We start from the raw sequence: 113,079 nt of genomic DNA, 5'->3' as shown, positions 1-113,079 counted from the left end.
ATTGACACAAAAAACAGACTTTCCAACTCCGCCTTTACCACTGGCAATACCAATGATTGGCGCGGTCTGAATTGTATCTTTTTCTTGGGAAATGCGCATTCTTAATTTCTCTGCCTGATCATTTATCATTTGAATCACCCAATAATAGATTAATCAATTCTCGAAGATTCGGATTACTTAAATCATCAGGTACATCTTGTCCGTTTGTTATGTATGAAACGTTTAACTGCCGATGCTTCAAGAGCATGCTGATTATCGCACCATAAGATAAAGTCTCGTCCATTTTAGAGAGAATTAACTGTGAAAGATGTAATGGATCAAACTGTTGAATGACCATATTCATATCCTCAAGTTTCATAGTCGCCGAGAGGACTAAAAACATGCCAATTTGAGACTCATCTTGAATCAAGCGGATCAAATCGTTTATATAGGCGCCATTTTTAAAGTTGCGCCCTGCAGTGTCAATAAAAATCTGATCATAGTGGGCTAATTTTTGCATCAACTCATGAAAATCATGATCTGTGTATGCAATTTCAATTGGTGCGCCGAGAATATTTGCATACATCTTTAATTGGTCAATAGCTGCAATTCTGTACGTATCCGTAGTTATAAAAGCTATTTTTTTCCCCTCGTCCAAAACTGCACGACTGGCAAGTTTCGCCAAGGTTGTCGTCTTGCCAACACCGGTTGGCCCGACGAGCATAATATAGCGATTACTAAGTACAGATGTTTGAAAGCGTGTGGGATCAAGATTTTGAACCAATCGGCCCTTTATTACTTGGATCATTTCTTCTCGAGTCATACGCTCGTCACTCTGATACCATTTTTTGATCAACACCTGAGTTAATGCATCTAGATCACTGCTAATTACTCCTTGATCTAAAAGTTTGCCGCGCAGTTCTTCAATTAAATCAGGTGCAGTAAAAAGTCGGTCCACTTTTTCACTTACGCGTCTAAATGGCATTCCGCTATCTGCTGCTGAACGATGATGAGGCATAACTTCCTTATCTCTTACATCGGTTATTTTTCTTGGTTTATTAATCGGCACATCCATTTCTGAATCACTGGCAGCCAACACTTCAACGTTTTCCTTTTTGAACAAATTGAAAAACTTTCCTGTGGTCACCTTTTTTGTGTGGAAAATAACTGCATCGCTGCCCAATTCTTGTTTTACTTTTTCAATTGCTTGTGCCATGGTCGGTGCAATAATCTTTTTCATTTTCATGCTGCGCTCAGCACCCCAATACTTTGAACTTCAACATTCGTCTCTAGTTCGTTGTAAGATAGGACTCGAACATTTGGAAAATATCGTTCGGTTAATTGATGGACATACATACGTACGGCTGGTGAACAGAGTATAACCGGATCACTTTCCAAATCCGCCCATTTTTCAATGGAGGCAGACAAGTTCTTCAGTAATTGTGACGTTGTCGATCCATCTAATGCAAGAAAATTTCCATGCTCCGTCTTCTGTACAGAATCAGACACTTTTCGTTCAAGATCAGGACTGAGTGTCAGTACCTTTAGTGTTTCTCCTTGACTAGTGAACTGTTCCGTAATTTGTCGTGACAAGGACTGCCGTACATATTCTGTCAACAGTCCTGTCTCTTTAGTCATCTGTCCGTAATCCGCCAGCGTCTCAAAGATAATCGGCAAGTTTCGAATTGACAAATTTTCCTTCAATAAATTAACTAAGACCTTCTGTACATCACCAACCGATAAAGGATCAGGAATCACGGCATCAACTAAAGCTGGGTATTGCTCTTTCAAATGATCAACGAGCTGCTGCGTCTCTTGCCGACCAACGAGTTCATAAGCATGCTTTCTCATAACTTCAGTTAAATGAGTAGATACAACAGATGGAGGATCAACTACAGTATAACCTGACAGCTCCGCCTGTTCCTTCGTTTGCTCATCAATCCAAAGTGCTTTAAGCCCAAAGGCAGGCTCGAGGGTCTCAATACCCTTGATCGACTCATCTTCAATTCCCGGACTCATTGCAAGATAGTGATCAGGAAGCAATTCGCCTTTTGCAACCTCACTGCCGTTAATTTTAATTCGGTAGCTGCTTGGTTCAAGCTGTATATTATCACGAATTCGAACAACTGGCAGCACGAACCCAAGCTCCAGCGCTAATTGACGTCTGATCATGACGATTCGATCAAGCAAATCCCCGCCCTGTGAACTATCGGCAAGGGGCACAAGTGCATAGCCAAACTCGAATTCGACAGGATCCATATGTAAAAGATTCATCACATTTTCTTGACTTTTAAATGTTTCTTCAGCTTTCTTGTCTTCTTCAGCAGTCGCGTCCTGCTCGACATTGACCCTGCGTCTGCGAATAAGCAGACCTGAGATGACAAGAATTAACGCGATTGGAAGCGTGGACAACAGACCAATTGGAGTCAAACCAAGAATGAAAATCACGCAACCAGCAATAATCAGCATGATCGGGTAGGCCATCAGCTGGTCTGACACTTCTTTTCCCATATTGTTCTCAGAAGACGAACGTGTCACAATAATACCAGTGGCCGTCGAAATCAGAAGAGCAGGGATTTGGCTGACGATTCCATCGCCAACCGACAACAAGCTGAAATTTTGCGCCGCATCGGCGAGACTCATTCCTTGCTGCATGACACCAATGATCATGCCGACAATCAGGTTAATGGCCACAATGATCATACTGGCAATTGCATCGCCCTTGACAAATTTACTGGCTCCGTCCATCGCCCCGTAGAAATCGGCTTCACGTGTAATTTTTTCTCGGCGACGTTTGGCTTCTTGATCGTTAATCAGTCCCGCGTTCATGTCAGCATCAATGCTCATCTGTTTTCCAGGCATTGCGTCCAATGTAAAACGGGCGGCTACTTCTGCCACACGTTCGGCACCTTTTGTAATGACGATGAATTGGACAATAATAAGAATCAAGAAAACGACGAGGCCAACAATGATGTTTCCCTCTACAACAAATTGCCCGAACGCTTCGATAACACGGCCGGCATCACCCTCAGTAAGGATTAAGCGAGTCGTTGACACGTTAAGGGCGATCCGGAACAAAGTCATAATCAACAATAGTGAAGGAAACACCGAGAAATCGAGAGATTCCGTTACATTAAGTGTGACAAGAAGAACAACAAGTGCAAGGGAAATATTTATGATAATTAAGAAACTCAATAAAGATGACGGTAATGGAATGATCAGCATCATCACGATTAACACGACACCGATCATCACAATATAATCTCTCGTTTTCATCGTTTTTCCTCCTTTCCGATCAGGCTTTGCCTTTTAAACGGTATACATAGGCAAGGATCTCAGCAACCGCTTTGAAGAATTCTTCAGGTATGCTGTCGCCTATCTCAAGATGATGGTAAAGTGCCCGTGCAAGCGGCTTTTTTTCAACAATAACAATTTGATTCTCTTTGGCTATTTCCTTGATCCGCAAAGCGATAAGATCCGCTCCTTTTGCGATCACTTTCGGCGCAGTCATTTCTTCTGCGTCATACTGCAGTGCAACGGCGAAGTGTGTTGGATTTGTAATAATAACATCCGCGTTCGGCACTTCCTGCATCATACGGTTGAGTGCCATCTGCCTTTGCCGTTCCTTAATCTTTGATTTTATTTGCGGGTTTCCTTCAATAGTTTTGAATTCGTCCTTAATATCTTGTTTGGACATACGCATGTTTTTCTCATAATCATATTTCTGATAGAGATAATCGAGCAGCGACAATGCAATCAGCGCTATTGAAACAGCAATTCCCATGTTCAACATGATTTGCGACAAGGAACGGACACTCTCCAGAAGCGGCTGACTGACCGATTGGACTATTGACTGACGATTCATCCACAGGATAGCAAATGCGATTATACCGACGAAAACAATCTTAAGCATTGACTTAAGTAATTCAACAATCGCACGAAGTGAATAAGTTCTTTTAAGTCCCTTGGGCAGGCTGATCCGTTCACCTTTAAACATTAATGACTCGGGAAGAAAAAGGAAGCCCACTTGAAAAATTTGTGATGCCGCACCGACAACCAACGCAATGATCAGAATTGGCAAAAGCAGTTTCAATACCTGGATTGAAAGATCAGTGAACATCTTGTGTAAATTCTGCTCAGTTACGGACATACACAAGTTTACATTAAAGAATTGCCCCATCATTTTTGCGAGCTGCTCAATGACTCCACCGCCGGCAAATCGAAAGTATAAGAAAAAGGCAAGCAGACTAACTGCCGTACACAAATCAGCGCTTTTAAAAACTTGTCCTTTTTTTCTGCCCTCTTCACGTTTATGCGGCGTTGCTTTTTCAGTTTTCTCACCAGCAAAATACTGCAGGTCTACCGAATAGCGCAGTTTCATCATCCTTCTAACTCCCTAAAAGGCGCATAAAATCACTAAATATTGATGTCATCGATTCAAAAATAATTTGAAACAGCCCGATCAGTGCCGGAAAAACAACCAGCATCACTGCAAATCCAACCAGCAATTTAAGCGGCAGTCCGACAACGAAAACATTAATTTGCGGTACAGTCCGTGCAACCAGTCCAACGGCTACATCCACAAGAAAAAGGCATCCGACAATAGGTATTGCGAGCTGTGCTGAGATCAGAAACATTTGTGCTGTAACACGTGAAACGAATTCAGCGGTTGAGCCGCTGCCAAACGCAACACCAAGCTCATTCACCGGAATCAATTGAAAGCTGTAAAGAACACCGTTAATCAGCATATGATGTGCATTAACGCCAAGAAAGAAAAGCAGCTGCAAAACATAAAGGAACTGACCGGTCAGAGGTGTAGGTACACCGCTCTCCGGGCTGATGACATTTGCAATCGCAAATCCAATCTGCATATCAATAAATGCACCGGCGAGCTGTACTGCATAGGTAATGATCCCGGCAACAAATCCCATCGTTAATCCGACTAACACTTCTTTCAACAAAAGCAAAATGAAACGCCCATCAAGCGGAACAGACTGGCCATTAAGCAGGGTCACATCGACGAGCAGTGCAAGTACCGCTGCAAGTCCGATTTTCACCGGCGCAGGAATCGTCCGATATGAAAAAATAGGCATCGTGACAATAAAACTTGTCATTCGCGCTAAGATTAATAAAAATAGTGGGATCGCATTAACTAATGACAAGATTTCTCAATTCCTTTTCTATCGAATGAAGTTCGGTAGATTTGCAAAAATATTTTGAGCGAATGCGAGCATTTTCGAAAGCATCCATGGCCCGAACAAGATTAGGCCGAACAGAACTGAGACAATTTTAGGAATAAATGCCAGTGTCTGCTCTTGAATTTGAGTTGCCGCTTGAAAAATGCTGACAATCAAGCCAACCACGAGTGAAAGAATGAGAATCGGACCACCGATCATTAAAATCGCCATGACGCTCTGATCGGCAATAGAAAGGATCATTTCAGAACTCATCGTGCCTCACCTTTCTTAGAAACTCTTAAGCAATGATTCGACGATCAGATACCAGCCGTCCACCATGATAAAGAGCAGAATTTTAAAGGGCAGCGAAATCATGACCGGCGGGAGCATCATCATGCCCATTGCCATCAAAATACTTGCCACTACCATATCAATGACCAGAAAAGGAATAAAAATCATGAACCCCATTTGGAAAGCCGTTTTCAATTCACTGATTGTAAAAGCAGGAACCAATGCAGTAAGCGGAATGGCGCTTACCTTTTTCGGCTGCTTGTACTTCCCATAATCAAGGAACAGCTGCAAATCCTTTTCTCGCGTTTCTTTTGCCATGAATTCCTTTATAGGAATTTGAGCTCTTGTCAATGCCTGTTGCTGCGTGATTTCTTTCTTCATATAGGGCTGTACAGCGTCCGTATTGATTTGTCCATAAACAGGAGCCATAACAAAAAATGTAAGAAACAATGCAAGACCAACTAAAACCTGATTCGGCGGCATCTGCTGAGTTGAAAGCGACGTCCTGACGAATGAAAGGACAATGATGATCCGTGTAAAACATGTCATCAGTACTAAAATAGCCGGAGCAAGCGAGAGCACGGTCAAGACAAGCAGCAACTGTAAGGTTGTTGCAACATCCTGAGGCTGATTCGTGAAAAAATCGGCGGATATACCGGGTATGCTGTTCATTTTTTCACGACCTCCCGAATCAGAGCGCTTAATTTCTTTGAACGTTCTTCATTTATCGAAACCAGCTGCTGATGAAGATCCTCGTCGCTGGCAGTCGATTCTCCTTTTTTTTCTGACCTCTCTACTGGACGGCGAAGCGTGTGATCCGTCGTCCATTTTAAGGCTTTCATCACATTTTCTTCAAGAGGATCAGGAGCGTCCTTTTTCTGTGTCAGTGTTTCAATGACTTGTGGGTCATTAATTTCTTTGAGCAGTTGAACGGTTTCGCCAACACCGACTACAAGGACCTCATCTCCGACACGAATCAATTGCAGGGAGCGGTTTGTGCCTAGTGAGACGCCGCCCATGTTTTTCAGAGCTGTAACTTGAGCAAATCTTCCTGAACGCTTCGCGACGAAATGATACAGCAAATAAATCAGTGCTAACACAATCAATAAAGCGAAAAACAATTTAATAAAAGTAACGAATAAATTCGTACCGGTATCATTCACTGATTTTGTTTTTTGTGTGCTGCCGCTTTTCGTCGATGTTTTTTGTTCTTTCTGTCCGTTTTCAATCCAATCCTTAACGGTACCATTCCCGGAATCCGCATAAGAAATGGAACTATGACCGATGCAGAAAAATAATAGAATAAAGAGCGTAATAATTATTTTATACCAATGAGACTTCTTCACAGATACTCATCCAATCGCTTTCTTTATTGCCTCGATAACACGATCCGGTTGAAATGGTTTCACAATAAAATCCTTTGCCCCGGCCTGAATTGCATCAATGACCATGGACTGTTGTCCCATGGCGGAGCACATAATCACTTTGCAATTGGGATCAACACTCTTAATTTTCTTCAATGCATTAATTCCGTCCATTTCAGGCATCGTTATGTCAAGTGTTACTAAATCAGGTTTATATTCCTCATATTTTGCTACCGCTTCGTTACCGTTTGCGCCTTCACCGCAAACCTCATAACCATTCTTTGTCAAGATATCTTTCAACATCATTCTCATAAAAGCAGCATCATCAACAACAAGTATGCGTCCTGCCACGTCAATCCCTCCAGTTACATTCATATGAAATATAGTATATCTGACAGTGCATAAAAGCGAAACTATCAGGAGAAAAACCAATCAACTCTTGTAAATAGAGATTCATAGATTTTTCAAGCGATCACTTTGATCAAGAATCTCCGTAATACGAATGCCGAAGTTCTCATCAACAACAACAACTTCGCCTTTTGCGATATATTTTTGATTAACCAGAATATCAATAGCTTCACCCGCGAGTTTATCCAGTTCAATGATTGATCCCGGGCCAAGCTCCAATACCTCTTTAATCGTTTTTTTTGTGTGTCCGAGTTCAACACTGACATCAAGTGGTATGTCCATAAGCAAATTCATGTTTCTCGGCATTACTTGATCCTGGGAAGGAGCTTGCTCTTCAAAATCAGAAAACTGTACAGGCCGAACATCTTCTTTAGGTACTGCATGCTCATTAACATTTTGGTAAGCCGCAGCTTCCGGGGTCATTGTTGCGGCCGCTTCATCATGTGCCGTACCATGCAAAGTGTTCTGCGTTCCGCTTGTTTTTTGTTCCTGCACTGCTGTTTCCGATGACTCCGATGTATTCTGCCCACCGGTCTCTGCAACTAACAAATTCACAAGCTGTTTACCAAAGTTTATCGGAATCAACTGCATAATGTGTGAGTCAACTAGATCGCCGATTTTCAACTGAAATGAAATTTCAAACATAGTCTCATCTTTTGGAAGATAGTCAATCCCCTGCTTTGCTTTCACATCCATAAGAGTCAGCTTTGGTGGCGATATATCGATCCGACGATTAAAAACAGTCGACATTGCAGTCGATGATGAGCCCATCATCTGATTCATTGCTTCCTGCACCGCACTCATTTCCATATCACTGATTTGATCAGTGATATTGGTTCCATCTCCACCCATCATTAAATTAGCAATAACGCTTGCGTCATGTGTTTTAATGACAAGCATGCATGAACCTTGAAAACCTTCCGTATAATTAACAAGAACAGAAACATGAGGGACCGGAAACTCCTCCGAAAGGTTATTTCGATTAACTAAATGTACTTCTGGTGTCGTAATTTCGACTTTCTTATTTAAAATAGTGGATAATGCCGTTGCTGCGCTGCCAAATGAGATGTTTCCAATCTCACCAAGTACATCTTCATCTAAATCGGACATATCATCTTCTATTTTTCCATTTTGTTGTTCTGGCTGACCATCTACGGATGATCCTGAATTTGATTCCGCTTGTTTTCCAAGAAGGGCATCAATTTCTTCTTGTGAAAGTTGTCCGTCACTCATCGACGTCATCCTCCTCTGTTAATTTTTTTATTATTTGGACAGCAATTCGCTTCTCGCGTTTACCTGCTTGGGCGGTAAACTTCGGGAGGCCGCCGACCTCAACAATCATCGGCTGTTCCAAATGCTGATCCAATTTGATGACGTCCCCGATATTCAAGTTCAATAGCTCATTTACCGTTATTTGCGATTGACCAAGATTAGCAGTCACATTAACATACGAATGTTCAACACTTTTTTTCAGTGCATGGTACTCTTCAGTTGTCGCATCGTTTTTCTTCTCGCTCATCCAGTAGTGCATCGATAATTTTGGAATGATCGGCTCTAACACCACATGAGGCAAACAGAGATTAATCATACCGCTTGATTTCCCAATCATTGCTGACAGCGAAATGACAATAACTGTTTCGTTTGGTGATACGAGCTGAAGAAATTGCGGATTCGTCTCAAGTTCAACAAGAAAGGGATTAATATCATGTTCGACAGAAGTCCAGGCTTCTTTTAGAGCAGGAAGACTGCCTTCAAACAATCCTTTCATTAAATCCGTTTCAATCTCAGTCAAATTCTCAATCTTGTTCATGCTCTCACCACTGCCGCCAAGCAGCCGGTCAAGCATCGCATAGGCAATGTTCGGGTTCACCTCAATAATTAAGTGTCCTTCTAGCGGTGGTGCTTCGATAATATTCAAGACTGTCGCTGACGGTATTGAACGAATAAATTCCTCATACGGCAATTGATCAACCGATGCAACGGATATTTGAACATAGGTTCTCAATTGTGCGGAAAAAAAGGAAGTGAGCAGCCGTGCATAATTTTCATGAATACGTGTCAAACTCCGAATCTGGTCCTTCGAAAAGCGAAGCGCACGTTTAAAATCGTAAACGCGAACTTTTGATTTTTTTTCTTCATCCTTTAATTCTTCTGCATTCATTTCTCCTGTTGAGAGTGCGGAAAGCAATGCGTCTATCTCAGATTGTGAAAGTATATCGGCCATTTTTTCACCACCTCCGCCTTTGCCTAGGATTATTGCACAATCTTTTCTGTTGTGTATACATGTGTCACGGTACCGTTCTTTAGGAAACCATTAATTCTCTTCTTTACCAAATCTTCTAGATTTGCTATACCTTTCTGATCCTGCAAATCATCCGGAGTCATTCCGGATACCGTATAAATGACTGCATTTTTTACTTGAAAAGACCTTTTTTCAAGTTCTTCTTTCGTATCTTTACTTGAAACTTGAATGTTAAAATCGAGTTTAATAAAGTGATCGCCTTTTATGTTCGTCGTGATTTCACCGGTTGCAACGGTTAGATTTTTCACAATTTCATCTATATCCGGATCTTTCTCCGTCTCACCATTATGACTCATATTCGACATAATGAAAAAGGCTGCAACCGTTCCGATGATCACGAGAACCATAAAGATAAAAAGTATGTTCATTCCTCGGCTTTTGAACATTTAAGCACACCTTCTTCCGCAGACAAGCCCGACACTAGTGAAATTTGCTTAAGAAACTGAATCATAATCCTGCTGACTTCTTCCGGAGATTCTCTAACAATAAGCTTCTTCCCATTGGTCAAAGTAATGGTCGTATCCGGAAGTGATTCCACTTGCTCAATTAAAAAAGGATTAAGCATAAACGATTGGTTGTTAAAATGAGTTAACTGAATCATTCTCGTAACAAAATGTGCCGGGCACAAAAAAGCCCAGCGCATCATCTCCTTCATTTATTTATCGTTTCAATTGCACTAATTCTTGAAGAATTTGATCGGCAGTCGTTATGGTGCGCGCATTAGCCTGGTACGCACGCTGCGCTTCAATGAGAGCCGTCATTTCATCCGTCAAATCAACATTAGAGCCTTCAAGAGCATTTTGCTGGATTTTTGTGGATGATCCAAGTCCATTATCAGCAGTCACTAGCGTTGCATTACCAGATCCTGTTGTTTGTTGATACAATGAATTACCTGCTTTTTCCAAACCGGCTGGATTCGAAAATACATATAGATTTATATTTCCCAAGTTTGCAGCGGCACCGTTATCTGTTCGAACACCGGTAATATGCCCGGAGTCATTTACGGTAAAAGAAGACACGTCTGCAAATGAGTCAACAGCGCCAGTAATAGAAAGCGTCATGCCTTGCGAATTGACAAGTCCATTACCCTCAGAATTGAGTTTAAAATCGCCTGCTCTTGTATAGTAAGTATTATTGCCGTCTGTTACTTGAAAATAGCCTTCCCCATTGATAGCAAGGTCATATGGATTCCCCGTTGAATTTACGGTCCCTCCGGTCAGGATATTATCAATTGAGCTGGACTCTGAACCAAGTCCGACCTGGATGGCGTTTTTATTTTGAGTTGCCCCTTGCAGATTCGAACTGAACACATCTTCAAAATTAATGCGTCCTTTTTTGAATCCTGTCGTACTGACGTTTGCAATATTGTTGCCTACAACGTCAAGATACGTTTGAAAATTCTTAAGTCCCGTCACACCTGTTCCTAATGATCTTAATAACATAATGAATTCCTCCCTTTTTTTGACTGCTTCAGTCAGTCGGCAGTCTCAGCTCTCCTTAAAAAGGTCCAGCTGTCTTATTGGTTAATGACAATCGTTCCGTTAATGTTCGAAAAAATTCGAGTGTTTGCTTCATCAAGTCCCATTGCTGTAATAACAGTCTGATTTGATGTATTGACAACTAATGCCGCATCTTTTGTCAGAACAAGTGAATCATTGATGCCCATTTTTCTTGCTTCCTGCATTTTAGAATGGATGAGCTGCCATTCAGTCGTTGAAATATGAATATTACGTAAATCCATCCGTTCACGCGCATGCTTTGACAATTTTACGGGCAATCGTTCACATTCGGTTTCAAGGCTTTTCGAGAACGTTTGATTTTGTTTTGTATCCGTTTTTGATTGTGTATGAACAGACGTTGAAAGCGGAAGCGGACTGTAGGTAAAAGTATTTACTTTAGTCACCTTAAACGCCTTCTCCTACATTGCTGATTTCCGATATCGAATCCGGATCAACTTGATCCCCATCGCTTGTCAGGTAGGAAACTGAGCCGTCTTTTAAGGTCACGGCTTGTACAATTCCACTTAATGAATCAGTCACCGGATTTCCGTCGCTGTCCGTAGTTGTTTCGTTCCAGCTAATTTGTTTGCCAATCATCGATGCTTGTTCAGATAATGATTGATTCGATTGCGTTGCTACCAGCTTGTCAATCGCATCACTCATATTCTGTGTCTGTTCAAGTGTCGTGAATTCCGCCATCTGTGACACAAATTGCGACGTATCCATAGGTGACGTCGGATCTTGATTGGTTAACTGCGCAATCAAAAGCTTTAAAAAAGAATTTTTATCAAGAGCACTATTGACACTCGATGTTGACGATTGGGTACTCGTTGTTGCTGTTGTCCCGTTTACTGTCGTACCAGTACTCATTTCAAATCCCTCCTCCCATCATGTAATCAAGAAATAAATGATCATTCTGATCCGCTTCCATGTCTGTATGATTTCTTTGTTTATGCTGTTCCTGATTTTCCCCTTGAGAATCATCATGTTGCTGGGATGAGTCATGTTGCTGCCCTTGGTTTGAGGCATTCTCAGCGGAAGTTTGATAGAGCTGCCGATTTACATCAATTTGTGCCAAATTGATTCCTCGACCGGCACAATCATGCTTCAGCTGTCCCAGACCGCTCTCAAGCAGTTCTTTCGTTTTCTGCGTTTCAGCAGTTAATTGCGCTGTCAGGCCCTGCTCACCACGACTGACAGAAATAACCAGTTTACCAAGATGTTCAGGATACAAAGTGACTGTATAGGACTGCATGCCATTTTTTTCGAGCTTGAACGATGATTTTCCGAGCCATTCACTGAGATGATCCGCGACTTGATCATGAACAGATTTTTCGTTTTCCACACTTTTTCCTGACTGGAAAGCAGTCCACAGCTCTAACTTGCTCATTTGTCCTGAAGCAGCGCGATGGTGTTCTAATCGGCTTTGATTTCTTGAATGATCCGCTTGTCCTTGTTCATCATTTGCATTGACTTTTTTCAATGAGATTTGATTATTTTCATTGGAAGATTCTTTTTTTTGACTGTTCAATGACCCGTGTTGACTACCGTTCAAAATCTTTCCATCTTTCACATGATCTTTTAACTGACTGTTTTGTTGCTGTGAATGCTGTTTTGTTGCAATTAAAGCAGCTGTTTCAACATTCTGTTGATGGTTGCCTTGCATGCTGTGTTGCTGTTTATCTGTAACAAAGGAATGATTCACAATTTGTTGTTCAGCATTTGCATGGTTCTGATCACTTTTGCTTAACTGAGCATCACCGATAGAGTTTGTCTTTACCTGCTGTTGTTTTAGATCTGCAGACTCGGGTATTAATAATCCATTGCTCTTTATGCTTAAATGATGAGTCGGATCCGACGGATGAGTCGAACTCGTTACATGTACTCCTTGAAGGTCATCATTCTTGTGAATGGAGCCAAATTTTTTAGTCACATTTTCCTTAGCTAACCCATGCACAGCTGTTTTCTGCTCCAAACTTTTTTTCTTAGCAGGTACAGATTTCAATAATAAGTTATCTTTTTGCGTATTTTTTGCTGCTGAAGCTGTTTCAGATGATTGAGATTTATCTTTTTCAAGCTGCGCACGTGAAGAATCAGATTGAGCCGCCTTACCACTGATTTCAGCAATCCCGGCTTGCTGAAAAAGATGCATGATTGAAAGAAAGGAATGCTCCGCGTTTTTAGAATTTTTTTTCTTTCTTTTTACGGTAGACAATGCCTCTGATTTTTCATCTTTGATATCGATCACATTCGCATTCATAGTTTCACCTCCTTTCAAAGAGTTCTAATTTTTATGGTGTCGTACTTGTAGTCGCTGCTGCCGACGATGAAGAATCTGTACTGGTTGTGTTTGCTTTTAATAACGGTGTCAGTGCAGCGGCTTTTGTTACGTCCATATTTTCAAGTATCGCAGCCTTCGTTTTGTCATCAAGGAGATTAATATATTCAGCGGCTTGTTTGACCGACAGCTTATTAAAAATAGCCGCTGCTTTTGCCGGATCCATGGACTTGTACGTCTGAGCATACACTGCCTGACGCGCTAAGGACGCCTGACTTTTTGTTTGTTTATTTGTTGCATTTGCCTCGCTTTGCGCCTGTTTTAATTGATTTTTCAGCTCTGCAATTTGATCCGTCAATTTATTTTTGTCACTTTGCAATTTCTTAATGGTTGATCGCTGAGCAGTATTATCCGTTTTTAACTGTGCAGTTTGTGAAGCGTCCGCAGATGTCGTTTGCTGAACGGCATTGTTGTTATTACGAAAAATCAAATTTTTGGCTTCATCGACTGGATTAAGGCCGGATAATTTTAAGAATAAGGCCGCAAGCAGCAATAAAAAAATGATAGGAACTAGAATTGCTGAAACTACTTTTATTAATTTCAGTCCAAAACTCGTATGTTTCGTTTCTTCCATTCTTCAGTACCTCCTCACCGACTTACCGTACGTTGACTTGCAATTTCATCCATCTGTTTCATTTCTGCCTTTTGCATCAACCGCCGATAAATCATTTGCTGCTTTTCCTTCATCTTTTCATATTTTTTTACTTCCATTGCTTTCTCCTGTAATCTTGTTTGAAAGTCTTCTAATCTGACTTTTGCTCTTATGTATCGTTTATTTGTAACATCAATAAGGGAATCCATCGTGTTAACATCCGTTATTCCTATCTTCATCTGATCGATTGTAATCGCCTGACTCATTTGCTTCTGAAGATCCGTTTGTGCTTTTTCCTTAAGGTCCATTAACTCAATTAATTTTCGAGCTAGACGTTCGAAATCGTCAAACAGTCGTTTATATTGAGCTTCAAGATTTTGCTTTTCACTCTCTGCCAGCTTCATCACACGTTCAAAGCGATACTCAAATGCCATTGGTGCTCATCTCCTGCCCGAAATCATGAAACAATTGGTTGACTGAATCTTTGAGCGTCACACGAACCTTCTCTGATTGACGTAAATAGTCCAGCACCTTCTGATGAAAGTGAATGGCTTCATCAATCGCTGAAGAACTGCCCTGCTTATATGCTCCAATATTAATAAGGTCTTCTGATTCAGTATACTGAGAAAGCAGCGTTCGAAATTTTTGTGCTGCCTGCAAATGTTCTTGTGAACAGATCTCGTTCATGACACGGCTGACACTTTTTAATAGATTGACAGCCGGATATTGCCCCTTTTGTGCGAGCGCACGATCGAGTACAATATGCCCGTCCAAAATACCGCGTGCTGTATCAGAGATAGGTTCATCAAGATCGTCCCCATCAACTAAGACCGTATAGAATGCAGTAATTGTTCCATTTGCATTGGTACCTGCCCGTTCTAATAATTTTGGAAGCAAAGCAAACACCGATGGCGGATATCCTTTTGTCGTAGGCGGTTCACCGATTGCAAGACCGATTTCACGCTGGCTCATGGCAACACGAGTCAGGGAATCCATCATGAGCAGAACGTCTTTCCCTTTTGCACGAAAATATTCGGCAATTGCCGTTGCGACAAAGGCACCTTTGATTCTCATTAATGCAGGTTGATCACTGGTCGCAACAATGACAATGGAATGCTTCATACCCTCCGGTCCAAGATCCTTTTCAAGAAATTCTCGCACCTCTCTTCCCCGTTCACCAATCAAAGCAATAACATTCAAGTCAGCTGATGTGTTTCTGGCAATCATCCCCATCAACGTGCTTTTCCCAACACCGCTCCCGGCGAAAATGCCAACGCGCTGCCCTTTCCCAACCGTAAGCAAACCATTGATTGATCGAATACCCAATTCGATCGGTGTCGTAATACGTGGCCGCGTCATTGGGTCAGGCGGTTCTTGATTCGTCGGTACACTATCAACCGGTTTTGAGAATGTCATGCCAGAGACCGGTCGTCCCAAGCTGTCGCAAACCTGTCCGAGGAGTTCTTCATTCACTTTTACTTCAAGAGGTTTGTCCGTTGCTTCTACCAAACAGCCAGGTGCGATCTGAGCGACCGATGTATACGGCATCAATAAAATGTTTTCATCTTTGAATCCAACAACCTCTGCCATTATTTTTCTTCGACCTGACTGGATATGTATTAAACAAACATCACCAACTGATGCTGAGGGCCCTTTGGATTCAATCAGCAGCCCAACAACCCGATTGATTTTCCCATATCGCCGATAGCTGTCAATGGTTGCGAGCTCGTCAATCAGATGGTCTACATTCATCAGCCTTTCTCCTCCATCAATTCAGCAAGTTTTTCTTTAATAACCTGAAGCTGACTATCAACACTGGCATCAATTTTTCCGAAAGAGGTTTCAATCGTGCATGCATCATCTGAAAAGTCGCTGTCAGCATAGACGTACACTTTTGCATCTTGCACGATCTTATCGAATTCCCATCTATTTTGATTGAGATGATCAAAATGTTTCGGGGAAACGGTTATTTTTATTGTTTCTTGCTCTCGGACTTCTCGAACCGCTTTAGCAACTAGAGCAAACCATTTGTCTTCATCAAGAGCCACTGAAGTACCGATTATTTTTTCAGCAACAGCAATTGACAATTTCAAAATTTCAGGTTGAGCTTCTTTTATGGATTCATTAAAAAAATTTTTTGCTTGATCAACAAATTGGTTGCCCTGATCCACAAGTGAAGCGAATTGTTCTTTTGCCGCTTTTGTTCCATTGCTGAACCCGACTGCGTAGCCTTCTTTCAGTTTCTGCTCATACGCTTCTGCTTGGCTGCGCTTTGCTGATTCTTCATCCTGAGCAATCTGCTGTCTAATTTTATCTGCCTTTGATTCTGCCTCTTTAATCAAACGATTGGCTTCTCGCTTTGTCTCATCAATCTTTTCACTCAGTGTTTTTTCAATTGCGTCTTGATCCATTTCGGCATTTAATGAATCTAAGTGAGGATCGATGACAGCAGAAATATGAACGACTTTTGCTTTTCCCTCAGAGCGAGCCTGTTTGATCAAATTAGACAATCACGTCATCCCCCTTGCCACGAGCGATCACAATCTCTCCAGCATCTTCAAGCTTACGAATTGTGTTGACAATTTTGGTTTGCGCTTCTTCAACATCATGCAGTCTAACTGGGCCCATATATTCCATTTCTTCTTTGAAGCTGGCAGCCATTCGTTCAGACATATTTTTAAACAGCAAATCTTTAACTTCGTCGCTGGCTGTTCGCATCGCAAGAATCAAATCCTCATTCTCACTTTCGCGAATGACACGCTGAATGGCACGATCATCTAACACAACAATATCTTCAAAGACGAACATACGCTTTTTAATTTCTTCTGCCAGATCCGGATCATGAGTCTCCAATTTTTCCAATATATTGCGTTCAGTTGTCCGATCAACTCCGTTTAAAACACTGACAATCGAGGAAATTCCTCCTGTCTGAGTATAATCTTCATTTACTGACGAGTTAGAGATCTTCTTCTCGAGAATCCGCTCAACTTGTGTAATCGTCTCCGGCGATGTACGATCCATTTGCGCAATTCTCCGAGCAACATTTGCTTGCTGTTCAACAGATAAGGCAGATAAAACTGCGCCTGCCTGGTCAGGATCTAAATAAGAAAGAACAAGCGCAATAGTTTGCGGATGTTCGTTTTGGATAAAATTTAATATTTGCTGCGGATCACTTTTACGCATAAAGTCAAAGGGTTTGACTTGCAGTGTCGAGGTCAGTCTTTGAATGACCTTGTTTGCCTCATCAGAACCAAGTGCCTTCTCTAAAATTTGTTTTGCGTAACCGATGCCGCCTTGAGATATGTATTCTTGTGCAAGAGCGGTCTGGAAAAATTCGTCGATCACTTGTGCTTTGGTGTCTGCATCTATTTTTCGTGCATTAGAAATTTCTAATGTCATATCTTCAATTTCTTGTTCCGTGAACTGCTTAAAAATAGTGGCAGAGACATCCGTTCCCAGCGCAATCATCAGAATAGCCGCTTTTTGTTTTCCGGTTAATTTTGTTTTTCGTTCAGGCATAACGGCCAACTCTCCTTTATTTGTCCTCAGCCATCCAGCTTCTAAGCAGTTTGACAAATTGATCTGGTTTCTGTCTTGCCATCTTTTCAAGCTCGTTGTACTTCTTCTTTTCCGGATTTTCCTTGTTCAACATAGCTTCATAATCTTCCTGTTGAGGTATATCCTGTACAACAGTCTGATCAACAGCTACATCCTCAGTCATTCTTCTCCGGCGCAATACGAGCCAAAGGATAAGACCGACAACTAACGCTAGAACAATTCCTCCGATGACATAGAACCAATTTAATCCACTGTTTTGTGTTTGTGTTGCAGCTTTTCCATTAAACCGGCCAACAGTGACCGATGTCTTTTGAGTGATTTGATTATTAGATAGTTCCTGACCCTGCGAATCTGAGACAGACGTTTTTATAATCGAATTAAGGATGGAGCGGACATCATTAATCCTCTGAGCTGACAAAGAATTATTGTTGCCGGCTGTCGGAGGCTCGATCATAACCTGAATACCGAGATCCGTAACCTTATAAGGACTATTGACCACGTCACGATGTATTTTATTAAATACATTATTTACTCGATCTTCGACTTTCTGATAGCTTCCATTCCCGCTCTCACCATTTTGATACGTCGGCACATCATTCGTACCTGTTCCTGCTTGCCCTTCAGCGCCTTGACCGGTATAGGTCTCCGTAATGTGTTCCGTACTGGTCTGAAGGCCTTCCATTGTCTGTTGGTTTACAGGCTCAACAAGATCCTGTTTTTCCTTCGACTGGGTAAAATCAACGTTGGCAGTAACATTTACCATCACTTTGCCTTCGCCCATCATCATCGTCAACATCTGTGTCACTCGTCGCTGTACATTGCTTTCAACATCGCGAATGATTGACTGCTGTTGATCGTAGGTGGATGTAACCGATCCGCTGGATGTATTATTTTTTAGATCATAATAGTTAAAATATTGATCCATTATGACGATATTATCAGTAGGCAGGTTAGGAACACTCTTCGAAACCAGATGGTACAACCCATTTACCTGATCCGAACTTAGCTGACTCCCTGTTGCAAGGTTCAATACTATTGATGCTGATGCCTTGCTCTCATTGTTCTGGTCACTTACCCAAACATCATTCTGCGGCAGCGTAATCATTACCTTTGCGGATTTAACACCTTTTGTATTCGAAATTAAATTAGCTAATTCCGTTTGCATCGCAGCGCGCTGAACAACGTCAAATTGCTTATCTGTCATTCCAAAGCCCGCATTCTGACTAAAGAACGAGTAGTCGATCTGTCCCGTTTTAGGAAGACCTTCTGAAGCGAGATCAACCTTGAGCTGATCGACCTGATCCTTCGGAACACTGATCGTCGTTCCACCGTCCGAAAGCTTGTAAGGAATCTTCTTACTATCAAGAGTATCCGTAATTTGACCTGCTTCGCTCTCTGAAAGATCGCTGTACAATGGTGTGTAATGTTTTATATTAGTCAAAAGCAACAGTACAATAATCGCAAATATGATTGCTGAAGTGCCGCCAATGATCCAAATCTTGTTTTTTCTCGGCAATTCGATCCAAAAATTTCTTAATCGATGAATCCATGCCGACAATCGTTCTTTCATGTCTTCTTCCTCCGTTCATCTTCGCGCCGGATGCTTGAATACCAGTATCAATCAAACCTGCATTCTCATGATTTCTTGGTATGCTTCGATCACTCGATCGCGAACCTGTACGGTTGTCTTAAGCATGACATCAGCCTTCTGCATGGCAATCATTACATTATGTAAATCAACATCGGTACTTCCATTCGCCAAATCGGTAACCATTTGATTGGCAGACTGCTGCGACGCGTTCACTGAGCCGAGCGCATTTTCAAGCGCTCCTGCAAATCCTTGCTGGGCTTGAGCAGCTGTCTGCTTCCCGGACGATGCTGCAGTATCCGCTGTTGAATTGATACTGATAGGTGTAATGTTCACTGTCTAAAACCTACCTTCCTATATCTAACGCATGCGTAAGCATGTTTTTATTCGCATTCATCACTGTAACTCCGGCTTCATAAGAACGATTAGCATCCATTAAGTCGACCATTTCTTTAAGTGGATCAACATTGGGTTCTTGTACATAGCCGTTTTGATCAGCATCAGGATTTTCCGGATCATATTTAACTGGGTAAGCAGTAGGATCTTCGCTGACCGACGAAACTTCAACACCACCCGCCGAACTTCCAAGAGAAGATTGCAGCATAGAGTTGAAGGTATTGGATCCTATCGTTTTTAAGTTCACTACTTTCCTCGTATAAGGCTGCCACTTTCCATCGACATAGCGTCCACGTGTTGTATCCTGATTAGCAATATTTGCAGAAACAACATCCATACGAAACCGCTGTGCTGTAAGACCTGAGGCAGAAATATCAAGGCCGCTGAACATTCCCATATTTTCAAGAGCCTCCTAATACAATATTAAATTTTTTAAATTGGTCGCTGGCAGCTTGGCTAAGCGTCTGATAAAGCAATTGATTTTGAGCCAATTCAGACATCTCATGATCAAGATCAACATTATTACCATTATTTTGAACTGATCCATAATTGTCAGTCACCGTTCTGTATCCTGAGTCTTCGGAGGATGAGAAATCGATCTGCGACTCATCGGTGCGATTTGCTTTTAGCTTAGTCTGCAATACATCGTTAAAAGTAACTTTTTGTGCTTTGTAATTAGGCGTATCAACATTAGCGATATTTTGTGCAATTGCATTCTGCTCCGCCATTGATCCGTTCAATGCCCGTTCAATTGCGTTTAGTGGAGTGACTGAAAACATCGTTCAATATCCTCCTTATTTCAATATAGCCTAGATCAGTTAGAGTACCTATGTCTATTTTATCAACTTTTTGACCATTGTCTACGTGAATGTATACGATTCGACTTTATTCAACCTTTATTTCAGGATCGATAATAGTCATATAGTCTTATATATTTCACTATTATATTTCATGTTTATTAATAAACACTTAATGTAAGCGTAATTATTATTCTTTTGCAATCAAAAAACAGGCCATGAGCACTATATTGTATTCATGACGACTACATGTGAAAAAAATGTCACAAAAAAGGACTTATGGTCACAAAGTCCAGTGACCATAAGTCCCATTGTTTTACCTAATAATTCATTTCAAATCTTGAAAACTTATTCTCCCTTGATGCGATTTAACTCATAAAGAAATTTATCGTTAAGTACTTTAATGTAAGTACCTTTCATTCCGAGAGAACGTGATTCAATAACTCCTGCACTTTCCAATTTTCTCAGCGCATTGACAATAACCGAACGTGTGATACCGACGCGATCAGCAATTTTGCTGGCAACCAGCAATCCTTCTTTGCCGTCCAATTCTTCAAAAATATGTTCAATAGCTTCAAGTTCACTATAAGACAACGAGCCAATTGCCATTTGAACAATAGCTTTTTCACGAGCTTCTTCTTCTACTTCATCTGTTTTTTCTCTCAAAATTTCCATACCGACAACCGTTGCCCCGTATTCTGCAAGTATCAGATCTTCATCTGTGAACGTTTCGTTAAGTCGAGAAAGGATCAAGGTGCCGAGTCTTTCTCCTCCACCCACAATCGGCACAACCGTTGTCAATCCACTTTCAAACAGATCTTTGTTTTCATCAGGGAACACACTAAATTCACTGTTGACATCCAAGTTCGGGGATGTTTGTGCTACCATAAAAAGATTTTGTGTATATGTGTCTGGAAGCTGCCTGCTTTCAAACATCTTTTGCATGCGTTCATTCTCAAATTCAAGTTTCAATGAAAGTCCAAGTATTTTACCACGACGACTTACCACAAATGTATTTGTTTGAATGACGTCACGTAGTGTTTGTGCCATTTCATTAAAATCGACCTGTGTTTTTGTTCCTTGAAGCAGTTGATTAATTTTTCTTGTTTTTTCTAATAGAGTCATCATTATTCCTCCTAGGTAACGTAGATTCTGGTTTATTAATAAACTGGTTGAGATTATGGCTTGTACAATGATCAGAGATTCTATTGTTCACAATTTCGGCAAGACATAGTATAAAAAAGCAGTCGATTGCTTCGAACGGGCACCATAAAACAATTTTCCCAAAATTGTATGTAACCTTCTCGTACCAATGTTATCTAATATTGCATGGACACTTAAAAAGTCGTGTCAGTCATTTGCAGTTTCGTCAGAATATTAAATCTTTATACACATTCATAAAATAAAGCCGCAATACGATTGACCAGCATCGTATTGAGCCTTCTCAATGTTTATTGGTAAAACAATAATGATGTGCTTAACTATTTGTAAATCAAACATCAGAACGATTGTTTTCATTCATTGTTTCATGAATGCTGACAATTCCTGCCTATTCATGTTAGCACAAGGCTTTTGAATTAGCAATAATATTTACAATTTTATAATAACATTCCGGATTGATTCCAAAGCTCTTGACGCATAATGTTCCGCTCGTTGCTTTTTGTCTTTAACTCGTTCAGCAAGTGGCGGTAGAAGACCAAAATTGGCGTTCATCGGTTGAAAATTTTTTGCGTTTGTACTTGTAATATAATGAGCCATACTACCGATTACTGTTTCATCTGGGAATATTATCGGTTCCTTTCCTAAATAAAGCTTAGCTGCATTTATTCCGGCGATCAACCCCGATGCAGCAGACTCAACATACCCCTCAACACCGGTCATCTGCCCAGCAAAAAACAGATCATGTCTCGCTTTTGTTTGATAAGTAGGCTCAAGCAGCAATGGTGAATTCAAAAAGGTATTGCGATGCATCACTCCATAACGAATGATCTCCGCATGTTCCAATCCAGGAATCATTTGGAATACTCTTTTCTGCTCTCCCCATTTTAAATGGGTTTGGAAGCCTACAATATTGAAAAGCGAACCCGCTGTATTGTCTTGGCGAAGCTGCACCACAGCATACGGTCTTTTTCCGGTGCGCGGATCTTCAAGTCCAACCGGTTTTAATGGCCCGAACAATAGTGTCTTTGCACCTTGGCGCGCCATTATTTCAATCGGCATACAGCCGCTAAAATATTTTTCTTTTTCAAATTCCTTCAGTGGAGCAGTCTCTGCCGTCGTCAATGCATGAAAAAAGGCATCAAATTCATCCTTCTCCATCGGACAATTCAAGTAAGCGGCATCGCCTTTGTCATATCGAGACTTCAAATATACTTTTTCACGGTCAATCGTTTCTTCCGAAATGATTGGAGCAGCTGCATCATAGAAATAAAAATACTCTTCACCCGTTAACTGTTTAAGGCTTGCTGACAATTTATCGGATGTCAGCGGGCCGGTTGCAATAATCGTGAGTCCCTCAGGAATTGTCGCGGCCTCTTCTCCCACAACAGTAACATTTGGCATTTCTTTAAGCGTCTTTGTTATAATTTCTGAAAAATCATGTCGATCAACTGCAAGCGCACCTCCTGCAGGAACGGATGCAGTATCCGCAGCTTTCATGACTAATGAATCCAGATGACGCATCTCTTCCTTCAAAATTCCAACGGCATTAGTCAAGCTGTTGGAACGAAGCGAGTTGGTGCACACCAGTTCTGCAAATTGGTCTGTATGATGCGCAGCCGTTTGTTTTTTTGGGCGCATCTCATACAAATTTACTTCTATCCCGCGTTTAGCAATTTGCCAGGCTGCCTCGCTACCAGCAAGTCCTGCCCCAATGACATTTATCGCCTGTCTCGCCATTACTTTTCCTCATTTCTTTCATTCAATAACGTTTTATTGTGTCACTTCTTTATAATCGCATTTCGGACATTCAACTGTTTTGCCGTTCTTTGATTTCTTCTCTACAAGATAAGAATTGCACTTCGGACATTGACGTTGAATAGGCTTATCCCAAGATACAAAGTCACACTCAGGATACCGATCACAGCCATAGAAGACACGACGTTTCTTGCTGCGCCGCTCAACGACCTCTCCTTTACCGCATTTTGGACATGGTACGCCAGTCTTTTTTAAGATTGGCTTTGTGTTGCGGCATTCAGGAAAATTGGAGCAAGCCAGAAATTTGCCGAATCTTCCCATCTTATACACCATTTCATGACCGCATTTTTCACATTTTATACCTGCTGGTTCATCCTTAATTGATACAGATTCCATTTCCTTTTCCGCTTTAGACAGTCGCTTCGAAAAATCCTGATAGAAATGATCGATTAAAGTGATCCAATTTCTCTTTCCTTCTTCAACTTCATCCAAATCAGTTTCCATTTGTGCAGTAAAGTCAATATTAATTATTTCCGGAAAGAATTCAACAATCAGTTTCAGAACCACTTCACCGAGTTCGGTTGGTATGAAACGTTTCGCATCCATGGTGACATAGTTGCGTCGTTGAATTGTATCAATTGTCGGCGCATAGGTTGAAGGACGCCCGATGCCGATTTCCTCCATCGATTTCACAAGTGTTGCTTCAGTGTACCGTGGCGGCGGCTGCGTAAAGTGCTGCTTCGGATCCGTTTGATCTTGAATTGCGGTCATTCCATTCTCAAGATCGGGCAGATAATTTTCTTTCGACCCCGCATCTGCCTTCTTTTGATCGTCGCTTCCTTCAATATAAACTTTCATAAAACCTTGAAACTTAATTTTTGAACCAGATGCGCGAAATACAACTGAATTCTGCTCCAGATCTGCACGCACCGTGTCGAGTACTGCCGGAGCCATTTGGCTCGCGACAAATCGTTCCCAAATAAGTTTATAGAGTTTATATTGATCACGGCTCAAATAGTCTTTAATTTCTTTAGGTTGCCGCAATACAGATGTCGGTCGAACACCTTCATGGGCATCTTGTGTTGTTTCTGATTTTTTTGCCTTTTGCGGATGGTTATTGTAATAATTTTCGCCATAATTTTCAACAATAAAGTCCTTAGCTTCTGCTCGGGCAACATCCGAAATTCGTGTTGAGTCCGTTCTCATATAAGTAATTAATCCAGTACTTCCGTGCTTACCCAGTGCTATTCCTTCATAAAGCTGCTGCGCAATCATCATTGTTTTTCTTGCCCTGAAATTCAGTTTTCGTGCAGCTTCCTGTTGCAGTGAGGACGTAATAAACGGAACGACAGGATATCTCAGACGCTCTTTCTTTTGTACATTTTTTACGTCAAAACGATCACTGCTGAGTTTTTCAAGTACTGCCTTAACATCTGCCTCATTCTTAAGCGCTTGCTTTTTTCCGCCAACTCCATAAAATGCAGCTTCAAAGCTTGCATCATCAACGTGAAATTTACTGCTGATTGTCCAATATTCCTCAGGAGTGAACGCTTTTATTTCTTTTTCACGTTCAATAATCATCCGAAGTGCAACTGACTGAACCCTGCCGGCACTTAATCCCTTTTTAACTTTTTTCCATAAGAGCGGACTAATGTTGTAACCGACAAGCCGATCAAGAACACGTCTTGCTTGTTGTGCATCGACTAAATCCATATTGATTTTTCTTGGCGTCTTGAACGCTTCTTTTATCGCTGGTTTCGTAATTTCATTAAATACGACTCGACAAGCCGAGTGATCATCGATATCAAGGCTATGGGCCAAATGCCAGGCAATTGCCTCCCCTTCACGATCGGGGTCAGCTGCGAGATATACTTTTTTTGCCTTTTTGGCCGCGCTCTTTAATTCTTTCAAAACGGGACCTTTTCCTCGAATTGTAATATAACGAGGTTTAAATTCATCTTCAACATCAATACCCATCTGACTTTTAGGCAGATCACGAACATGCCCCATTGATGCTTTAACTTCAAATTTAGGACCAAGATAACGTTTTATTGTTTTTGCTTTAGCGGGAGATTCCACAATGACCAAATAATCATTCATGTTGTTTTCTCCCCCTTTCTGTGAATATTCAAATCTTCACTAATCTTAATGATTGATTAGAGCTTTGTCAAACTTAATCAATATAATTTCCGAAAAATGATTTGCTTTTTTGGGGTGTTTCCTCTCATAAAAACGAATTATTTTTTTGTCTGTGTATAAAATTCGCATTCATTAATGCGTTTTTCTAGATGTGAATGCCGTGCTTGTATCCACATCAAGTCATAAGTACGTTCATTATTGAACCAAATTTAATTCCTGAACAATGTCCTGCCAATCACACACCAGTTTCGCGCCTTGTTGTATGAGACGATTTGTCCCGCTGCTTGTACCCTTTAAAATTGAGCCGGGGATTGCGAACACCTCGCGTCCTTGTTCTAACGCCTGATCCGCAGTGATCAATGATCCGCTTCTTTCCTTCGCTTCAACAACCAGCGTTCCCAAGGTCATACCGCTGATGATTCGATTTCGTTCTGGAAAACGCCATCGTTCAGGCAGAGCTGAAGGCGGATATTCACTTATAACCAGCTGTGCTTGGCACAATTGCTGATACAGCCCATGATGTTGATGGGGATAGGGGCACTGCAATCCGGATCCTAGGACGGCAATCGTTCGTCCGCCCAATGCAAGCCGGTGGGCCATGCCGTCGATACCCATTGCCATGCCGCTGACGATCGTCCAACCATGCTGATTCAAAGGTTCAATAATTTGTTTCGTAATCCTACCAGCTTCACTGCTCGGATGTCTCGTGCCCACAACGCTTAACAATTTCTTTTCATTCAAAAGTGAGAGGTTGCCCTTTCCGTAGATTAAGTAAGGAAGATCGTACACATTTTTTAGTAAACGGGGATAATGCGGATGATAAAAAGGGATCGGCGTGATCTGTTCATCTTGATATAACTCTACTAGGTTCCTTGGGTTTATCGCATGGCGATCCTCAATAAAAAGCCTTGCCTTAGCTGAGGAGAGCCGAAACAATGATTGCAGCTCGTTCAGAGAATAAGCGTGTATCCTATTCAGATCCGGATCTATCCGAATCATTTGCCATACCGTTCTTCTTCCAATGCCTCGGCAATGATTGAGCAGTACTAATTTAAGTGTGAGAGGATCCATCGGCGCACCTTCTTCAGCATATTTAATTGAGTAGTTAGGATAGGATAAGCATCTTAGGTAATGGAATAAAAGATAAAAGAAGGGAGGTTACATTTCTAGCCATCATGTTCGTTTAAAGCGAATGAGGTATGAGTGTTTCACAAATAAATGATAATAATGGTTAGGTTTCAAAAACAGTAAAAAATAATTTCATTAAAACTGAGCCATCTAAAAAGATATTGCAATAAAGCTGAGCTTTCTTATGAGTTTTTTTTACCTGCCTGCTCATCAATAGTATAGATAAATGCAAAAATTTCTGCAACAGTTTGATAGAGTTCCTGAGGAATCATTTGGTTTAGGTCAAGTTTACCCAGCATTGAGACCAGTGCCGGATCTTCTTGAATGGGTATATCATGCAGCTTTGCCTGGTCAATAATACGCTGTGCAATTTCCCCTTCGCCTTTTGCTGAAACACGAGGGGCTTGATCAGAACCACTGACATATGTTAAAGCAACTGCTTTTTTTCTTTGCTCAGAAGTCATGATTACACTTTCACATCCATCCTGTAATTTGTTTGGGTAAGCGGGTCCGTGACTTTTTTCATTAGATGAGGATCAATCTTCTCCGTTTGCGTAAGCGAGAGCAACTGATAGCCCGCTTTCGATAGCTGATCCCTCAATGCAGGCTCTCCGGAAGCAAGCAGAGAACGCAGATCGGCCTCACCGTTCTGCACATTTAAGGTCACAGAACGATTTTGCACATGGATGGTCACTAACGTCTCCTTTAAATGAGTCAAATCAAGCCAAAGGACAATTGTACAGGAATCCGGATCGATCGCCCCTTTTCTATCTCGCTTTCCTTCCCAGTATACAGAAACATTGGTGAAATCTCTTTTATATGGAATGGGGATCTGCAGTGAAAATTGAGCAACAAATGGGTCAGCAGACACCATCTGCAACTGTTCACCTGTAATTTTCTGAACAATTTCTTGTGCTGCCTTTCTCAATGCATAAGGAGCATCCTGATCCTGAATAACGGCAAGCAAGTGCCCTTTTAACGTTTCCGGTTGTTGTCTTTCTGCACTTGAATCTTTTGTCATCCATTCACTGATTTGGAATTCATAATCAAATCCTAATTGTTTTAAAACATCAAACAGAAGATTTTTATTGTCCGACGACCCGACTAATTGATCAGTCAAATTCGGAATCTGTTCGAGCGCAAAACTACGGAATGCACTAATAAACGTCTTAATGGGTTGGTTTATTTTCAATTCCTTCATTAAATGAGTCATATCATTTAGCGCCATCGGACTTGCCATAAATTCTTTAACTGCTTTTTGAGCAGCATTAGAATGAAGAGATGTCTGATCAGCCAAAAATGATGTGAGCAGTTTATCTCCTTTGTTATCTCCAATCTCATGATAAAGTTGAGCAAAACGATTTCCGTCTTTCAGTATTGAAAAACTACTTAGTGCATTTTTCAATTGGTCTACGGAAGCAGTTTGAACACCTGAACGCTGAATCTCTTTGGACATTGCATCAAGTTTTGAACTGATCGATTCGGAATCTTGCAACCCTTTTGCAATGTTAAATAATGATTCATCCAACGGAATCTGTCGGTTCATCATCCATCGAATCGTTTGCATATCTCCAGTAAAATTGCCGCTCATTTTTAACAATGCTTTTGCTTGAAGGACTGACTCACGCGTGAGCGGATCACCACGATCAAGAAAAGTTTGAACAATTTGTCTTGTTAATGAGTCTTCTTTTAATTGAAGCGTATTAAAGACATCGTCGATCATATTGGATGAACGATTTGCCTGTTGTCGTTCAATAAGTTTTGCAATAAGCGGACTCGTACCTTGCTTAATCTGAAATAAATAATCTTGACCAACTTTCAATGGTGGATCAGCAGAAGCAACTTTAGCAACGACTTGCTTTGCACCAAGGCGAACAAGAGCAGTACGATCCGGGAGCAAATCCAGGACCTTGCCCCGCAAAATCTGTTCTGGTGCATAAGTACCGATCATTTGACTCTGATTGATCGCATAAGGTTGGAAGTTCACAGGATCACCTTCTCATGCATCTTCTAAGGGTTTTAGTGGCGCAAATGTCATGCGATGTTCCGGGCAGGTACCCAAGCGCTCGATTGCCCGCAAATGTGCCTGAGTTCCATAACCTTTGTGTTTGGCAAAATCATAGCCTGGGTACTCCCGATCTAAATCACACATCAGCCGATCACGAGTCACTTTTGCCAGAATAGACGCAGCGGCAATTGAATTGCTGCGCGCGTCTCCTTTAATAAGGGAGGTTTGAGGCATATCAAGTGGTAGTTCCATTGCGTCAATCAACAGATGATCTGGAACCATCTCCATTTTTTCGACCGCAAGAACCATTGCTTTTTTAGCAGCTTGATAGATATTGATCTGATCAATTTCATGGGCCGAAACGATACCCACACCAAATGCAGCCGCTGACTCGCATATGCGGTTGTAAAGGTAATCGCGTTTTCCGGCCGATAATTGCTTGGAATCATTGATTCCGGGAATAATCGCATTCGACTTCAATACAACACATGCTGCAACAACAGGTCCTGCCAGTGGGCCTCTTCCTGCCTCATCAATGCCTGCGATACATTGCGCACCCTCGCTTTTGAGTTCATCTTCGAAGCGATTCATTTGATGATATTTAACGACAAGTTCTTGAAAATGGGCTTTCCGCTCTTCCCATTTACGAAGCAAGGATCGAACACCGATTCGCGTATCCGATTTAAGCTGCTGCATTTCTTGCTCAGACAGCTCAGTTGTTTCAGATAATCGCTCTTTAATTTCTGCAATTGTGGTTCGTTTCATCATCTATTTCCCCTGTTATTATCTATATCGGCAGAGTCCAATTTATTTTTACTTTCGCATTAAATTCAAATCATTGCGGCCATTCAAGAGTAAGCGGACCTAGTTTCTGACTACGATAATCACGAATAATGATTTCCGACACGCGATCATAATCAATGAATCCGCCGCTCATCAAGCAACCCCTCTTCTTGCCAATTTCATCAAAAAGACTGATCAGCATTTGTTGATCCTCTTCTGTTCCTTTTAACTCAGGGAGTTCCTCTATTTGATAGCGCTTAGTCAGCGAATTTCGGTAGTGCTGCAGCATGGTTTTTAATAGAAACAACGCGATTTCTTGAAAATCAAGCAATTCTTCTTTAATCGCTCCCGTTGCGGCAAGGCAAAGGCCGACACGCGGATCATCAAATTTCGGCCAAAGTATGCCTGGCGTATCCAACAATTCCATCGTTGTTCCGACTTTGATCCATTGTTGCGCTTTAGTTACTCCCGGACGATCACCGATTTTTGCAATTTTTTTTCCGGCCAAACGATTAATTAGCGTTGATTTGCCGACATTAGGAATACCTAAGATTAATGCGCGATCAGCATGAGGTCGAAAACCCTTACTCTCCAATTTTTTTCGTCGATCTGCAGTTAATTGATGAACAGCATCAGGTAATGTTGAGACCCCTTGTCCAGTTTGGCTGTTAACAAGATGGACTTTTACACCCTCGTTCTCAAATGTGTCTTTCCACTCTGCTGTTGCCTGACGATCTGCCATATCTATTTTATTCATGACAAGAAGCCTCGGCTTGCCGGATGATATTTCTTCAACAAGCGGGTTTCTTGACGATGCGGGAATTCTGCTGTCCACAAGCTCAATTACAACATCAATTTGCTTAATTTTCTCGATCATTTGGCGCTTTGCTTTCGCCATATGTCCCGGATACCATTGGATGGTCATAATTCCTGTCCCCTTCTTTTTCAATCTAAGAGTTGATTCACTTTATCTTGTTCGAACGTATTCAAAAAAACTTAGTCTTCTTTGTACTAGGGACCGCTAATCTCTTATTCTTTCTTTTTGTATTAGAAAACTTGGCTTCGCCAAGCCTCCGGAAAAGGCGAAGACTTAGTTGCGACGGCCATGGATGGCCTAGTGTCCGGTGAGCCGCAGGACGCGGCGTTTTGCCGGACCGCTTATACTATACTCCGCTGAATTTTAAACTTTCTTATAGTATAAAAAATCGGAGAGGCTTGGTCATCCCAAGCCCCTCCTCTTCATTGCTGTGTACATTCAATTTCCAATTATGATTATCTGCTCTTAATACGTGCTTTCTTACCACGCAGAGCACGCAGATAATAAAGTTTCGCGCGACGAACTTTACCGTAACGTACCACTTCGATCTTGTCGATCTTCGGCGAGTTAACCGGGAATGCACGTTCAACACCGACACCATAAGAAATCTTTCGTACCGTAAAGGTTGCACTGATACCGCTGCCGTGACGTTTAATCACAACACCTTCAAACACCTGAATACGTTCGTGTGTACCTTCAGTAATCTTCACGTGCACTTTCAACGTATCACCAGGTCTGAATTCCGGAATATCCGTTCGCAACTGTTCTTTAGTAATTTCATCAAGAATGTTAGACATAACAAAATGGCCTCCTTCCGTACAAATGCTCTTACCTTCCCGAAGAAAGCAGCGGAACATCGTATTCACTGGCATTTGCCACAACGACTATCATATCACAATCGAAAGTGTTCATGCAAGCATTTAAATAAGTGAAGAATTGCTTAATAGGGTTAACTTTCTTGCTCAAATTGTTTGATCCATCTTTTTTCCTGCTCGGTCAATTTATAACCGTTTAACAAATCAGGCCTACGTTCATAGGTACGCCTGAGTGATTCCTTCAGGCGCCATTCAGCGATTTTCTCGTGGTTTCCCGAAAGCAATACTTCCGGTACTTTCATGCCACGAAAATCCGCTGGCCGCGTGTAATGCGGATGCTCCAGCAATCCTGTGGAAAAAGAATCGGTCACTGCCGATGTATCATTGCCGAGCACACCAGGAAGCAGTCGCACGATGCTGTCGATCATTGCCATCGCTGCCAATTCTCCGCCTGTCATGACAAAGTCGCCAATGGAATATTCGTCCGTAACAAGGAACTCAGGAACACGTTCGTCAAATCCTTCATAATGCCCACAAATAAAAATGAGTTCTTTTTCTTTGGAGAGCATTTCCGCATCATGCTGCTTAAAGGGCTTTCCTTGCGGTGAAGTCAAAATAACACGCGGTTTGGTATGTTCTTCATGACGCACCGCATCAACCGCATCAAAAAGGGGCTGAGGCATCAGAACCATTCCGGCTCCGCCTCCAAATGGATAATCATCAACTTTATTATGTTTGTTGGTCGTAAAATCCCTAAAATTCGTAATTTTAAAGGAAACAACGTCTTTCTCGGCTGCCTTCCCCAAAATAGAACTGTTTAGAACGCCATCAAACATTTCAGGAAAAAGGGAAAGAATATTAATCTTCATCGTCCACCAACCCCGGAATCAAGTGAACGATCACTTTTTTTTGCGCAACATCGACATTTTTCACTACATCGTTAATATACGGGATTAAGATATCCTTTACTCCCGTATCAACGACCCAAACATCATTCGCACCGGGAGACAGGATTTCCTTCACTTCACCCAGTTCGCGTCCAGTATCTGTGATTACCTTTAATCCGATGATTTCATGATAATAAAAGTCGCCTTGTTCCAGTTCCGACAGCTGTTCTTTTGGAATAAATAGCGAACAGCCCTTATATTTTTCTATATCATTAATCGAAGGATAATTCTCAAAACTCAAGCAGTCAAATTGCTTGTGACGGCGATACGTTTTTACTTTCAGCAGGTCGTGCGTGCCTGTCTCTGGGTTTCGCACGTACAAGGTTGCGCCAATCGCATAGCGTTCTTCCGGAAAATCGGTAATGCTGACAACACGTACTTCACCCTTGATTCCTTGGGTATTGACTATCTTTCCAACATAAAACCATTGCTCAGTCATTATGCAGCCTCCTTACCATTTGGCAATCTGTAAAAAATCTCTATGTACGGTGAAAAAGAGAAGGGCTGATCTCTCCCCCTTCTCTTTTTCTTTATTATTCACGAATTAAGAATCGTGTCGGCACACCGCCAGCGCTTCCGACAGCGGACACAATCGTCCGTACAGCTTCAGCAACCTGACCATGTCTGCCAATCACTTTTCCCATATCCTTTTTATCTACGACAAGTATATAAGTCACATGATCAGATTCTTCTTGTTTCTCAATCATAACATGCGTATGATCGTCAACGAGCGGAAATACAATGGCTTTGATTAACTCTTCCATTTATCTGCCGCCCCTCGTCATTATTTTTGCAGTTTAGCAAGATGGAACTTCTCCATAATGCCTTCCTTGGAGAACAGGTTGCGTACGGTATCTGAAGGTTGAGCACCCTTTTGCAGCCAATCAAGCGCTTTTTCTTCGTCAACTGTGAATGTTTTTGGTGTGACAACCGGATTGTATGTGCCGATTTCTTCAATGAAACGGCCATCGCGAGGTGCGTGTGAATCAGCAACAACTACTCTGTAAAATGGACGTTTCTTTGCACCCATACGTTTTAGACGAATTTTAACTGACATAATAAAACAACTCCTACTTTTTTAATGATTTTACATAAATGGTAAATTAAATGGATTTCGCTTTTTGCCTTTTGCCTTGCCCATAAACTGTTTCATCATTTTTTTCATGTCCTTGAACTGTTTCAGCAACCGGTTGACGTCGGCGACCGATGTCCCGCTGCCAAGAGCAATGCGCTTCTTTCTACTTGCATTAATGACATCCGGATCCGTTTTTTCCTGGGAAGTCATCGATCGAATGATCGCTTCGGTCTGGCCAATTTTCTTCTCGTCGATTTGCATATTTTTCATGCCCTTGAACTTGTTCGCTCCAGGCATCATTGCAAGTAAATCTTCGAGTGGACCCATACTTCGAATCTGACCGATTTGATCCAGAAAATCATCAAGAGTAAAGCTGACGGAAAGCAACTTTTGCTGCATATCACGCGCTTTCTCTTCATCAATTGTTGCTTGTGCTTTCTCAATCAGAGAAAGTACATCACCCATTCCTAAAATTCTCGAAGCCATGCGATCCGGATGGAATGGCTCAAGGGCATCCATCTTCTCGCCCATGCCGACGAATTTAATAGGTGTTCCCGTTACGGAACGAACAGACAATGCAGCGCCGCCTCTTGTGTCGCCATCGAGCTTGGTCATGATAACACCGGTCAAATCCAGTCGATCATTAAACGCAGTTGCGACATTGACTGCATCCTGTCCGGTCATTGCGTCAACAACCAAAAAGATCTCGTCCGGATGACTGACTGCTTTGATCTGATCAAGTTCGTCCATCAGTCCTTCATCAATATGAAGCCGACCTGCGGTGTCAATCAATACTAAATCGTGATGATCCGTCTTCGCCTGCTCCAGTCCCTGACGCACAATTTCCACCGGACTGACCTGATCACCAAGTGAAAAAACGGGTATATTCAGTTGTCCGCCCAAAGTTTGCAACTGTTTAATTGCAGCAGGACGATAAATATCCGCAGCAATCATCAGTGGATTCTTATTATGGGTTTTTCGAATATAATTGGCAAGTTTTGCAGCAGACGTTGTTTTACCAGCGCCCTGCAACCCGACAAACAGCAAAACGGTCGGCGGCTTCAGAGCGAGATTAAGTTTTGTTTGCTCTCCACCCATCAGCTCAGTCAATTCTTCCTGAACAACCTTAATAATCTGCTGTCCGGGAGTAAGGCTTTTTAGAACTTCCTGACCAACTGCACGTTCCTGAACGCTTTTAACAAACGATTTTACGACTTTAAAATTAACATCCGCTTCAAGCAGTGCCAAGCGAATCTCTCGCGTCATCTGTTTGACATCGGCCTCAGTCACCTTGCCTCTGCCGCGAATCTTTTTCATCGTCGCCTGTAATCTGTCCGACAGACTTTCAAATGCCATACTTCTCACTTCCTAATCTAAATTCTCTAATTCATCAATAAAAGAATCTAGTTTTTGGCTTTCTTTACTATTCAAATGACCAGCCAATTCCCTCATTTTCGAAATAACAGAAAGCCTGACTTCATATTTACGAAAAAGCCCTAACCTTTCTTCAAACGCTTCAAGAGCGTTCTCAGCACGTTTGAGGTTATCATAAACAGCTTGTCTTGTAACTTGTTTTCTTTCCGCAATTTCACCAAGAGAAAAATCATTAAGATAGTAAAGATTCAGATACTCTTGCTGTTTTGGGGTGAGAAGCAGCTGATAAAAATCGTATAGGGCGTTAACTCTCAAAACCTTCTCAAGCATAGCAAATCCCCTTGGCTGTAAAGGCATTTTACTTTACAGATTAAATATTACTTTTTTTTTCTTTGTGTGTCAAGTTTTTTCCTTAGCAACGAATGTTAGTCCGTGCTATACACATTTTATTCCGATTGGGACGCTTCATCGTCGGCCTGAAAAAGTTCAGAAAACAGTCCATAAATAAATGCATCCGCATCAAAAGCCTGAAGATCATTCAATTGTTCACCCAGTCCAACAAATTTAACAGGAATGTTCAGTTCATTGCGGATACCAAGCACAATACCGCCTTTCGCCGTTCCATCCAGTTTTGTAAGAACAATACCTGTAACCTCTGACGCTTGCCGAAATAATTTCGCTTGGTTAAGCGCATTCTGTCCTGTCGTTGCATCCAGAACTAGCAAAACCTCCTGCGGCGCACCCGGACATTCGCGAGTGATCACACGTTTGATTTTCTCAAGTTCTTTCATTAAATTAACTTTATTTTGAAGCCTTCCTGCTGTGTCACAAAGCAGAACATCCACCTTGCGCGACTTTGCAGCTTGCATGGCATCAAAGACGACTGAAGCAGGATCTGATCCTTCTTGATGCTTAATCACATCAACACCCGTACGATCGCCCCAAACCTGCAGCTGATCAATCGCGCCTGCTCTGAATGTGTCTGCCGCTGCAAGCAGTACTGTCTTTCCTTCATTTTTAAGTCTACCGGCGAGTTTTCCTATGGTCGTCGTTTTACCCGCACCATTTACACCAACCATAAGAATAACGGTAAGTCCGGAAGGATTTATATTAAGTTTTGTTTCTTCCTTGCTTTTAGTAAGAAATTCAGAAAGAACCTCAACAATCACGTCTTTTAACATTGCCGTATCCTTAATGTTTCTCGTACGCGATTCATCTTTTAACCGATCAACCAGATCCATTACGGTGGTCATTCCAACATCAGATTCAATCAGCAGTTCTTCCAATTCATCAAAAAAATCTTCGTCAACCTTCCGGTAGCGCTTGACCAAATTGTTCATGCCCTCTGCAAATGACTGTCTTGTTTTGGACAAGCCGTCTTTGAATTTATCAGTAACCGCAGTCGTGCTGCCGGTGATACGGTTCTTCAGCTTATTAAAAAAATTCATGGTGTTTCCTCCTCGTATAATAAGTTTCGAAGTTAATAGTCATCCCTGTTCAGCTCGGGTACTGCGTGATATCCTCTAGTTGTTCATTGGAATGGATCCAACTGGACTAGGCTTTTTCCCCCTGTAGTTTTACTACGTTTCAAGTCTGCCGCCCAGGCAACTGCCAGATATGCTGACGCACAAGATGTAGCGGCCGCGGCTCAACTCATCAGAAGCAGGATGAGGCAGCTTTGAAGGCGCAGCCAGTGTCTACTGATCGCGAGGTCGCGTTCATGCAGTTGTAATTAGGGGACATCACAGAGTATCCGAGCTTATTCCAAAATTGATCAGGAAAGGAGGTCCTTCCCAATGAAACTGTTTGTTGGTATTGATGTGAGTTCACAAAAACTGGACGTTTGCTTTTTGGATAGTGACCAAAATAAGCTGATCCAAAAATCCTTAGCGAACAATCTTATCGGTGCCGCTGCCATTAAGGAACTTGTGTTAAAGTTCCACTCAGCCGTTCACTATCAACGGGTGGTGATCGGCATGGAGTCCACGTCCATCTACAGCTTTCACCCGGCGGTGTTTTTTCATGAAGACGCGAGCTTGAAGGAGCTGCCTTTGGATGTCGTGACCCTCAACCCAACGATGATTCATCGTTATAAAGGGCTGTTTGACGAGGACAAGACCGACACGATCGATGCGTTCCGTATTGCGGATTTCCTGCGCATTGAACGCTATCAAGTACCGGTGATCAAAGAAGAGAAGTATGTCGCGCTCCAGCGCCTGACACGAACTCGTTATCAGCTGATTCATCAAATGACCGAATGTAAACAGCACTTCTTAGAAAATCTATACTACAAGTGCAACACCCTGACTCAGGAAATTCCGACTTCTGTGTTCAGCGCGTCGATCATGGACATCCTAAGCGATGCACTGTCTTTAGACGAGATTTCCCAGATGAAGTTGGAAGACCTCGCTGAACACCTAAACAAGGCCGGAAAAGGACGTTTCAGTGATCCGGAAAAGCTGGCCAAAGCCATTCAAAAAGCGATTCGTGACTCCTATCGTATTGGCAAAGTCCTTCAGGATTCTATTGACGTTGTTCTCGCCAGTTACGCCCGCATTATCGACGGGTTGAAGAAACAAATTCAGACGCTGGACAAGAGTATTGAGTCCCTGTACGCAATCATCCCGGAGGCGCAGAGTCTCATGAGTGTTCCAGGAATCGGTCCGGTATACACAGCCGGTCTGATTGCCGAGATCGGTCAGATTGATCGATTTGACAATGAGGCTCAGCTTGCTAAATATGCCGGTCTCTACTGGAAAGTCTCCCAATCCGGAAATTTTCAGGCAGAACGCACGCCACGAACGCATACCGGTAACGAGTATCTTCGCTACTACTTGATTGAAGCTGCCAATTCAGTAAAGCGATGTGACCCGGTTTATCGGGCCTATTACCAAAAGAAATTCAACGAAGTTCCTAAGTTTCGTCATAAACGCGCACTCGTACTGACAGCAAGAAAACTGGTTCGGTTGGTGGACGTGCTGCTTCGCGACCACCTGATTTACACTCCGAAGGGAGGTGAAATCGCCGATAATCAGTAAAGATCCGCCTCCTTACCGCCTTCAAAATTTTGGTAATTATTGAAGGCCTAGGTTAGTGTTGTCTCATTTTTAAATCATCATTGAAAAGCACGGAAATAAATCTCAACTAGGTCTTGACTTAATACCACAAGACTTGTCTGTAAATTATTCTTTAGATTGCTGCTTATTAAACGTTACCTGCGGTCAATAAATCTTCCGTCTCTTCCAGTCTCACAGACACAAGGCGGGAAACTCCTGATTCCTGCATGGTGACCCCATAAAGGACGTCAGATCGTTCCATAGTTCCATGCCTGTGAGTCACAACAATAAATTGCGTATCAAGGCTGAATTTTTTCAAGAAGGCCGCGTAACGGTCAACATTTGCGTCATCAAGAGCAGCTTCCACTTCATCAAGGACGCAAAATGGAACTGGGCGCACTTTCAGAATAGCAAAGAGCAGTGCGATCGCCGTCAGCGCACGCTCTCCGCCGGATAGAAGAGAGAGCCGCTGAAGCTTCTTTCCGGGCGGTTCTGCAAGAATATCTACACCACTCGTGAGCATGTCATCTGGTTCAATGAGCTGCAAATCGGCACGTCCCCCACCGAACAGTTCTTGAAAAACCGTTTGAAAATGGGTTCTTATTTTATTGAATGTCTCAGTAAATCGCTGCTCGACCACTTGATCCATTTCCGACATAACATGGTTAAGTGTTTCGCGTGCTTTTAACAAATCTGCCCGCTGTGCAGAGAGAAATTGTTCGCGTTCAAGAACATTTTCATATTCTTCAATTGCGCCTACATTAACGGTCCCGAGTTCTTCGATAGCCAATTTTATTAATTTGACTTTTTTTCGTGCTTCGTCAACATCCATATTTAGTTTGTACTTGTCTCTTGCCGCTTCAATGGTCAGTTCATAGTCTTCTCTTAGTGTGTCTAAAAGATGATCGAGCTGAACATCCATTCGCCCAAGAAGAACGTTTTTCTCTTGATACAAGTTGCTGATCCTGGTTAATTCTGTACGGTCTTGTGACATGAGTGTCTCTTCCTCCGCCAAGGCCTTTTGCTTATTTCGCCGGGAATCACGCATTTTCATCAATTCCGTCATAGTCGTTTCTTTATACGTCTTTGCTTCTTCAATGAGCTGATCCAGCTTCTCCGCATTATCATTCTGGTTCTCAATCTCAAAGCCGATCCCGTCAGCAGAAGAACGAAGCGTATCGAGTGATTCTTTTAGTTCACCGACCCGTCGTTTTGATTGATCTGCTTTTTCTTGTTGATGCGCAGTAATCTGGCTCTGTTCTGCGATTTGGACCTTAAGTGCTGTTATCTCCGACTGAATCTCTTGTTTTGAAGAATCGATATCTTTTCGATTTTTCGTTAAGCTTTCAATTTGATCTGTCAGAGCTTTACCGCGTTCTTCATTCTTCGAAACATCAGCATCGATAATCCGCAACCGTTCTGCAATTTTTTTCTGCTCTGTGCTGAAATCACCATTTTCCCTTGTCAATAAATGATACTTATCAAGACTTGCTTTTTCTTCAGTTTCTGCATCTCTTTTTTGTGTTTCGATGCTGCGGTACTGATTAAGCGCCTCCTCCACAGATTTGCGTGCTGAATCGGATTCCAACTCGTCTGCTGCAATCTGATTCTTTAAATTGGAGAAATCGATTTGCAGCTGCTTTCTTTTTTCTTGCATCTCGTCGATTTGCCGGCTCAATTCTTCAATTTCGGTACTTCGGCTGATCAGACTTGTTTGCTGCTGCTTCGTGCTGCCTCCAGTCATGGCACCACCAGGAGCTACAACATCTCCTGCTAAAGTAACGATTCGATACCGATAGTTCACTTGACGTGCAAGTTCATTTGCACCCTCCAAATTCTTTGCAATGATCACAGAACCCAGTAAAAAATCAACTATGGGTTTATAATGAGGATCGCATGTCAGTAATTCAGATCCTGCACCAATAAAAGCTGAATTTGATTGAAGACGATTGCGTTCTGATGAAGCAATTGCCTTCGGCCGAATAACAGAAATGGGCAGGAAAGTTGCGCGACCGGCTTTGTTTTGCCGTAAAAATTGAATCGCCTGCCTGCCGGCAGATTCATCAGAAACAATCACATGCTGGGAAGAGGCGCCAAGAGCTGTTTCAATTGCCGTGCCGTACTCTTTATTCACCTGAATGAGTTCAGCGACCGCACCGTGAATTCCGGACAGTCTTTTTCGATTTTTTAAAATAACCTTAACGCCTTGATAATAGCCGGCATAATCTTCTTTAAGAGATTCCAGCAATTCTTTTCTTGATCGCGCTTGTTCAATATAATTGCTGATTTTATTTACAGCATCTTTTTCTTTAGTATAGCGTTCTCTTCCCTCTTCCAATCGGGTACGGAGCTTATCATAGCGGTCCTTCAGACGTTTGCCTTCACTAGCCAGCGCTTCCAATTTAGCCGTAAGTATTTGCTTTCTCTTGCCGGCCTCTTCTGCAGATGTCTGTATTTCTACTGTGTTTGATTGAATGCGCGTTTTCTTCAATTCCAAGGTTTTTGCCTGATCAGATAGATAATGCTGCTCGTTGCGCATGGAGGCTTGTTGATTTAAGATCTCGATGTATTCGCCTTTAAGCTTTTCAATCAGTTCATCTAAATTCTGTTCAAAACTATGATACTCATTTTGTTTTTTCACTAGATTCTGCTGCAATTGCGTCAAAAAGATACGCTCCGATTTACTGTTGGCAAGTGCCTGATCAAGTACTTGCCGTTCCTCGTTCAATTGATGTTCCAAGTGTGCGATACGTTCTCTCAGTTCATCAGCACTGCTTTGTGCATGCTTGTGTCGTTCCTCTATGACTTGCTTTCTGCCTAACAATTTTTCCAGTTTCTCAGCAGATTCTGCCCATTCAGTCTGCCTTTTTTCAATTAAATGGTCCAATTCTTCAAGTGCTGAACGATGTTGCCGATAATCATGCTCACTGGTATTCACTTTATCGGATAATTCTATTTTTAATTGGTTCAGTTCATCTACCTGATTTTTCGCAAGCTCCCATTGACTATGAACTTCATCGATATCATGAGCAAGCAGTGCAATGTCCACTTCCTCTAGTTCGCTTTTTTTCTCTAAAAAATCTTTGGCAATTGACGCCTGCTTCTCAAGCGGCTCAAGCCGATCGTCCAACTCATGCAGAATATCTTCAACACGATTTAAGCTGTCTTCGGAATCATTCAGCTGCTTTTCAGCAGCCTGCTTGCGTAATTTATATTTGAGGACACCTGATGCTTCCTCAAAAATTTTCCGTTTATCTTCTGCTTTACTATTCAGAATCTCATCGATTTTTCCCTGACCAATAACCGAATATGCCTCTTTGCCCAGTCCGGAATCCATAAACAAATCAACGATATCTTTTAACCGACAGTTTTGTTTATTGAGTTGGAATTCGCTTTCCCCGGAACGAAACACACGTCGTGTGACGCTGATTTCGCTGAAATCCATTGATATGTAGTGATCGCTGTTGTCCAGCGTGAGCGTCACTTCAGCCATATTGACTGCCTTTTTCGCATCACTTCCCGAGAAAATAATATCTTCCATCTTGGATCCGCGCAGCGATTTGGCCGATTGTTCCCCGAGTACCCAGCGAATAGCTTCTGTGATATTGCTTTTACCGCTTCCGTTCGGACCGACAACCGCAGTAACTCCCGGAACAAATTCAACAGATGTTTTGTTGGCAAATGATTTAAAGCCTGAGACATCCAATCGCTTGAGGAACATCCCGATCCCTCCGTTTCTTACCCTTCTATAATTCACCTTGATTAAATTCATGGTTAAGCCTGATTTTGCACATCATGAATAAACCACAAAACGAGTAACAAAAACAGCCGAGAGCGCCCGGCTGCTTTTGTTACTCGGCAAGATTCTTAAGCGCTTTGCATGCCGCACTTTGCTCCGAATCTTTTTTCGAATGTCCTTTGCCCATACCGACGATTTCACCATTCAGCAATACATTTGACGTAAACTCGCGATGATGTGCCGGTCCTTTTTCGGACAACAGCTCATAATCCAGTTCACCCAGATTTCTCCTCTGAATTGTCTCTTGCAATTGGCTTTTGTAATCCATCACATGGGAAAAAGTGCCGTCGTTAATTCTCGGATAAACAACTATTTTTAGGAATCGCTCGACTTCAGTCAATCCCTGATCGAGATACAGAGCGCCGATAAACGCTTCAAAGACATCCGCTAGAAGCGATGGACGCTTTCGTCCGCCGGTTACCTCTTCCCCGCGTCCAAGAAAAATCTTATCCTCGAAAGACAGCGATGACGCAAATTGAAATAATCCGCCTTCACACACAATGGCCGCACGCAGCTTTGTCATGTCTCCCTCAGTAAGATCCGGATAATGTTTGAAAAGATATTGAGAGATCAATAACTCAAGAACAGCATCCCCAAGAAATTCAAGTCGCTCATAATCGTCTTGTGACGCACGACGGTGCTCATTCACATAAGATGAATGGGTAAATGCTTGCTTTAATAAGTCTTCATTTTGAAATGAGAATGAAAAATCATCAAGAAAATGATGAAGCCTTTCAGTTACTTCTTTTTCCTGATCTTGCATCTTTTTTGAACTTGGCACACGTTTCACCTCCGCTAACTAAGAAACCAAAATCCATTTTTTCCATAACTTCCGAAAATAATAAGAAGCCCCGTCCTTATAAACGGATTTATAAAAACGGGACTCATGGTTAGAATGTCAGGATTTATGGCTCTCTATGTAAGATACGACGTCACCAACGCTTTGAATCTTTTCCGCATCTTCATCGGAGATTTCCAAATTAAATTCGTCTTCAAGTTCCATGACAAGTTCTACAATATCAAGAGAATCTGCGTCCAAATCTTCTTTAAATGAAGCTTCCAGTTTAACGTCTGCTTCATCTACGCCTAATCGGTCGACAACGATTTTCTTGACACGTGTCAAAACATCTTCATCTGCCATGTCGTCACCTCCTCTCGAGGGCATTTACATTTTTTTAGCTCTCCGTAAAAGGAGTGGGCACAACGCCCTGAAAAGCTTTCGCAGTGAGAAACTGATGAACTACCCGTCTCACTTAATGAAACTCTCTTTAAGCGTACCTCAATCATTTTATTGCATTGACATTCCGCCGTCAATACTTAATGTTTGTCCGGTCATGTACTTGCTATCGTCAGAAGCAAGGAATGCAACAGCATTTGCTACGTCATCTGGTGCACCTAATTGTCCAAGTGGAATATCTTGTTTCATTTTATCCTTAATTTCTTCCGAAAGCTGGTCGGTCATATCAGTAATAATAAATCCCGGAGCAACAGCGTTAACGGTTATCCCCCGAGATGCAACTTCCCGGGCGGTAGCCTTCGTTAGTCCAATCACTCCAGCTTTGGCAGCTACATAATTCGCTTGTCCAGAGTTGCCCAAAAGACCGACTACCGATGCCACATTAATGATTCTGCCTGCCTTCTGACGCATCATTGGACGAAGCGCAGCTTTGGTAACTAAAAAGACTCCTTTAAGGTTTGTATTCAGAACTGCGTCCCAGTCCTCTTCTTTCATACGCATGAGCAGTCCGTCACGCGTAATTCCTGCATTGTTGACAACAATGTCAATATGGCCAAACTGCTCAATCGATTTTTTAATCATGGCTTGCACTGCAGTTTCGTCTGAAACATCACATTGCCAGATAAGCGCTTTGCCGCCCGCAGATTCAATTTCTGCAACTGTATCCTCCGCACGCGTTTTATTGCCTGAATAGTTGACGATCACGGATGCGCCAAGCCGAGCCAGTTTAATGGCAATAGCGCGGCCGATTCCTCTGGAAGCACCGGTAACCAATGCTGTTTTTCCATCCAGTCCCATTCTATTATACACGCCCCTTCAGTTTTTCAGACACATCAAGCAGACTCTTCGCATCATTAACTTGATAAACCGTTAGCTTGCGATTAATCTTTCGAATTAATCCCGAGAGCACCTTTCCTGGACCAACTTCAACAAAAGTGTCTACACCAAGCTGCGTCAGCCGTTCCACAGATTCAGTCCAACGAACCGGTGAATACAGCTGTTCAATTAGATGATCACGAATGTCTTCAGCGGTTGCTTCTTCTTGCGCCGTGCTGTTGGCAATTATAGGAACAACGGCATTTTTAACGGGCAGTGCATCAAGAACTTCCCGCATTTTTTCAGCCGCGGGTTTCATCAATGAAGAATGAAATGGTCCGCTCACAGAAAGGGGTACGACACGTCGTGCTCCCGCTTCCTCTGCACGTTTTGAAGCTTTCTCAACACCTTCAACGGTTCCAGAAATAACAATTTGTCCCGGGCAATTAATGTTTGCCGTTTGCACGGATTCGCCCTGTTCTGAAATGGCAGTGCAAATTTCCTTCAATTGATCTGCATCCAATCCAAGGACAGCTGCCATCGTTCCTTTTCCTGCCGGAACGGCAGCCTCCATGAGCAAGCCTCGTTCACGAACTGCGTAAACGGCATCCTCAAATCCGAGGACACCCGCCGCATATAATGCACTATATTCACCAAGACTGTGGCCAGCCAAATAATCCGGCTTAACCCCTTGTTTTTCCAGCAACGCACAGAGCACGGCACTTACTGTCAAAAGCGCAGGCTGCGTGTTTTCTGTTTTTTTTAGTACTTCCTCTGGACCGTTCATAACCAGTTCGGTCAAGGAGAATGACAAGCGATTGTCCGCCGTTTCGAACATTTTTTTGGCTTCAGGATAGGTAGCAATCAGATCAGCACCCATGCCGACTGTTTGAGAACCTTGTCCGGGGAAAACAAATGCAATCTTACTCAAAATACATCAACCTCCGCAACATATCGAATTACCACTGTTTGAAGCAAATCAGACGGCTTTCTGCCGCCGTTTACACTTCTGATTTATCTTTTCCTCCATGAGCACGGTACATGGTAAATACGCCCTTAAAAACATGATCATGCCCTGAATAACTATCCACTTCAACGACGGTACGTACACGCTCCTTGCGCAAAACCTTTGCTTTTGCGACCACTCGTTCACCTGACTTGACAGGCCGGATGAATTGGATCTCAGCTTTCGAAGTCAGAGCGAGATCATCGTTGATTACGGCTACAGCGAGCGAATTCGCTTGTGCAAACAAGTGATGCCCGCGAGCAATTCCTGTCCTTGAAAAAACAAAATCCGGTGTTATTTCTAGGATAGAAATTGCACTGATATCCAACTGAAGATCAAGAATATCACCAATCACTTCTTCTTTGTGAAGGGCTTTGACGTCATCAAATTGCCTCTTTGCCACATGTTTGATCCGTTCTCGCAACTCCGGAATAGATAATTCCAAACGATCAAGTCGAATCGTCTGAACACTAACCGTGAATTTCTTTGCCAGTTCGTCATCCGTAATAAACGGATTATCGTCGATCGTTTGTTTCAGAGATGCTTGTCTGTCTTTTTTGCTTTTTCTCATAAACTGGACACCGCCGTTTTATGTTCATCATGAATACTAAACATCTTCTTTTTAAGACTAGGTAATAATAGTTAGTATATCATAACTTATCTATCGCGGGTAGGGCAGAGGCGCACAGACAAAACAAGGTGCTAAATCATCGACTCATAACATACGCGGCGCAAGTTTTTTGGTTTCATTTCAATCTAAATGAAGGAGCTTAGTCAATCCTGATTCTGTTAATGGCTCGCGCAGTCCTGTGTAACGTTCGTCACGCCAGAATTGCGGATCCCGAACAAGCCGTGCCGCATCGTCTCGCGCAGTAGCTAATGTTCGGTAATCATGAATCATGTCAGCGAGCTTAAAAGTGGGCAAACCGCTTTGCTTTTTACCAAAAAAGTCTCCGGGTCCGCGAAGCTTAAGATCGTATCCAGACAATTTAAAACCATCCGTGGTCTCTGTCATCATTCGCATTTTTTCTCTGCTCGTTTCCGACTTGGCATCTGCAAGAAGAACACAATAAGATTGATCGCTGCCTCTTCCTACACGACCACGCAGTTGATGCAGCTGGGACAAGCCGAATCGATCTGCATCGTAAATGATCATCAACGATGCATTAGGAACGTTGACACCTACCTCAACAACTGTGGTTGATACAAGTACTTGGGCCTCTCTCCTTTTAAAAGAATCCATAACCTGATCTTTCTCTTCAGGAGTTAATTTGCCATGCATCAAGGCGACCTTGTAACCGGGAAGTGCTTGAGAAAGCTGCGCGTGAACATCAAGAGCATTTTGAACGTCAAGCTGTTCAGATTCCTCAATCAAAGGACAAATGACATAGGCTTGTCTTCCTTGATCAAGTTCTTTTCTCATAAAAGTTATGATACGGCCAATCGCATTTTCCTGTACCCAATAGGTCTTAATTTTCTTTCTGCCGCCAGGAAGTTCGTCAATTGTAGACACATCCATATCTCCAAAAACAGAAAGTGCCAAGGTGCGCGGAATCGGAGTAGCGGTCATATACAATACATCCGGCTCTTTTCCTTTCAACCGCAACGCACCACGCTGACGAACGCCAAAACGATGCTGTTCATCGGTTACCACCAGCCCGAGTTGTTTAAACTCAACTTCAGGTTGAATCAAAGCGTGGGTACCAATCAGAATTTGAATATGACCATGAAGCAGCTGATCAAGCAATATCTTTCTTTTAGTACCACGCACGCTTCCAGTCAGCAATCCGACAGATATATTAAAAGGGCGAAATAATTCATCAAGATTTTCAGCATGCTGCTGCGCAAGTATTTCTGTAGGAGCCATCAGCGCACCTTGATAGCCGGCGCTTACTGCCGTGTACAACGCAATCGCCGCAATCACCGTTTTTCCGGAGCCAACATCACCTTGAAGAAGTCGGTTCATTGGCGAGTCAGAATCCATGTCTGTTAAAATTTCGTCGACTACTCGATTTTGTGCTTGTGTCAATGAAAAAGGAAGCAAGCTAATAAACCGTCGGACGTTTTCACGATCCGCAGAAATTCGGATTCCTTTGGACGATGAACGTCTTATTTGCTTATAAGCTTGCAATTTTAATTGATAATTTAAGAATTCTTCATAAACAAGCCGTCTTCTCGCTTGATGAAGTTGAGCCTGATCTTTCGGAATATGTATTGTATAAACCGCTTGTCTTTTGCCAACGAGTTTGTAAGCCGAAAGCAATTCATGGGGTAGATCTTCTTCTATATAATTGGGAAAACGATTAAATGCCTGATTGATCAGGCTCCTAAGTTTTCTAACCGAAACACCTGCGCACACAGAATAAACCGGTGCCCATTGTGCTTCTTGATCCGGCTGTCCTTTATGAAAATCAGTTGAAGTCAACGTTGCACGATTTCGATCCCACTTTCCTGTTACCGTAACGATGTCGCCAAGTTTCAAACTTCGTTTTAAATAAGGCCGATTGAATAATATAACGGTTATTAAATAACTGCCGGACAGCACACGCACAGTCAAGCGTGACTTTTTCTTCCCGTAATAATTAAGTAACGGCTCACTTTGCACTTTCCCCATAATTGTAACCTGTTCCTGGTCCTGAGCACTCGCCAAGTCTCTTAACTCATAGTTCTCATAACGATATGGATAATGGGCAAAAAGGTCGTCAATGGTTGTTATTCCAAGCTGCTCCAAGTCCTCTGCCAGCTTCGGGCCAACGCCTCTTAGTTCCGTAATTGGAAAACGCAAAGTAGTGTTCATCATTTTTCTTCAGTCACGGACAATTGATCATCCGTTCCAAATATTCGTTTTTTCAGCTCACGTCCAGTCTTAGTATCAGCAAGTCCGCCGAGCGCGGTCTCTCTTAAAGCAGGAGGCATCATGCGTCCCACTCGATACATTGCATCGATAACCTCGTCACAAGGAATGATACTCTTAATTCCGGCAAGGGCCATGTCAGCAGCAACAAGTGCGCTTGAAGCGCCAATTGCATTACGTTTCACGCAAGGAGCTTCAACCAGCCCGGCAACGGGGTCACAAATCAAGCCAAGCATGTTGCCCAGCGCCATCGCCATTGCATGCGCCGACTGTTCAGGAGTGCCGCCTGCCATTTCAACTGCCGCCGCTGCAGCCATACCGGTAGCAGATCCAACTTCTGCTTGACAGCCACCTGCTGCCCCGGAAATGGAAGCATTATTAGCAATAACGAAGCCAAATGCACCGGCTGTGAAAAGGAAGTGAATCATCTCTTCTCTGCTCGGTTTCAGTTTATGCTTCAAACCAAACAGTACGCCGGGAACCACGCCGGCAGATCCTGCCGTCGGTGTCGCGCAAATTGTCCCCATTGCTGCGTTTACTTCATTCGTCGCCATTGCTTTACTTACAGCGTCAAGCAGTACCGAACCTGATAATGTGTCACCATTTTCCAAATAACTCTGCAGAAGACGGGCATCTCCTCCCGATAGTCCCGAGCGTGACTTAATGTCTTCATGAATTCCTCTTTGGACAGCCTGTTCCATGACGTTCAACTGGCCAGACATTTTTTCAATAATCTGATCACGCTTGTTACCCGTCGTTTCTATCTCCGTTTGAATCATTACTTCATAGATAGGCAAATTGCGGCTGTTCGCGATGTTTACTAACTCTTCAATTGATTGAAACATAAAGACACCTCTTTTCCGGAAGATACTTGATTAAGCTAATACTGCAACATTGAGTATATTAGGAAGTCCTGAAATTTCTGCAGCAAGCCCATCGCTGATTTCTTCATCGGTTTGAATCACCATAAGCGCAAGCTGTCCCTTTTCCTGTCGTGAAACCTCCATATAGGAAATGTTCAGCTCGTATTTGGCAATCAGCACAGCAACCTCAGCAACAGCCCCATATTTGTCATGATGAAGGATAAGGAGTGCAGGATTGCTTCCGGATAGAGAAATAGAAAAGCCGTTGACTTCTGTAATCTCAATTTTCCCGCCGCCTATGGAAACGCCGACTAATTCAAGGCTTTGATCACCTGCTGATAAATGAATTCGCGCTGTGTTCGGCTGCTCCACCTGTGTTTCCTTATCCACACTAAATTGCACGTCCATTCCCTTTTGCTGCGCAATTTTAATTGAATCAGGCAAATTTGCATTACTTTCATTAAAATCCAGCAATCCGGCAACAATTGCCACATCCGTTCCGTGGCCCTTGTATGTTTCAGCAAAGGAACCGTACAAAGTTATTTTCACATGCTCCGGCATGACACCGAGCAGTTTTCTGGCCATTCGCCCAATTTTCGCCGCACCGGCAGTATGCGAACTTGATGGTCCAACCATAACCGGACCAATAATATCAAAAACACTTCGATACTTCATGTCGCATGACTCCCCTTATGCTTGTAATGATTGATCTTCAGGTAACGCTTCTTCATCCGTAAGGCGAACACCTTGTACAAAGATATTGATTGAAGCGGCATTCAATCCAAGCATTTCATTTAAAGTTTCTTTAACCTTTGTTTGAACACTTCCTGCTACCTCTGAAATACGGGTGCCATAACTCACGATGATATACATATCAATAAGCAAATTCTGATCTTCATCAAAGCGAACAACAACGCCGCGGCTGAAGTTCTCTTTCTTCAACAGCTCGGTAAAACCGTCCTTCAATTGATTTTTAGAAGCCATGCCCACGATACCAAAGCAATCCATTGCAGCACCACCGACAATTTTTGCAATAACATCGATTGAAATATCAATTTGTCCATAGGTGTTCGTTATAGATACAGTCATTTGTAAAACCTCCCAAGTGAAATTCTATTAATTTTTTTATAGGGACAGTCAATCTTATTCTTCTTCTCTTCTATCCGTAATCTTATTCGACTTATCGTTATTTTACACTAGCTTTCCCTAATTTTAAAGTCATGCATGTGCATGTACCATTTGACCCAATCAATTTTCTGCGATCTCTAGTTGCGTGTCACGTTCGTACGTGTTAGTATAGAGTTATTGCGTTAATGAATTGCATGGTCAAGGAGGTCATCTATATGGGACGTCGATGCTTTGTTACCGGCAAAACAACGAAGTTCGGTCAGAACCGTTCATTTGCTGAAAATAAATCGAAAAGAACATTTAAAGCGAATCTGCAAAAAGTCCGTATCCTTGTTGACGGAAAACCAAAACGCGTTTATGTATCTGCAAAAGCGCTTAAAGCAGGTAAAGTTGAACGTGCTTAATGCATGATCAACCACTTAATTCGCACGAAACCGAAACAAAAAAGCCAAGCCCTTTTAGGGAATTGGCTTTTTTGTTTGCCAATCAAAAAAGACATCTTTGTAGATGCCCTTTTTGATGATGTGAGTTTATTTACCCCTTCTTAAAGGAACCGAGGAGGGCTCTCACAATACTTGCCAGAAATTTCGGCAGCTTAATCGTATAAAATTTCATTATACTGCTCCTCCTTGTCACAAGCGCCGTCATCCTTTATCACGTGCTTCTAGAATATATGAAGCGATTATGAAAACTATGACCGTTTCGTTAGACAAGTTAATCACTGCAGCGCATCATCAATAGAAGGCCATGCGAAAAGGAAACGTGAAAAACGGCAGCATGCGTTTCATTGCTGATACAGAGACTTGATCCTAGACGAAGCTCTGCATCATTAAGCGGATACTTAACACATGACAAACTCAACCCGGTTACTTTTTCAGTCAAAGCAAGAAATGAAAGATAACGGTATGATGGATTGTTCTTTATAGGATATGCGCCTGGAGTCAATAAAGTGATCCAATTTTTTTTATCAATAATAGCGAGTTCAGAAGAAGTGTCAGTCGATTTCATCAGCAATTGTATACTTGCAAGCGCGTGATCCATCCTTCCGCCAGTCACCCCGAACAGATAACATTGCTCTGGATTCAGACTAAGCGCCCAGTCAAGTGCCAGCTCTAAATCTGTTTTATCCTTTTCAGGAGGATAGGAACAAAGTTCGAACCCGTCCTTGTCAATCTTTGTTCGTTCTTCTGCAGTCAACGAATCAAAATCACCAAATGCGCGAATTGGTCGAATCCTATTTTTTAACAAAACGATTGTCCCATGATCAGCGCCGATCCATTCAAAATCCTCATATTCAGGAGCATTCAGATCGGGCAGAAGTGATTCCGGACCTCCTGCAACAATTGCCAGCTTCATTACAGCTGCCTCCGTTCTTTACTTATTAACTTTGACCGTTAATACTTTGTTCGTTCACGCTCATTGAGTTCTGCTAAGAAAATTTGATAATGCTCGTACCGCGAGCGATCAATCTTACCTTTGGAAACCGCATCCTTTACCATGCAATCAGGTTCGGCCAAATGCATGCAGCCTCTGAAACGACAGCCTTCTCTAAATTCGTCAAATTCAGGAAAGCATTGTTCCAAATCGGAAGGGGCTATATCTGGAAGTTCCAACGAACTGAATCCCGGAGTGTCTGCCACATAGCCATTTATTGAAATCGGCAATAATTCAACATGTCTGGTCGTGTGCTTTCCACGGCCTAAAGCATGCGAAATCGCTTGAGTCTCAATGTTTAAGGAATCGCCCAAATAGTTTAAAAGTGTCGATTTACCGACACCGGATTGTCCGGTGACAACACTGATTCGATTCTCCATGCGCTGCTTGAGTTCAGCGAGTCCTTCTTTTTTCAGACTGGAGGTAAACAAAATAGGATAGCCGATCTTTTCATAAACACTCATTTGCGAACGAAATGTTTCAATATCTTTTTCAGACAAGAGATCCCATTTTGTGAAGCAAATAACCGGATCGATTCTATGAGCTTCCATTGAAATAAGAAAACGGTCAAGAAGCTGACAATCCAAAGCTGGTTCCGCGACGGAAAACACCAAAATAGCCTGATCAATGTTGGCGATCGGGGGACGTTTCAATACATTCTTACGCTTACTGATCGATAAAATATAACCGTCTGTCGGCTTTGCCGCCTCGTAAACAACATGATCGCCAACAAGAGGGCTCACACCGCGCTTTCGAAACACCCCTCTTGCTCGGCATTGAACCAGCTGATCACCATTTTTCACATAATAAAATCCGCTTAATGCTTTAATTATTGTACCTTCAGGCATATCAAGACTCCTTATTCGTTAAGAAAAATGTTCTCTGTTAATTTGGATAATCAACCGTACCTGTTTTTCTTTCGACATTATCAATTAATACCCTGTAAGAACCTTTCTCATTCGGATTGATCGTAAATGGTATCGTATATGTTTTCGTTTCAGTTATTTGTTCATCGGTAAATACAGAGTTGTCGTGGTTGGCATCGGTATAATATATTTGTACGTGAATCGGTGTGCCTTCCCCTGAATCGGAGGATGTGCTGTCACCGCTTGTTCCCGGATACACCACTTTGATCGGCTGATCAATCTCCTTTGGTTTTGCTTCGCTTCCTTTCGACAATGTGACGATGACTGATGAATCCTTGTCCACTTGGCTCCCGGCAGCAGGATCTTGATCAAGCACACTGCCCTTTTCAATATCGTCAGAATAATCACCAACAGAAAAATCAGCTGTCAACCCCTGACTTTTAAGCAGTTTACTTGCCTCATTTTTTGTTTTCCCCTTCAGATTGGGAACAGTTGCCTGCGGATTTCCTGTGCTGTAGGTGAGTTCCAAAATTGTCTTCGATGGGACAACTTTTTCTCCTGCAGCCGGATTTTGACGTATAATCTGGTCTTCAGGTATTGATGCCGACTGTTCTTCATGCCAAACCACATCTTTATAGCCGGCATCCTTGATTACATCAGAAACCGTATCCCGACTGTAACCGACATAGTTGTCCAGTGCCACTGTTTTAGAACCCTTGCTTACGACAAGCGATACCTGCGCATTTTCTTTCACTTCTGCGCCTGCCTCAGGATTCTGACTGATAACTTTTCCTTTTGCGACGGAATTGCTTACGCGATCCGTTCGGATAGTCTTCAGCTTCTGATTAGACAATGTCTTTTGGGCTTTTTGATACGTCATTCCTGATACATCAGGGACCCGAACATTGGAGACATAGAACAACTTAGGTAAAAGTGTCGTTCCGAGCACTAATCCTGCTGCGATTAACAAGATGAGAATACCTGAAATCGTTAGCCATTTCTTAGCTTTTGATTTTTTCTTTTTTCCGCCTGTTTGAGATGGTGCAGGAACATTTTTTTCCGCTGTCGCTTCTTGACTTTTGTTAGACTGGTTTTTGATCGGCGCCATTTTGATCGTTTTTTCCAGATCTTCGTTCTCCTCTTCCGGAACAGGTTCATCAAGAATCAGTCTTTGTTCATTGGCACGTTCCGGATCAAGCGCAGTGATTAAATCGTTATACATATCCGTTACTTGGTCATAGCGATCAGACGGATTTTTTGCGAGAGCGCGAATCATCACATTTTCAATGGATTGAGGAATATCCGATCGAAAATCACGCGGATAAGGCATAGGCGAGCTGAGATGTTTCAATGCAACAGAGACAGGAGAAGTCCCGGGAAAAGGCAATTTTCCTGTCAATAATTCAAACATTACAATTCCGATTGCATAAATATCCGATTTGATTGTGGCTTTCCCGCCTCGTGCCTGTTCCGGAGAAAGATAATGTGCTGATCCCATGATCGAATGAGTATAGGTAATGGTAGCCCCGCTGACAGCAAGAGCGATTCCGAAATCAGTTACCTTCACCCGCTCGGATTCATTGATTAATATATTTTGAGGCTTTATATCTCGATGTACAATGCCATGCTGGTGTGCATGCGTAATGGCAAGTAAAATCTGCTTCATGATATAGATTGATTCATCAATAGATATAGGCGAATAATCTTTTATGAATTCTTTAAGTGTCATTCCTTCGATATATTCCATGACAATGTAATAGCAGTCCTCTTCACCGATATCATAAATCGCAACAATATTCGGATGAGAAAGACTGGCGACCGATTCTGCCTCGCGATGAAAGCGGCGGACGAATTCCTCATCTCCGGACAATTCGGGACGTAGTGTTTTTACCGCAACAAAGCGTTCCAAAATTAAGTCTTTCGCCTTATATACGATCGCCATTCCGCCTTCACCAAGACGGGATAGAATTTGGTATCTTCCGCCAACTCGTTTTCCTATCATAGCTTTTCACCATCACCATCTTTGGAAATAATGATCACTGAACTATTGTCCTCTCCGCCGGCATGATTTGCCTCACTGATCATCATTTCTGTTTTCTCTCGTAAATTCATTGTACCCTCCATAATTTCACTCAATGTCTCATCAGACAGCTTGTTTGTTAATCCATCGGAACAAATCAAAAGATGAGAACAGTTCGCCCAATCAATAACTGACGTATCGAGAGCGATTGTCGGTTCAGTTCCTAAAGAACGCATCAAAATATTTCTTTTTGGGTGATCTTCAGCCTCTTCTTTTGTTATTTGCCCGGATTTCAGCAATTCATTAACGAATGTATGATCTTCTGTAATCTGTTTGACAATGCAATTCTGTTTCCATATGTATATCCTGCTGTCTCCAACAGATGAAACGGCGATAAATTCTTTCGTACAAAGTGCGACGGCGAAGGTTGTTCCCATACCTCGGCATGCATCATGAGTCTCCGCATATTCATATAAGCGCAGGTTCACACTGCGAACTAAATGATTCAGCCATGTCTCTGCTTCTTCTTTAGTAAAAACACCTGAATGCTCCGACCACTTGGCGGATGTCAGCTCCAAAGCCATTTTACTGGCAATTTCGCCTGCGGCATGTCCTCCCATACCATCAGCAACGATCCCGAGCAGGCAGTCGTCGCCATAAAGCACATCCAAACTATCCTCATTTTGTTCTCGTACGTTCCCGGAACTTGTACACCACTCGGCCTTCACGCAGTTCACTCCTTTAAGAAAGTCCATCTTTTAAGCGTTCAAGACAGCAAATGAAAAAGCCATCGGTTTGAAACATATAAGGCATAATCTGCAACATGCCGTCACGTGTATCAATCATGGCCTTTGGCATTCGTTTTGCAAAGGACTTTTCCGCACAAAAGTTTGGATGATTCGCCAAAAAAACGGCCATTTGTTTTTCATTTTCATCTTTATGAATCGTGCATGTGCTGTAAATTAACCAGCCGCCAGGTTTTACGAGTAAAGCGGCTTCTTCCAAAATCATTTGCTGAATGGGAATCAGTCCCTTGATCTCATCTGCCGATTTGGTCCACTTAATCTCAGGTTTCCGCCTGATCACCCCTAAACCGGAACATGGAACATCGAGCACAACACGATCAAAACATGCTTCGCCAAGTTTGCTTCGTGCCGATCTTGCATCCATAGCGTGAGTCTCAATATTGGTTAAACCAAGCCGTTCGGCCGCATGATCTATTAATTGTGCCTTGTGCGGATGCAAATCAAGCGCAACAATTCGGCCGCGATTAGCCATTCGTTCAGCTAAGTGGGTTGTTTTTCCCCCAGGTCCCGCACATGCATCGAGAACAAGCATGCCCTCCTTAGGTGCTGCTGCATCTGCTACCAGCATCGAGCTTTCATCCTGAATGGTAAAATAGCCCTCTCGAAATGCTTGCGACTGAACAGCATTTCCGCTCTTGACAATCAAAGCATCCGGAGAGAGTATTCCAGGAAGCGTTTCTATATTTTCTGCCGCTAATTGATCTGCCAGCTCCTGCCTTGTAGCCTTAAAACGATTCACTCGAATGGAAACATTGGGCGGAAGATTGTCGGCTTCAGCAATTTTAACTGCTGTTTCACGGTCCCACTGTGCTTCCCAAAGATCCATCAGCCATTCTGGATGGCTATACATAATTGCATTCCTTTTTCTTTCCGGTTCAATTTGTGACAGGTCAGGCAAACCTTCACGCAGAATCCGACGAAGTACCCCATTGACAAATCCGGATATCCCCCGATGCCCCCGCTTCTTTGCAATCGTAACAGCTTCATTCACAAGTGCATGGTCTGGAATGCGATCGAGAAATGCTTTTTGGTAAATTGAAATAAGAAGCAGCTGTTCCACCCAATCATCTATTTTTCTTTTCTTTTCCACAAAAGATGATAAATAATAATCCAATGTCAATTTTTGCTGCAATACTCCATAAACGAGAGTAGTAACCAATCCTTTATCTTTATCCGATAAGTGTCCGGCGTTAAGTGTCTCGTTCAAAACTATTTGACTGTACGCATGCTTTTTTGTTATTGCAAGCAGCAAATCTAATGCGGTCTCACGAGCTGTCGGTTTGCTCATAATTTCACTCCAAGTATAGTGCCGGTCTCTACACGTGTGCCTCTAAGAAAATCAGCAGTCTTCATTCTTTTTTTCCCCGCAGGTTGGCACTCAACAATTTGTACAGCTTGACCATCGCCTGTTGCAACAAAAAGTCCATCCGAGTCGCATCTGATTACAGTGCCTGGTTTTTCAGCTGACCTAAGATCTGTTAACTCAGCAGCAAAGATTTTAAATACGGAACCTCCAAGTCGGGTGAACGCCCCTGGAAACGGATTCAGTCCGCGAATCAGGTTGCGTACCGCCGGAGCGGATTTCTCCCATACAATTTCCTCGTCTTCATGTTGGATGCTCGGCGCAAATGTGACTTTGTTTTCATCCTGCTTCTGGGGTTTCAGCGAGCCTGCCGCAAGTTTCGGCAAGGTTTCCATAAGCAGGGTGCTTCCGGCGGCACTTAATTTATCGTGCAAAGTTCCAAATGTATCCTGATCCTCAATAGGCACTCGCACTTGTGATAAGATATCCCCCGCATCCAACTGCTTCACCATATACATGATCGTAACGCCGCTTTCTTTCTGTCCGTCAATGATCGACTGCTGAATCGGAGCTGCTCCGCGATAAGCGGGCAGTAATGAGGCATGAACATTCACGCACCCCAGCCGTGGGCCCTTGAGCAGGGACTCAGGCAGTATTTGCCCGTACGCAGCGGTAACCAATAAATCCGCATCGAAGTCTAGAATTTCTTTAACCGCCTCCGCTTTGCGTACTTTCTCCGGCTGCAGAACCGGCACAGCGTAGCTCTCAGCGAGCACCTTGATCGGAGGAGGAGTTAATTTATGCTTTCGGCCTTTGGGACGGTCCGGTTGCGTTACAACGCAGACCACATCGTAAGCCGTATCTTCCAGTAAATGTTTCAGGACGGGTACCGCAAAATCCGGCGTTCCCATAAATGTTATTTTCATTGAATCATCCTCTTCAGCAAAATTAAATCCTGGTTTAGAGCCTATTCGAAAGCCGGGAAGCCATTCTTCCCGGTATTCGAACACGTTCTTCTACATAAGTGCAACAGGATTAAGGTCAATAGACACTTGCAAACCGTTCTTTCCGCTCTCTTGAAAATGCTGCATGATCTGATGCAACACAGGCAGAAGAGCAGGTTCCCTTTTGTATTTTACCATGCACTGGTAACGATATCTATCCTTTATCTTTGAGACAGCCGGCACGACCGGACCGTATATCTGAGAAGAACCGGACAGCTGTTTTTTCAAAATCATTGCAATTCGTTCGGCCGCTTCCGCTACCTTTGCAGGTTCCGGATGGGTGAGTCGAACCATTGCCAAATAGAAAAACGGAGGATAACCTCCTCGATGACGGAGCGCCATTTCTTGATTGTAAAAGCCTTCATAATCATGATGTGCAGCATCTAACACCGCATAATGATCTGGACTATAGCTCTGAATGACAACTTCGCCCGGTAATGAATGTCTTCCTGCACGTCCGGCCACCTGAGTAACAAGCTGAAATGTTTTTTCCGATGCACGAAAATCCGCAAGATGCAGTAATGAATCTGCTGCCAGTACCCCTACGAGCGTCACCTTTGGAAAATCCAATCCCTTCGCTATCATTTGCGTCCCGAGCAGTATATCCGCTTTCTCTTCACCGAACTGCCGTAACAAGTTTTCATGGCTTCCTTTTTTCCGTGTTGTATCTACATCCATACGGATAACGCGCGCTTCAGGAATCAGCCTGTTAAGTTCTGCCTCAACTTTTTGTGTCCCCGTCCCAAAGAAGCGCATCGCATCGCTGCCACAGGTTGGGCAGGTGTCAGGGACTTTTTGCTCAAACCCGCAATAGTGGCACTTTAATAGATGCTGCGCGCGATGGTAAGTCAAGGATATATCGCAATGAGGACACTCGACAACGGTCCCGCATGATCGGCACATAACGAAAGTCGAATACCCGCGTCGATTTAAAAAGAGCACCGTTTGCTCCTTCTTTTGAAGTCGATCCTTCACTTTCTCAAGCAGTTCCTTAGAGAATACCGAGTGGTTTCCCTGCCGCATTTCTTCTCGGAGATCAACAATATGAACAGAAGGAAGCGGACGGTGATTGACGCGCTCTTTCAAAGAAAGTAGTGTGAAAACCTGTTTACGTGCACGCGCAAAAGATTCGAGCGAAGGTGTTGCACTCCCAAGGACGACCGGACACTGGTGGCCTTGCGCTCGGTGAATAGCAATGTCGCGTGCATGGTAGCGCGGCATGTCTTCCTGCTTATAACTGGATTCATGCTCCTCATCAATAATAATTAATCCTAGATTATTGAAAGGTGCAAAAATTGCCGATCGAGCACCGACAACAACCTGCACCTTTTCTTCACGAATTTTTCGCCATTCGTCATATTTTTCTCCTCGACTCAATCCGCTGTGCATCACAGCCACATGATCGCCAAAGCGGCCTTTGAATCGTAAAACCATTTGCGGAGTCAATGAAATTTCCGGAACAAGAACGATGGCTTGCTGCTTTTTCTCAAGCACATGCTGAATGGATTGAAGATAGATTTCCGTTTTTCCGCTCCCTGTGACACCATGGCATAAAAACACGCGATGCTCCGGCTTATCCATTGAGTGCAAAATAGGTGCAAGTGCATTCGCTTGCTCATCAGTTAATTTTAGCGGTTCGGTGTGTTCAATTGATCGTTTATAGGGATTGCGTAATTGTTCGATCTGATCGATGCGGAGCAACCTTTTTTCCGCAAGTTTCAAAATTGCATCTCTGCTTAAGCCTTCATCAATGAGAGCACGCATTGTCGGATGGAATGCTGCGGAATCGGATTGCCGAATAAAATAGTTAAGTGCTTCTTTTTGGCGTTTGGCTCGATCATTAAGTTGTAAAAGTTCAAGGTTCAATCGTTCTTTAGAAACAGCAACTGAAACAGCAGCCACTTGTTTCGCAGTCGCTTGGTTGCGTACCAGCTGATGAATGGAAAGGCTGCCCCTTCGTAATGCTCGATTAATCGGATTTAATAATTCCGAATCGTTTCTTACTACTTCCGACCAAAGCGCTTGTCTCTTCGATCTGAAAAATTCAGCCAAATTCGGATCATCATTTTCTAACTGCTCTGGGTCCTCAACTTTAATCACTTTTTTATAATCAGCTTTCATCGCTGCTGGAAGCATTGCTTGATAAGCCGCTACAGTCGCACAGACCGTCGTGTCCGCCAGCCAGCGGCCCAATTTTAAGAGTTCCGTTGTTAGGACAGGCAGATGATCTTCAACTGTATCAATCGACTTTAATCGAGTAAATTCCGAACTTTCCTTGAGTGCCGTCACAAAGCCAAGACGGTGCATTCGCCCAAAAGGTACGGTTACACGCATTCCTGGTGCTAAAATATCGCTGAACGGCTCCGGAACTTGGTAATCAAACGGCTTATTCACCGGATTTGCCGGAATATCAATATAAACCTCAGCAATCACTTCGTTTCACTCATTTCAAACAATTCGGCAAGGGCATCACAAATAGTTGATGCAACTTGCTGTTTATGCATCGTATCAAACTCCTGCTGCTTCCCGCTCGCAAAAAAGAACGTTACTTTGTTTGTATCTTCTCCAAAGCTGTCGGACGCATGATTGGCGACGAGCAGATCCAAATGTTTCGCTTCAAGTTTCTTGAGTGCATTTGCTTCCAAATGATCGGTTTCAGCCGCAAAGCCAATGAGTAATTGATTCTGTTTCTTTTCGCCCAACTCTTTCAGTATGTCCGGATTTCTGACCATGGTGACCGTCAGCGGACCTTCTGATTTCTTAATTTTTGTCTCGCTCACCTGCTCTGGGCGATAATCCGCGACAGCGGCTGCCTTTATTACTGCATCCGCATCAGGATAACGTTTCATGACCTCGCGATACATATCACGTGCAGAGGTTACCTTAATTCTTTTGATTTCAGGAGAAACAGCCAGGTCAGTTCCGGCAATAAGCGTCACCTCAGCACCCGCCTGATTTGCAGCTTCAGCAATCGCATAGCCCATCTTCCCACTGGAACGGTTGCTGAAAAAGCGGATCGGATCAAGCGATTCTTTTGTTGCGCCGGCGGTAACGAGAATTTTTTTCCCAACAAGTGACTTACGAGTAAAAAAGTCGTCGATTTCACGGACAATATCTTCAGGCTCAGTCATTCTTCCTGAACCTGTCCATCCGCACGCCAATCTTCCTTTCTCCGGACCAATTAAGTGATAACCGTAACTTTGAAGGACGTGCAAATTTTTCTGAACAGCGGGATGTGCATACATATTGACGTTCATAGCCGGAGCGATCCATAACGGCGCCTTTGAAGCGAGTGCCGCCGCAGTAAGCATATCGTCAGCGATACCCGACGCCATTTTGGCAATGGTATTGGCGGTTGCCGGTGCTACAATAAATGCATCGGCATCATCCGCTATGTCAATATGAGCAATTTGTCCCTCCTTTTCATCCAAGATGACGCGATCATAAACGGTATGCCTTGTGAGCGCTTGAAAAGTAACTGATCCGACAAAGTGCTTTGCAGATTCCGTCATCAAAACATGAACATCTGCTCCTGATTTAACCAGCCGGCTCGTCAAGTCCGCTGCCTTGTATGCAGCGATTCCTCCAGTTACACCAAGCACGATTTTTTTCCCTTGAAGAGTCATGAAAACACTTCCTTATCAATATCTGACTACTGTCTTACAAAATTACTTCTTGGTCGTTGGCATCCCATTATCAAGAAAATGCTGCCGAGCAAATTGCCGATATCTTAAATTCCAGGCTAAAACCTATATAAAAGGCAACAACCTGATAAAGGTTGTTGCCTTGCCGTTTGGCGGTGCATGTTAACGTTTGTAATTGAGAAGTCCAGCATTGATTTCTTCCAATGCTTGACCGACTTCTTTTACAGAACGCGGGTGTTCAACGAGTAAATGTCCGGAACCATCCTGAAGCTGGCGCGCACGTTTCGCGGAGAGTGTCACCAATGTATAAGTAGAATTCACTTTTTCAAGCAAACTGTCAATAGACGGATAGATCATCATATTCCGTCATCCCCTTCCATTTTCAATATATTTCTCAATCAGCCGATCTACCCTGCAATGTTCGGCAAGCACAATGGCTTCTATTCGATCACAGGCCTTTTCAACTTGATCGTTTTCCACAACATAATTGTAATTCTGCATTAATTCCATTTCTGATTTTGCCACACTCATTCGACTTTCAATCAGATCCGCGGTTTCTGTGCCGCGCCCGACAATTCGATTTTTCAGTTCATCCAAATCAGGCGGAGCGAGAAAAATGAACAGTGCTTCCGGAAACTTCTTCTTCACTTGAAGTGCGCCTTGAACTTCAATCTCCAAGATGACATCTTCACCGCATTCAAGCGATTCTCGGACGTAATCAACAGGTGTGCCGTAACAATTGCCCACGTATTCTGCCCATTCCAGAAGCTTCTCTTGTTTGATCATCTGCTCAAATTGCTCCCGTGTTTTAAAAAAATAATGGACGCCGTCGATCTCGCCTTCTCTTGGCTTTCTCGTCGTCGCTGAAATGGAATATTTTAATTGTGTGCCGCGCTTGCGCAGCGCTTTGCACACGGTCCCCTTGCCAACACCGGAAGGTCCGGAAAGAACCACCAGCAACCCTTTTTCTTTAAAGCTCATCACTTTGCCTCCAACCGTTGCACATCAACCATTCATCTATTCTATATTTTGCACTTGTTCACGTAATTTTTCAATCTCGGTTTTCAAGGACACAACAAAGCGGCTTACTTCAGCATGATTGCCCTTTGAGCCAATCGTATTCACTTCACGATTCATTTCTTGAATGAGAAAGTCGAAACGACGACCAACGGGCATGTCCGAATGCTCCTCCAATAAGACTTTGCATTGATTTAAGTGGCTTTTCAAGCGCGTCACTTCTTCATCAATGGCCGTCTTATTGACGAATACGGCCATTTCGTTCATGAAACGATCCTCGTCAATTCCTCGATTCTGCCCAAGAAAATCGGTGATCGCGGCATGAAGCCTCAGCTTATACTGGGCACGAACTTCAGGCATAAACGCCTCAAGCTGGTCAACCTCGGATTGGATCCCCTGAATTTTATCTAAAAGATCAATTCTCAGTGCTTCGCCTTCCTTTTCACGCATCGCAATAAGATGTTCTGCTGCATAGCGAACGGATTCAAGCACCAGTGGTTCCACTGATTTTGCATCACAATTGTCTCCATCGTTTAATGAAAAGATACCGGGAAGCTGTAGAATCGCATTGAGATCGTTCAGCTGGAATCCGCTGCGCCGCTGCATTTCTTTAGCAGCACTCATATACTGATCAACGAGCGACCAATTCGTTTTCAAATGTGGCTCGTTCGCTTGATTACCTTCAACTGAGAGATATAAGTTGAGCGAGCCTCGCTTCACAAAAGAATGAACAATCTCCCTCAGTTTATCTTCAAGATAGACGAGTGATCTCGGCCCGTTGAAAGTAAGCTCGAAGAATCGATGATTGACTGATTTAAGCTCAACGTGTACCTGTGTGTCGTCTTGGGTTTGATCGCACATACCAAAGCCTGTCATACTTTTAATCATCCGATCACTTCCACTATCTCATTTTAAACATTTTTATCGAGTTGTCGCAAGTACTGACGATAAATAAATTGAGATGAACTGCCAAGTCCGTTATTTTGTCTCAGATTTTGGCTTTTCACGCATGTTCAGAACCTGCGATTCATCTGGTGTTACATAGAGCGTTTTTTGATCCGTATAGATAACAAAACCAGGTTTGGCACCGCTTGGTTTTTTGACATATTTCACTTTGGTATAGTCAACCGGAACACCGCTGCCCATGCGTGATTTACTGTAAAAAGCTGCAAGATTAGCCGCTTCCTTCAGCACATCTTCACTTGGGTTCTGCGATCGAATCACAACATGCGATCCGGGAATATTCTTTGTGTGCAGCCAAATCTCTTCGCGTGCCGCTTCTTTCGTTGTCAAGTAATCATTCTGTTTATTGTTCTTCCCAACGAGAATCAATGTACCATCCGAGGCAAAATACTGATCTATGACCGGTTTATTCTTTCTCTTCCGATCTTTAACTGAGCGCTTCTTTCTTAAATAACCGCCTTCGACTAGTTCCTCGCGAATTTCTTCGATATCCTTCATTGAAGCGGATTCAACCTGCTGCGTCAGTCCTTCAAAATATACGATCTCGCTATTCGTTTGCCGAACTTGTTCTGTAACAACTTTTTTTGCTGTCTTTGCTTTATTATACTTTTTGAAATAAGCTTGTGCGTTCTCCGAAGGAGTCCGATTTGGATTAAGGCTGATCGTCACTCGTTTCTGATCAGGATCATAATAATTAATCACATCTACGTGCAAGTCGCCGCGTTTAAAGACATGCATGCTTGCCGTTAGCAATTCTCCATATAAACGATACTTATCCGCATCTTCAGCGTCCCGCAGTGTTTTTTCCAATTTCTTGAGCTTTGTCTTGTTTTTCTTCAATTCAAGGCTGATAAAATGACTGAGATCTCCTGCCTTCTGTCTGACCGCGTCAGTCTGTGCTTTAACCGCGTAAAAACGATCAAGCATCTGGTGAACAGTGGTGAAGTTTTCCGTTTTCCCTGATTCATGGGTCAGCCGCAACACATGAAAGTCATCTTTTCCCTTATCATTAAAAACAATCATCGGATGATAATCATGATTTCGTATTTCTGTCTGAATCTCAAGAAAAGCTTGTGCAATCGCTTCTTGGTGAGGGAGTCCGGCGCGATGAACAATTTCAGCACCAATCTGCGGTGAAAATCCGCTGACCATACCTACAATCTGGCGATCAATGCGTCCGGCATTCCATTCAATCCGGCCGATTAAATCCTGCACACTCATCTCAAGCGGATTAAGCTTCCCCTGATCCGGCGGCAGAACATAAGTTTCACCGGGTAACACCGTACGGAAACGATTGACCGCAGGAGTCAAATGTTTCATTGAATCAATAATTCGCTTGCTCTCTTTATCAATCAGAATTACATTGCTGTGTCTGCCCATGAGCTCAATAATCAATTCTTTTTCTGTAAGATCACCCAATTCATTGCGTGAACGAAGATCAATGTGTACGATACGCTCGAAGCCTAGCTGCTCGATCCGCTCAATGACGCTTCCCTCAAGATATTTGCGCAGAAGCATACAGAACATCGGCGGCTCCTGAGGGTTACCTTCCGATTGCTCTGTCAAATGCATGCGTGCAAATGCTGCATTAATAGAAATGAGCAATTTTCCGCGTACCCCGCGTGCGCGCAGATGAAAAATAAGATCCGTAGGAGTTGGCTGATATATTTTAGCTACCCTGCCACCTGTAAAATCTTGCAGACTTTGAACAGCAGCATGAGTAACAATACCGTCATAAGACATGGCGCATTCCTCACTTCCAAAAAAAGCGGGCATTCGCTGCTCGCTTTTCAACTTCCGATTAAATACCGAACTCTATTGTCTCACTTGGCGCGCTTCCGAGTCAAGAAAGGTCTCAGTTTGTTGGGAGTCTGATGACAACCTTAAATAGATCGCCATCCAAGTCAATTTCAAAAATGCCGCCATGGAGATCGATGATCGACTTAGCAATCGCTAGTCCAAGCCCTGAGCCTTCCGTATGGCGTGACGCATCCCCGCGTTTAAAGCGTTCAAATAATTCATCAACATTGTCGCCAAGTTCGTACTTAGTAATATTTTTGAACGTCGCCATCGCCTCGCCGTTTTTCACTTCGAGTGTGATATACACGCGCGTTCCTTCCATTGAATATTTAAGAATGTTTCCAATCATATTATCAAAAACACGCCATAATTTCTGACCGTCGACAATAACCGGAATCCCTTCATCCGGAGTTTTTATACGAAAGTTAAGCTTTGATTGTTGAATGGCTTCATCATATTCAGCAAGTGCTTGAGTCAGCAACTCATTCAAATTAACCTTGGTCTTGTGCAATTCAATTGCACCGCTTGCCATTTTAGAGGCGTCAAATAAATCATCAATCAGCCGCTTCAAACGCTTCGCTTTTCGATCAATGATGGCTAGGTAGTCCTGCCGTTCCTCATCGCTCACATCCGATTTTCTTAACAGATCATTATAGGTAATGATTGAAGTCAGCGGCGTACGCAGGTCATGACTGACATTGGTAATGAGCTCCGTCTTCAGCCGTTCGCTTTTCAACTGCGCGTTCCGTGATGACTTCACGCCATGTTTTAATGTGTTTAATGATTGAGACAACCGGCTAATATTGCTCCTTCCATGTACGGGCAGATCAGGCTGCTCCTCTCCTGCCGCCAAGGCATTCATTTGATTAAAAATGCGATTGAACTGTGTGGCACGTTTCAATGAGAACCACAGCAGAGGCAGTGCAGTAAAAATCAAAAATAAGAATGCTGCGGCAACGCTGCCACTAATAGAAAAAAGTGGAGCCGACATGCCAAGGAAAAAGATTGCCGCAACGAAAAACATAACTTTCAAGCCGGTAAAGGGTGCAATGAAAAAGGCATTAATAATCTCTCTTGACTGCGAGACGATGCTCCCCTTTCGGCACTCCGCTCTTTGCTCAGGGTCACGTATCATCTGCCAGAGCCATTGAATTTGGAAAAGGACGGTTGTCATCGCACATAGAATGCCAACACTGTAAAGAGCAAATGCGCTTAAATCTCCGAAACTGCCGAAAAATGCATACGCATATCCATAATCCAATCCATTTGCAGTTGATCCAATGTTGATAAGAACAGCCAAAAAAATAAAGAGTTCCAGTGCAAGAAACATAAACCGCAATTCAATTGGAATACGACGATACAACCGACTTGTTATTTGAAACCCAACGAGTGAAAATACCCTCTGTTTCCAAACAAGAAACAACGCATAACCAATCATGGCAATCGACAGTATAAGTAAAACATAGCCAAATAGCTTACTTTGAACATAAGCGCGATAATTAGAATTCAATTGATCCATCTGGGCATTTTTATTAATATAAATCTCTCCGGAATAATCAGCGTTCCAAAGCGTTAAGATTCGAGTAATGCGTTTATCCCCAGTACTCAAATAATGATCAGGATAAAAGTTTTTAAAACGTTTTTCAAAGCGCTTTTCCGACTGCTTATCTGTTCCTTGAGCATCTGTCGCATTTGAAAAAACGCCGCCGGTTTTTTTATTTTCAAAACGATACTTAAAGACCTTTGCTAATTGATTAAAACTCTCTTGTTCATTGGAAAGTGAGGTTGCCTTAAACTTTTTCATCAGTGCTAATCGCTCGTCGCGTATCTGTTCGATCACATGAGCATCATTCTTAAAGTTCTTCTCGATCGCACTGATTTTCTTATCTCGTTCTTTTTTATAATAGGATACAGCTTTTTTATCTTCGGCTTTCTCCGCTTTTGCAATCACATCCGAGTACTGACTGCGGACATTTGATAACTGCTTGGGCAGGTCGCCGTAACGATAACGAAATTCGTGAATATCATCCTTTGTGATGGGGAGGGTCTTTATCTGGCTAGGTAATGGATGAATGAGTTTCGTCATCGCCAGCTCATATTTAAATTGCTCATATGCACTCTTAAAACCACTGAAATTCTCAAAAGTGCCAAACATCATCGGCCTGTATACCGTGATTACAAGCAGAAGCAGCGAGAGACCGAATATCGTAAGCCAGGTGAACAGATACCCTGCTTTTTTATTTTTCAATTTTATAGCCAATGCCCCACACCACCTTCAAATATCTTGGATTGTTTGCAACCTATACGTGGTGTAAACTGAAGGTAGTCAGCGATATGTTTGAAAAAATTTGATCCTATTAATCTATTAAAATACTTCTCATGTTTTTAACAATATTAAATGTTGCGGTCATTTAGAGGTCAGTGGTCAAAATCATCCAATCGCTGCCCCTACACCAGTAAGCAGGGATATAAACAGTGGTAGCATGTGCACGAGCACGTAGCCTAATGAGGCGTTCATAATATATTGATAACCTTTATCTTTAAACCCGACCATAACTGCGAGAGAAGCTCCTGCAATGATCACACCGGCCATTGGTGTAGATATAGCGACGATCATACTTACAAGAGGGTCAAACGCATGAACAACCTGTTCTTTGGTTGATTCGCTAATCGCTTCTTTTGCAAAAGTTAATGTAGGATGTGATAAAATAAATGATCCTGCCGCGATACCGGACGCTGCTAACAGTCCAGTTGTTGCGACTTTTTTTATTTGTGGCTCATTCCGGACAAACGATCGAAAGTCTAGTGTTTCTGTGCGCATCAAAATCCCTCCCATTAAATGAAGATGAATGCAATGACACCGGCAATGATATACGGCCGTGTCGGCTTGATATAAGCCATAAGCGCCAGCGTTCCAATAATAGAAATAACCTGCCATCCACCTAACTGATTAAAAATCACTTCCCAAATTGTCGGTCCTTGGTATTCAAACGGTTTCCCGTGTTCTAAAAATGCATGCCATATCTCATTCATTTCAATTCCTCCCGTGTATAGATTTCCACATCAATTCCCTTGCATAGCTTCAATAGACGTTTTCTCCGATACTCTGTTGCTGTAGCAAAAATCAATTTAAATGGCTTCACTGCGTACAATTGGCGGTATCGTGCGATCTTTCGGGCATTTTCATTCATCTTTTGTGTAATGTCGATTTCGACAAAATAAAATAGGCTATTTCGCTTAAAGACAGCATCAGCAACGACGCAAACGCCATTCGCTTCAATCTTGATTTCATTTTTCCAATTTGATGGCCGGCCATAAGCAAGGTAAAGTTGATTGCGCAATAAAAAGTGATCGGCTTGCATTGTTCGTTTTCTCACTTTTTCGCAACCTACACGTTCCCGGCCGGCAGCGGACAGATAATAAACATTCTCACCGTCCCTGAAACTGCATAGATAATCGGACATGGACTTTAAAAAGTGGTTAGCGTTGCGGTCGCTTTTTAGATTGTGCAGCCGTTGCAGCTGAGACCTAGATAAATAATCAAGTTTCGCTAAAGACAAAAGTATCGCTTCTTCCTTCTCCATTCGTTGACTGTTCATTGCTCTGCTCCTTTCGTGGCCGAATATTAATGTGTGGTGCAATCTGCTTTTTAATCTCCAAATTGCTGATAAATGGTGTTTGGACAATCACAGGTTTCACACGCTTATAAATGCCGCGTCCTTTGATCTCCGGTAAGTTCTCCGCTCCGGGCATATCAATCGCCGCCATCGAAGCTGTGGTGCTGTCTAAGACAAAGCATAACCGTGCCGGAATGTTACGCTTAACCTGGCTTGGTATGGTCTCCGTTGTCGGGTATTGTGTAGCGTAGACAAGCCGAAAGCCGGGGCCACGCCCACGCCGAGCAATGTCCTTCACGATCTCTAACGCTTCTTTTCCAAGGTCGGCCGCTTCATCGATCACGATAAAATGGCGCTTGGGTATGCCTGCTTCTTGTACGTCCTCATAGCCTTTCTCTGTGTACTCTCTTAGCATTTTGTTCATTAGTTCCTGTGCTTGTTTTAGTGCTGTAACCGCACTATCCGGATCCGTTGCAAAGTGCATCGTTTGTTTAAGATTTTCAAAACGACGGAATGCGGATCCGTCCTTTAAATCAATAAGTGTCAACTCCAAATCGTCCGGGTTTGATATTGCCAATATGGTAATCAATTGTTTGAGAAATACAGACTTCCCGAATCCGGTTGAGCCGGCAACAATCAAATGCGGCTGCACTTCAAAATCATGTTCGATCATTCCGTGTCGCGACAGTCCAGCCGGCACCTTCCAGCCACTTATTTTCTGCCCTGACCATTTCACAATCGACGGCAATGGCTCATCATAAACACGGATCCGGAGCATGCCATCAAAACCTAATTCAACCTCTTTTCGTGCCTTCTTGTGCTTCGTTAGCAGCCTTTTAATCTGCTTGACTATGCTTCTATTTAACTTTAACTGTCTGATGTCTGACAGGCTGACAGATAGCCCTGCTGTCTGCACATTAAGCCCATCTTCGATCACATCTTTATGGCTTTCCACGTCTTTAAAACTCATTCCCAATGGCATCTGATAAACGTACTCTGTGCCGCCGTCAATCACTCGTTTTCGATGCAGCCGAATTGTTTTCTTTCGCCCTTCCTCGGTCACGCCTAGTTTGGCATTTTCAAAGATTCGCTGAATCTTCGCTGCATCGTTGAGTGAAGGGGATAGGCCAGCATTTTTGCAAAAAGCATAGCCACCAATTCCGGCAACCGCAGCTGTTGAAACAATTTCAAATAACATCAGCACCACCACCTAAAATTGTTGAGTATCCGTAGGATAGTTCCTGTCGAAAAGTAACATTTTGGACAAGGAAAAACAGCTCTGCAACGAGAAAATATCTTTACTTATTAAATTTCCTGCCGGGAAAAGCAAGAGGAAATCCGTTAAGCAATAAATGACTATGATCGACAGCTTGATCATTATGTTACTTTTTTCCGCACGTTTAACATTTGCCCAATCCGGACATGCTACGAAAAAAGGAGTGATTTGATGTTTGGATTAGGCAAACCACGTACTAAATTCGGCAAGTGGATTGATCGAAAAGGAATAGATCAGATCGATGTAGAAGAAATGAGCAGATTGAGTAGAAGAACGGTTAGCCGGATGTGTAATGATAAGGATTACAGTCCAAAATACACGACGTTCGCAAAACTTAAAAGAGGATTGAAGAAGTTAGGATATGACAAGGGCTACGATGATTTTTGGGTTTAAATGAAAGATGCTGCTTGATCTGCATTGACCTCTTGTTTTGGCTCTGTACGCTGCACATTAACACCATGCATGTCGTGGTCAATCAGTCGCTTAATGTAGGCACTCATATTGGTATGCTCTGACAATCGCTTATACAGTGTCTGCTGATATGGATCCGCCAAATTGAAGCTGACACCAACCGTCTTTTTAATGAGTGGGCGCATAGACTTTTCGACCAATCTCATAATTTCCGATGGCATTGGCAAAAATCGGTTTCACAATCTGCAGCTGGCTTCCAATGGTAATCTTTGGGCGTAACAATTCGGCATTCGGAAAGTAAGCTTTTATGCCCTCTAAAAGCGTTTCTGCGCCACCACCGAGCACATGAACAGAATCATATTCTTGCCACTTTTCAAGTGCACGGACGTAGATACGGCGCGTGATGCTGTTTATATCGGATGTTCGGAGTGTTTCCATACCAAATCCTTCTGTAAAGCTGTCCCGGTCAACCAATGCCATATTGTAGGTCGTGGCAAAGTTGATGGACCCGGAGCCAATATCTATATACCGATGCAGACCCATCCGTGGATCCGACAAAGAAGCAGAACCACCTTCTGCGCCAACTTCGCACTTGTTGATGACAAACGATTTTTGCACACCGTTCACGGTCAATGTATGTGACCCGAGCAGCATATCTTTAATCTTCTGCTTTTCCTCTGGAGTGTGGGTTTCAACCGGCTGACCAACTACGATGCTCACATACTGATCGATGGCGTATTGATGGATAGCGAGTAAGATACGCAGCTTTGCTTCTTCATGTGCTTTGCTGATGCCCTTCCGGCTGCCGGACAGTTCAGATTCCATCTTCGCAAGCGTTCCGGCAAATCCTCGCTTGCCGTTGTATTCCCATACCATATCATCTGCACCAAACTGGCTATACAGATGCCGTTCCCTGTACTCACCAATCGCGCTAGAAAATAGATAAACACCGCGCTGACATGCTACTTTTACGTTGGCATTTCCACCGTCTATGCCCATAATTTCCATGTCCTCACTCCCTAGATTTAATCTAGGTAAAACCTATCCATGCCACAAGGATAAAAATAGCCGTTTAGGTTTAACCTGGTTTAAACTTATTGTCATAAATGGTTGTCTTATGACTAAAAGTAACAAAAAGGACAGGTAGGATAGTAAAATAGAAAAAATCAGCTGAATTTATCATAGTACGATGTAAAAACGAGTAAAAATAATCATTTTATTTCTATGTAACCGCTATTTTTGATAAAAATGCGATTTGCTCAATTTAGATACATTATAGATAATGGTCTTGTGGGGTGGCTGAGGGTTTAACATAGAAAATACCCGTCCATTGAGGAGTGGATGGGTATTTTTTATAAAATCTATCACTAGCGTTGCAGTAATCAAAACTGATGATTCAAAATACTAGGAATAGTCGAATTTAAAGAGGCTAGCCAACAAAAAAATCCTTTACAATGGAAGGATAGGTGATTCTATCCAAATCCAAAGAAAAGGATTCACGCATGGATAAGAATACACATCTCTCTTCATTTTCGCAATGGTTAAATCAGATAAACTTTAAACAGCTTGACGAAACCCTCGGACAAACCGGCGGTGACAAGTACGTGAAAAAGCTGACGACAAAGGCTTATATGACCCTTTTTCTGTATGCTCATCTCCAGAAAGAAGACAGTCTGCGTTCGATTTCGGACTGCGTCTTAAGTGAAGAGCTTCAGAAAGCAACGGGTCTCTCGTCGATCAGCGCCTCACAACTCTCAAGAAAAAATAACTCGGTTGACCCGCAACTGTTGATGATGCTCTTTCTTGATCTGGTCGCCAAGATTAAAGGCAAACGAGCACCCCAAATGGATGAACAGCTTAGGGTTGTGGATTCGACGACGATATCCCTGAATGCTCAGCGCTATCCATGGGCTCACTTTCGCAAAACCAAAGCCGGCGTCAAGCTGCACCTTCGCCTTGTCTTTATGGGAAAAGGGCAAGTGTTTCCGGAAAAAGCAGTCCTTACATCCGCTCAAGTCAATGACCGCTCGCAACTCGATGTGCTCGTTGACGAGAAAGAAGCCATGTATGTCTTTGATCGAGGCTATGTGGATTACCAGGCCTTTGATCGTTTTTCCGAAGAGGGGATGTTCTTTGCTTCCCGTTTAAAAAAGAATGCCGTTATCCATGTCCTGCACAACTATAAAGTCCCCGAGAAAAGTTCTCTTTTATCGGATCAAATGATCCTGCTGGGCAGCATTCAAAACCAAACGGAAAATGCCTTCCGTCTCATCGTGGCGCAAGACGATCAGGGGAAGAACATTCGGATCATCACCAATCGTTTTGACTTGTCGGCGACAGAAATCAGTGATGTCTATCGTCATCGATGGGCCATCGAACTTTTTTTCAAATGGCTGAAGCAACATGTTCGGATCCAAACATTTTACGGACAAAGTGAGAAGGCTGTCCAGAATCAACTACTTTTGGCGTTGATTCATTACAGTCTATTCGTTTTGATTCAGCAGAAACTTAAAACGACGAGTTCAGTACTTCAACTGAACCGATGGTTCAAAGCTGTGCTTTGGAAATCCTGTGAGCAATGGTTCCGCCGTATTCGTTTTCAAATGAATAAAAGGAAACGAGTAACCTAAAGGCACCTTAAAGGCTGTTGACACTTGGACACTGATTAACTGGATAAAATTGTAAAATGGATCGAGTCACCTTTTAGGTGGACATTAACTTTTTTGGCTTTGGTAGAAAAAATACAAATTCTGAATAGTTCGTCAATATTTATGCAACGCTAGTGAAAATCTATACAAAAACGCTTTACATATATAACGTTACGTTATATAATATAAGTGTGGTTAAGAGATGATGGCAAAAGGAGAAGATCAAAATGAAACTAGAATTTATTAAAAATGTGTTGTTTGTTGATGTTGATGGTAGTAAAGGAATCAATCATTATGTTATCAAAGCGATGTATGACAAAATTGATGAAGAGGGATTCGCTGACATTACTTACAAACCTGTGGATGAATTTGACATGACATGGAAAGAGATCGAAGCAGACGGAGGAATAAGCATAATAAATAAAGACTTGAAAGAATGCTACGGTGTTTAATTTGGATTTTAATAACGTTATGTTATAATACAGGGGGAATTTATTATGTAGAAAGTGGTGTTTTTTATGGATCGTAAAAAAGTTACTGATGCTCAAGTCAATGCTTCTCGAAAGTGGGAGGATCGTAATAAAGAAAAGGCCGCTCATGATGCTGCTCGGAGGCAAGCAAAACGATATATCAATAAATTTGCAGGAAAAGATGAACTTGACGAATTAGAGCAATGGATTTCAGATAAACAATCAGATTTATAACGCTGTGAAAAAAATTGGAGGAATAAAAAATGTATATCTGCAAAGTTAATACGAATAACGGCCTACGCCTAGGAACTGACGCTGAAGAAATTGGAGAAACATTGTTTTTCTCGGAAAATGACGGAACGGTCAATGAGCAACTTAAAAATTTTTCCGAAAAGATGAATATCCCCATCTACGAAGATGGAAAAGATTATATGATTTATTGATCCGTCATTGAAGACGGATTTTTTTTACGCGCTGCAAATGCGTTGTTGTGCCAAGATGCCCCGGTCAACGCCGGGGCTTTATTATGTAAAAAAGAAAATGGGGAACCGCCGAATAGCAATCCCCCATTATTTATGTATCCCGGCATAGCCGGGTATGAAGCATTATGTTATTTTGCATCTTCGATCTGCTTTTCAGCCGCACCAAGCGACGCAGGTAACTCTGCATGCAACTCCGTCACAGCAGCTTCGACGTATGCCCGTAGATGATCGTCCTTGATAAAATACAGTAGCTTACGCGCGTACGTGGCTAGCTGATCAGCAACCCATTGATACTTTTGTGTACCGGTTCCGGTGCCCGGGAACAAGCCCTCTGCCGCCTTGACGAGCGCTGCCGCCTTGCTTTTGAGCAAAACATCAATCAGCTTGGGAAAGCCGACTTTTAAACCATATGCAACTGCCGCGGTCACCAATGTGATAATGGCCGGATCCACAACATCTTTTAAAAATGTGTCCATAAGATCACCTTCAGTATTTTAATTTCTGACCCGGATAAATTGTGTCAGATTTGAGACCGTTCTTGCTTTTGAGAGCCTTCACAGTCGTTTTCTTCGCTCTCGAAATTTCCCACAGCGTATCCCCGCGTTTGACGGTGTATGTCTTGCTAGACGATGCCGCAACCGTCACATTTGCGCTAAGCTTGATCTTTTGCCCAACGCGGATAAAGTTAACGTTTCTGATGCCGTTGATCTTGGCTAGTTTGAATACCGTTGTCTTGTGCTTACTAGCGATCTTGCCGAGCGTGTCGCCACGTTTGACCGTATAGGTTTTTGCTTTGTTGACAGCTGCTTTCGGCTTTTCCGCCGGCTTAATTCCTGCCTTGAGTTTTGCGACAAGCGCCAAGTTCTGGGCGGCTGTGCCGGTGTAATTCGCAATACTGTAAGACTTTGCTAGCTTCTCACGGGCGCTGTACGACCACGGCTGACCTTTAGACTTAAGATAGTTTACAAGGCTGATAGACTTGATCTGCCCTACAGAGTTGCTTACTCCAACCGTGTACTTGCCGGCGAAGTCCTGACTGACATCGAAGTTCTGTCCATTAATTCGCTCCGAAGATGTCCATTGCCAAGCACCCTTTTTGCCGTTGTGCCATGCTGGCTCAGCAGATCCATTATTATAGCGCGCAAGCCAAGGATCTTTGACACTCAGTTTGTCCGCATCCAAGTGCGATTTATAAAAACTTGATCCGGTGTAGAGATCGACCTGATAACCTTTATCACGCATTGCCTGAAGGAATGTGTTGGTGTAGCTCGTCAGCGCCGATCGGCTTGCGGTTGCCAGTTCCACGTCTGCCACGGCCATTCCATAGCTGGACTTAAAACCAACGTTTTTCAGGCATGCCGCAAACCAGTCCGCTTCTGCCTTCGCGTCTGCGGTTGATGTCAGCCGTGCGAAGTGATACGCATGCACCTTCAACCCTGCAGCATGCGCGTTGGCAATGTTGACGCTTGCTGTGCGATCAAGATAGTTAGATGCGTCTGACACTTTAACCACTGCCGCCTTGTAACCGCCGGCTTTAATGGTTTGGTAAAAGGACAGTGGCAGTCCTCCTTCATTATTCCAGTGAGACACGTCAACGAAATCTTTGTCCGGTGTAGCAGCAGTTGCCGGCAGACAAAAAGAAAACGCCAGCACAACGGCCGACGCTAAAGCAAATAGTTTTTTCATATATGATCGCTTCCTCCGATTTTTATTATGATATTTTCCCATTTTTATTTCACCTCCTCCCGATTTATGTATAAGTAAAGCGCCCGCTTAGTGCAGACGCTCCTCAATCCCATCCAATTTATTAACGATCAAATCATATTTCTGCGAAAACTCGCTGAGTACTTGGCTTTGATCGTTTATGACCTTGTTCAACCGCTCCTCGCGGTCATGCGCTTCTTTTCTGTAGCTGTAAAGCAACCATACAAAAAGGACCGCAAACGGCCCCTGTGTGATGAAATATTGAAGTGTACTTGAATCCATCCCCTCACCAACTTTTACCAGTATTTTTAAGCAAAAATAAAAAAGCCTATCCAGTAATGGTTAAGCACCACCACCTTCAAGAGCTCTCAAACGGCTTTCTATATTAGTTAAGACTGCAGATAATAAAGCATCAGTACCAGAATTGTGTGGATCTTGAACATTAGGATCAAAAATATCACCGGTAGATCCATACCCGATCCATGGCGTCAATTTGTTTAAAGACTGTTTATCATTAAACCCAAGCAGTCCATCATCACTTTCGGTTGCTTCTGCGACGCTTCCATCTGCATTTTTGGGAAGCGAATGAACCTTTTTAACGTCTTCTGGAGACATTAACCCTCCCCATTCAGCATCAGACACAATAGCTTCGTAGGTTGTATTGCCCTGACCGTCCAATACACCGCTAGATGGAATAGAGGATAGTATTTGGTGTTTCTCTTTGCTCATTAAACCATCTTGTGTATTTGATGCTAAAGATATGTCTTGATCATCCATCCCGTCAAGTTTTGTTTTATCATAAGCGCTCATTAATCCATTTGAACTATGCGTTGCTAGTCCATATTCCGGTATATCAATCTTTGTCGGATCATATCCGGGTGAAAATTGCGTTCCCAGTCCGATACTAGCTTGATCAGCCAAAATACGCCCCTCAGACTTTGTCAGGTCTAGTTTACCACTGCCCGTAGTTAAGTCGTTGATCTTAGTAATAGCAGCTGTAGGACCATCTCCAAGCGACTCAGGATTGATAGTATTTGTTACCGGATCAATGACCTTGTTTACTATTTGAGTCGTTGCCTTAATCGTTGCTATGCTTCGCGTGATGTCTCTTTGATAATTGCCAAGTTCCACAACCGGAGACTTTGTCTGATCTTCCGGATAATCTTCAATGCTCATGATTCTTGGCTGCAGATCAATATCCATGCCATTAAGATCATAAATGCACCACACAAAGTCACCATAGGTAAAGTTATGCAGTTTCAATCCATTCTTAACGAGCTCCTCATATTCGACCTTTGCACTGTATTTGCCATCATTCAGGAACGTTTTGGCATAGTCCTCCAAATTTCCAGCATTACTGTAACGCTCATCCTTCTTGACAAGCTTATAGACACGGTCAAACGAATTGATATTAGGCGATTTGACGGTTACTGATGTTGTCGGGTTTCCGTTTTCATCTAGTTCGCCAAACATCATTACTTGTGTCACGAGATCGCTTGTATCATACTCATCCGAAAAAGTCCGGAGGTTGTGGCCATGCCTGAATTGAGCATCGGTTACGGTACCAATCATCACCGCAATAACAAGATGTGTACCGATTGGCCGATACTCAAATCCATAGCGATCACGTAATTGTTTGTACAGATTAATCGAGTTATCCATGCCAAAATTATCGAATTGTTCGGATCCAAAGTCACCGATAATCTCATATGTTAGACCAGTACCAGCCAATACAATATCGAGCCAATCGGATAAAGGTTTTTGAGCAGTATAGGTTTGTTCAACTGTTTGTGCTTTCATACGATCATACATATCATGATTAGCAGTGATTTGCTTAGTAACGGATAACCCGTCTGGATCGCGTTCGCAATCATCAACGACATACAGTTCACCGTCACATTCGATGCGTGATTTATTATTGAGTTCATCAAATTGCGCAGCATTACGATCTGTTCGATCAATGGAAAAAGACAGCGAATACTCGCCGTCTACTGATCGCTTACGAACACAGTCATATACGCTTGTGAGTGGCTCTATTTCGCCGGATAGGGAATGCAAAATAAGCATGTAATCACCTTCTTTGAACATTAAAAAAGAGCCCCGAAGGACTCTTATATTTATTGCACCAGATATTTCCGATGCTGATTATGTTTGTTTTCTTCTGTAACGGTGGCATATCGTTGTGTTGTATCCGGACTGGAGTGACCAAGCAACTGTTGAACTCCGGCCAAGTCAGCTCCGTTATTAAGCATCAGTGTGGCGAACGTGTGCCGCATCACGTGCGGCGTCACTTTCTTGCTGATGTCGGTACGTGACGCAATCATATTGATTTCTCGTTCGATGGTTCGGCGCCCCATGCGCCGTGCTGGTTTTCGCTCCGTAACAAATAGGGCTTCACAATCATCTTCACGGCTCTTCAGGTATTTTTTCAAGTGGTACAGAGCCCGGAAACTAAGGTACACGATACGCTCCTTGCTGCCCTTTCCAAACACCTTTGTACTCATGTTCTGTACATCAATGTCCTCGATATTCAGCCGCTGAACCTCTGAGAGCCTGCAACCCGTCGAGTAAAAGAATTCAAGGAGAGCCCGCTGCCGTTCAGTTTCGCAGGCTTCACGAAGCATTTCTAACCCTTCGATATCCAAAGCCTTTGGCAGCATCTTTGGCATCTTTGGCGCCTTAATCTTCTTGGCTGGATCCCTTGTGATAATTTCTTCATCAGTCAGCCAACCGAAAAACGATCTCAAGACGAACAGTTTCTTAGCGATTGTACTCATCATCACGTGATCGTGACTGGCCAGAAACACACGCAGATCCGCGGTCGTGATATCGACTACACGCTTTTTGACGTGCTCAGCAAAGGCGATCAATTCACGCTTGTACCCGTCTATCGTCGATTCAGCCATGCCCTCCAGTTTCTTAGCGCTTAGGAAAAGCTTCATCTTTTCTTCGACATCCGGATGAAAAATATTCTCCGGCGAGCGCGTAATGCGATACTTTGTCATGACCTGTGAAAACCGGTCCTTAATCAAGCGTAAATCAAGTCCTGGGATGAGATCCGTAAGCACACCGACAAACTCCGACAGCATCTATTCACCTGCAGAAAATTCTACCGTATCCAATTGTCATTCCCCCGAGAGTAGGAAAGTCGTTTTTAGAGGATCGCGCCATAATAAAAGAAGCAGGCGCGCCTCTCGGTACGCTATCGACAAGATGATCAGTCCCGTCTACCTGCTTCCAAAATATCATAACACAAACTGATTTTCAATAAAAAGAGAACAAGCATTCTGATTTAATACCGTTTTAACAAACCTTTCTTGTTGCGCAGTAGCGTCCTACTTTGAATCATGGATATTTAAGCATTAAATATTCCATCGTTATCAAACTGTATTTCCTTGATAAATGCCGGCATAAATCCTTTTTCTTTAAATAGAATTTTAAACGAAGCAAAATAGAACAGATCATCATAGTTCTCTACTTTTGTTTCATTGTGATAAACATTTATTAGTGAACGTGCAGCATCCAAGTTATCGCTGAAATATTCTCTAATATGCTTGTCTATGTCTTCATGAAAATAATCAAAAAGAGATCCATCATAAACCATTTGGTGACAAATCATTTTAAAATTTTCATTTTTTGACATTATTTCACAAAATTTGTCTATTGCTTCTGACTTATTATTGGCCATGATAACAAGGTGAAAGTCACTATTATCATCTTGGTGATAGATCAAAAATTGTTTACTCATATTTTACAGTGTCCCTTTTGCCATTAGTTTTAATCCTTAAATTATAGATTATCTGCAACTATTTTGGCAAGCATTGCCGCGCCTTGGTCATTAGGGTGCAATGCATCGATTGAATATTCCCCTGGCTGTGTAAGCAAATATGGATCTTCCTGAGTGCCTGATCCGGTGACTATATTATCCATATAGTTAAGACGTCCTTCAACTCCCCAGTCAATAACCGGAATCGAAAGATATCCAGCGGCTTGTTTAATCTGATTCCCTTTATCGAGATAATTTAAATTATTTCCATTTCCGTAACTCAAACCTGCGGGGGTAATAAAATATATTTTTGCATTTGGAAAAAGACCATGTAAACTTTCATAAAGATAACGCATAGCACCCATAAAATTAGTTCTGTCGATGGTGTTAATATCTGGTTTTAGATAGGCTGAACCTAATGTCGCCACACTCCCGTATGTTGATACGTAGACATTATCAAATTTTGCATAAAGTTGAGCAGGATAAGTGCTTGTATTAGTATCAACATCGTCATTTGTTCCACCTTCAATTAAAATAACATCGGGGTATTCGATTTCATTTACATAAATTTGTGTTTCACCAGCATCTAAATCTGTTCCGGCCATAAGTCTTTTTAACTTTTCGATCTGACACGAAAATGTATTATTGTTTCCTATTTTATAATCTGTTGTTGGTCTGGAAGTATAAGGATAAGTCGCTCTATCGGCATAGTTATCTTTTAATGTTGCATTTGATCTGCCAAGATTAACCATCCCATCAACATTAACTAAATTTTGCAACTGATCGACCCATCTATGCTGCTCGCTATAACTGTCACCAATCACAAGTAAATTGCCAATATCTTTCTTCGTTCCTATACCAATTCTTACCAGTTCCCCATCCAAAATTATCCTAAATGAGTTTGACGTTGTATCTGAATAGCTTATAATTCCTGAAGAAAGCTGAAAACGAAATAAAATGACAAAGGTTCCATCTTGCTGACTATCATAATCGCAAACATGAAGCTTACCGTCATAAAGAGAAAAATAGCACATTTTTACTTTTGTTGATCCTGCTACATCCCAATTTGCCCACTCAAATGGCTGAACATTTTGACCTCCTCCATTAAAAAAAATATAAGCTGCTTTTGTCAATCTTATTTTTTGATTAACACTATCCAGTTCAATTGCACCGTCAGTGTAATACCCAAACTGTGCTAGAGATGGATCTTTAAATCCAAAACCTCCGTTAGGAATACCATCTACTGTCCAAAAATTAGTAAATGTTCCTACTATCTTATTATCTATGATAGCCCCAATGTAAATATAATCAGGATCATCAGCCAATTGATTATCATACCTATTACAAACCAATGTATGATCTGGAACGTGAAAATAAATAAATTGCATTACACTAAAGTCGCTTTGACTTGCATTTAAGCTTATTTCCTGACCTTGATTTTGGTAAAAGTCCCCATTAATTACAGATATCGTAGAATAAGGGGTGAGCATAATAGTTTTATTTATTGTGTCAATATTTATGGAACCGGACGTAACATATCCGATTTTAACGAGTTTAAGCTTTTGAAATGAAACTGACATGTTGGCAATTTGAATAGCTTGAAAAACACCACCGGATGTCCATGCCGATGCAATAGTACTATAAAAATACCAATTACCATCAGCAGTGACGACATGGGGCTTTAGATAACCGCCTGTAGGTGTCTGGTTTCCGTCTGGATATGCTGCTTGTAATCCAGATAGGGTATCATATGGTTCACCCATACCACTGAACGCAGTATTAATCATATTTTCAAGGTAATCTTTGTCAGCTTGGTGATTTGCTTGCGTCTCCATATCCGCCAACTGCTCAGCAGTGTCTTGCTGATTCTGGTCAACTTTTTCGTTGATTTCAGCGTCTTTTGTGTCCAAACGATTTTTCAATGTCGTGTAGGTGTTTCCACTTCCATCGACCCGTGCTTGTGCAGATTCGGGGCTGCTGTCCCCATCAATAACCAACTGATCAATTTGCTTTTGCTGATTGTCGATTGCTTCGAGACGCTTTTTAATTTCCAATCCAATTTTGTTTGTTCTAATCGGTTCGGTCATTATTGTACCTCCTTACAGGTACAAAAAAGGGAAGTCGAATGATGTCTCGATATTTCCCTGTGTACCTGTTAATTTAAACTTATTTTCTCCAGGTGCCAACGTGATCAGCTTGTGATTCGTATCCCCAAAGATCGATGCTCCATTTTTCCGGCTAAATACACCGTCAAGTGTAATGATGTCATCGGCTTCGGTAGATCCTGCGTACTCCCAAACATCACCGGTTGTTATATTTTCAATCTGCAGGTTTTCTGATGCTCCTTTAAAGACGATCACGATATCAAGGAAACGTGGATCAATCACAGCATCGCCTAAATTCCAAATTGAGAACTCTGTTTCTGTGTGCTCATAACTGAAATCAATCAAATTGCCTTCTGCATCCTCAAACGGGATGTTTTGGCTAAACTGCCATAGATCAGATTCAATCGTAAACGGATCCGTCAAAGAACCAATTGAGAAGGCATACGGCATATAGGTGATCATTGGAATTGTAGCGATCGAAACAGACGGCCCTTTATCATCGAATGTGATCCGGTCAGACAGTCGCAAATCCTTCCATCGTCTGCCGGGGTTGTCCTCATCTATGATGTTGAATGTATTCTTGCTGTCGAATAGGCGTAGCACATTCGTTTTTAGGAGCGCTAGATTGTACTTGGTTTCTTCAACGAGCATGAACCGTGCCACCATATTTCGAGAACCATAAGTGGTTCCTCCACGGTCCTGCACGCCATCTGCCCCAGGAATAGAACCACCTGTATTATTAATCGGCGTTGGTGAATCCACGTCAAAACTTAAAAAGACAAGGTCCTGTGTTTCGTCTAAGCGAACCGGATCCTGCCCTTCTCGTTCCAATATCAAAGTTGTGTCATTAGCGCCCGTCAACTCTTTAAAATCAGCTGAATACTGCACGTTGATTCACCTGCTTGTCTTGCAGTCTATTTACATCGTCGATGATCGCCTTTGCTATCGTTTTTGATCCGACTTGCAGATTGATAATCGCCGGCTTCTTACTCAATTCCGTCTGATCCATGCTTGCTGTTACCTCTTGTTGTACGCTGTCTAATCCGCTCGTAGATACTTGGCTGCTATAACTAAAGTCTGTCTGTTGTGGTGCAATCTGAGCCGCTTGAGCCATGCCCTGTGATGCGGATGCTACTTTGTTTTGCATACCGGCAATACCGTTTACTAAACCTTGACCGGTCATTTGACCAACCCACGCCATAAATCGTGATGGCGAGTGGATGCCGAGGGCACCTTGGATCTTATCTTTGATTCCTCCAGCGATTGACATGATTTTGCTTCCAACGGCTTTTGCGAGCGATCCGATGCCATTAATTAATCCTTGGATGATGTTTTTTCCAATGCTGAATAAATTGATAGATTTCAACGGATTTTTTATGAATCCGACCACCGCATGAAAAGCTGAACTTGTCGCTGATTTAATAGCGTTCCACGCGCTTGAAATACCACTTCGCATGCCGTTAACAAGTCCTATTACAGTACCTTTTATTCCACCCCATACGGATGATGCAACTCCTCTGATTGCCCCCCAAACAGCACTCGCTGCTGATCGAATCGCATTCCATGCTGCAGAAAGTCCGCTTTTTAGGGCATTCGCAACACCAATAATCACACTCTTAATACCATTCCATACAGCAGATGCCGCTGCTTTTATTCCATTCCAAACGGCAACGATGACTGTTTTAATCACATTCCACACCGTTGAAAACAAAGTCTTATAAGCGTTTAACTGACCAACGAAATACGCTTTTAAAGCGTTCCATACAGTCGATGCCACAGATTTAATACCATTCCATATTGTGGATAAGACACTTTTTATCCCATTCCAAACGGTTGTAAATATTGTTTTGTATGCATTTAATTCACCAACAAAGTATGCTTTTAACGCATTCCATACTGTTGACGCAATTGATTTGATTCCATTCCACAGCCCAGACAAAAATGATTTAATGCCGTTCCATGCTGAAGATGCGGCAGACGAAATGGCACTCCATACACCAGACATCATGGATACAAATCCATTCCATAAAGCTGCTCCGGCGCTCACAATAGTGTTCCATAGTCCCTTTAAAAACGACCATATTGAACTCCAATTGTTGATGATGATAGCGACAAGAGCTGCTGCTGCCACCGCAATCAAAACCGGCCAAGATACGAGAAAAGCTAAGAATCCTCCTACAGTTCCAGCTATTGCACCAATAACCGGAATCAAAGCACCTATTACAGAAGTAACAGCCATGATGGTCGGAGCAAGTGCAACAAACACGCCGATTACCGAAACGATCACTGCAACAATGCTTGCAATAATCGGGTGTGCTTGAAGAAACGATCCAAGCATTTGCGTGAAAGGGACAAGAAATTTAAGTACTGCTGAGCCAACCGGAGCAAATCCAACTGCTAGTGCGCCAATAATCTGTACCACATTACCTATCACAGCTATGACTGCAGGCGCGTTGGCTTGAACATAACTGATAAATTGTTGAAACTGTTGATTTGATCCTAAAGTCTGGCCCCATACCTTAAACTGATTAGTTAACTTAACCAATCCAGTGAGCATATTGCTAGCCGTTGGTGCGAATGCAGTAAACATGCCAATCAGTCCGGACCCTACATTACCGATGATTTGTAATAATTTCGGACCGTTTGTCTGCACGTATTGGATAAAGCTTTGAAAACCAGTAGACTGGCTGACTGTTTGCGACCATTTCAAGAACGACTGAGACATGCCAAGTAACCCGTTGTTCATTTTCTGGCCAAGTGGGACAAAAGCCGTGAACAGATTCATAAGTCCGACCATGACATTAATTCCAGCTTTGCCAAGCGTTTCAAGCGATGGCCCGATTGTATTACCAAGTGTCCGGAAGAAATTGACCACATCCGATGACTGAAGCACTTTATTCATGGAGTTTGTCAAAGTATCCATTGCACCAACCGCACCCGCAAATGACGGTTTGAGATACTCTACAACCGTTGTCAGTCCTTGCAATGCTTGAGTAAAGACATTAACCGTTTGTGCTTCCAACGGCTTCGTGATGCCCGTCCATGCTGCCTTTAACTGTTGTATGGCTGTGTAGGCTTCCCGTTGTGGTCCACTCATACTTTCCAAGATGGCTTTCTGCTGCTGCAATAGTTTATTCCGCTGTTTTAAGTCAGTCGTTTGCGACATTTTTGTTTGCAAGTCGCTGATTTTTTTGTTTGCTTCAAAAACTCCACTTAAATTAGCAATAGCAACAGCTGCAAAAGCACCAACTCCTGCGCCAGCTGCTGCAAATGCTGTGCTTAATCCAAGTGCTCCGCCAGCTGCAACACCAATAACTGGACCAATAGATCCGATAGCAGCGATCAGACTGGCGACAGCCGGGATGCCTGCTGAACTGATAGATGTTGCAAATCCTGCCATCATGCTTTGGCCAACCGTTCCAAATGCCCGCATGCGATTAGCCATCATGTCGATTTCCATGGCAAAATTGTCCCAGCGTTTATCAATGTCCATATGGATTTCAACTGTTTTGTCTCGTATGGATTTCAATTTCGCTTTTATTTCGGTTATTTTTGTGCTTGCAGGTTTTATATTTCCATCAATCGGGATCTCCGTTCCTGTCGCCGTACTATGCATGATCTTGTTGACTTCAGCCATCTTTGCTTTAAACTCACTGATCTTAGCCCCGACAAATGCCGTCAAATTCTTGTTCATGTTCATCCTCCTTTCTTTTGGAATGATGATCGATTTAAAGCCTTCTTCAGTCGCTGATACATATCTTGATTAAGCACCGGTCTTCCTGACGATTCCTTCCAATTACTCATCTGACGGTCAATCCTCTTGTGTGCTTCTTTCTCGTCAAACATTTTTCTTTTTCTTGCATGCTTTGCATTGGCAGCATAACGATTAAACATAGCCATCGCTGCCATTCGGTCGTAATCATCAGCCTGAGCATGTTGGGAACCACGACAAAAAGCCTTGAACTCATTCGGAGTCCAAGACATGATTAGGTCAGGATCATAAACTTTTAGCAGGCGTGCCGCGTCGGAGAAAATCTGTTGATAATCAGTTACGCGAGAAGTTCTTTTCTCTGATCCGTTAACAGTTTCTTGGCCAGTTTCGCTTGCTTCACTTCGGCCTTCTTCTCCTCGTCTACCATTTTGTCGATCACGTTCACGTTTTTCCAATATTCGCGAAGCTGTAGTTTGAAAAAACCCGATTCATCGATCGCCTTGAACGACTCTTTAAAAAGTCGGTCTGTCCCTTCTACTTCAACCACTTCTTCAATGGCATCGTTGATTTCATCACAAATTGGTTGATCTTTTTTCAGATAAGCGAGTGCACAATCCCAAAAAGCCGATAGACCGCGTGTCCGATAGTTCAGCAGATCTTCATAGATTTTTTCAAGACCTGTGTTTCCTTCTTTTTTATCCTTTGGCGCATATTTTTCATTTGCTCTTTTGTCAAAGGCAAAAGCAAGTTTAGCTTCATATTGTTTCTTTCCAATATTTAATGTTGGCATGTTTGTTCCTCCAATAATAAAAAATAGGGGATTTCTCCCCATTCATTAAGCAGTTACTGTTACTTCACAAGTTGCAGTTTTGGTTTGATCGGCGTTAGATTTCACTGTGATCGTAGCCGTTCCAGCAGCTACCGCAGTTACAAGACCGCTGCTAGATACCGTTGCAATAGCCGGAGCACTAGATACATAGGATACTGTCTTGTCTGTAGCATCAGAAGGCGATACGGACGGTGTAAGCTGTTGTGTACCACCGACTGTAAGTGATGCTGTCGTCGGTGCCACAGTTAATCCTGTGACTGCAATTGCTCCTGTCTCTCCTGGAGTTTCAAATGCGTACTGAGCGAGTTCAACAACTTCCGGATCCAAATCCATTTCACCATCTTGAGATTGACCCTGAACCTGAATAGACACATCACATTCTGCAAATCCATCAGACGGGAAACTAGGGTTGAATTCTTCAATCAACACATAGGCAAATGTTGCATCGTGTTTCCCATTAGCATTAGTATCAACGTTGACTTCCCACATTTTCAATTTCTTATGATTTTTCCGCGCATCTTTCAGCAGCTTCTGACCACCGTCTTCAGTAGCCATGAAGAACGTCATATCTGCGCTTTCTTCGTCCTGTGCGTATTCAAGAACACGACCATTTTTTGTTTGTTCATCCGCTAGATCTCCGGCGTAATCGTGTGATCCATCCGTTTGAAATCCGGGAAACAACGCATCAGATCCAACTGGTGCTGATGTGTCTTGAAATAAAAAGATGATTTTTTTACCGCTTACTGGCATATCGTTTACCTCCTCATAAAATCCAATAATTTATTGATAGGATTCCGTGCTTCGACTTCCCATCAATGTCCGTTATTGCGTCCGGCCGTCCCGGAACAAATCGGGCAATAGTAAAGCCACCCTCAAGTGAGAGTGGCGTTTTCAAAGCTTCAAAAATTAAGTTCATCAGGTCATATGTTTCCTTGTGCCCTGCATACCTGCTGTAGGTGTTTAATGTCATGGTGATGTTTTCACCGAACGATGTTTTTGTGTCAAATTCATTGTTAGTTGACAGATCGATTTGCACATAGGGAAACACCGTTGGCTTTGCGTTTCCCATGGCATCAATGTACTCCTGAGGCACATCATCGAAAACGCCGACAACCTTACTCATCAACGGTTGATAGCTTGTTAGTTTCTGAAAAATTGCTTTCTGCAAAGAAAACAAAGCCGTTCTCATAGGCATCACCCCAATTTGTTCATGGCATTTGAAAAGTGCATTGATCCGGACGCAACAGCCTTATCGAAGAAGTGAGTAGCACGCATTCCACGTGTCATCACCCACCTGCCAAGTTCTTCACTGTAGTATACCCATGGTATCTTTTTGGCAGATGATCCACCTGGTCCTGAAGCATACACGCCGGTGCCGAAATTTACGAAAATCGCATATGAAGCGTCCACATGAACAGTAGCCGTCAGTCCATCACTCGAATAGTCCACGTGTATAGAATCTCTCAAGTGGCTAGTATCAACCGGAGCATTTGCTTTGGCATTGGAAACTATTAATTCAGCTGTCTCAGCGACAATCCGTTTGACATCTTTGATGACCATCTTTTCATAGTCCTTAATCGCCAATTCAAAGCCTTTATCTCCATATGTGACACGTCCTTCAGCCATTCAACTCATCCCCAGTCACTTGGATAAGCATTTTCTCATGCTGCCCACCTTGGTCAAGGGGTCGTGTCTTGATTGCGACAACGGACCCATCTTCAAGCAAAACACGCATGTTTGGTTTAATGTCTGTCCGGTACGGAAAATAGATTTCTTTCTGAATTGGATTGACTGTCTGGCCAGCCTGCTGACTTTCCGAACTAGAAATGTCTGTAACGAGCGCCGGATAAGTGCCGGGATCACCGTCAATATTCGTCCATCCACCATCAATCCAACCGCCGGCACCGTCTGACACGAGTCCCTGCTTTTGAAAAATGATCTTGTGTGGGAACTCGTCATATGGGCTGAAATTCATCCGGTTCATAAGCATCGGAATCGCACCTTTTTATACGGTTTCAGAAGCTTCACTACGCTGTCCGGAAGTTCCGTGTTAAAAGAATACGAGACATTGCCTAAAGACCGTGATTTAAGCCGAGAATCGCCCATATCGAATTCCAAAGCCTTAGCCAAGTAACGAATGATTCCCGATGGTAGATTGCTTATGTCAAATGTGTTGTTGCACTGTTCCTGAACATCATCGACAATCAGCGGAATCATGGTATTTAGATAGTCATCTTTCGTATTGCCTGTGATGCCGATCATGACTTTTATTTTATCGAGCAGTTCGGAAGGCACGGCCATGCTGACCACCTCACTCAATTACTTTTTGTTTTTCGTAGTCCTCGACAAGATCAATATCGACCAGTGCCGATTCGCCTTTCTTGTATCGCTTGCCATTGCCACATTTCACATTTTTAGTGAATGTGACCTTTTTACGCTTCGGCTTACTTTCTTCCGGAGCAGTTTGCTCCGTTTCTGTTTTAACTTCTTCAGCCATGGTAAAAACCTCCTTAAGCTACAGTAGCCGCAAAAATCTGGTCGATCGTTTCAAAGGATGGGAGCACGATCTCCGAAACCTTAGTTATTTTGTTCACCGGATCTGCTTCATCAAAAGTTGTGATTGCTACACCAGTGTTCACGATACGTACCTGTGCCGATGTTGATCCTGATAAGAGGTCAGCTTCTTCTGGGGTTGATCCATAGTATGTTCCACCAAGATTACCGGCCGGGATCAGTGAAATTACATCGTCCGGGAAGAAGTTCTTTTTCGCGCCTGCTTCATCGATGAATTTGTTGTTATACACCGCGAATGTCATGGTGAGTTTGTTCGACAGATATTGCTGTAGCATACTGTTCGTCACAATGATGTTCTGACCACCGATCGGATTCATATCCAAGCGAATGCTTTTGTTCGCCATCAGATAGCCCCATGTTTTCCGGGATACGATCGCACGAGCCGGACGCACACCAGTATCATCTTCAATCGTATCTTGCCAAGCAATGATGTCTTGGATCGGTGTAGAGTTTTCAGTGTCGCTCCATCTAGCGGTGTCGGTCAGCGTTTCTTTGTGTTCGTCCGACATTTTGTAGTCGTAATCAAGGGCTTGTCCGTTTGCCGAGATGGCAATTTTACCAGTAGACAGAAGCTGCATGATCATGCGTTCCGGCTGTACATTGGCACCTTTGACGAGGTTACCTGCATCATCAAAAATTTGTGTGATGATTGCGTTGACTGCCGGACTGTTTTGATTCTGTGCGAACTTCAGCAGTTCTTGGCGCAGACGCTCCTTGACGGTCATGGATTCTTTGAAGAATGGCATTTCCGTCTGAATTTCAGACAGTCCAATGCGGTCGCGAACTGTTGCCTTTGCATCAAAAGCGGACGGTTTCAGCGCAATCGGTAGACCTGATGCGCCTTTAATCCAGCTGAGATCCAATCCAAGCTGTTTTTTAGCCGGAAATAGTGTTGCTCCGAGATAGGGTACTTGTGGTTGAGATTCGACGTATGCGCCGATGTCATTTGCATTGACAAGATCAAAAATACTAGCCATTTGTCATTTCCTCCTTATGCGATAAACGCAATCTGTTTTAGTGCTGCGATTTCTTCTCCGGTTGGCGCGACTGGCAGTTTAGCTTTGTCGATAAAGCCATGAATGACGGCTGCACCGGATGCCGGTCCGTAAGTCACATCAACATCAGTCAGCAGGACGCCTTCTGCGTTGGATACAAGCGGAGCACCAGTTGACGTTGCCTTCACTGCCTTTGCGGTGGAATCTTCCAGAAACCCTCCGCCGACGATCGTGCCTGCCGGAACAATCTTCTTGCCGTCCGTGTTTGCTGTAATCCCTGCATCATCCACCATTACCGAAATGGCAACATAATGATCAGGAAATTTGAGAATTTCTTTTGTGTTCGTGTAGTCTGTCTGAACAAATTTGCTCATCCTGTTAAACCTCCTTATTGTTCACCGAAATAGTTTTTCTGTGCTTGCTGTAGTTGCTCATTGTTCTGCTTGTTCTGTTCAGCCAACTTCTTGCCGAACTCGCCTTCCTTACCACTGCCACCACCATGGTTCACGTGTCGTCCACTTGCTTGAAACTTAGCATCTATGCCTGCTTGAACAGCCGTGTTGAACGTTTCTTCCAGCTTGCCAAGGTTCGCCGTGGTTGTTTCCTCGTCATCACCAATGAAGAAGTCTAGAACGCCCTTAGGCAAGCCTTTTTCATCTGCTACCTTCAATGCCGAATTGACGAGTTTCTCACGTGTGCGCGCCTTCTCGGCGTCCTCAACCTGTTTCCGCAGCTTCTCGATTTCAATCTGCTCTGGAGACTTGCCCGGATTGCGCTTTTTGACTTCTTCTTCAATCAGCGAGTTGAGGTTGTTGTTCTTCCAACTTTCCAATCCCTTGCTCAGATGCTTGTCCTTTACCGAATCGAGCCATGATTTGCCCTGTGGGTCGGTTGTGGCAAATTGCTGTACCCTATCCACGCTTAACGGATTAAGCCCAGATACGAACGCTTTCACGGATTCATCATCTTTATTTTCAGCAAGGAACTGTTTGATTTCTTCAATAGTCATTTTCTTATCCTCCTATGCCCACCTAACAATTTCTCCCTAGATACGCAAATTTAATAAGCCTTTTAACGTCATGCTTGGGACGAGTAATTAATCAGGATCTTTAGACCATTCTTTTGCGCTTTCTAAAAATTGCTTATCTTCATCAGTAACTTTCCGATCAACGTCAACCAACGCTTTAGCGATTGATTCAATGGATTGCTCAATTGCCATGTAATGTTCATCATCATCAAATGGAGCAAAGTGAAGATGCAATAGTTCATGCACTAGGCATTCTTCCATGTCCTGAACCAATATCGTATGAGTGAAGTCATCAGGATCAAGAATCTTTATTCTTGCTGTTTTCGATTCCTCCACCCATTCACATTCACCTTGGTGATTAGAATCAGAAAATCTGCTTAGGCGATAGATATGTGCATCAATTGTCCAATCTCGCAGTCTCAATTTATCCTTCCAGTACTTTAACTTTTCCTGCAATTGTTCTTCACTTAGAATGACTTCGACCATCAAAGCACCTTCTTTGACATAAAAAATAAGCCTTAACGTAGGCTCGTACGAGACTATGGATCACCTTTTAACCTTTCCGGCATATCGCCTTATCGAGTGTTTCAATCTGATTAGCGTTAAGACAAAGAATATCAGCAATTCTTCGATTTATTGTTAAAGCGACAGTATTCAGTTTCCCAACACGTGAGATAATGCTGTACCCGATTTCGGCTTTCAACAAGTGATCCACCTCCTAAAATAAATTATGATTCATCGTAAATTTCACACATGTATTTCTTCGCCAATTCAAGCATTCCAAGCTGTTCGTGCAATGGGATTGTTGACCACCCAACATCAAACTTGCCTGTTTTGCGATCACGAATGATTACAATAGCATCACTGTAATTCTCTGCACCATCAAGAAAGTTTTCTAGTACATCCTTTGGTGTGTCGCACATCTTATGGATCTTAGCCATCATAATCACTTCTTATTGACTTTTTTAGTTGCGTAATGTTCACCAATCGCTGTACCGATAAAAGCAGCAGGGATACATAAAATAGCCGAAATAACGGAAATGATAATTGTATTAGCCATTACGATCACCTGCGAAATAATAAGATCTTCTTTTAATCCTTCTTTTAATCCTTCTTTCAATCCTTTTGCAAAGGCTTTCCCCATTTTGTCTACCACTGGTGAGTGAAACATTATGAATTCCCAATAGCCGAGCTACCGCATGTTTAAATCTTTTCATCACACATCTCTCCTCACAATTCCCTTTGTCTCCTTGACCAACTTATCGCCATCAAAGACGCGGCGAATCACGTAATAGGCTTGTTCTTCCGTTACCACAGTTTTTCCGTCAATCGAAAGATAAATGGTTTCTGTTCTCACTGTTATCACCCTCAATACAATCTGTTTTCATAATCATCTGGGACTGTAACGGGCTTGTCCTGCCTTATTCGATCGTCGATAAAATCAGATAAACGTGTTGCCCCATCCAGCGAAAAATCATAACCATTTCCTGAAGTCATGTTTTTGTACTCATAAATTGGGAAAATAGAGCCAAAATGATTTTCATAATTGCTGACAGCCTTATCTATGATTTCCCATGCACCATCTTCGGAACTGAACACTTAATCACCCACTTTCAACATATCGTCAACGATAGTTTCCCATGTTTTTATAGCATTTGGAAATATTTCGGTAAGTAAATCATAAGCTTCATCATTTGCCGCTCTCGATTCTAAAATTTCCGCAAAAAATTCAGCCTCAGCATTTCCTTTCTTTTTATAATACGATTTACCGTGACCGGCACCGAATGGAAACGATTTTAAAGTGAAAGGTGTTGCTTCGTATATGTCTGATAGTGAAGCCGTTTGTTTATTTGACTGACCATATTTTCCAACGATATACTTTTCAAATGATTCAAAATTGGCTTTGCTTGTTTTGTATATTTCCTCTCTTAATTCATCATATTTTTGCTTTTCAGCTTTTTTTCGTGGCCTTTTGCCTATATCCTCGAACATAGGCAAATACTCGCCATTCACATGCTTCCATAGATCGCGTTGAATTGTTTCTTTTAATTTATATTTAGGCATTGCAGAAACATGAGTAATGTATTCGTCTACTTCGACCGTCTTCCTACCTAATTTAGCTTTTACTATGTTGCCAGTAGCATAGACGTTTTTTCCGGTTACCGCTTTTAAAGATACACTATCAAAAGCGTGAGCTATTTCATGATAAACTACTTCAAGCGGTTGTTCTAATTGTGATCCATCAAAGTTTTTTTGTTCTAATTGAACCGATGAAAAATATGCATTAGCATCCCCATTTTTCAACTGCTTAAAGTCTACATGATCCCCGTATTTTTCATACAAAGACCGCAGGCGATCATCTTTCAAACTGTTCAGATGTTCAGCAAACTTATTGTAGTTGTCTTCCCCTACTTTTTCTTTCATGTCTGTCTTGGCAATGCTGATGTCAGCGAGTAATTTAGGCTTTTCATCCTCATTGTCATTGCCTAAATCATGACCACTCTTAATACCATACTTTTTCAAAACTGAGTAGCGCTCAGGGAAAAACATTTCAACCGTTCGCCGTTCGATACTGTCCGGGCTCCAGTGATACATGATCGTCTCGGCTATATCTTCATAGATGTCCGTTTTCGCATAGTCTGTGATGCGTGCTTTTTCTTTCTTCGCCGCTTTCTTCCAGTCCTTTAAGAACTGTTCTCCTAACGTCTCCTGCAGCGCGTGAGCCGTCTCATGCCGAACGATTCCGGCTAATGTTTTGTCTCGAGTATCCTTGTTCAGCCAATCATTGCGGTACATTTCGATATCTTTGGTCTCGAGATCATATCCGCCGGCAGCGTTGTTAAACACTGTATCGCCTTCTTGATCGTACATGTCAAGTAAGCGAATTTTCTTGATCACGCCTTGATGCTCTTTTGGAACTTGATTGATGTACTCTTTCACATCATCAACACTCAGCGTTTGAAGGCTGGTATCCAAGTCAACTGGCTGAATGATCGGAATGCCGGAAGAATTATCAATCACAGCCGCGCGTTCGGATCCGTCCGGCATCTTCATTGTCGGGCCATCTTGTTTCGGCGCCGCTTTCTTCTTTCCGGTTAGCCACTCATCATATGGCTTAAAAGGAATGGTTACATTTGGCGCTTTAATTTCCTTTTTTGCCTGCTTCTCAGCCTGTTTGGCTGTCATTCCGTCTTCCATATACTTATCTATCCGGTCAGCTAGTTTCTGCTGATAGGCAGCGTCTTGGTAGTCTCTCGCATTACGCGTATCTGGTAGTTTGCCATTCACCTTCATAATCACCGTACAACGGCAGCGGCAATCTTGACTCGCCACACCCCACAAATGTGGTCCTTTGGCTTTCAACCCATGAATATGGAAATAGCCTTTCTCATCTGCTTCCTGTCCATCCAATTTACGGTGATCGGGACGTGTTCTCATATCCAAGGTAGAAAGCCATACAGGAACTAAATTAGCATGTTTCTTCGCCTGTTCTGCGCTGTCTAAGCGAGCCTGAGTCTGCACCCGACCACCTTCCGTGACAGCCACATTGCGAGCCTTTGCCTTGCTGAATCCAACTGCCTTTTGAATACGAGTTGCCATCTGCGCGTAGCTTTCTCCTGCTATCAGGCTTTGTGATATTTCTAAGCTAATGCGATTCACGATGTCATTCCGGTGGCTGTTCATCAGTGATGGAAGTGTCAACTTTGGAATGGGATTCTGCACAGCTGCTTGGATAACGGACAATGACGGAATGGAAGCGGACATAGCCGACTGTGCAGCCAGTTCATACAGGTAGGACGATTTCATGAAATCCTGCAGGTAGATGTTCTCCATCATGCCTTGCAAGCCAGTGAGCAGGTATTGATATTGCTCCGTCATCTGCGACGCAATCAGCGACATTTCCTGTTGGAACCGGCTGTACTTGTTCATATCCGTCCAGGTAAGTTGTCCATCACCATTCGAATACTTCTGATACATGTTCGCGACTTGATTTAGAATTGTTTTGAGACGTGCGGCGAATGTTTTATCAATGTCGCTTTCAGCATTCTGAATTAGTTTGTCTAATTCTGTGTCAATACTTTGTTGATCCACCGCCACACGCCTCCTTTCATCAAATCAAATTAGAATCATGTAATGTTGCATAAAGATTGGTATATTCATTCAGGTATGAAGCCGTATCATCGGCAGGAATCTCTTTTTCTAGTTCATAGCAGATGTGTTCATTTAGCTTTTTCAACAGTGCAAATGCTTCATTACGTGATTCGCCAAATCGTTCATCAGCGGTCATTAGTTTACCGTCCATCACGTTTCACCTTCCTCGTTTTGACTTGGCTGATTGTTCACCGGTGGCATATTCGCCGCGTATTCGTCTTTCTCTTTCTGCATTTGTTCCAATTCGGCTTCCGGATCCGTAATAAATGGCAATAAAGAAAGCCGAGTTTTCTCACTCACGCGGCCTTGCAATTGTGCTGTTGCCTGTGCATCGGAAAGAATATCCGGCGGCAGGTTCCGTGTAAATTGGAAACTAACCTTCAAATAATCATCTGCTCCGCATAGTCCCTTAACCGCCCATGCCGAACATAACACCTTGAATTGATAGCGCAGCGCAGAGGTAAACTTTCGTTCTGCTGTCGTACACTTGTTTTCCAGTGCAAGAATCTTGAATTTAAGGCTCACACCACTTTGGTTTCCGGCAAACTCTTCATCCCCAAAGTTTACCGACTTGGCAAAGCGTAAAATATTCTGCTCAAGCCTGTCTAGGTGATGCTCGATCAGATCATCGTTGACATCTTTAGTCAAATACTTGATGTCCTCATCGTTTCCGAGAAGTTCGAAAACGCCGCTTTCTTTCACTTTAGCTAGTGTCTCATCATCCATGCCAATGCCTTTCAACACAAGATAAGCGAGCCTGTATTGCTCAATTTCGTTGTTGGCATCGGACAATGTGCGGTCATACGCGTCAATAAGACTCAGCACACGTTCAGCATCGCCCATCAGTTCCTTATTGTTCGGAATACCAATCAGCGGCACATATTGAAACATGTGCGCTCTGACAGCCCCTTTTCCATCCGAGTCATACGGTGCAAGTTGACCGCTGATGTTGGAGAAGAAATAAACGTTCTCGCCATCGTAGAATTCCCGATAGGAATAGCCGTCTAAATCGTAATAATAGAGTGCATATTCCGGCTGTGTCATATCGTGACCAATGAAGATCACATGCCACGGATCCAAGCACTCAATGCTTGGCTGTCCATCAGCATCGATGTAGGCAAGCCGCGCACCATATCCGCAGATCGTTGCCATCTTTCCACATTCGGCGTCTTGATCTTCGGTATTGCCACGAAGTAAGAAGTTCCGAATTTCCTCTTTCCATGCGTCAGAACCCTCTGCGACGCTGTATGAAATCGGATGACCGTACATGTAGCCGACTTTCGTATCCACAATATCGGAGTCGAAACTATTATTCAGCTTGTTATTAACTTTGTTGTCAAGTCTCCACACGCCCTTCGTGTCGTCTGCTTTGTAGTCGGCGGGCAATCGGTCGAAAATAGGAACTCCGTCATCGTGTGCGGCCTTGTAGCGCCTGTAAAGCCGTTCCATTCGCTTATGGTCTTTGCTGTGATCGCTGATAAGCGATTCGATCAGCTCCACGGTCACACCTTGTTCTCTGATTTTCGGGATATATTTCAAAAATCCGTCCATGTTCTCACCTCACTTTCTTACACGAAAATAGGATCGCAGGCAATATGCCTGTGCATCCATCGCGTGGTTGTTTTCATCCAGCGGTAAATCCTGTTTTGCCTTCGGGTCATCCGGTTCCGGATAGGCATAGGTTAATAATTCATTAATCGTGTTCTTACAATCTTCGTTGATTAAAATTCGGTCATTTTTAAACATCGTCATGCAGGTGTTAATTCCAGCATTGATGCCCTTTGCCCCGGCTTTCGCTCGCAAGCCTTCTTTTTTCAGATCAATAATCCGGTCAGTTTCTGCTGAATCACAAAAAATGACCTTGATTTTTTTACCAAGGTCATCTTCTTGCATCTTAAACCACCGAACTAAGTCCTGTGTTTGTTGATGCGTTTTATAAAATTCAGCAACTTCAATCGCTTTGTGATCGCGCGTCAATCCATAAATTAAGCCGACCATCGGGGACGTGATGCCCCAGTCAACACCAGCTATATAACTATGAAAGTCATTATTTTTAATCATGTTTCGGATTGTTTCGCGACTTTTGACGTGCTTTTTCTCGTCAAACATGTCATAGACAATCCCAGTCGCCGCTACCCATTGACCCAGAATAAAGCGTCGATAGAATACACCAGAATACTGTCTGGCCAATCGATCTTTGACATTTTGAGAAAGTGATAGATTATCGTCCATCGTGAAATGAAGGACAACCACATTGCGTTCACTTTTTTTGTCGATAATATCCGTCTTAATCCAATGTTTCGGCGGCCCCGGGTTACAGTTGAAAAAGTATTTTGCTCCATCTATGGAACATCTTGCAGTTACCTGATTGACAAAACTTTTCGGCATCAGTACCGCTTCATCGAGATAAGCGCCTGCCGCTGTAAGCCCCTGTACAACGTCCTGTGATCGTTCATTATTGCCACCGAATAAATAGTAGGTATTGCTTCCAATTACAATATGGCGTTCATCTGCTGCTCTTACATATCGGAATGGAATACCCTTTGCATTCAGAATCTGAAACATGGGTTCCAAGACATTTCGTGTCAACGCCGCAACGGTCTTTCCACCGACAATAAAGGATTGTCCTTCAAAGCTTGCTTGGCTCCATGTGATGAACGAATCAATCATAGAGAGTGTTTTGCCGGAACGGATGGTTCCTTCGGCTATGATGCCATCACATGTATGAACTGGAGATTCTGGCATCCACCATGTGAGAAGCTGCAGCTGTTTTCGGGAGAATGGTTTGAAATGGAATATATTCTTATTATTCATCGCCATCATCCCACACCTCCGATGCTTTGCCTTTCAGTGCTTCAAGATAAGGCTGAATGTCCGGTTTATCCGGTTCAGCATCTTTACGCTTGATCTCCGACTTAATGCCTTCTATGCGAGCCTGCATGAGTTCGATACTTTTATCCTTCGATGTATCTGGAATAGCATTGAAATACTTCTCAAGCTTGTCCAGTGCCTTCATGCGATCTTCAAGCTTGATTGACACGCCATCTTTGCCTTGTTTGGCTTCTGCGATGATGGTGCCATCTACATAATCCGATTCATTAAAATCTACATAGTTGACATCCTTCATCACGGCCTTTCCTGACTTTTTATCTATCAACGGCCCAAATTGCGTCATGACCGGCACCAGCTTTTTACCGAATCGGACATAATCAGTAATATCTGCAAAAGCGATTTTGATGTACTTGTTGACGATATCAACCGCATCCACAAATATTTCCTGCTGAATCTGTTCTTTCAGATAGTGCAAGTAGGCCGCGACCTTATCATTTTTTAACAACCGGCAGCCTTCCACATGCGCGCTTGCTGGTGAATATCCAGCTTTTATTGCCGCATTGGTTGCATTGAACGTTTTGATATAATGCAAGCAAAAAAGCCTTTGTTTATCGTTTAATGGATCCGATAACTCAAAAGGCCCTGCCCGTTCTTCACTATCATTTTGTTCCTCGTGCTGTTCTTCTTTTTGATTGTTGTCATTGCGTTGTACAACTTTCGTTTTCTTTTTTCTTGTTTGTTGTACAACATTCCATTTATCACGCTGTTTCCACACAGCCACTTTCTTTTCATCTACGTCTAACTGCTTTGCTATCTCTCGGTTCGTGATCTCGCCTTTATGCTCTTTCCACATCTCAAAAGCTTCATCACGCCGTGGATCTCTTTTTCTTGGCATTACATGTCACCACACCTCCATGATCGGATTGATGATTATTTCAAGTTGTTCACGCCAACATTAAAATAGATATTCAGTGCTGTACCAACGATCATCAGTAAAATTCCAATTACAATAAGTGTCAGCTTCAACCATATTTCAAGTTGAACAGTCAAAGGAGCAAGTATTAATGCTGTCCCTAACGGAATCAAGACTATTGATATCATGAACACAATTAATAGTGTCATTTTCTTTTCTGTCCGCCTTCCATCCATTCTTCTTCACACATCTCAAAAACGGGCACAGTCCTTCCCGATCCAACCATATGCATCCTTTACAGCCTTCATCAGGATCTTTAATTTTCATGCCGCGCCCTCCTTTGTGCATAATAAAAGGACACCCGAATAGGTGCCCTCATCCGTTCATATTTTTATCTACTACCATCATAACAGGTTTTTCTTGCCATTAAGGCTCAACTTGAGACCATAAACGGTTCAAAAAAGTGTCATTTTCACGCGTATTCCCTCACTTCCTGATATTCTTCCATCTTCAGTGACACAGCCATCTTCACAAGGATAATTTTTTTCTTTCTTTTGTACGTCGATGCACTCATGCCCAAATTGATGTACGTCATCTTATCGTTCCAGTCGGTCGGCGCCATATATCGCGCGATAATCAATTCTTGTTCCTCCGGATACAGTTGGCTTTTCGCGTATTCTACCTTTTCGATTATTGCCTTACTGCGCGCCCTCTCGTCAACATTATGAGTTGCACAGCTTTCCGTATCAGAATGAAATCCATTCGTGTAGGACGGCGGTGTTAGACTCCAAGCCACGGTTATTTTGGGCTGTCTTATGTCTGGTTCCCTTAATCTCATCCATTGGTACTTTTCGAGCAGGGATTCCATTTTATTCTTTGTCTTTTTTATATCTATCTCTGGGAATAGTTCATAAGCGGTTATCAGTTTCATGGTTATCCCTCCACTATGGTAAGATAGTTGTATCAGCTATGGTCGGAGGGATCCGATCTTTTTTTATTTGTCCTGTATGCCATAACGCTCTTTCAACACATCTATTCGCTCCACGGTACCGTTGACCAGTCACAATGATAAATTTCCGCTATCTTTTTTATTGAATAACCAGAATCTAAATACGTTGAAAGTTCGTCGATAGGAATTTCTACTCTTTTTTTCATTTTCATGCCGACTCGTTTATGATTTGCCTGCCCTATTTTCCGTTTGTGATCTTCGGAAAAAGATCGACCTTTCATATGGATTCTGTTGTGAGCATTGTTGATCATCACTGATAAGTTTTCTTTACGATCATCCAATTTGTTTTCGTTTATGTGATGTACAGATGCTTGAAATGGTAAATTAATTTGTAACCAATATTCCATTAGTAACCTGTGAATGTGTATTTTATTGCCATCAACAGTAACTGCTGCGTAATATCCGAAAAGAAAAATATGTTTTACCGAAACTACTGGCTTTGTTTGTTTCCATAAGATTGCTTGCTCTAAATCCTTGTAATCGACGAGGCAATCACAGTCGTTGATGAATTTAATTTTTCTTTGTTTTTTGACCGTCAAGTAAATCGCCATCCTCCCATATGTTTCCGACGACTTCAAAATTATCCGGATCATGTCCAAACATTTTGGCGATACTCCATATACCGACTTTTTCTTGCCAATAAACTTTCTGTAATTTAGTTGGCTGCTCCCTAAATAAGTAAGTGCCATGTGATCTGTCTGGTGTTTTAACAATGTCACCTTCGTATATGTCCCTTCCGTTCTTATCGTGAAGGCCGGTGTACTGCATTAGTTCACACGATTCTAAGTCGCCAAGTAATTTGTCATATTCCGCAGTGAATGCTCGATTATGGTAAGTGATAACCCCTCTTGTTGCGATTAAAGCCGTGCCATGTTCCCAGTCAACAGACGCCACACGGCACATTTTGGGGTACTTGTTATCCCACGCCCGAAACTTAATCTCTCTTGTCATCCCCAAATCCCCTTCTCTCGTGGCCGTATTCTGCTTTTATCAGCCAAATCAAGGATAAGTACCGCTATATCGTTTTGACGTCTCTTAAAGTGTCCTGACAGCCTCATAAGCGATGCTCCGGAGTTCCACAGGTTGATAAACTCCTTAACCTCGTCTTCGCTCCACTGATAATCAAATTGCTCGCCTGCAATGTAGGTTTCGCCACGTTCTCGCGGCATCCACTGTTTAATGAGCCGTGATTCGGTTATGTTGTTGAACGGTTCTGCCATTGCCATGCTCCACACTCTCCCTAACCGTTTTTTCAAGATTCTGATACCATTCCGCATCGTTGCACTCGACCATTTCCCCATGCCCAGTTATTCGGATGACACCAGGCATGATTGTTTGGGCTTGATTCATGCTTCCACCGCCCACTGATACTTTTTAACACACAGTTCCGGCATGTTTGCTCTTACCAATGCTTCAACAAACTGTGGGGGAACTGCATTTCCACACCGCGCTACTTGCTTTGTCTTTGGATAAGTTTTTCCTGTATAATCATGGTCGATGATGTAGTTGTGTGGGAATCCCTGTGCATCGAATAACTCGCGCGGTTGAAGCATCCGCATGCCTACGTCAATGATTTTGTACGGCTCTCCATATAGCTGAACAAGTCCAAACCGATCATGTGACGTCACTGTACCTAATGGATCTGTTATGCTTTGCCCGATGCTCTGGCCGTAATACTTGACCAGAAACGCTTGTACGGCTCCGATATGCTGTGCTCTCGCTGTTATGGTTGGCATTGGTTGCCTAACATCAGAGCCAATCCCTGTTTTGTAAAACTTGGTCAAAAATGCACAGGTCAGCGCATATCGATTTGATGTGTCTACGGTCAGCAGTGGCCTATCCAGCGCCTGCCCCCGCGCTTCACTGTCGTAGCTGTGATATTGACTTATAAAAGACGCCATTACTCGATCATTTTTGACGACATAAGGATTTGGATTATCTGCGATAAATTTTTCAATTCCTTTTGCAATCCGCACCATCGTGTTTTTAACCAACGGCTTTTTACGTTTAAAAATGCTTTTGCAAGGGACTGACCAGTCTATGACCTCCGCTGCTGTTCTCCATGGCTTTTTCAATCCGACCTGAACCGTTAATTCGTTTGGATCTGCGTGTGTCGCTTCTGGCCATGTGATCGGCTTGCCATCGCATCGTGCAATTAAGAAAAATCGTTTCCGGCTGGTTGGTGCCCCATAATCGCATGCCCTCAACTCTCTATAATCAACTTGGTAGCCAAGTGATTTGAGTGCTTTGGTAAATGAGTGGAAGGTCATGCCTTTTTTCGATGGATCGGGAACCCATTGCTTTTTAGAATCAAGCATCAACGGTCCCCAGGTCTTGAATTCCTCCACATTTTCAAGCATGATGACACGTGGCCGAACTGAAATTGCCCATCTAATTCCGATCCATGCTAGTCCACGTATGTTTTTACTGACGGGTTTACCACCCTTTGCCTTAGAGAAATGTTTGCAATCTGGCGACAGCCAGCACAATCCGACTTTGCGCCCTTCACAGGCTTTTTTGGGATCGATATCCCACACCGATTCGCAATAGTGCTTGGTTTCATGGTGATTAGCTTTGTGCATTGCAATGGCATCTGGATCGTGATTGATGGCTATATCTACGTTCAAACCTGTTGCCATTTCTATGCCTGTGCTTGCACCCCCTCCGCCGGCGAAATTGTCTACTATAATTTCACGAAATATATCAAGCTGTTTTACATTCATCATCAAGCCTCCAAGAAGTCAAAGATGTCTGTTTGTCCGCGCTCCACAATGGCACGTTGTATATTCTTTTCAGCCACTTTGAAATAACTTGATTTCAACTCAATTCCGATAGCTTTCCGGTTCATTTTTAACGCTTGATACGCTTCACTGCCAATTCCAAGGAACGGAGTGAATACCGTATCTCCTTCTTTACTCCAAAGCATTAACGCACGTTCGATTACGCCAAGTTGAAGTGGGCATATATGTTTCTCGTCTCCATTTTCTCGTGCTGTTTCCTTCTGCAGCGTGTCGGACGGGTTTATGTCCATCCACACCGGAGATGCGATCTTTTGCCATAAGCTAACCGGAAATTCTTCCGGTTTGTGTGAAATGGGATCGGCGTTCTTTCCTGGCTTTCTCATCGTCACCAGATAATCGGGAATACCGCACCGGCTCATACTGCTATCTTTTCGTATGGTTTTGTGAAGCAGACCTAAAGCCTTTGTACGTTGCATAGCTGTGACAGGGTCTTTCCAGATCACTGTTTCACTGTGGTAAATCCAGCCCTCATCTTGAAATGCTTTGATTAATTCACCGCGAAAGTCTTTAATTCCAATGAATCCATCTTTAACTTTGCTTGTCGGAAGGTTCATACAGTGAAAACTGACCAATCGTCCTGGCTTGATAACCCGATATAGTTGCTGAATCAAGAAATCAAAGTGCTTGAAAAACTCGCTATCATCCTTGCTATTTCCCATATCGCGATCACTATTTGAATAGGTGTACAAAGAAGCGAATGGTGGCGAAAAGATCGAAAAATCAATACTGTTATCCGGTATTCCTTGAATCACTTCAACGCAATCTCCGTTATAAAGTGCGTAATCTTTGCCAATAGCTTGGTCAATAACTTTCATGCTACTTCCTCCTTCAACCATTCCGGAATTCTCATGTCAATTAATCCGGAGTAGATGGTTTTATCTGCTCTTGTTGATTGAACGTTTTCTAATACCTTTTTGCTGTATTTGGACATGCTTTTCTGCATTTTTTCAAAGTCTTTTTGCTTGCGTTTGATGTTTGCGAGCGTTGATCCTTCAAGTTCCGAGGTGACCAGATAGACATTAACGCTATGTTCTTGACCAAATCGCCAGCATCGGCGAATTGCTTGATAAACCTGTTCAAAACTGTCTGACAGACCGACAAATGCCATGTTGTGACACCCCTGCCAGTTCATCCCCATACCCGCTATCTTTGGTTTCGTGACAAGAACTCTTATTTTCCCATCTGAAAAATCCATCATGGCTTGTGCCTTGTGCTCATTCGTGTCCGAACCGGTAATTTCCACCGCGTCAGGAATGAGTTCGGATAACAATTTTGATTCATCGTTCAAATCACACCAGACAAGAAATTGTTCATCTGTGCTGTTTGCTAGTTTCACAGCACGTTCACAGCGCTCTTTTATGGTCTGTTTGCGCGCTCTTCTACGTTCCATAAGTGTTTCTGCCTGAACAGGTATTAAATAGCCTTCCTGCGCCTTTGCAGGGATGATAACCTCATTCATGTTCAGTGCTGGTAAATTGTATTTCCCATCTTCATAGCCGATGTCAGACGGTTTGTTAATCATCACAGCCCATTCAGAAACCCAGTCCCAAAATTTATCAACGGCATGACCTTTTAACCGCCAATCTTTTGTTGATCCGCCATCATGGACAAAGAACATAGCGAGCATTTCAACGCGCTTCATGACATTTAAAAATTCGCTATGATTACCTAACTCCATAAAGTCATTAGGTGCCGGCGTCGCCGTGCATGCGAGCTTATAAGGCATTTTCTCAAAACCTTCAATGATCTGTGTTCTCACTTTTCCGGTGAACGACTTCAAAATGCTCGATTCATCTAGTACAACCGCTCCGAATTTGTTTAAGTCTAATTTGTGGATAATCTCATAGTTTGCTATATTAATTCCTGATTGTACGTCGCTATCTTGCCGGACTTGACGCACAATCACATTCAACATTTTCTGTGCTTCTCTGACTGTCTGTGACGAGACAGCCAGGGGAGCCAAAATGAGTACATTATGATTCGTTTTAATATAGATTTGACGTGACCACTCAAGCTGCATGAGCGTTTTTCCTAGCCCTGTTCCAGCGAATACTGCCGCCTTCCCCTTTTTTAGCGCCCATTTCACAATGTCTTTTTGAAAGTCAAACAGTCGCTCGTGCAATTCGCTGCGTTTAATTTCAATCCCCGAAGAAGGGATTTTTATTTCTTTCTGGTGTAGAAACTCTCCATAGTCCATGGTGTTCACCCTTTCTTCATCCGGTAATCCGGTACATTAAAATTTCAGCTTACTTTCGCGGTGGTCTTTAGTAGTCTTAAACACGATCTGTACAATGTTCCGGCTGAATCGGCTCACAACTTTGCTGTCGTACATCTTCTCTAGTTGTGTATGTGTGAGGTTCGTTGTAAGTATGGTTGTCTTATCTTGCCGCACGGTTGAAACGGCACGGAGAATCCGATGTACGAAATCTGACGCTTGCTTATCCGTGTCAATGGCTCCTGTCTCTGCGCCGATGTCGTCAATCACGAGATAATCCACGTTGGAAAGAAGATCCACATAATACTGTTCTAGGTTACGTCTGCGCGGATCACCGAAACTGTCCCGAATCGTCCGCAGCATGTCGTCAAAGTCGATGAATAAGCATTGATATCCGGCGTGTTCTGGATCGCTGCCATCCTTCACAGCTTTCATCAGCCGCGCTTTGCCTTTTTCGTTCATGTTCCGGAGAATACTCATGGCGAGATGACTTTTCCCGACACCCGGTGATCCGGCTATCCATACATTCATCTGGTCGCCTTGCAGCATCCGTTGAAAGCACTTGATTGCTAGATTTTTATTGTCAATCTGTTCCTGTTCGGCAGTTTCATAGTTTCCAAACGTCGCATCGATCAGCGTTCCATCAGGAATCAGACTGTGTTCTTCAAGTACGCCATATGTTTTCCGTAACCGGCGCATCATGTAAGCATCTAGGGACAATTGTTTGCTCTCCTTCTCAACGATCGTTTGCGCACACACTGGGCAGAAATCGCCGGCCGGAGTATGCATCATGATCACTGGTGTTTCATGTTTCCGGCATACATTTTTACTGTTAGAAATCGAAGATTGAATTTTGTTTGGTAAAGCCGCCTGAAGGTCCATGGTTATCGGTTCCCCTTTCGTTTAGATATCCCTCAAATTTTGTCCCGAACAGTGTTTCCGGCCTTAGATACCGGTTCATTTTTTTATCTTTTTTCCACTGTTGGCATTTTCTATCGATCACTTGCATAAAATCTTCTTGTTTAAACCCTTCTGCGAGACGTGCATGAATTAAGGTTTTGGTTTTCTTAGTTGTCGATTTGTAATGAGTACCTGCAGATGCATTGAGGTGATTTATCACCTCTACGACAATATCTTTATTAGAAATCTCAGAAGAAGTCTTAGAGAAATCTAAGGTATTGGTTTGCTCAATTTGATCAGGTCCACTTGCTCTATTTGAACAGGTGGCTTGCTCAATTTGATCAAGTGGCTTGCTCATACCTTCTTCAATTTTGTGTAGCTGTTCAAAATTGACAGTGTACCACTTTGTATTGTCGTATCCTTTTTTGTTGTAGTTTCCAGTAGTCAATATTTTTGCATTTTCTAATGATGTAAAAGTTCGCCTAATTGTTATGTTTGACCAAAATGGAAACTGTTCTTGCCAATACTTATAAGTTCCATAAACCCAATATCTACCGTCTCGATAGTTTTCCTTTTTTAACATCCAATAATAGATTTGCTGAGTTAGAACCGCTTCGTTAAGTCCTATTTTCTCAGCTAGTTTCGGTAAAACTTGAAGTGGTCTGTCATTAATTAATAGATTGCTTGAATCCACAAAACCACCTTCAATCCCATTCGTCCCGGAAGTAATCCGGTCCGTATCTCATTTCAAATTCACGCTGCCAGTAATTAATCAGTTTTTGATGCTCCTGCACGTTTTGATGGCATTTCCAACACAGCAGCACTCCGTTGGTCAGAACACCCCTGCCACCTTGTCCACGGCTTTTCACGTGGTGGATCTGCAATCCCACGTGACTGCCGCACATTTGGCATTCATCGTTATCTCTATCTCTGATTTGGTTGCGCACACGGTTGCTAAATTCTGATCTGGCTCCCCATGTTGGCAATCTGCGTTTAAAGTTGGGCTTTGGAACTGCTGGCATCGGTTTCCCCTCTCTTCCTGCAAATCATTATTTTCTCTTTTGGCTTAGCTACTATTGGCACCATGTCCGGTTCATTCTTCGCTAAATAATTATTTGCGTAACTCTTAAATCGTTGTGGATCATCAAACATGGACCAGATGTAATGTGCGATATGAATTTGATAGTCCATGGCTAGAACGGCATATCTTCATCTGAGATATTGATAGGATCACTGCTATTTGCAAATGGATCATCAAATTTAGACTCAGATTGGCTTCTGCCGCTGTTTTTATTGCCACTGCCATAATTGCTCCGGTTTGACTGTTGACCGCCGTTAGCACCGCTTCTCGGCTCCAAGAACTGAACTGAATCGGCAATCACTTCTGTCACGTAAACTCTGCGACCTTCGTTGTTCTCGTAGTTGCGTGTCTGTAACCGGCCATCTAAGCCTGCCAAACTGCCTTTTTGTAGATAATTGGCTGCGTTCTCAGCTTTCTTTTTCCATACCACAACTTGGATAAAGTCGGCTTCGTGCTCGCCCTGCTGATTGGCAAATGGTCGATTGACAGCTAATGTAAATGAGCAGGTGGCGACGCCATTGGGTGTATACCGGAGTTCCGGATTTTTGGTCAGTCTTCCAACAAGGACGATGCGGTTAATCATGCCTTTTCCTTCTTTCTGTTCTTGCTTAATTTGCTAATGATAGATTCAGCTTCAAGATAAGTTAGCTTTTCAATCGTTTTTCTAAAGTATTTATTTATCCAGTCATTCATGCCCTCGAGTGAACCAGCATTGGCTTTCCAAATTGATTCAATTTCTTCTTTTTGTTCTTTACTAATTGACATCGTTTGCTCATTTTTCTTTTGAAATGAATCCGGATCGTCTTTATCCGTTGCAATATTGAAAAGCTTCATGAAAAAGTATTTTTCTCCGTAGGTTAGTGCTTTTCCCACACCTTTTTCCCCGGCTCTGTCAACGCCTTGAGCGTAGAAAGGAAACTCAATCTTTTCCTCTGGCTTTTCTGCGTTTATGATTGTATATTTCAAGGTCAATTCGGTCATATTGACCACAATGCCTTTTCCATCCTTATCGCTGTGCAACTCGTGATCTGTCACTTCTGGTAAAATCATTAATCCGAGTTCATCCATCTTCTGCCGGACAGCTGCAATCACTTGACTGCTACTAACATATTGGTACTGACCTCCATTGTTTTCCTTTTGGAGATAAGGGACGGATTTTCGTACCTCGACAAGTTTCTGATAAATGTTCAGTGCCTTTTCTGGCATATTCGTTCACCTCGTTTCATCTGATTTGTAATGACTTGCCTTGTTCAAGGTGTGCACCCCTAACATCATCATTCTGTTTTAGATATGCTGTGAGTCCTTTCTTATCGATTGTTTCCACCGTCTTAATGAATTGTATTGGGATTATATTTTCATCCGTGATAACGGCGTGTGGTGCGTTATTTCGGATGCTCACGGTATAGCGTCCCTTGATTTTCTGCTTGCCTGCTTTTTCCATACCATTGAATATGTTTTCTTTAATTCGTCTGATGTTGTTGTCTATAAATTGTTTTTGTCTCGTGAGCCGTTCGATTTCTTTTTTCCGCTTTTCAGATTCGCCTTGGAGTTCCGTTATGACAGCCGCACAGCCTTGCACCTTGTCCTCAATGCTGTCTTTTATAGATTGTAGGGTATCTTCAAAAGCGTCGCTGTCAACGTCCTGTGCGGCTTCTAAGAGCCGATTGTACGCATCAATCAAGTCGTACATGGTTGCCAATTTGAAAATCTCCTTTCGCCCATGCTATAATGGGCACATAGTTGAATTTGATTTGATAAGACTGCTGTCGTCACACAGCGGTCTTTTTGCTATCCTGAAATGCTTTGATGAATGTGCGATAGCTTTGTGCATTACGGAATGTGAACACTGGCCGTCCACCACGATCAAATCCAATACTTCCACCGTGTTCAACCAACAATTGCTGTGCTTTCTTGTCTTGCATGAATGGATAGTTACGCATCTTGTCCCCTCCTCACATGTGGTTTAACTCGTCTTTCATTTCGTCCAAGACATCATTCATCTCGTCCAACTTTTCCTGCATCTCGTCACGTTTCCCTGACAACGTTTCAAATTCGTCAATCAGCTGTATCTTGCTTTTTCCAGCTGGCTCTTTAAACCGGATTAATAGTGGCATCACTTTACCTCCTTTCCGGTGTTCTCATTGCCCACCGCAGGACGCACCCGGGGAGGTAAATACGTCCTGCGCTAGGTAATGAGTGAGCATAACCTGAGCGCGCATTTATTTAGGTTTTGAAGAAGCGAAACAACCTTCAAGAAAGGGGCTTGGTTTTCACCTCTATTCATGTTTTATTTGACTTCCACGCCGCTACATAGGAAGTATGGGGGTCATTCCACTCCTTTATTGGATTGGCGTGTGGCTGCCTCATCAGCATCTAGGCACCGCCCTAGATGGACACCGGAGTGCTCCGGTGTTTCGGCTTAGTAAATTCTTCCCAACTCAACGTGACCAATTACTGCGTAGTGTGCTATAATGTGGGCATATATCCTAATGATTTGTGCAGATCCTCATTGGCGTGAGGATTTTCTTTTTTCATACCAATCTTCAAAATATCCATAAGCAATGATTGTGATCGCAAATCCCACAATACACGCCCACTCGCCAACAGTTAGTTCCATTTCATCACCCTCCATATCCAACGACGACCATTGATTTGAGACGCTCTTGTAACTTTAAAAATTCTTCTGTGGTCATCATGACATTTGCAAGTTCCTTATTTGTCGCCATTTGCTTAATTGATTTGAGACTTTTCATCGTGTCGAGCGTGTGTTCAATGGCATCATCAATATTTCCAAGAGCAAGAGATAGATTTGTTTGATTTTGTAAGATTGAGATACAATCAAGTTCGCGGCGCAGTCGTTCGCGGTCAATCGGCTTTACAATGGCTTTCGCTTGCTCTGTGTAGGTGTTCATCGCCGGTGCTCCTTTCGTTGCTGATTGTGGATTTTAACCAATTCCCTGTGATTCAAATTAAATTGTTCCTCATACACGCCACGTGCTACCGTTGCCACTTCAATCACATCTGTAATCTCATGCCATGCTTTTTCTAGTGCTTGCTTGTCCGGTTCCTTCATAAATGTGTAGACGTTGTTCAATGCTTTCAGAGCCTCCTGAAGGTCTTTTTGAAGCCGTTCTTTTAGTCCGGCAGGCGACAGGTCGATAGTTGGATCAAGTCTTGTTATGTTGGATATGTAGCCTCCTGAGCGTTCATCAATAACTTCTAGTGCTAAGCGCCAGTTAATGGAGGCTATCGCCGCGTCATGGGCTTCACTTAATCGCTCCTTGCCTGATTCAGCACGTGAAACAATTGCGCGGTCAACGTGTAGATGCTTGGCTATAAATGATTGCGTTGTTCCGGTTAACTCACGGTATTCTTTTATCACGTCACCCATTGCCATATTCATCACCTCCTTTCTCACAGGAACATTCTTCCAATGTGACCAATTTTTGATAGATAATAGAATAGTAGTCAGGTAAGGCTACACGGTTATCGGTTATCCCTTTTTGCCGGATTTGGTAGATCCGGCTTTTTTAAATAGCTTCATCGGAATATTTTGGATAAAGAATTGAAATGTAATTCGAGTTCTTTTCACACCACTCGATCAATTGCCAAACAGGAACACATTTTGTTCCAACTCCCGGAATCCGTGGAAAGTTACGGATATGCATGATTTCATTGGCTTTGGATTGTGAACAGCGAAACCATCGCATGATGTCTTTGTAGTCAAGCATTGGTGGCCATTGATTAGCCACGGCATATTTGGAAGACATGCCTTGCAAAACTTGTTCGGTTACTTGCTTAGCGAGATCGTTTGTGAATTGCGGATCGGTTTCGAGTTTAAGCATTCGATACACCTGCCTTCGGTACCGAAACACCGTATTTGATGGCAAATTCTTTGACGACAGCTACATAAATTTCAATCAGCCGCTTGTCATCAGCAATTACATCGAGTTTGCTAAGCTTGTCTCGTTTCGATTTATTGACACCTTCGTCTGCCATACGACGGCGCTTATTAGTTAACCTAGTTTCGAGATTAAAGCCACCACGACGCTCAACTTCTTTATAAATGTCATGGCGTACTGTCTGATGTGCTTCATATCCTCCTAGATTGCGAGCCATTCGATTTATTAGATTGGTAGAGTCCTTTCGCCACTGAATGGAGCTAAGAGCAACAACATTTTTGATTCCGTCAATTCTTACTTCAAGTTCACTTTGCTTTCGTTCAATGTTTGCTACTGCTGTGAACATGTGACCGAACATTTGCATTTGTGGGCTTAAATCATCGAGTTTCACTTGGTTAGGATTGAAATAATTTTCTTCGAGGTGGTCAAATTGTTCCCAAGCTTTATCGGTGCCAAGTAATTTGCAATGACGACTTGCACCACGTCGAGTCCATAGGTAAAGATGTGAAGCGAATTTGTTAATAGGCAGGTCAATCAAATTGACTTGGCTCTTGAAAGCCTTTAGTTCTGCCCCTTCAAGGTAAATGTAGTGCTTGCCTGCGGTGAAATTTGATTTGTTATTTGCAAAATTGTTTTTGATGTTATTAACATCAGTTCCATAAATTTTAGCCAGTTGTTCAGTGATCAAAACCCGCTGATTTTTGTAATTAACAACTTGTGGTTCCAATTAGATGGCCTCCTGTTCTTTGATAAGTTTTTTATCATCGTGTCTAAAAAAAATATCTGGAAAAAGTTTATCCAGGTCTACGCTGTAATATTTACCGAATTTTATCATCAAGTCTCTTCCAGGAGAAACAACTCCTGATTCGATTTTATGAACATAAACGGTTGAAATATCAAGTTCTTTCGCCACATCTTCTTGAGTCTTGTTTAATTTATCTCTTTCGTAGCGAAGTCTTGTTCGTTTCATATAATCACCTTCTTCGATAAATTATTTATCAACCATGGACTTATTATATTTGATAAAATATTTATCGTCAATAGTTTTATGATAAATAATTTATCTTTTATTTTCATTGATAAAATATTTATCTATAATGATAAAAAGATACAGTGAAAAGCGGTGAATGTATTGACTGTTACACTTGGAGAACGTCTTAAACAACTTAGAGGTAAAAAAACTCAGCAAGAAATTGCAGATAAATTAGAAATCGCCAGAGCAAGCTACTCACATTACGAAAATAATAGAATAGAACCGGATAATGAATTGCTGGTTAAAATGGCAGAACTTTACAACGTTTCAGTTGATTATCTTCTCGGAAGAACAAATGATCCCAAAGATAGAGAAGTGTTTAAAAAGTTTGGCAATCATTTAAAAAACTTAAGAGAAAATTCAGATGAAGTGTTTGATATGTTTATTAATAAAACAGGACAAGACCCCGCATATGCCAAAAAAGTTGAAAATGGGGAAATTGATTTAATTGATCTTAACTTTTTGGCTGATGTCGCAAATTTCTATAATGTTAGTTTACGCGAACTACTATTAATGTCAGGTCAAGTAAGAAGAGCTTCAGATATTCGCTTATTTTATTCATTATTGAGAAAAGAAGTTGAGGAAAAAGAAAAGAAGAAGGTGCAAGTATCTAAAAAATGGGACAAAAAATTTAGGCTTCGAGATGCAGCGAATGATGATCATCCTGATTTTTATAAAATACCAGTTATCGGAAAAATAGCAGCAGGTACCCCTATTATTGCAAACCAAGATATTCTCGATTATGAACTAATTGCGATCGATTCAAATAAATTTAAAAGCTCCGAATTTATCATTCTTGTCGTTGAAGGCGATTCGATGATTGGCAATAGGATATATTCTGGCGATAGGGTGTTGATACACTTACAAGATGACATTGAATCCGGGGAAATTGCTGCAGTTAATGTGAACGGCGATGATGCTACATTAAAGCGAGTTGAAAAACTCGAAAATGGTAAAGTGGTACTCCTTTCTTCAAATCCAAAATATAGCCCAATAGTTATTAATAATGAACGAGCACGTATCATTGGCAAAGTAGTAAAAGTTATGTTTGATCCAAACGAAAAAAAATAAAGCACATTTTTTTAAAAGGTGTGACCGACAATGGGTATTTTTGATTTTTTTCGAAACAAGCAGACTAAATTAAGTTCTTCAGAATCTATATCCAAGACATCTAGAGTTTCATCTGACATTGTTAAAACGGATATTAATCCTACGTATTTACATAAATTAGCAAACGGTTTGTACCCCGGTGAAATAGTACTTATAGATTGGCTTGATGGCCGATCGGTTGAAAACGCACCAGGGTATTTCAAATATGAATACGGGATTGACGATAAAAAGTCATCTTTATACCTTACTAATGAGGGGTATCTTCGATCATCTTCCCTTATTGAATCTTTACCCTCACTAAAAATAGATCAGCTTAAGGAAATTCTCAGATCAAAGAAATTGAAAGTTTCAGGGAATAAGAAAGCACTTATCGAAAGAATTACTGAGAACTTTAAATCTGAGGAATTAATTCGATTTATTAAAACGCACCCACTTCATCTAACAGAAAAAGGCAATGAAACATTAAATGAGTATTACTATATCGTACCTGCTCACAAACATAATTCTAAAGATAGTATTTATAATGTAGCCACAGCCATAAATTATGTCCGGAAATTGAATTACAAACCAACTAACGGAGATATATCATGGGCTTTATTTCAGGAAGCATACAATAAGTACATGCATGACTTCTCATATGGTTTAGTTTCAATTACAATTAGGAATATGGCACAACAATTGGAAAAAGAGCATAAGTACAAAGATGCTTTGTTCCACTATGTAAGAGTATTTATCATTTCGTTGAGTGGCCTTTCAAACTCCATATACTTGTCCCACCCAAAGCATATTTATCCTGATTACAGTAGCGCAAATAAAATTAATAAATTAATCAATATTTTGGACATGGATCAATTGCAATTTCATGACGCGTTTTCATTTACATGGTCAAGATGTCGATTAGAATTGCCTTTTCATTATCTTGATGAAGAAATGTGTTTTCAATGCCTTTTTGCCGCATTTGACAAGAATAATGATTATATCGGCCAAGTCTTAAGCGAAGCTTTTTCTCTGCTAAACAAGGAAAATTTTGAATCAACATACGGATTAAAATACCCATTTATTATTGATTGAGGTGATTTTATGGCAAAGAGAAAAAACGAACCTGATGGCTGCATGGGCTGTTTTACTGGCGTTTTAGCAATTCCCTTTTTATTAATTCCTGCAATAATCATCATGGCCGTCATTTGGTCATTATGGCATTGGCTGTTTGGATAATTGCCGCTTTTGCGGCTTTTCTTTTACATATGAAAAGAACATATATTCGTTAAAGGAGACGATCATATGCCGTCCTATAATCGATACAAGACAAAGAAAGGAATACGGTGGTATTTTAAAATAGAAACTGGAATTGATCCCAAAACAGGGAAACGAAAAAACACAACACGTCGCGGCTTTTTAAGTAAAGGTGATGCTGTTGGAGCGTGTGACAAGTTCCGTGAAAAACTAAAAAATGGTGACTACGTTATTGATAAAAAAATTACCGTCAATGATCTATTTGATAAATTTATTATTCATTACGAATTAACCAGCGGTAATAAACCACAAACTATTTACGGACGGAAAAAGGAATTTATTCAAATCTCAAATGCTTTTGGTTTTCTACGTTCC

135 protein-coding genes and 1 other RNA gene (2 of these 136 cut by a window edge) are annotated in these 113,079 nt (G+C 42.5%); 11 read left to right on the top strand and 125 right to left on the bottom strand.

The genetic code is table 11. The features are described from left to right. The 42 genes from AC6F33_RS07830 to ftsY form a co-directional block, all read right to left on the bottom strand. On the bottom strand, positions 1-129 hold the 5' end (the start) of the coding sequence (locus AC6F33_RS07830) for a P-loop NTPase (protein WP_255746289.1). It extends 759 nt beyond the left edge of the window; 129 of the gene's 888 nt are visible here — the first part of the coding sequence; the start codon lies at positions 127-129; its stop codon lies beyond the left edge, outside the window. Then, a complete protein-coding gene (locus AC6F33_RS07825) occupies positions 119-1,225 on the bottom strand; it encodes a flagellar biosynthesis protein FlhF (RefSeq protein ID WP_500778085.1) in 1,107 nt (368 codons plus the stop codon). Before AC6F33_RS07825 ends, AC6F33_RS07830 begins: the two co-directional genes overlap by 11 nt. Then, positions 1,222-3,255 carry a flagellar biosynthesis protein FlhA gene (gene flhA / locus AC6F33_RS07820; RefSeq protein WP_255746285.1) on the bottom strand — a complete coding sequence of 678 codons (2,034 nt, stop codon included), beginning with the start codon at positions 3,253-3,255 and terminating at the stop codon, positions 1,222-1,224. The genes AC6F33_RS07825 and flhA overlap by 4 nt, the downstream gene beginning before the upstream one ends. A gap of 19 nt (positions 3,256-3,274) precedes the next feature. Then, positions 3,275-4,363: a flagellar biosynthesis protein FlhB gene (gene flhB / locus AC6F33_RS07815; protein WP_500778084.1), complete on the bottom strand. Its 1,089-nt coding sequence runs from the start codon at positions 4,361-4,363 to the stop codon at positions 3,275-3,277. A gap of 4 nt (positions 4,364-4,367) precedes the next feature. Beyond that, entirely contained in the window at positions 4,368-5,141 is a 774-nt protein-coding gene (fliR, locus tag AC6F33_RS07810) for a flagellar biosynthetic protein FliR (protein ID WP_255746280.1), read from the bottom strand. A gap of 18 nt (positions 5,142-5,159) precedes the next feature. Then, positions 5,160-5,429 (bottom strand): flagellar biosynthesis protein FliQ, encoded by a 270-nt coding sequence (gene fliQ, locus AC6F33_RS07805; protein WP_255746277.1) that lies wholly within the window; start codon positions 5,427-5,429, stop codon positions 5,160-5,162. Positions 5,430-5,444: 15 nt separating this feature from the next. Next, on the bottom strand, positions 5,445-6,119 hold the full coding sequence (fliP, locus tag AC6F33_RS07800) for a flagellar type III secretion system pore protein FliP (protein WP_255746275.1): 675 nt from the start codon (positions 6,117-6,119) through the stop codon (positions 5,445-5,447). Further along, positions 6,116-6,793 (bottom strand): flagellar biosynthetic protein FliO, encoded by a 678-nt coding sequence (locus AC6F33_RS07795; protein ID WP_500778083.1) that lies wholly within the window; start codon positions 6,791-6,793, stop codon positions 6,116-6,118. Before AC6F33_RS07795 ends, fliP begins: the two co-directional genes overlap by 4 nt. Positions 6,794-6,799: 6 nt before the next feature. Next, the gene (locus AC6F33_RS07790) at positions 6,800-7,162 is read right to left on the bottom strand and encodes a response regulator (protein WP_255746271.1); all 363 of its coding nucleotides are present in this window, start codon (positions 7,160-7,162) and stop codon (positions 6,800-6,802) included. 102 nt (positions 7,163-7,264) lie between these two features. After that, entirely contained in the window at positions 7,265-8,452 is a 1,188-nt protein-coding gene (gene fliY / locus AC6F33_RS07785) for a flagellar motor switch phosphatase FliY (RefSeq protein WP_255746268.1), read from the bottom strand. Further along, positions 8,445-9,443 carry a flagellar motor switch protein FliM gene (fliM, locus tag AC6F33_RS07780; RefSeq protein ID WP_255746266.1) on the bottom strand — a complete coding sequence of 333 codons (999 nt, stop codon included), beginning with the start codon at positions 9,441-9,443 and terminating at the stop codon, positions 8,445-8,447. Before fliM ends, fliY begins: the two co-directional genes overlap by 8 nt. A 29-nt stretch (positions 9,444-9,472) precedes the next feature. Next, positions 9,473-9,907: a flagellar basal body-associated protein FliL gene (gene fliL, locus AC6F33_RS07775; protein ID WP_255746265.1), complete on the bottom strand. Its 435-nt coding sequence runs from the start codon at positions 9,905-9,907 to the stop codon at positions 9,473-9,475. After that, positions 9,886-10,176 carry a flagellar FlbD family protein gene (locus AC6F33_RS07770; RefSeq protein ID WP_500778082.1) on the bottom strand — a complete coding sequence of 97 codons (291 nt, stop codon included), beginning with the start codon at positions 10,174-10,176 and terminating at the stop codon, positions 9,886-9,888. Before AC6F33_RS07770 ends, fliL begins: the two co-directional genes overlap by 22 nt. Before the next feature lie 4 nt (positions 10,177-10,180). Continuing rightward, positions 10,181-10,963 carry a flagellar hook-basal body complex protein gene (locus AC6F33_RS07765; RefSeq protein ID WP_255746263.1) on the bottom strand — a complete coding sequence of 261 codons (783 nt, stop codon included), beginning with the start codon at positions 10,961-10,963 and terminating at the stop codon, positions 10,181-10,183. Positions 10,964-11,037: 74 nt separating this feature from the next. Next, entirely contained in the window at positions 11,038-11,424 is a 387-nt protein-coding gene (locus tag AC6F33_RS07760; RefSeq protein ID WP_255746261.1) for a TIGR02530 family flagellar biosynthesis protein, read from the bottom strand. A 1-nt stretch (position 11,425) separates the two neighbouring features. Next, positions 11,426-11,890, bottom strand: a complete 465-nt coding sequence (locus AC6F33_RS07755; RefSeq protein WP_480947450.1) for a flagellar hook capping FlgD N-terminal domain-containing protein — start codon at positions 11,888-11,890, stop codon at positions 11,426-11,428. 1 nt (position 11,891) lies between these two features. After that, positions 11,892-13,280 carry a flagellar hook-length control protein FliK gene (locus AC6F33_RS07750; protein ID WP_500778081.1) on the bottom strand — a complete coding sequence of 463 codons (1,389 nt, stop codon included), beginning with the start codon at positions 13,278-13,280 and terminating at the stop codon, positions 11,892-11,894. A gap of 31 nt (positions 13,281-13,311) precedes the next feature. Continuing rightward, entirely contained in the window at positions 13,312-13,932 is a 621-nt protein-coding gene (locus AC6F33_RS07745; protein WP_255746258.1) for a MotE family protein, read from the bottom strand. A gap of 14 nt (positions 13,933-13,946) precedes the next feature. Continuing rightward, positions 13,947-14,384: a flagellar export protein FliJ gene (fliJ, locus tag AC6F33_RS07740; protein WP_480947452.1), complete on the bottom strand. Its 438-nt coding sequence runs from the start codon at positions 14,382-14,384 to the stop codon at positions 13,947-13,949. Next, positions 14,374-15,702 carry a flagellar protein export ATPase FliI gene (gene fliI / locus AC6F33_RS07735; protein ID WP_255746256.1) on the bottom strand — a complete coding sequence of 443 codons (1,329 nt, stop codon included), beginning with the start codon at positions 15,700-15,702 and terminating at the stop codon, positions 14,374-14,376. The genes fliJ and fliI overlap by 11 nt, the downstream gene beginning before the upstream one ends. Further along, complete coding sequence (fliH, locus tag AC6F33_RS07730) at positions 15,702-16,460, bottom strand: flagellar assembly protein FliH (RefSeq protein ID WP_255746254.1); 759 nt, start codon at positions 16,458-16,460, stop codon at positions 15,702-15,704. Before fliH ends, fliI begins: the two co-directional genes overlap by 1 nt. Further along, positions 16,453-17,469 carry a flagellar motor switch protein FliG gene (gene fliG, locus AC6F33_RS07725; RefSeq protein ID WP_255746252.1) on the bottom strand — a complete coding sequence of 339 codons (1,017 nt, stop codon included), beginning with the start codon at positions 17,467-17,469 and terminating at the stop codon, positions 16,453-16,455. Before fliG ends, fliH begins: the two co-directional genes overlap by 8 nt. Positions 17,470-17,485: 16 nt before the next feature. After that, positions 17,486-19,078: a flagellar basal-body MS-ring/collar protein FliF gene (fliF, locus tag AC6F33_RS07720; protein WP_500778080.1), complete on the bottom strand. Its 1,593-nt coding sequence runs from the start codon at positions 19,076-19,078 to the stop codon at positions 17,486-17,488. A 51-nt stretch (positions 19,079-19,129) separates the two neighbouring features. Beyond that, positions 19,130-19,432 (bottom strand): flagellar hook-basal body complex protein FliE, encoded by a 303-nt coding sequence (gene fliE / locus AC6F33_RS07715; RefSeq protein WP_255746248.1) that lies wholly within the window; start codon positions 19,430-19,432, stop codon positions 19,130-19,132. Positions 19,433-19,442: 10 nt separating this feature from the next. Beyond that, positions 19,443-19,889 carry a flagellar basal body rod protein FlgC gene (flgC, locus tag AC6F33_RS07710; protein ID WP_255746246.1) on the bottom strand — a complete coding sequence of 149 codons (447 nt, stop codon included), beginning with the start codon at positions 19,887-19,889 and terminating at the stop codon, positions 19,443-19,445. 4 nt (positions 19,890-19,893) lie between these two features. Then, positions 19,894-20,271, bottom strand: coding sequence for a flagellar basal body rod protein FlgB (gene flgB / locus AC6F33_RS07705; protein WP_255746244.1), 378 nt, complete (start codon positions 20,269-20,271; stop codon positions 19,894-19,896). A gap of 366 nt (positions 20,272-20,637) precedes the next feature. After that, the gene (gene codY, locus AC6F33_RS07700; protein ID WP_255746242.1) at positions 20,638-21,414 is read right to left on the bottom strand and encodes a GTP-sensing pleiotropic transcriptional regulator CodY; all 777 of its coding nucleotides are present in this window, start codon (positions 21,412-21,414) and stop codon (positions 20,638-20,640) included. Positions 21,415-21,879: 465 nt separating this feature from the next. After that, the gene (gene trmFO, locus AC6F33_RS07695) at positions 21,880-23,187 is read right to left on the bottom strand and encodes an FADH(2)-oxidizing methylenetetrahydrofolate--tRNA-(uracil(54)-C(5))-methyltransferase TrmFO (protein WP_500778079.1); all 1,308 of its coding nucleotides are present in this window, start codon (positions 23,185-23,187) and stop codon (positions 21,880-21,882) included. 33 nt (positions 23,188-23,220) lie between these two features. Next, positions 23,221-25,305, bottom strand: a complete 2,085-nt coding sequence (gene topA / locus AC6F33_RS07690; protein WP_500778078.1) for a type I DNA topoisomerase — start codon at positions 25,303-25,305, stop codon at positions 23,221-23,223. A gap of 234 nt (positions 25,306-25,539) precedes the next feature. Further along, a complete protein-coding gene (dprA, locus tag AC6F33_RS07685) occupies positions 25,540-26,415 on the bottom strand; it encodes a DNA-processing protein DprA (RefSeq protein WP_255746237.1) in 876 nt (291 codons plus the stop codon). A gap of 239 nt (positions 26,416-26,654) precedes the next feature. Continuing rightward, the gene (locus tag AC6F33_RS07680; protein WP_255746235.1) at positions 26,655-26,936 is read right to left on the bottom strand and encodes an EscU/YscU/HrcU family type III secretion system export apparatus switch protein; all 282 of its coding nucleotides are present in this window, start codon (positions 26,934-26,936) and stop codon (positions 26,655-26,657) included. A 2-nt stretch (positions 26,937-26,938) separates the two neighbouring features. Next, complete coding sequence (locus tag AC6F33_RS07675) at positions 26,939-28,459, bottom strand: hypothetical protein (protein WP_500778077.1); 1,521 nt, start codon at positions 28,457-28,459, stop codon at positions 26,939-26,941. Between the two features lie 12 nt (positions 28,460-28,471). Next, complete coding sequence (gene rnhB, locus AC6F33_RS07670; RefSeq protein ID WP_500778144.1) at positions 28,472-29,245, bottom strand: ribonuclease HII; 774 nt, start codon at positions 29,243-29,245, stop codon at positions 28,472-28,474. A gap of 70 nt (positions 29,246-29,315) precedes the next feature. Then, positions 29,316-30,188: a ribosome biogenesis GTPase YlqF gene (gene ylqF, locus AC6F33_RS07665; RefSeq protein WP_255746232.1), complete on the bottom strand. Its 873-nt coding sequence runs from the start codon at positions 30,186-30,188 to the stop codon at positions 29,316-29,318. A gap of 347 nt (positions 30,189-30,535) precedes the next feature. Then, entirely contained in the window at positions 30,536-30,877 is a 342-nt protein-coding gene (gene rplS / locus AC6F33_RS07660) for a 50S ribosomal protein L19 (RefSeq protein WP_255746231.1), read from the bottom strand. 152 nt (positions 30,878-31,029) lie between these two features. After that, positions 31,030-31,764, bottom strand: a complete 735-nt coding sequence (trmD, locus tag AC6F33_RS07655; RefSeq protein ID WP_255746229.1) for a tRNA (guanosine(37)-N1)-methyltransferase TrmD — start codon at positions 31,762-31,764, stop codon at positions 31,030-31,032. Continuing rightward, on the bottom strand, positions 31,754-32,281 hold the full coding sequence (gene rimM / locus AC6F33_RS07650; protein WP_255746228.1) for a ribosome maturation factor RimM: 528 nt from the start codon (positions 32,279-32,281) through the stop codon (positions 31,754-31,756). Before rimM ends, trmD begins: the two co-directional genes overlap by 11 nt. 94 nt (positions 32,282-32,375) lie before the next feature. Continuing rightward, complete coding sequence (locus AC6F33_RS07645) at positions 32,376-32,606, bottom strand: KH domain-containing protein (protein WP_255746227.1); 231 nt, start codon at positions 32,604-32,606, stop codon at positions 32,376-32,378. 20 nt (positions 32,607-32,626) lie between these two features. Then, positions 32,627-32,899 carry a 30S ribosomal protein S16 gene (rpsP, locus tag AC6F33_RS07640; RefSeq protein ID WP_255746226.1) on the bottom strand — a complete coding sequence of 91 codons (273 nt, stop codon included), beginning with the start codon at positions 32,897-32,899 and terminating at the stop codon, positions 32,627-32,629. Positions 32,900-32,929: 30 nt separating this feature from the next. Then, positions 32,930-34,273, bottom strand: coding sequence for a signal recognition particle protein (ffh, locus tag AC6F33_RS07635; RefSeq protein ID WP_255746225.1), 1,344 nt, complete (start codon positions 34,271-34,273; stop codon positions 32,930-32,932). Between the two features lie 12 nt (positions 34,274-34,285). Continuing rightward, positions 34,286-34,621 (bottom strand): putative DNA-binding protein, encoded by a 336-nt coding sequence (locus AC6F33_RS07630; protein ID WP_255746224.1) that lies wholly within the window; start codon positions 34,619-34,621, stop codon positions 34,286-34,288. Between the two features lie 116 nt (positions 34,622-34,737). Beyond that, on the bottom strand, positions 34,738-35,739 hold the full coding sequence (ftsY, locus tag AC6F33_RS07625; protein ID WP_255746223.1) for a signal recognition particle-docking protein FtsY: 1,002 nt from the start codon (positions 35,737-35,739) through the stop codon (positions 34,738-34,740). A 348-nt stretch (positions 35,740-36,087) separates the two neighbouring features. Between ftsY and AC6F33_RS07620 the strand changes: the two genes are divergently transcribed. Next, positions 36,088-37,329, top strand: coding sequence for an IS110 family RNA-guided transposase (locus AC6F33_RS07620; protein WP_500777193.1), 1,242 nt, complete (start codon positions 36,088-36,090; stop codon positions 37,327-37,329). 166 nt (positions 37,330-37,495) lie between these two features. Here AC6F33_RS07620 and smc read toward each other — a convergent pair whose 3' ends face one another. The 10 genes from smc to AC6F33_RS07570 all read right to left on the bottom strand — a co-directional run bounded on the left by smc (position 37,496) and on the right by AC6F33_RS07570 (position 49,011). Beyond that, positions 37,496-41,068, bottom strand: a complete 3,573-nt coding sequence (gene smc, locus AC6F33_RS07615; protein ID WP_500778076.1) for a chromosome segregation protein SMC — start codon at positions 41,066-41,068, stop codon at positions 37,496-37,498. A 130-nt stretch (positions 41,069-41,198) separates the two neighbouring features. Further along, positions 41,199-41,927 (bottom strand): ribonuclease III, encoded by a 729-nt coding sequence (rnc, locus tag AC6F33_RS07610; RefSeq protein WP_255746221.1) that lies wholly within the window; start codon positions 41,925-41,927, stop codon positions 41,199-41,201. Between the two features lie 117 nt (positions 41,928-42,044). Then, positions 42,045-42,287, bottom strand: coding sequence for an acyl carrier protein (acpP, locus tag AC6F33_RS07605; protein ID WP_255746219.1), 243 nt, complete (start codon positions 42,285-42,287; stop codon positions 42,045-42,047). Between the two features lie 147 nt (positions 42,288-42,434). Next, positions 42,435-43,181, bottom strand: a complete 747-nt coding sequence (gene fabG / locus AC6F33_RS07600) for a 3-oxoacyl-[acyl-carrier-protein] reductase (RefSeq protein ID WP_255746217.1) — start codon at positions 43,179-43,181, stop codon at positions 42,435-42,437. Between the two features lie 4 nt (positions 43,182-43,185). Then, positions 43,186-44,130, bottom strand: a complete 945-nt coding sequence (gene fabD / locus AC6F33_RS07595; RefSeq protein ID WP_255746215.1) for an ACP S-malonyltransferase — start codon at positions 44,128-44,130, stop codon at positions 43,186-43,188. A 70-nt stretch (positions 44,131-44,200) separates the two neighbouring features. Beyond that, positions 44,201-44,776: a transcription factor FapR gene (gene fapR, locus AC6F33_RS07590; RefSeq protein WP_255746213.1), complete on the bottom strand. Its 576-nt coding sequence runs from the start codon at positions 44,774-44,776 to the stop codon at positions 44,201-44,203. A gap of 180 nt (positions 44,777-44,956) precedes the next feature. Then, on the bottom strand, positions 44,957-47,002 hold the full coding sequence (recG, locus tag AC6F33_RS07585) for an ATP-dependent DNA helicase RecG (RefSeq protein WP_255746211.1): 2,046 nt from the start codon (positions 47,000-47,002) through the stop codon (positions 44,957-44,959). After that, positions 47,002-47,904 carry an L-serine ammonia-lyase, iron-sulfur-dependent, subunit alpha gene (gene sdaAA / locus AC6F33_RS07580; protein WP_255746209.1) on the bottom strand — a complete coding sequence of 301 codons (903 nt, stop codon included), beginning with the start codon at positions 47,902-47,904 and terminating at the stop codon, positions 47,002-47,004. Before sdaAA ends, recG begins: the two co-directional genes overlap by 1 nt. A gap of 30 nt (positions 47,905-47,934) precedes the next feature. Continuing rightward, complete coding sequence (gene sdaAB / locus AC6F33_RS07575) at positions 47,935-48,597, bottom strand: L-serine ammonia-lyase, iron-sulfur-dependent subunit beta (protein WP_255746207.1); 663 nt, start codon at positions 48,595-48,597, stop codon at positions 47,935-47,937. A gap of 15 nt (positions 48,598-48,612) precedes the next feature. After that, positions 48,613-49,011, bottom strand: coding sequence for an Asp23/Gls24 family envelope stress response protein (locus tag AC6F33_RS07570; protein WP_255746206.1), 399 nt, complete (start codon positions 49,009-49,011; stop codon positions 48,613-48,615). A gap of 254 nt (positions 49,012-49,265) precedes the next feature. Here AC6F33_RS07570 and rpmB point away from each other — a divergent pair, with 254 nt between their 5' ends. Continuing rightward, positions 49,266-49,454: a 50S ribosomal protein L28 gene (gene rpmB, locus AC6F33_RS07565; RefSeq protein WP_255746205.1), complete on the top strand. Its 189-nt coding sequence runs from the start codon at positions 49,266-49,268 to the stop codon at positions 49,452-49,454. A 130-nt stretch (positions 49,455-49,584) separates the two neighbouring features. Here the strand turns inward: rpmB and spoVM are convergent, their stop codons facing one another. From spoVM to AC6F33_RS07475, 18 genes are all read right to left on the bottom strand, one after another. After that, entirely contained in the window at positions 49,585-49,665 is an 81-nt protein-coding gene (gene spoVM / locus AC6F33_RS07560) for a stage V sporulation protein SpoVM (protein ID WP_253065084.1), read from the bottom strand. Positions 49,666-49,764: 99 nt separating this feature from the next. Next, a complete protein-coding gene (locus AC6F33_RS07555) occupies positions 49,765-50,406 on the bottom strand; it encodes a thiamine diphosphokinase (RefSeq protein ID WP_255746203.1) in 642 nt (213 codons plus the stop codon). Positions 50,407-50,444: 38 nt separating this feature from the next. Next, positions 50,445-51,332, bottom strand: a complete 888-nt coding sequence (gene rsgA / locus AC6F33_RS07550; protein ID WP_255746202.1) for a ribosome small subunit-dependent GTPase A — start codon at positions 51,330-51,332, stop codon at positions 50,445-50,447. Positions 51,333-51,369: 37 nt separating this feature from the next. Next, a complete protein-coding gene (pknB, locus tag AC6F33_RS07545; RefSeq protein WP_255746201.1) occupies positions 51,370-53,352 on the bottom strand; it encodes a Stk1 family PASTA domain-containing Ser/Thr kinase in 1,983 nt (660 codons plus the stop codon). Continuing rightward, positions 53,349-54,098, bottom strand: coding sequence for a Stp1/IreP family PP2C-type Ser/Thr phosphatase (locus AC6F33_RS07540; protein WP_255746200.1), 750 nt, complete (start codon positions 54,096-54,098; stop codon positions 53,349-53,351). The genes pknB and AC6F33_RS07540 overlap by 4 nt, the downstream gene beginning before the upstream one ends. Before the next feature lie 13 nt (positions 54,099-54,111). Beyond that, positions 54,112-55,464 (bottom strand): 16S rRNA (cytosine(967)-C(5))-methyltransferase RsmB, encoded by a 1,353-nt coding sequence (gene rsmB, locus AC6F33_RS07535; protein WP_255746199.1) that lies wholly within the window; start codon positions 55,462-55,464, stop codon positions 54,112-54,114. Continuing rightward, positions 55,461-56,405, bottom strand: coding sequence for a methionyl-tRNA formyltransferase (gene fmt / locus AC6F33_RS07530; protein ID WP_255746198.1), 945 nt, complete (start codon positions 56,403-56,405; stop codon positions 55,461-55,463). The genes rsmB and fmt overlap by 4 nt, the downstream gene beginning before the upstream one ends. A gap of 90 nt (positions 56,406-56,495) precedes the next feature. Beyond that, on the bottom strand, positions 56,496-58,916 hold the full coding sequence (gene priA, locus AC6F33_RS07525; RefSeq protein WP_255746197.1) for a primosomal protein N': 2,421 nt from the start codon (positions 58,914-58,916) through the stop codon (positions 56,496-56,498). Continuing rightward, the gene (gene coaBC, locus AC6F33_RS07520; RefSeq protein WP_255746196.1) at positions 58,913-60,109 is read right to left on the bottom strand and encodes a bifunctional phosphopantothenoylcysteine decarboxylase/phosphopantothenate--cysteine ligase CoaBC; all 1,197 of its coding nucleotides are present in this window, start codon (positions 60,107-60,109) and stop codon (positions 58,913-58,915) included. The genes priA and coaBC overlap by 4 nt, the downstream gene beginning before the upstream one ends. Positions 60,110-60,289: 180 nt before the next feature. Then, a complete protein-coding gene (rpoZ, locus tag AC6F33_RS07515; protein WP_255746621.1) occupies positions 60,290-60,484 on the bottom strand; it encodes a DNA-directed RNA polymerase subunit omega in 195 nt (64 codons plus the stop codon). A gap of 9 nt (positions 60,485-60,493) precedes the next feature. Further along, positions 60,494-61,108, bottom strand: a complete 615-nt coding sequence (gmk, locus tag AC6F33_RS07510; RefSeq protein WP_255746195.1) for a guanylate kinase — start codon at positions 61,106-61,108, stop codon at positions 60,494-60,496. Between the two features lie 36 nt (positions 61,109-61,144). After that, complete coding sequence (locus AC6F33_RS07505; RefSeq protein WP_255746194.1) at positions 61,145-62,032, bottom strand: YicC/YloC family endoribonuclease; 888 nt, start codon at positions 62,030-62,032, stop codon at positions 61,145-61,147. A 90-nt stretch (positions 62,033-62,122) separates the two neighbouring features. Continuing rightward, entirely contained in the window at positions 62,123-63,850 is a 1,728-nt protein-coding gene (locus AC6F33_RS07500) for an Rqc2 family fibronectin-binding protein (RefSeq protein WP_255746192.1), read from the bottom strand. A gap of 112 nt (positions 63,851-63,962) precedes the next feature. Beyond that, positions 63,963-66,167 carry a histidine kinase dimerization/phospho-acceptor domain-containing protein gene (locus tag AC6F33_RS07495; RefSeq protein WP_255746190.1) on the bottom strand — a complete coding sequence of 735 codons (2,205 nt, stop codon included), beginning with the start codon at positions 66,165-66,167 and terminating at the stop codon, positions 63,963-63,965. A 171-nt stretch (positions 66,168-66,338) separates the two neighbouring features. Beyond that, positions 66,339-66,728: a hypothetical protein gene (locus AC6F33_RS07490; RefSeq protein ID WP_500778075.1), complete on the bottom strand. Its 390-nt coding sequence runs from the start codon at positions 66,726-66,728 to the stop codon at positions 66,339-66,341. 14 nt (positions 66,729-66,742) lie between these two features. Further along, positions 66,743-66,940, bottom strand: coding sequence for a hypothetical protein (locus AC6F33_RS07485; protein WP_500778074.1), 198 nt, complete (start codon positions 66,938-66,940; stop codon positions 66,743-66,745). Further along, positions 66,937-67,506 carry a replication-relaxation family protein gene (locus tag AC6F33_RS07480; protein WP_500778073.1) on the bottom strand — a complete coding sequence of 190 codons (570 nt, stop codon included), beginning with the start codon at positions 67,504-67,506 and terminating at the stop codon, positions 66,937-66,939. Before AC6F33_RS07480 ends, AC6F33_RS07485 begins: the two co-directional genes overlap by 4 nt. After that, positions 67,448-68,722, bottom strand: coding sequence for an FtsK/SpoIIIE domain-containing protein (locus AC6F33_RS07475; protein WP_500778072.1), 1,275 nt, complete (start codon positions 68,720-68,722; stop codon positions 67,448-67,450). The genes AC6F33_RS07480 and AC6F33_RS07475 overlap by 59 nt, the downstream gene beginning before the upstream one ends. Positions 68,723-68,971: 249 nt before the next feature. Here AC6F33_RS07475 and AC6F33_RS07470 point away from each other — a divergent pair, with 249 nt between their 5' ends. Further along, positions 68,972-69,193 (top strand): transcriptional regulator, encoded by a 222-nt coding sequence (locus AC6F33_RS07470; RefSeq protein WP_500778071.1) that lies wholly within the window; start codon positions 68,972-68,974, stop codon positions 69,191-69,193. Here the strand turns inward: AC6F33_RS07470 and AC6F33_RS07465 are convergent. Then, positions 69,190-69,396: a hypothetical protein gene (locus AC6F33_RS07465; RefSeq protein ID WP_500778070.1), complete on the bottom strand. Its 207-nt coding sequence runs from the start codon at positions 69,394-69,396 to the stop codon at positions 69,190-69,192. The two genes, AC6F33_RS07470 and AC6F33_RS07465, sit on opposite strands and share 4 nt — an antisense overlap. Then, the gene (locus AC6F33_RS07460) at positions 69,380-70,210 is read right to left on the bottom strand and encodes a ParM/StbA family protein (RefSeq protein ID WP_500778069.1); all 831 of its coding nucleotides are present in this window, start codon (positions 70,208-70,210) and stop codon (positions 69,380-69,382) included. The genes AC6F33_RS07465 and AC6F33_RS07460 overlap by 17 nt, the downstream gene beginning before the upstream one ends. 503 nt (positions 70,211-70,713) lie before the next feature. Here AC6F33_RS07460 and AC6F33_RS07455 point away from each other — a divergent pair. From AC6F33_RS07455 to AC6F33_RS07440, 4 genes are all read left to right on the top strand, one after another. Then, entirely contained in the window at positions 70,714-71,841 is a 1,128-nt protein-coding gene (locus AC6F33_RS07455) for an IS4 family transposase (RefSeq protein WP_480947342.1), read from the top strand. 245 nt (positions 71,842-72,086) lie between these two features. Beyond that, entirely contained in the window at positions 72,087-72,311 is a 225-nt protein-coding gene (locus AC6F33_RS07450; protein WP_500778068.1) for a hypothetical protein, read from the top strand. Positions 72,312-72,377: 66 nt separating this feature from the next. After that, entirely contained in the window at positions 72,378-72,563 is a 186-nt protein-coding gene (locus tag AC6F33_RS07445) for a hypothetical protein (RefSeq protein ID WP_500778067.1), read from the top strand. A 29-nt stretch (positions 72,564-72,592) separates the two neighbouring features. Then, on the top strand, positions 72,593-72,772 hold the full coding sequence (locus tag AC6F33_RS07440; protein WP_500778066.1) for a hypothetical protein: 180 nt from the start codon (positions 72,593-72,595) through the stop codon (positions 72,770-72,772). Between the two features lie 167 nt (positions 72,773-72,939). On the opposite strand, the gene AC6F33_RS07435 is transcribed toward AC6F33_RS07440, so the two are convergent. The 53 genes from AC6F33_RS07435 to AC6F33_RS07175 form a co-directional block, all read right to left on the bottom strand. Further along, entirely contained in the window at positions 72,940-73,287 is a 348-nt protein-coding gene (locus AC6F33_RS07435) for a hypothetical protein (protein ID WP_500778065.1), read from the bottom strand. A gap of 10 nt (positions 73,288-73,297) precedes the next feature. Then, positions 73,298-74,539, bottom strand: coding sequence for a GH25 family lysozyme (locus AC6F33_RS07430; RefSeq protein ID WP_500778064.1), 1,242 nt, complete (start codon positions 74,537-74,539; stop codon positions 73,298-73,300). Between the two features lie 45 nt (positions 74,540-74,584). After that, entirely contained in the window at positions 74,585-74,797 is a 213-nt protein-coding gene (locus AC6F33_RS07425; RefSeq protein WP_500778063.1) for a BhlA/UviB family holin-like peptide, read from the bottom strand. A gap of 60 nt (positions 74,798-74,857) precedes the next feature. Continuing rightward, positions 74,858-76,582: a phage tail protein gene (locus tag AC6F33_RS07420; RefSeq protein ID WP_500778062.1), complete on the bottom strand. Its 1,725-nt coding sequence runs from the start codon at positions 76,580-76,582 to the stop codon at positions 74,858-74,860. 50 nt (positions 76,583-76,632) lie between these two features. Further along, complete coding sequence (gene xerA, locus AC6F33_RS07415; RefSeq protein WP_500778061.1) at positions 76,633-77,604, bottom strand: site-specific tyrosine recombinase/integron integrase; 972 nt, start codon at positions 77,602-77,604, stop codon at positions 76,633-76,635. A gap of 266 nt (positions 77,605-77,870) precedes the next feature. Beyond that, complete coding sequence (locus AC6F33_RS07410; protein ID WP_500778060.1) at positions 77,871-78,263, bottom strand: hypothetical protein; 393 nt, start codon at positions 78,261-78,263, stop codon at positions 77,871-77,873. A 41-nt stretch (positions 78,264-78,304) separates the two neighbouring features. Further along, a complete protein-coding gene (locus tag AC6F33_RS07405) occupies positions 78,305-80,368 on the bottom strand; it encodes an SGNH/GDSL hydrolase family protein (protein ID WP_500778059.1) in 2,064 nt (687 codons plus the stop codon). A 12-nt stretch (positions 80,369-80,380) separates the two neighbouring features. Beyond that, positions 80,381-81,274, bottom strand: a complete 894-nt coding sequence (locus AC6F33_RS07400) for a phage tail family protein (RefSeq protein WP_500778058.1) — start codon at positions 81,272-81,274, stop codon at positions 80,381-80,383. Continuing rightward, complete coding sequence (locus AC6F33_RS07395; protein ID WP_500778057.1) at positions 81,258-84,080, bottom strand: phage tail protein; 2,823 nt, start codon at positions 84,078-84,080, stop codon at positions 81,258-81,260. Before AC6F33_RS07395 ends, AC6F33_RS07400 begins: the two co-directional genes overlap by 17 nt. 2 nt (positions 84,081-84,082) lie before the next feature. After that, positions 84,083-84,370, bottom strand: coding sequence for a hypothetical protein (locus AC6F33_RS07390; RefSeq protein ID WP_500778056.1), 288 nt, complete (start codon positions 84,368-84,370; stop codon positions 84,083-84,085). 65 nt (positions 84,371-84,435) lie between these two features. Further along, positions 84,436-84,888, bottom strand: coding sequence for a tail assembly chaperone (locus AC6F33_RS07385; protein ID WP_500778055.1), 453 nt, complete (start codon positions 84,886-84,888; stop codon positions 84,436-84,438). A gap of 45 nt (positions 84,889-84,933) precedes the next feature. Then, the gene (locus AC6F33_RS07380) at positions 84,934-85,677 is read right to left on the bottom strand and encodes a phage major tail protein, TP901-1 family (RefSeq protein WP_500778054.1); all 744 of its coding nucleotides are present in this window, start codon (positions 85,675-85,677) and stop codon (positions 84,934-84,936) included. Positions 85,678-85,690: 13 nt separating this feature from the next. Continuing rightward, on the bottom strand, positions 85,691-86,116 hold the full coding sequence (locus tag AC6F33_RS07375; protein ID WP_500778053.1) for a DUF3168 domain-containing protein: 426 nt from the start codon (positions 86,114-86,116) through the stop codon (positions 85,691-85,693). A 5-nt stretch (positions 86,117-86,121) separates the two neighbouring features. Continuing rightward, positions 86,122-86,553 carry an HK97-gp10 family putative phage morphogenesis protein gene (locus AC6F33_RS07370; RefSeq protein ID WP_500778052.1) on the bottom strand — a complete coding sequence of 144 codons (432 nt, stop codon included), beginning with the start codon at positions 86,551-86,553 and terminating at the stop codon, positions 86,122-86,124. Then, positions 86,546-86,917 (bottom strand): phage head closure protein, encoded by a 372-nt coding sequence (locus tag AC6F33_RS07365; protein WP_500778051.1) that lies wholly within the window; start codon positions 86,915-86,917, stop codon positions 86,546-86,548. The genes AC6F33_RS07370 and AC6F33_RS07365 overlap by 8 nt, the downstream gene beginning before the upstream one ends. Further along, positions 86,908-87,228 (bottom strand): phage head-tail connector protein, encoded by a 321-nt coding sequence (locus tag AC6F33_RS07360; RefSeq protein ID WP_500778050.1) that lies wholly within the window; start codon positions 87,226-87,228, stop codon positions 86,908-86,910. Before AC6F33_RS07360 ends, AC6F33_RS07365 begins: the two co-directional genes overlap by 10 nt. A 10-nt stretch (positions 87,229-87,238) precedes the next feature. Beyond that, positions 87,239-87,424, bottom strand: coding sequence for a hypothetical protein (locus AC6F33_RS07355; RefSeq protein ID WP_500778049.1), 186 nt, complete (start codon positions 87,422-87,424; stop codon positions 87,239-87,241). A 13-nt stretch (positions 87,425-87,437) separates the two neighbouring features. Continuing rightward, positions 87,438-88,478 (bottom strand): major capsid protein, encoded by a 1,041-nt coding sequence (locus AC6F33_RS07350; protein WP_500778048.1) that lies wholly within the window; start codon positions 88,476-88,478, stop codon positions 87,438-87,440. Between the two features lie 14 nt (positions 88,479-88,492). Next, complete coding sequence (locus tag AC6F33_RS07345) at positions 88,493-88,870, bottom strand: hypothetical protein (RefSeq protein ID WP_500778047.1); 378 nt, start codon at positions 88,868-88,870, stop codon at positions 88,493-88,495. 14 nt (positions 88,871-88,884) lie between these two features. Further along, positions 88,885-89,505 carry a DUF4355 domain-containing protein gene (locus AC6F33_RS07340; RefSeq protein WP_500778046.1) on the bottom strand — a complete coding sequence of 207 codons (621 nt, stop codon included), beginning with the start codon at positions 89,503-89,505 and terminating at the stop codon, positions 88,885-88,887. Positions 89,506-89,592: 87 nt separating this feature from the next. After that, complete coding sequence (locus AC6F33_RS07335; protein WP_500778045.1) at positions 89,593-90,009, bottom strand: hypothetical protein; 417 nt, start codon at positions 90,007-90,009, stop codon at positions 89,593-89,595. 67 nt (positions 90,010-90,076) lie between these two features. After that, the gene (locus AC6F33_RS07330) at positions 90,077-90,229 is read right to left on the bottom strand and encodes a hypothetical protein (RefSeq protein WP_500778044.1); all 153 of its coding nucleotides are present in this window, start codon (positions 90,227-90,229) and stop codon (positions 90,077-90,079) included. A 22-nt stretch (positions 90,230-90,251) separates the two neighbouring features. Further along, entirely contained in the window at positions 90,252-90,467 is a 216-nt protein-coding gene (locus tag AC6F33_RS07325) for a hypothetical protein (protein WP_500778043.1), read from the bottom strand. A 2-nt stretch (positions 90,468-90,469) separates the two neighbouring features. Next, positions 90,470-90,667 (bottom strand): hypothetical protein, encoded by a 198-nt coding sequence (locus AC6F33_RS07320; RefSeq protein ID WP_500778042.1) that lies wholly within the window; start codon positions 90,665-90,667, stop codon positions 90,470-90,472. Between the two features lie 72 nt (positions 90,668-90,739). Then, entirely contained in the window at positions 90,740-90,880 is a 141-nt protein-coding gene (locus tag AC6F33_RS07315) for a hypothetical protein (protein WP_500778041.1), read from the bottom strand. Between the two features lie 11 nt (positions 90,881-90,891). Continuing rightward, positions 90,892-91,122, bottom strand: a complete 231-nt coding sequence (locus AC6F33_RS07310; protein ID WP_500778040.1) for a hypothetical protein — start codon at positions 91,120-91,122, stop codon at positions 90,892-90,894. Then, positions 91,123-93,615 (bottom strand): phage minor head protein, encoded by a 2,493-nt coding sequence (locus AC6F33_RS07305; protein ID WP_500778039.1) that lies wholly within the window; start codon positions 93,613-93,615, stop codon positions 91,123-91,125. 19 nt (positions 93,616-93,634) lie between these two features. Then, entirely contained in the window at positions 93,635-93,826 is a 192-nt protein-coding gene (locus tag AC6F33_RS07300) for a hypothetical protein (RefSeq protein WP_500778038.1), read from the bottom strand. Beyond that, on the bottom strand, positions 93,826-95,226 hold the full coding sequence (locus tag AC6F33_RS07295; protein WP_500778037.1) for a phage portal protein: 1,401 nt from the start codon (positions 95,224-95,226) through the stop codon (positions 93,826-93,828). Before AC6F33_RS07295 ends, AC6F33_RS07300 begins: the two co-directional genes overlap by 1 nt. Positions 95,227-95,235: 9 nt before the next feature. After that, complete coding sequence (locus AC6F33_RS07290) at positions 95,236-96,498, bottom strand: PBSX family phage terminase large subunit (RefSeq protein ID WP_500778036.1); 1,263 nt, start codon at positions 96,496-96,498, stop codon at positions 95,236-95,238. Further along, the gene (locus AC6F33_RS07285) at positions 96,482-97,402 is read right to left on the bottom strand and encodes a terminase small subunit (RefSeq protein WP_500778035.1); all 921 of its coding nucleotides are present in this window, start codon (positions 97,400-97,402) and stop codon (positions 96,482-96,484) included. Before AC6F33_RS07285 ends, AC6F33_RS07290 begins: the two co-directional genes overlap by 17 nt. 35 nt (positions 97,403-97,437) lie before the next feature. Continuing rightward, positions 97,438-97,629 (bottom strand): hypothetical protein, encoded by a 192-nt coding sequence (locus tag AC6F33_RS07280; protein WP_500778034.1) that lies wholly within the window; start codon positions 97,627-97,629, stop codon positions 97,438-97,440. Positions 97,630-97,892: 263 nt separating this feature from the next. After that, positions 97,893-98,351 carry an ArpU family phage packaging/lysis transcriptional regulator gene (locus AC6F33_RS07275; protein ID WP_500778033.1) on the bottom strand — a complete coding sequence of 153 codons (459 nt, stop codon included), beginning with the start codon at positions 98,349-98,351 and terminating at the stop codon, positions 97,893-97,895. A gap of 101 nt (positions 98,352-98,452) precedes the next feature. Then, complete coding sequence (locus tag AC6F33_RS07270) at positions 98,453-98,968, bottom strand: hypothetical protein (protein WP_500778032.1); 516 nt, start codon at positions 98,966-98,968, stop codon at positions 98,453-98,455. Next, positions 98,940-99,380 (bottom strand): YopX family protein, encoded by a 441-nt coding sequence (locus AC6F33_RS07265; protein WP_500778031.1) that lies wholly within the window; start codon positions 99,378-99,380, stop codon positions 98,940-98,942. Before AC6F33_RS07265 ends, AC6F33_RS07270 begins: the two co-directional genes overlap by 29 nt. After that, positions 99,377-99,655: a hypothetical protein gene (locus AC6F33_RS07260; protein WP_500778030.1), complete on the bottom strand. Its 279-nt coding sequence runs from the start codon at positions 99,653-99,655 to the stop codon at positions 99,377-99,379. Before AC6F33_RS07260 ends, AC6F33_RS07265 begins: the two co-directional genes overlap by 4 nt. A 120-nt stretch (positions 99,656-99,775) precedes the next feature. Beyond that, on the bottom strand, positions 99,776-101,152 hold the full coding sequence (locus tag AC6F33_RS07255) for a DNA cytosine methyltransferase (RefSeq protein ID WP_500778143.1): 1,377 nt from the start codon (positions 101,150-101,152) through the stop codon (positions 99,776-99,778). A 2-nt stretch (positions 101,153-101,154) separates the two neighbouring features. Then, positions 101,155-102,045 (bottom strand): DNA-methyltransferase, encoded by an 891-nt coding sequence (locus tag AC6F33_RS07250; RefSeq protein ID WP_500778029.1) that lies wholly within the window; start codon positions 102,043-102,045, stop codon positions 101,155-101,157. Continuing rightward, positions 102,042-103,427, bottom strand: coding sequence for a helicase-related protein (locus tag AC6F33_RS07245; RefSeq protein ID WP_500778142.1), 1,386 nt, complete (start codon positions 103,425-103,427; stop codon positions 102,042-102,044). The genes AC6F33_RS07250 and AC6F33_RS07245 overlap by 4 nt, the downstream gene beginning before the upstream one ends. A gap of 36 nt (positions 103,428-103,463) precedes the next feature. After that, positions 103,464-104,327 (bottom strand): ATP-binding protein, encoded by an 864-nt coding sequence (locus AC6F33_RS07240; protein WP_500778028.1) that lies wholly within the window; start codon positions 104,325-104,327, stop codon positions 103,464-103,466. Next, positions 104,278-105,039 (bottom strand): conserved phage C-terminal domain-containing protein, encoded by a 762-nt coding sequence (locus AC6F33_RS07235; RefSeq protein WP_500778027.1) that lies wholly within the window; start codon positions 105,037-105,039, stop codon positions 104,278-104,280. Before AC6F33_RS07235 ends, AC6F33_RS07240 begins: the two co-directional genes overlap by 50 nt. A gap of 10 nt (positions 105,040-105,049) precedes the next feature. Beyond that, the gene (locus tag AC6F33_RS07230; protein WP_500778026.1) at positions 105,050-105,367 is read right to left on the bottom strand and encodes an HNH endonuclease; all 318 of its coding nucleotides are present in this window, start codon (positions 105,365-105,367) and stop codon (positions 105,050-105,052) included. A gap of 171 nt (positions 105,368-105,538) precedes the next feature. Next, positions 105,539-106,009: a single-stranded DNA-binding protein gene (ssb, locus tag AC6F33_RS07225; protein WP_500778025.1), complete on the bottom strand. Its 471-nt coding sequence runs from the start codon at positions 106,007-106,009 to the stop codon at positions 105,539-105,541. After that, positions 106,006-106,632, bottom strand: a complete 627-nt coding sequence (locus AC6F33_RS07220) for an ERF family protein (protein WP_500778024.1) — start codon at positions 106,630-106,632, stop codon at positions 106,006-106,008. The genes ssb and AC6F33_RS07220 overlap by 4 nt, the downstream gene beginning before the upstream one ends. A 16-nt stretch (positions 106,633-106,648) precedes the next feature. Then, positions 106,649-107,116, bottom strand: coding sequence for a siphovirus Gp157 family protein (locus AC6F33_RS07215; RefSeq protein WP_500778141.1), 468 nt, complete (start codon positions 107,114-107,116; stop codon positions 106,649-106,651). Positions 107,117-107,195: 79 nt separating this feature from the next. Then, positions 107,196-107,366 carry a YjzJ family protein gene (locus AC6F33_RS07210; protein ID WP_500778023.1) on the bottom strand — a complete coding sequence of 57 codons (171 nt, stop codon included), beginning with the start codon at positions 107,364-107,366 and terminating at the stop codon, positions 107,196-107,198. 12 nt (positions 107,367-107,378) lie between these two features. Further along, positions 107,379-107,540 carry a hypothetical protein gene (locus AC6F33_RS07205; RefSeq protein ID WP_500778022.1) on the bottom strand — a complete coding sequence of 54 codons (162 nt, stop codon included), beginning with the start codon at positions 107,538-107,540 and terminating at the stop codon, positions 107,379-107,381. 238 nt (positions 107,541-107,778) lie between these two features. After that, positions 107,779-107,846: hammerhead ribozyme type II (locus AC6F33_RS07200), an RNA gene on the bottom strand. A gap of 201 nt (positions 107,847-108,047) precedes the next feature. Further along, positions 108,048-108,338: a hypothetical protein gene (locus tag AC6F33_RS07195; protein ID WP_500778021.1), complete on the bottom strand. Its 291-nt coding sequence runs from the start codon at positions 108,336-108,338 to the stop codon at positions 108,048-108,050. Next, positions 108,335-108,823 carry a hypothetical protein gene (locus AC6F33_RS07190; RefSeq protein ID WP_500778020.1) on the bottom strand — a complete coding sequence of 163 codons (489 nt, stop codon included), beginning with the start codon at positions 108,821-108,823 and terminating at the stop codon, positions 108,335-108,337. The genes AC6F33_RS07195 and AC6F33_RS07190 overlap by 4 nt, the downstream gene beginning before the upstream one ends. Before the next feature lie 133 nt (positions 108,824-108,956). Next, complete coding sequence (locus AC6F33_RS07185; RefSeq protein WP_500778019.1) at positions 108,957-109,271, bottom strand: hypothetical protein; 315 nt, start codon at positions 109,269-109,271, stop codon at positions 108,957-108,959. Further along, on the bottom strand, positions 109,264-110,055 hold the full coding sequence (locus tag AC6F33_RS07180; protein WP_500778018.1) for an ORF6N domain-containing protein: 792 nt from the start codon (positions 110,053-110,055) through the stop codon (positions 109,264-109,266). The genes AC6F33_RS07185 and AC6F33_RS07180 overlap by 8 nt, the downstream gene beginning before the upstream one ends. After that, a complete protein-coding gene (locus AC6F33_RS07175) occupies positions 110,056-110,298 on the bottom strand; it encodes a helix-turn-helix domain-containing protein (RefSeq protein ID WP_500778017.1) in 243 nt (80 codons plus the stop codon). It lies immediately after the preceding gene. 162 nt (positions 110,299-110,460) lie between these two features. On the opposite strand from AC6F33_RS07175, the gene AC6F33_RS07170 reads away from it, so the two are divergent. The 4 genes from AC6F33_RS07170 to AC6F33_RS07155 all read left to right on the top strand — a co-directional run. Continuing rightward, on the top strand, positions 110,461-111,432 hold the full coding sequence (locus AC6F33_RS07170; protein WP_500778016.1) for a helix-turn-helix domain-containing protein: 972 nt from the start codon (positions 110,461-110,463) through the stop codon (positions 111,430-111,432). A gap of 30 nt (positions 111,433-111,462) precedes the next feature. Further along, positions 111,463-112,542: an SAP domain-containing protein gene (locus AC6F33_RS07165; protein ID WP_500778015.1), complete on the top strand. Its 1,080-nt coding sequence runs from the start codon at positions 111,463-111,465 to the stop codon at positions 112,540-112,542. Positions 112,543-112,551: 9 nt separating this feature from the next. After that, complete coding sequence (locus AC6F33_RS07160) at positions 112,552-112,686, top strand: hypothetical protein (RefSeq protein ID WP_500778014.1); 135 nt, start codon at positions 112,552-112,554, stop codon at positions 112,684-112,686. A gap of 66 nt (positions 112,687-112,752) precedes the next feature. Beyond that, positions 112,753-113,079, top strand: the 5' portion of a protein-coding gene (locus tag AC6F33_RS07155; RefSeq protein WP_500778013.1) for a site-specific integrase. The gene runs 852 nt beyond the window's last position; only the first 327 of its 1,179 coding nucleotides appear in the window; its start codon is at positions 112,753-112,755; its stop codon lies beyond the right edge, outside the window.

The organism is Sporolactobacillus sp. BBK16-2, assembly GCF_059878335.1.
The sequence above is the reverse complement of the archived record's forward strand: the minus strand, read 5'-3'. Positions and strand labels throughout refer to the sequence as shown.

Excerpts from the sequence above, each read along its gene's own strand:
- AC6F33_RS07160 (WP_500778014.1), top strand. The coding sequence starts at position 112,552 with ATGGCAAAGAGAAAAAACGAACCTGATGGCTGCATGGGCTGTTTTACT.
- AC6F33_RS07360 (WP_500778050.1), bottom strand. The coding sequence starts at position 87,228 with ATGGCCGTGCCTTCCGAACTGCTCGATAAAATAAAAGTCATGATCGGC.
- AC6F33_RS07825 (WP_500778085.1), bottom strand. The coding sequence starts at position 1,225 with ATGAAAATGAAAAAGATTATTGCACCGACCATGGCACAAGCAATTGAA.
- AC6F33_RS07680 (WP_255746235.1), bottom strand. The coding sequence starts at position 26,936 with ATGACTTCTGAGCAAAGAAAAAAAGCAGTTGCTTTAACATATGTCAGT.
- rsgA (WP_255746202.1), bottom strand. The coding sequence starts at position 51,332 with ATGCCTGAAGGTACAATAATTAAAGCATTAAGCGGATTTTATTATGTG.
- AC6F33_RS07475 (WP_500778072.1), bottom strand. The coding sequence starts at position 68,722 with ATGTTATTTGAAATTGTTTCAACAGCTGCGGTTGCCGGAATTGGTGGC.
- AC6F33_RS07215 (WP_500778141.1), bottom strand. The coding sequence starts at position 107,116 with ATGTACGACTTGATTGATGCGTACAATCGGCTCTTAGAAGCCGCACAG.
- AC6F33_RS07555 (WP_255746203.1), bottom strand. The coding sequence starts at position 50,406 with ATGAAGCTGGCAATTGTTGCAGGAGGTCCGGAATCACTTCTGCCCGAT.
- spoVM (WP_253065084.1), bottom strand. The coding sequence starts at position 49,665 with ATGAAATTTTATACGATTAAGCTGCCGAAATTTCTGGCAAGTATTGTG.
- AC6F33_RS07355 (WP_500778049.1), bottom strand. The coding sequence starts at position 87,424 with ATGGCTGAAGAAGTTAAAACAGAAACGGAGCAAACTGCTCCGGAAGAA.
- AC6F33_RS07435 (WP_500778065.1), bottom strand. The coding sequence starts at position 73,287 with ATGGACACATTTTTAAAAGATGTTGTGGATCCGGCCATTATCACATTG.
- fliM (WP_255746266.1), bottom strand. The coding sequence starts at position 9,443 with ATGGCCGATATACTTTCACAATCTGAGATAGACGCATTGCTTTCCGCA.
- fliP (WP_255746275.1), bottom strand. The coding sequence starts at position 6,119 with ATGAACAGCATACCCGGTATATCCGCCGATTTTTTCACGAATCAGCCT.
- flhB (WP_500778084.1), bottom strand. The coding sequence starts at position 4,363 with ATGATGAAACTGCGCTATTCGGTAGACCTGCAGTATTTTGCTGGTGAG.
- AC6F33_RS07480 (WP_500778073.1), bottom strand. The coding sequence starts at position 67,506 with ATGAACAGTCAACGAATGGAGAAGGAAGAAGCGATACTTTTGTCTTTA.
- AC6F33_RS07220 (WP_500778024.1), bottom strand. The coding sequence starts at position 106,632 with ATGCCAGAAAAGGCACTGAACATTTATCAGAAACTTGTCGAGGTACGA.
- AC6F33_RS07470 (WP_500778071.1), top strand. The coding sequence starts at position 68,972 with ATGTTTGGATTAGGCAAACCACGTACTAAATTCGGCAAGTGGATTGAT.
- AC6F33_RS07485 (WP_500778074.1), bottom strand. The coding sequence starts at position 66,940 with ATGAATGAGATATGGCATGCATTTTTAGAACACGGGAAACCGTTTGAA.
- fliG (WP_255746252.1), bottom strand. The coding sequence starts at position 17,469 with ATGCCTGAACGAAAAACAAAATTAACCGGAAAACAAAAAGCGGCTATT.
- AC6F33_RS07405 (WP_500778059.1), bottom strand. The coding sequence starts at position 80,368 with ATGACCGAACCGATTAGAACAAACAAAATTGGATTGGAAATTAAAAAG.
- AC6F33_RS07325 (WP_500778043.1), bottom strand. The coding sequence starts at position 90,467 with ATGATGGCTAAGATCCATAAGATGTGCGACACACCAAAGGATGTACTA.
- sdaAA (WP_255746209.1), bottom strand. The coding sequence starts at position 47,904 with ATGTTTCAATCAATTGAAGAGTTAGTAAACATCGCGAACAGCCGCAAT.
- AC6F33_RS07340 (WP_500778046.1), bottom strand. The coding sequence starts at position 89,505 with ATGACTATTGAAGAAATCAAACAGTTCCTTGCTGAAAATAAAGATGAT.
- AC6F33_RS07190 (WP_500778020.1), bottom strand. The coding sequence starts at position 108,823 with ATGGCAATGGGTGACGTGATAAAAGAATACCGTGAGTTAACCGGAACA.
- flhA (WP_255746285.1), bottom strand. The coding sequence starts at position 3,255 with ATGAAAACGAGAGATTATATTGTGATGATCGGTGTCGTGTTAATCGTG.
- AC6F33_RS07465 (WP_500778070.1), bottom strand. The coding sequence starts at position 69,396 with ATGCGCCCACTCATTAAAAAGACGGTTGGTGTCAGCTTCAATTTGGCG.
- AC6F33_RS07755 (WP_480947450.1), bottom strand. The coding sequence starts at position 11,890 with ATGAGTACTGGTACGACAGTAAACGGGACAACAGCAACAACGAGTACC.
- AC6F33_RS07455 (WP_480947342.1), top strand. The coding sequence starts at position 70,714 with ATGGATAAGAATACACATCTCTCTTCATTTTCGCAATGGTTAAATCAG.
- AC6F33_RS07350 (WP_500778048.1), bottom strand. The coding sequence starts at position 88,478 with ATGGCTAGTATTTTTGATCTTGTCAATGCAAATGACATCGGCGCATAC.
- xerA (WP_500778061.1), bottom strand. The coding sequence starts at position 77,604 with ATGCTGTCGGAGTTTGTCGGTGTGCTTACGGATCTCATCCCAGGACTT.
- fapR (WP_255746213.1), bottom strand. The coding sequence starts at position 44,776 with ATGAGAAAAAGCAAAAAAGACAGACAAGCATCTCTGAAACAAACGATC.
- AC6F33_RS07370 (WP_500778052.1), bottom strand. The coding sequence starts at position 86,553 with ATGGCTGAAGGACGTGTCACATATGGAGATAAAGGCTTTGAATTGGCG.
- AC6F33_RS07375 (WP_500778053.1), bottom strand. The coding sequence starts at position 86,116 with ATGAGAACGGCTTTGTTTTCTTTGCAGAAAGCAATTTTTCAGAAACTA.
- AC6F33_RS07770 (WP_500778082.1), bottom strand. The coding sequence starts at position 10,176 with ATGAAGGAGATGATGCGCTGGGCTTTTTTGTGCCCGGCACATTTTGTT.
- fliJ (WP_480947452.1), bottom strand. The coding sequence starts at position 14,384 with ATGGCATTTGAGTATCGCTTTGAACGTGTGATGAAGCTGGCAGAGAGT.
- AC6F33_RS07500 (WP_255746192.1), bottom strand. The coding sequence starts at position 63,850 with ATGTCTTATGACGGTATTGTTACTCATGCTGCTGTTCAAAGTCTGCAA.
- AC6F33_RS07250 (WP_500778029.1), bottom strand. The coding sequence starts at position 102,045 with ATGAAAGTTATTGACCAAGCTATTGGCAAAGATTACGCACTTTATAAC.
- gmk (WP_255746195.1), bottom strand. The coding sequence starts at position 61,108 with ATGAGCTTTAAAGAAAAAGGGTTGCTGGTGGTTCTTTCCGGACCTTCC.
- AC6F33_RS07445 (WP_500778067.1), top strand. The coding sequence starts at position 72,378 with ATGGATCGTAAAAAAGTTACTGATGCTCAAGTCAATGCTTCTCGAAAG.
- ssb (WP_500778025.1), bottom strand. The coding sequence starts at position 106,009 with ATGATTAACCGCATCGTCCTTGTTGGAAGACTGACCAAAAATCCGGAA.
- ftsY (WP_255746223.1), bottom strand. The coding sequence starts at position 35,739 with ATGAATTTTTTTAATAAGCTGAAGAACCGTATCACCGGCAGCACGACT.
- trmD (WP_255746229.1), bottom strand. The coding sequence starts at position 31,764 with ATGAAGATTAATATTCTTTCCCTTTTTCCTGAAATGTTTGATGGCGTT.
- AC6F33_RS07365 (WP_500778051.1), bottom strand. The coding sequence starts at position 86,917 with ATGCTTATGAACCGGATGAATTTCAGCCCATATGACGAGTTCCCACAC.
- AC6F33_RS07245 (WP_500778142.1), bottom strand. The coding sequence starts at position 103,427 with ATGGACTATGGAGAGTTTCTACACCAGAAAGAAATAAAAATCCCTTCT.
- AC6F33_RS07255 (WP_500778143.1), bottom strand. The coding sequence starts at position 101,152 with ATGAATGTAAAACAGCTTGATATATTTCGTGAAATTATAGTAGACAAT.
- AC6F33_RS07320 (WP_500778042.1), bottom strand. The coding sequence starts at position 90,667 with ATGGGGAAAGCCTTTGCAAAAGGATTGAAAGAAGGATTAAAAGAAGGA.
- rpmB (WP_255746205.1), top strand. The coding sequence starts at position 49,266 with ATGGGACGTCGATGCTTTGTTACCGGCAAAACAACGAAGTTCGGTCAG.
- AC6F33_RS07335 (WP_500778045.1), bottom strand. The coding sequence starts at position 90,009 with ATGGTCGAAGTCATTCTAAGTGAAGAACAATTGCAGGAAAAGTTAAAG.
- AC6F33_RS07265 (WP_500778031.1), bottom strand. The coding sequence starts at position 99,380 with ATGACAAGAGAGATTAAGTTTCGGGCGTGGGATAACAAGTACCCCAAA.
- AC6F33_RS07240 (WP_500778028.1), bottom strand. The coding sequence starts at position 104,327 with ATGGACCTTCAGGCGGCTTTACCAAACAAAATTCAATCTTCGATTTCT.
- AC6F33_RS07210 (WP_500778023.1), bottom strand. The coding sequence starts at position 107,366 with ATGCGTAACTATCCATTCATGCAAGACAAGAAAGCACAGCAATTGTTG.
- AC6F33_RS07450 (WP_500778068.1), top strand. The coding sequence starts at position 72,087 with ATGAAACTAGAATTTATTAAAAATGTGTTGTTTGTTGATGTTGATGGT.
- AC6F33_RS07390 (WP_500778056.1), bottom strand. The coding sequence starts at position 84,370 with ATGTCTTGGACTCCGAATGAGTTCAAGGCTTTTTGTCGTGGTTCCCAA.
- topA (WP_500778078.1), bottom strand. The coding sequence starts at position 25,305 with ATGAATGATTATTTGGTCATTGTGGAATCTCCCGCTAAAGCAAAAACA.
- AC6F33_RS07285 (WP_500778035.1), bottom strand. The coding sequence starts at position 97,402 with ATGCCAAGAAAAAGAGATCCACGGCGTGATGAAGCTTTTGAGATGTGG.
- trmFO (WP_500778079.1), bottom strand. The coding sequence starts at position 23,187 with ATGGCGAGACAGGCGATAAATGTCATTGGGGCAGGACTTGCTGGTAGC.
- AC6F33_RS07290 (WP_500778036.1), bottom strand. The coding sequence starts at position 96,498 with ATGATGGCGATGAATAATAAGAATATATTCCATTTCAAACCATTCTCC.
- rplS (WP_255746231.1), bottom strand. The coding sequence starts at position 30,877 with ATGTCTAACATTCTTGATGAAATTACTAAAGAACAGTTGCGAACGGAT.
- AC6F33_RS07295 (WP_500778037.1), bottom strand. The coding sequence starts at position 95,226 with ATGGACGGATTTTTGAAATATATCCCGAAAATCAGAGAACAAGGTGTG.
- ffh (WP_255746225.1), bottom strand. The coding sequence starts at position 34,273 with ATGGCATTTGAAAGTCTGTCGGACAGATTACAGGCGACGATGAAAAAG.
- AC6F33_RS07410 (WP_500778060.1), bottom strand. The coding sequence starts at position 78,263 with ATGAGTAAACAATTTTTGATCTATCACCAAGATGATAATAGTGACTTT.
- AC6F33_RS07195 (WP_500778021.1), bottom strand. The coding sequence starts at position 108,338 with ATGAACACCTACACAGAGCAAGCGAAAGCCATTGTAAAGCCGATTGAC.
- AC6F33_RS07165 (WP_500778015.1), top strand. The coding sequence starts at position 111,463 with ATGGGTATTTTTGATTTTTTTCGAAACAAGCAGACTAAATTAAGTTCT.
- AC6F33_RS07395 (WP_500778057.1), bottom strand. The coding sequence starts at position 84,080 with ATGAACAAGAATTTGACGGCATTTGTCGGGGCTAAGATCAGTGAGTTT.
- pknB (WP_255746201.1), bottom strand. The coding sequence starts at position 53,352 with ATGATAGGAAAACGAGTTGGCGGAAGATACCAAATTCTATCCCGTCTT.
- AC6F33_RS07175 (WP_500778017.1), bottom strand. The coding sequence starts at position 110,298 with ATGAAACGAACAAGACTTCGCTACGAAAGAGATAAATTAAACAAGACT.
- AC6F33_RS07280 (WP_500778034.1), bottom strand. The coding sequence starts at position 97,629 with ATGACACTATTAATTGTGTTCATGATATCAATAGTCTTGATTCCGTTA.
- rnhB (WP_500778144.1), bottom strand. The coding sequence starts at position 29,245 with ATGAAACGAACCACAATTGCAGAAATTAAAGAGCGATTATCTGAAACA.
- AC6F33_RS07750 (WP_500778081.1), bottom strand. The coding sequence starts at position 13,280 with ATGAATGCGAATGTGATCGATATCAAAGATGAAAAATCAGAGGCATTG.
- AC6F33_RS07300 (WP_500778038.1), bottom strand. The coding sequence starts at position 93,826 with ATGGACGGTAAACTAATGACCGCTGATGAACGATTTGGCGAATCACGT.
- fliF (WP_500778080.1), bottom strand. The coding sequence starts at position 19,078 with ATGAAAGAACGATTGTCGGCATGGATTCATCGATTAAGAAATTTTTGG.
- AC6F33_RS07260 (WP_500778030.1), bottom strand. The coding sequence starts at position 99,655 with ATGGCAATGGCAGAACCGTTCAACAACATAACCGAATCACGGCTCATT.
- AC6F33_RS07765 (WP_255746263.1), bottom strand. The coding sequence starts at position 10,963 with ATGTTATTAAGATCATTAGGAACAGGTGTGACGGGACTTAAGAATTTT.
- acpP (WP_255746219.1), bottom strand. The coding sequence starts at position 42,287 with ATGGCAGATGAAGATGTTTTGACACGTGTCAAGAAAATCGTTGTCGAC.
- AC6F33_RS07420 (WP_500778062.1), bottom strand. The coding sequence starts at position 76,582 with ATGCTTATTTTGCATTCCCTATCCGGCGAAATAGAGCCACTCACAAGC.
- AC6F33_RS07460 (WP_500778069.1), bottom strand. The coding sequence starts at position 70,210 with ATGGGCATAGACGGTGGAAATGCCAACGTAAAAGTAGCATGTCAGCGC.
- rpoZ (WP_255746621.1), bottom strand. The coding sequence starts at position 60,484 with ATGATCTATCCGTCTATTGACAGTTTGCTTGAAAAAGTGAATTCTACT.
- fliL (WP_255746265.1), bottom strand. The coding sequence starts at position 9,907 with ATGTTCAAAAGCCGAGGAATGAACATACTTTTTATCTTTATGGTTCTC.
- fliQ (WP_255746277.1), bottom strand. The coding sequence starts at position 5,429 with ATGAGTTCTGAAATGATCCTTTCTATTGCCGATCAGAGCGTCATGGCG.
- AC6F33_RS07345 (WP_500778047.1), bottom strand. The coding sequence starts at position 88,870 with ATGAGCAAATTTGTTCAGACAGACTACACGAACACAAAAGAAATTCTC.
- smc (WP_500778076.1), bottom strand. The coding sequence starts at position 41,068 with ATGTTCCTCAAGCGATTGGATGTCTCAGGCTTTAAATCATTTGCCAAC.
- AC6F33_RS07205 (WP_500778022.1), bottom strand. The coding sequence starts at position 107,540 with ATGCCACTATTAATCCGGTTTAAAGAGCCAGCTGGAAAAAGCAAGATA.
- AC6F33_RS07645 (WP_255746227.1), bottom strand. The coding sequence starts at position 32,606 with ATGGAAGAGTTAATCAAAGCCATTGTATTTCCGCTCGTTGACGATCAT.
- fliY (WP_255746268.1), bottom strand. The coding sequence starts at position 8,452 with ATGAGTGACGGACAACTTTCACAAGAAGAAATTGATGCCCTTCTTGGA.
- flgC (WP_255746246.1), bottom strand. The coding sequence starts at position 19,889 with ATGGGAATGTTCAGCGGCCTTGATATTTCTGCCTCAGGTCTTACAGCA.
- AC6F33_RS07440 (WP_500778066.1), top strand. The coding sequence starts at position 72,593 with ATGTATATCTGCAAAGTTAATACGAATAACGGCCTACGCCTAGGAACT.
- recG (WP_255746211.1), bottom strand. The coding sequence starts at position 47,002 with ATGAACACTACTTTGCGTTTTCCAATTACGGAACTAAGAGGCGTTGGC.
- dprA (WP_255746237.1), bottom strand. The coding sequence starts at position 26,415 with ATGGATCCTCTCACACTTAAATTAGTACTGCTCAATCATTGCCGAGGC.
- codY (WP_255746242.1), bottom strand. The coding sequence starts at position 21,414 with ATGACTCTATTAGAAAAAACAAGAAAAATTAATCAACTGCTTCAAGGA.
- rimM (WP_255746228.1), bottom strand. The coding sequence starts at position 32,281 with ATGACTGAGCAATGGTTTTATGTTGGAAAGATAGTCAATACCCAAGGA.
- ylqF (WP_255746232.1), bottom strand. The coding sequence starts at position 30,188 with ATGACCATCCAATGGTATCCGGGACATATGGCGAAAGCAAAGCGCCAA.
- AC6F33_RS07380 (WP_500778054.1), bottom strand. The coding sequence starts at position 85,677 with ATGCCAGTAAGCGGTAAAAAAATCATCTTTTTATTTCAAGACACATCA.
- flgB (WP_255746244.1), bottom strand. The coding sequence starts at position 20,271 with ATGTTTTCAGTCACTCCACTAAACGCAATTGAACGGGCATTGAACGGA.
- AC6F33_RS07745 (WP_255746258.1), bottom strand. The coding sequence starts at position 13,932 with ATGGAAGAAACGAAACATACGAGTTTTGGACTGAAATTAATAAAAGTA.
- coaBC (WP_255746196.1), bottom strand. The coding sequence starts at position 60,109 with ATGACTCTTCAAGGGAAAAAAATCGTGCTTGGTGTAACTGGAGGAATC.
- fliI (WP_255746256.1), bottom strand. The coding sequence starts at position 15,702 with ATGAATGTAGACCATCTGATTGACGAGCTCGCAACCATTGACAGCTAT.
- AC6F33_RS07630 (WP_255746224.1), bottom strand. The coding sequence starts at position 34,621 with ATGCTTGAGAAGGTTTTGAGAGTTAACGCCCTATACGATTTTTATCAG.
- AC6F33_RS07505 (WP_255746194.1), bottom strand. The coding sequence starts at position 62,032 with ATGATTAAAAGTATGACAGGCTTTGGTATGTGCGATCAAACCCAAGAC.
- fmt (WP_255746198.1), bottom strand. The coding sequence starts at position 56,405 with ATGAAAATAACATTTATGGGAACGCCGGATTTTGCGGTACCCGTCCTG.
- AC6F33_RS07385 (WP_500778055.1), bottom strand. The coding sequence starts at position 84,888 with ATGCCAACATTAAATATTGGAAAGAAACAATATGAAGCTAAACTTGCT.
- rpsP (WP_255746226.1), bottom strand. The coding sequence starts at position 32,899 with ATGTCAGTTAAAATTCGTCTAAAACGTATGGGTGCAAAGAAACGTCCA.
- sdaAB (WP_255746207.1), bottom strand. The coding sequence starts at position 48,597 with ATGAAGTATCGAAGTGTTTTTGATATTATTGGTCCGGTTATGGTTGGA.
- fabG (WP_255746217.1), bottom strand. The coding sequence starts at position 43,181 with ATGGGACTGGATGGAAAAACAGCATTGGTTACCGGTGCTTCCAGAGGA.
- AC6F33_RS07620 (WP_500777193.1), top strand. The coding sequence starts at position 36,088 with ATGAAACTGTTTGTTGGTATTGATGTGAGTTCACAAAAACTGGACGTT.
- AC6F33_RS07230 (WP_500778026.1), bottom strand. The coding sequence starts at position 105,367 with ATGCCAGCAGTTCCAAAGCCCAACTTTAAACGCAGATTGCCAACATGG.
- AC6F33_RS07185 (WP_500778019.1), bottom strand. The coding sequence starts at position 109,271 with ATGCTTAAACTCGAAACCGATCCGCAATTCACAAACGATCTCGCTAAG.
- AC6F33_RS07275 (WP_500778033.1), bottom strand. The coding sequence starts at position 98,351 with ATGAAACTGATAACCGCTTATGAACTATTCCCAGAGATAGATATAAAA.
- AC6F33_RS07430 (WP_500778064.1), bottom strand. The coding sequence starts at position 74,539 with ATGGGAAAATATCATAATAAAAATCGGAGGAAGCGATCATATATGAAA.
- AC6F33_RS07570 (WP_255746206.1), bottom strand. The coding sequence starts at position 49,011 with ATGACTGTATCTATAACGAACACCTATGGACAAATTGATATTTCAATC.
- AC6F33_RS07425 (WP_500778063.1), bottom strand. The coding sequence starts at position 74,797 with ATGGATTCAAGTACACTTCAATATTTCATCACACAGGGGCCGTTTGCG.
- AC6F33_RS07490 (WP_500778075.1), bottom strand. The coding sequence starts at position 66,728 with ATGCGCACAGAAACACTAGACTTTCGATCGTTTGTCCGGAATGAGCCA.
- rsmB (WP_255746199.1), bottom strand. The coding sequence starts at position 55,464 with ATGAGCAAACCGACAGCTCGTGAGACCGCATTAGATTTGCTGCTTGCA.